Origin of the sequence: Hymenobacter amundsenii (assembly GCF_002204745.1) — a bacterium.
GTDB classification, from domain to species: domain Bacteria; phylum Bacteroidota; class Bacteroidia; order Cytophagales; family Hymenobacteraceae; genus Hymenobacter; species Hymenobacter amundsenii.
Genome location: NZ_NIRR01000020.1, coordinates 1 through 84,137, shown reverse-complemented (window position 1 = coordinate 84,137; position 84,137 = coordinate 1). Strand labels below are relative to the sequence as shown.

Sequence of the window (84,137 nt, the reverse complement as noted above, 5' to 3'; positions counted from 1 at the left end):
ACTTATACCCGGGTACAGGGGTAAGCTCAGGCAGGTAGCGGCTAGTTCTTCGGCAATGGGCAACGCCCCGGCCGGTAGTTGCATGGCCGCGTAGGCCTGAAGGGTCGCTAGCATAGTGCTAGCGACCCTTTCGAGTGTGTAGGCATGGTATTCTGGATTGCCAGTCTCCGTTTGGGAGGGCGATGATAGGTTGCTTATGGCCACTCAACCAGTAACCTCGGTAAGTTATAAAACAGTAAAAACTCGATTATTACTATATCCAATTTTCAACAGCAATGATTGTCATGTGAGGTATCCTAACTAAATTTGACCCAGTTTATGAATTGAGGATGAAGTTGGGTAGCTGGTTGTTGGTCTTGCTGAATGAGGCAAAAAAGGCTGATACAACGTGTTATGGCTTTTTTCTGATTGATGGGCCATACAGAAGAGTAGCACTAATTGATGTCAAGCAGAAGACTGAATATTGGTTCGACGTTATAAATGGAGAGTTTGGTAGAGATTTGGTAGAAAATATTTTATGGTATATGTATGATTCAATATAAGAATAATTATAATCCTGTATCTGATTTTCTCGTATCTACCATTAGGTCAAGTGCTTCATTCCTAACTCACTAAAACTTTGGCATATTCGTTGTTCACCATAATCGGGCTGAATAGCATGGCACTCATTCTCTTCTTTTTGTAAAACATTCCTTTCTTATATAATCATGAAAAACAAGTACTTAAGTAAAAATCCGAGTTTCAGTCGCCCCTGGGTGTGGCTGCTGGTGATGTTTGCGGTCTTTGCCCCATTCATCACGCAGGCTCAGTCGCTAACAGTGACGCCAACTACTTCACCAGGGTCCCCCGATACTTATGGCTCTGTAGCAGTTGGAGCAGTATCGTCCCCAGCGAAACAGTATACTGTAACTGCAGCTGGTGTATCTGGAAGCATCGCTGTAAGTTTTGTCAATGCTCCTTCTTTTGAAGGTAGCTCAAATGGAGGAACAACTTATAGTACTTCGCTGACGCTTCCGGCTACGGGAGGTACAGTTCTAGTGCGGTTTAAACCTACTTTTATTGGTAGCACCTCTGAAGAATATGTTCAGGTCTCTGCCAATCGTGCCACATTGAACGCGTTTATTGACGTCCAAGGTATTGGCACTCCCGGTACGCCAACTATTACAGTAACGCCGACTGCACTGGCTTTCGGCAACCAACAGATCAACACCACGTCATCACCGATGAGCGTCACTGTTAATGCTACGTCGTTGACGGCTCCTATTACAGTTACGGCTCCTACTGGTTTTCAGGTAAGCTTTAATAACAGCGCCTATAGTGCCACGGTTGAAATCCCGCAAGGCAGCGGTACGGTTACTGATGCCATTGTTAATGTAGTATTTGCACCGACAACAGCGGGTGAGCAAGTGCGGAACGTTACGTTTGCCAGCATGGACGCTACTACGCGCAACGTAGGCGTTTCCGGTATCGGTACCTTGCCGCCAGCTTCCTTGTCTTCGGCTCCAGCCCAACTTGACTTTGGAACTTTCCAAGCCGGACAGGTTTCTGCTCCTCAGAACTTTACTGTAACCGGTGAAAACATTACGTCTGATGTAACGGTAAGTGCCCCTAATGGCTTTCTGATTCGTCAGGGCAACTCGGGCAACTTCGTATCTGTTATTACGCTCAGTCCCACCAACAACTCGATCAATGCTAGCCTGCAGGCCCGCTTCGCGCCTACCTCTGCGGGTAGCTACAACTCGACTATCACGGCTACTACAACCGGCAACGGCGGTGCCTCCACTGGGGTTGCCGTAACGGGCGACGCTACGGCGGCTCCTACGGGTCCGTTCATTGTGGTGAATCCCTCAGCGCTGAATTTTGGGACAGTTTCCAATACTGGATCGGCCCAAACCTTGGCCTTCGCCATTAATGCAGGCAACCTAACGGCTCCGTTAGTGCTGACGGGTTCCAATAATAACATCGTTTTCCGTGATGCTTCGGCAGGTGGAGACTTCGTGAATGGTCCTATCACAATTACCCCTGCTACCGATGGGTCGGTTTCGTTGCGTAACATTGAAGTACGGTTGGTAGCACCAGTAGATAAAGGTGCGTTCAGCGGTTCTATAACTGCTTCCAGCGTGGGAGCCCCCGATGCAGTAGTTTCGATTACAGCTAACAGCACCGGTGGTAACTCGACCATTAACGTTTCGGGTGTTCTTAACCAGTTTTCAACGGTACCAGGCGTGGCCTCTGATGTGCAATCGTACACTGTAACGGGTACCAATCTGTTGCAAGGTATTACGGTAGCGGCTCCCCAATACTTTCAGGTTTCGCTTACTTCAACCTTTGACGGTATAATCGGAACGGGTAATTCGTTTGTGATACCCCAGGGCCCTGCCGGCGACGTACCGAATACAACGGTATATGTGCGTTTCCTGCCGCCTTCGGCCTTGAGCACTACGTCTATTATTTTGAATTCGAGCAGCCCAGCTACCTCGCAGGCTATTCAGGTAAATGGCACCAGTGAGCCGACCATTCAAATTGCGAATGCCTTCCAAGAGGTTCGCAACGTGATTATCAACACGAAGTCAGCATCGCAGGCATTAACCATCAATGCACAGCGAGTTTTGCAACCCATCAACATTACCAAGCTCCTCTCCTCAAATCCACTGAACCCCAATGGAGTTCAGCAGTTTGAGCTGTCGCTGGATAACGTGACGTTTACCAACTCACTGGTACTTACTCCGAATTCTTCTACCTACACGGTTAACCAACCTATCTATGTACGGTACACGCCGACTTATCTAGGTTCCGGACAATCGACGCTACAGTTCCAGAGCAATGACTTCTCGAACATGTCAACTCAGTCGTTTGGCGTTAATGACCTGCTTACCGGCCGCTCGATTGATACCGAACCTACAATGCGAAGCACTGCCACGGTAACCCGTGATGGAAACACTGCAACTGTTGTTTTCAACCTGCCTGCAAATTATGCCGCCCAAGGCTTTGGTGAAGGCCGCTTGATCGTAGCCAGCGTTAATCCTACGTTACCGGCTAATAACCAGCCACAGGATGGTATTTCTTATCAGACAGGTAACCAGACGTACGGTGTGGGGCCGCAAATTGCCCCCGGTTATTTTGTAGTTTATTCCGGACCCAATAACACTGTAGTAATCGACGGGCTGAACCCAAGCACGACGTATTACTTCTACACGTTCGAGTACAACAACATTGATAACAACTTTAACGTGGCCGTTAGCGGTGCCGAAAATTACCTGTCGCCGCCCGTGCCTAATTCAATACCTGGCATCATTGCACCAGGTAACCCACCGCTGCCAGTTTCGCTCGTATCGTTCTCGGCTAAGGTGAACGGTTCGCAGGTAGCCCTACGTTGGGAAACGGCTTCCGAACTCAACAACAAGCAGTTCGAAGTGGAGCGTAGCCGCGATGGCCGCTCATTTACCACGATTCTGACCCGCGCTGGCCAGGGTACGACCAGTGCTGGTACGACCTACAATGAAGTTGACCGTCAGCCGCTTAACGGCCTCGGTTACTACCGCCTTAAGCAGGTAGATCGGGATGGCAAGACCACTTATTCGACGCCGGTTGCTGTCAATCTGCTCAAGGCTGGGGAAATTAACATGTACCCTAACCCAGTAAGCGACCAACTGACGATTACGGTGGGTGGTGCTCCGACCGAAGGCACAGTAGTAACTGTGACCGATCTGACAGGTCGGGTTCTCAGCACACAGAAGTTGCGCGCTGACGGTAAACTCGACATGTCGACTCTGCGGACGGGAATCTACCTGGTAACCGTGGGCGAAGGCAATACGAAAGTGACCCGCCGGGTTGTTCGCAACTAAATTATGGCATAACTATCTAATGAAGAGCCTCTCCCGCTTCGGGAGAGGCTCTTTTTTTGTTATCAGGCCAAATAGGTACTCCGCAGTAGATGCAATGGCAAATAAGAAAAGTATTATTGAGTATTTGTATATAGATTAGGCGAGTATTAGCAATTATACCCTTCAGCTTTATGAAATATCTCAACTTCTCCTACGGGAGTTGGGCGTTCCGGCGCCTACTTGTTAGCTTGCTGTTATTGTTGCTGCTGGTACCTGGAATAGGTTGGGGGCAAACCAATCCAACGCCCCATAACTTGGCCCTGGGTGCCTATGAATTCAGAGGATTCAATGATGCCACCTCAACCAACTACCCAGTATCTTTGCAGGGCCATAGCTTTACCAGCGAGCCGGATGCTACTACCGTCAGCTCTCCGAACGCCGATGCAGCATTGGTAGCCGGAGGGGCTGTTACTAGCAGTAATATTCGCAATGAAGGAGCAAATGGTGTTAGTGTACTTGGTAGCGGCACTAATACCATTGGAGCTGTAACATTGGGCCTGAACACGACTGGACGGGCTCAGGTGCTGGTTAGTTGGGTCGCCAGTGTCATCAGCCCCGGTGGCCGTGCCAATGGGTTGAGGCTACAATACCGGTTGGGGCAAACGGGCAGCTTCACTGAGGTAGCTGACACCAAATTTGAGGGTAATGCCTCCGGGCAAAGTATGCTGTTCAACGCTATTGCGCTGCCTGAAGCGGTAAACGACCAGCCAGTGGTACAGATCCGGTGGTTGTATTACAGCTTGCCTGGCGGTGGCACTCGCACTCGTATTGGTTTGGATGAGGTAATGGTAACGAGTAGTGTCGGACCTTCCGTCGCGGCCCCCACCATCAGCAGCTTTACCCCGGTCGCCGGACCAGTGGGAACCGTGGTCACCATCAACGGGACTGGGTTCGTCAAAGAAGTTAGTGTTGGTTTCAACGGGACAGATGCTATTGCCGTGAGCGTAGTTTCGGCTACGCAACTGAGGGCTACCGTACCGGCGGGCAGTAGCACTGGTCCTATAACAGTGGCCCTGGGTAACAAGACCAGCAGTAGCGCTACAAACTTCACGGTCGAATCGCTGGTCGGAAGGGTGGTTATCAGCCAGCTCTACGGGGGCGGCGGCAACGTGGGTGCGACGTATAAAAACGATTTTGTGGAGCTTTACAACCGTAGCGCTGCAGCTGTATCGTTAGCCGGCTGGTCGGTGCAGTATGCGGCGGCTAACAATGGTACCTTTTCGACCGTCAATTCGGAAACACTGCCAGCCACGGCCTCCATTCCAGCGGGCAGTTACTTTCTGTTACAATTGGCTGGAGCAACCGGGGCCATTGGAGCATCTTTGCCTACACCAGATTTTACCGGCACTACTAGGTTAAGCGCGAGCAACGGGAAGATAGCACTGGCTAGCTCTAACACCCTTGTAACGGGCCCAACGAGTACCAACGTTGTTGATTTTGTGGGTTACGGAACGTCTACTCAAGCAGAAGGCGGTAACTCCACCGGCGCCATTGCCAATGCATCGGCCGCTATCCGCAAGGCCAATGGCTGCCAGGACACCAACGATAACAGAGCGGATTTCGACATCAAAACGCCTGTGCCGCGTAATTCGGCTACTGCGGTGGTGCTCTGCAACAGCCCACTGCCCGTTGAACTACTAACGTTTGGAGCCGAGCGGGTAATGGGGGGAGTGCGGCTGCGGTGGGTTACGGCTTTCGAGCGCAACAGCGCCCGTTTCGAATTGCAGCGCTCAGCCTCCGGGCAAGTATTCCAGACTATTGCCACCGTAGCCGGCCAAGGCAACACAGCCAGCCATCGCAATTACACTGCCCAAGACAGGCAGCCATTACCCGGTGTGAGCTATTATCGCCTGCATCAGGTAGACACTGATGGCAAAGAGGCGTACTCGGCTGTGGTAAGCCTTGCGGCCAGCGGGGAGTGGCAGCTTTATCCTGACCCGGCCTCGGTTGAACTGACGCTAGTAGCTCCGGTAGCCATAGTAAACTACCGCGTGATTAGTTTAGCCGGTCGTGTGGTGCTTGTAGGGGAGGCCCCCTCCGGTATAGCTGTGCTCGACGTTGCTGCCTTGCCCGCTGGGGTGTACCAGCTGGAAGTGACCACGGCAGCAGGTAGCCAAATCCGCAAATTCCTTAAGCAGTAACAAGTGCCTTGACCTCGATAATACCTAACAGAAGAGCCTTCCCCTAATGGAGAAGGCTCTTCTGTTAAGAGAGAACAGTAAAAATTTAGACCGAGAAACTGTCGCCACAACCGCAGGTGCGGGAGGCATTCGGATTGTCGAAGAAGAAGCCCTTCCCATTTAGCCCGTCAGAGAAATCGAGTTCGGTGCCGGCCAAGTAAAGGAAGCTTTTCATATCCACTACTACCTTCACACCCTTGTCCTCAAACTCCTGGTCCATGGGCTTTACCTCATCATCGAAGTCGAGCTTATAGCTTAAGCCCGAGCAACCGCCGCCAGCCACCGAGGCCCGCAGACGATAAGTAGCATCAAGCGCTGCATCGTGCATGAGCTTCTCGACTTTCTCTTTGGCTTTATCAGAAACGGTAATCATGGGCAAAAAAGGAAAATCCTGGTGAAAAACCGCCGGGCCACGGCACAGCAGCAGAACACCAAAGATACGGCTCTTGTTCAGAATCGTTCTAATAAACCAGCGTTTTAGGAGCTTGGATTAAGAACTACGCTGAATACGGTAATAATACTCAGGTCGCGGCCATAATAAAGCTTGTCAAGAGCCTCGTACACATGGTGGGCTCGGAAGTAGGAGGTCTGCAACTCCTTCTCGCCCCGAGCCCGCCACTGAATAGTGTAAGGGCTTTCCTCGTCGCGGTAGCGCTGCACGTAAGCCAGCATTTTGCGCAAAGCCTCTAGCTTATCCGATCCGGTTTCGTAGCGGAACAGAAAGCTCTGGTGGTGGCGTGGGTTTATGGTTATCAGATCAAGCCGCGTTAGGCCTTCCAAGAGCCGAAACTCAAACACCAAATTGCCCGCACCCAGCCCCAGATAGTCTTCTATCTGCCGCTGAATCCGGGCAATTTCTACGTGAACGTCAGACATTTTTCAAGCTGTTAGCTGTTAGCTGATAGCGCTGCCGTTATCCCGTTGCTAAACGAAAGCTAACGGCCAGCCGCTATCAGCTAACAGCTTAAAAAGCTAGAACTAGTGGTGTGATTTAGCCATTTCCAATTCCGGCATACCATTTTTCACGCGGTAGTCGTTGATGGCTGACTTTATAGCATCCTCGGCTAAAACCGAGCAGTGGATCTTCACGGGCGGCAGAGCCAGCTCTTCCACAATTTCCATGTTGTCGATGGCCAGCGCCTCGTCCACGGTCTTGCCTTTCAGCCACTCCGTCGCCAACGACGAAGAAGCAATGGCCGAACCGCAGCCGAACGTTTTGAATTTAGCGTCGGTGATGGTGTTTGTGGCTTCGTCTACCTCAATTTGCAAACGCATAACGTCGCCGCACTCAGGAGCACCCACGAGGCCGGTACCTACGCTTTTCTTGCTTTTATCCAGCGTGCCCACGTTGCGGGGGTTGCTGTAATGGTCAATCACTTTATCGGAGTAAGCCATGATGTAGAAGTCAGATATTAGAAATGAGATGTGAGATTTTGGCAAAAACAGATGAACCGAGTCTCACATCTCATGTCTCTGTACTAAAGTCAGGAGAATTAATGCTCGGCCCACTCAATTTTGTCGAGGTCAATGCCATCCTGGAACATCTCCCAGAGCGGCGACATTTCGCGCAGCTTCGTAACGGCCTCTTTTACGTGGCCAATGGCATAGTCAATCTGCTCGTCGGTGGTAAAGCGGCTTAGGCCGAAGCGCAACGAGCTGTGAGCGAGGTCATCGCTCAGGCCCAATGCTTTAAGTACGTAAGAAGGCTCCAACGAGGCCGAAGTACAAGCTGAACCCGAGGATACAGCCAAGTCTTTCACGCCCATCATCAGGCCTTCGCCCTCCACATATTTGAAGGAGATGTTGGCTACATGAGGAAGGCGGTGCTCTATAGAACCGTTTACGTAGCTCTCTTCGAGCGTCAGCAATTCTTTTTCGAGTCGGTCGCGCATGGTGCTCAGGCGTGCGGCGTCGGCTGCCATTTCCTGCTTGGCCAGTTCGCAAGCTTTGCCCAGACCTACGATGCCAGGAACGTTGAGGGTACCCGAACGCATGCCACGTTCATGCCCACCACCGTCCATCTGGGCGGTTACTTTAACCCGGGGGTTCTTGCGGCGCACGTACATAGCACCAACACCCTTAGGGCCGTACATTTTATGAGCCGTGAAGGCCATCAGGTCAATGCCATCAGCCAGCACGTCGACCGGAATCTTGCCTACAGCCTGGGTACCATCGGTCATGAACAGCGCGCCATGCTTGTGGGCAATAGCGGCAATTTCGCGAATGGGCTGGATGGTGCCGGTTTCGTTGTTGCCGTACATGATGGTCACCAGAATGGTTTCCGGGGTCATGGCAGCTTCCAACTCTTCCAGGTTAATGAGGCCTTCCGCGTTTACGGGCAAGTAGGTTACCTTACCGCCAATTTTCTCGATGTGCTTGCACGTATCAAGAATAGCTTTGTGCTCGGTGGTGGTCGTGATGATGTGGTTGCCCTTCTGGGCGTACATCTCGAAGATGCCTTTGATGGCCAGATTATCCGATTCGGTAGCACCCGAAGTGAAGATAATCTCCTTTGGGTCGCAGTTGATAAGGCTGGCAATCTGTTCGCGGGCATAATCAACGGCTTCCTCGGCGGCCCAGCCGAAGGGATGGTTGCGGGAAGCCGCATTGCCGAATACCTCGGTCAGGTACGGCATCATGGCCTCCAGAACCCGCGGGTCGAGGGGAGTAGTGGCGTTGTTATCGAGGTAAATGGGTAGCTTGAGCATGGCTCGGAGTTCTGGTTTGGCAGCGGAGAATCATTCGCAGGTAGAACACGCAAACCAGGAAACAGGTTTACGATTCTACCCATATTTGCAACTGCAAAAGTAGAACAAATCCAAAGAAGCTGCGCTATGTACCCGCAGCCCCTTTTCTCCCGCTCATATGTTTACCAACCTCGAACACCTCGGCTTGGCCGTCAACGACCTCGAAGCGGCCACGGCCCTTTACACCACCTTACTTGGCCAAGAGCCCTACAAGCGCGAACACGTAGCCTCTGAGTCGGTTGACACGGTGTTTTTCCAGGTGGGTGGCTCTAAAATTGAGCTCTTGGCCGGTACCTCGCCCGATAGTGCCATCACGAAGTACTTGGCTAAAAAGCCGGAAGGCATCCACCATGTCGCCTTTGAGGTCGACGATATCCGGGCGGAAATGGCCCGCCTGCGATCCGAGGGCTTCATCCTGTTAAACGAAGAGCCCAAACGCGGCGCCGATAATAAGCTCGTCTGCTTTGTTCATCCCAAATCGGCCGCTGGTGTGCTCGTGGAACTCTGCCAGTCAGTTTAAGAACTTGCGGTCTGAAGCATTTATGAGCGAGAGCAAGTTAGTTCTTTAAGACCTCAGCCACCCAGATTCGAAACGCTGAAAATTAAGTCCCTAATTTTTTAACTCCCCTGTTATGCTCCCTAAATTCCTGCGTTCCGAAGCCGACATGGCGGTAGACGCGCTGCTGCTGCAACAGGTGATTCTGTACCCCACCGATACGGTATGGGGGCTGGGCTGCGACGCCGAATTGCCTCGGGCCGTTGAGCAACTCTACCAGCTAAAGAACCGGCCGGCCGAGAAGGCCTGTATTGTGCTGGTGGCCGACGAGGCCATGTTTGCCCGCTACGCCGAAGTGGTGCCAGACAATTTGGCCGAACTGCTGGCCACCCAAACCAGGCCCACTACCTACGTGGTACCCGGCAGCCGCCACCTAGCGCCCAATTTATTGGCTCCCGATGGCACCATTGGGATGCGGGTAGTGCTCAGCGACGAATTCTGCCGGCTGGTGCTGCGCCGCCTGGGGCACGGGCTGGTGTCAACGTCAGCCAACAAAAGCGGGGAGCCGTCGCCGGCCGTGTTCAGCGAGGTGGCGCCCGAAATTATTCGCAAGGTCGATTATGTGGTGAACTGGCGACAGGACGATGATACCCGGGCCGCCCCGTCGCGGGTAGTGCGGTTGCGGGCCGATGGAGGCCTAGAGGTGCTGCGCGATTAGACTGGGGCTAAAAAAAAAATCAAGCTCGGCAGGAGGTTACTTTTTGGGGTTGCAGGTATGAAAGGGAAATTCATTCTTCATCCTTTTGCTTTCCAGTTATGAAATTCTCCTTCAAATCTTTGCTCGTAGTAGCTGCTTTCGCTCCTTTCGCTTTGGCTTCGTGCTCGGAGAAGACCCAGGACAACGCCGAGGCTACTGCCGAAAGCGCCGCCAACGACGCTGCTAGTGCCGCCGAGAATACTGGTGATGCCATCGAGAACACCACCGACAACATGGCCGCTGACGCCAAAGCCAATATGGCTCCTGAGCCCGGCGACACGGCCGTAGTGCAGGACCGTACGACCAATGGTATGGTAGAAGAAATGCCTGCCAAGCAGTAATCGGCTTTAGCAGCTTCTTACCTTAAAGCTCCTCCGGATTGGTTCCGGAGGAGCTTTTTTGCGGGCCTATAAAGCGGGGCCTTGCTACCTTTGCGGCATGGAAAACCCGCGCCTGCCCGATTTACCCCTGTTTCAGACGATTGCCGATGCGGCCGGTGAGCTGGGCTATCCGGCCTATGTTATTGGTGGCTTCGTGCGCGACTTGGCCCTCGGACGGCCCAGCAAGGACGTGGACGTAGTATGCGTGGGCGACGGTATCCGGCTGGCCCAGGAAGTGGGCCGCCGCCTGCCCGGCAAGCCCCGCGTAACGGTATTCAAGAACTTCGGGACGGCCATGCTGCCCACGCCCGATATTGAAGTGGAATTCGTGGGCGCCCGGCGCGAAAGCTACCGGGCTGAGAGCCGAAAGCCCGAGGTGGAAGCCGGGACGCTGGAAGAAGACCTGGCCCGCCGCGACTTCACCATCAATGCCCTCGGTTTGAGTTTGAATCCGGCCGATTTTGGTGCGCTCGTAGACCGCTACGACGGTATGGGCGATTTGGGCCGCAAGCTTATCCGCACGCCCCTCGACCCCGATATTACGTTTTCCGACGACCCGTTGCGCATGCTACGGGCTATCCGGTTCGCCGCCCAGCTCGACTTCGACATTGAGCCCGACACCTTCGATGCCTTGACCCGCAATAAAGAGCGCATCAAAATCGTGTCGCAGGAGCGGATTACGACCGAAATCAACAAGATGCTGCTGGTGCCTAAGCCGAGTTACGGCTTCAAACTACTCTTCAGCTGCGGCCTGCTGGAACTCATCTTCCCAAAAATGGCCCAGCTTCAGGGGGTAGAGAAAGTAGGCCAGCACGCCCACAAAGACAATTTCTACCATACCCTGCAAGTACTCGACAACGTGGCTGCCGCCGGGGGCGACCTGTGGCTGCGCTGGGCCGCCGTGCTGCACGACATCGCCAAGCCCGCCACCAAACGTTACGATAAGCGGGTAGGGTGGACGTTTCATGGCCACGAGGACAAGGGCGCGCGCTGGGTACCGGGTATTTTCACCGATTTCAAGCTGCCGCTGGGCGAAGAAATGCGGCAGGTACAGAAGCTCGTGCGCCTGCACCTGCGGCCGATTTCGCTGGTCAAGGAAATCGTAACCGACTCGGCCGTGCGCCGGCTGCTATTCGAAGCCGGCGACGATGTGGACCGCCTCATGCTGCTGTGCCGGGCCGATATCACCAGCAAGGACCACAACCGCGTGGCCCGCTACCTGCGCAACTTCGATGTGGTGGAGGAGAAGCTGCGCGAAGTGGAGGAAAAAGACCACTTGCGCAACTTCAAGCCCGTTATCACGGGCGAAATCATTATGGAAACCTTCGGCCTTAAACCCAGCCGCACGGTGGGCGAGCTGAAGGACGCATTGCTTGATGCTATTCTGGAAGGCAAAGTTCGTAATGAGTATGAGGAGGCACTAGCGCTGCTACTGGAGCTGGGCCGGCAGCAGGGCCTCACGGCGGTAGAGTAGAAGCCTTGAGCATTAAATAACTGCGCCCCCACCCCGATTTTACGAGGGTAGGGGCCGCAGTTATTTAATGCTCAAGGCTCATCGAAAAACCAATGAAGGAAGCTCCGGCCATCCTGTTGCAGCAGGTAACTAGGTCGGGGCTTCCTTCGGGTCTCACCTTTTCACTCACAAATGGACCCTTGTTTGGCAATGCCTTGGCGGCATCAGATTCGATAGATGAGAAAACCGGGCCAATCGTTGCCTGGCCAAAAGTAGAAAGACAAAAACGAGCGTTCTGTTGAATAGAACGGGTGAATTGCCAGAGGGTTACACGAAATAGGCGGGGGCTTTGCAGGCCCAGATAAGCGCTGTTTTTCGTGCAACCAAGCTACCGCCGGAACCGGTTAAAAGCTCCGCCGACTCGCTGTACAGCTAGTCGCGCATGGCCCGGATGGTGGAGGCGCCGATGGCGCTACGGTTAACGTCGGTGGGGTTGCCGCTATACTCGATAACGCTGGCCCCGGTGGCCTCCGCATTTAGCTCCTCGGTTACCCGCAGTCGTACTTTGCTGGCGCCTACTACGTCGATATCGGCGCGGCGGGCCGTGAAGCGGGGGGCCGTGACTTCGCAAGCGCCGGCCCCATCTACTTTGAGTTGGTCGGCTGAACCGCGCAGGTCGGCCCGGCAGCCGCCGGCCAGCTCCATGTTCAGCTCGTTGAACTCGCCATCGAGGGCTAGCTGGGTGCCGCCGGCCTGCTCGATGCGCAGGTCGCCGGTGCGGAAGCCGCTTACCTGGGCCCGGGCCCCGCCCACCAGCTCCAAGTGGTTGAGCTCGGGCAGCTCAATAGTGATGAGGACGGGGTCGGAGTTGCCGCGGCTCAAACCAAAGACGCTGCGGTTGCGTGGTTTCACGACCAGCTCGCTGCCTTCGCGCTCAACTATCAGCTGGCGCAGGGCGTCGTCGGAACCGGCCGCTTTCACGGCGTAGGAGTTGCCGGGCCGTATTACTACCCGGTAGGGGCCTACCACACTCACGTGGTCGAAGTCGTCTTCCGAGAAGTTGCGCCGGCCGGAGCCATAGCCATTTTCGGCGGTATCAAATTTGTCGATCTGGCCAAAATCAAGGTTGAGGTTGGCCTCGTCGCGGCCTTCATCGTAGTCGGAGCGGTTCTCGTTGTCGTTGCGGTCGTCGCCGCTGTTGCTGCCGCGTAGGTCGGTGTCGGTGCAGGTGAGGCATTCGAGCTTGCTGCCCCGCATGCGGTATACAAAGTTCTCGGGGTGATAAGGGTCCCGACCATCCAGGTAGTCGTTGTTGCCAAGCCAGGTGGCAAAACCCTCCGTCATGCGGAACGTCCGGTCGCGGGGCATGAGTAGGCGCAACTGCATCCGCTGGTCACGCAACCGGGCGTTGGGCTGGTAAGTGAAGTGGTCGTCCACGCTCAGCGTAGAGTCGTTGAGAACCCGGGCCGAGTGCATGGTGGAGGTAGCGGCGTTGCGGCGGGCCAGCGAATCGGAGGAGCCCTTAGCCGAGACAATACGCTCTAGGCGTGGAGCCTGGGCACTGTCGATGCCAATTATGTCTAGATCTACCCACTGGTCGTTATCGAGTTGGCGGCGCTCCAGCAGCAGCCGCGAACGGGTAAGGCCTCCGAGGGCGGCGGTTTGGGTTACTTCCGATTCGCGTTGAAACTCCCGGCTCATGCGGATGGCGGCTACCGAACTGCCTACCATGCCCAGCAGCCAAAGGCCCAGCAGCGTGAGGTTACCGGCCCTCGACATAACTGAGCGGCGCAGTAGCATGCTAAGGCCAGTCAGCAACAGGGCCAGAGCCGGAATGCCCACGAGCAGGAAGAAGGAGAGCACCGCCCAGACCGAGATGTCGTTGAAGAGCAGGAACGGCTCCAGAGGACCAAAGTCGACCCGGTCGGGAGAGGAAATCAGGCCCAGCCCGATGCCCAGGCCCATCACGATAGGAAGTAGTAGGCTAAAGCCGGTCAGGACCAGAATGCCTCCTACCACGGCCCGGATAATACCGCCCAAGCCGTTGAGTAAGGGCCGAATGTTGCTGAATGACTCTTCCAAAAACAGTCCTACCGGACGGTTGTTGGCCGCCACCGGGTTGCCATCCTCATCGGTATACGTAGCGCCGCGCAGGTTGCTGTCGAGGGCCGAGAGCGTAACGGCACTACCCCGCATGCGGAGCCGATCGGAGGCCGTTTTCGCCTCGGGCAGCAGCACCCACAGGGCAATGTAGAGCAGGAACGTGAAGCCGCCGGCAAACAGGCCCACCAGGAACAAAATTCGGATCAGTACAATATCAACCCGAAAGTAGGCTGCCAAACCAGCCGATACGCCGCCCACTTTGCCCGCATCGGTGTTGCGGTAGAGCTTTTTGAAGGTCGGGTCCTCGTCGGCCGGCGTAGCGTCGTAGCGCTTGGGGAGCACAATCCACAGCACGCCGTAGGCCAGCGCCGCAAACCCGCCGAAGTTGAAACCCCGCACATGGAAGTCGCCATCAAAATCGAAGACTCCCCGGATAATGGGCTTAACGAGTAGCAATGCCAGGAAGCCCAGCCGGATCCAGAGCGGATTGACGGCGAAGTAACGGGCAATGCCGGCCGCCACACCCGCAATTTTACGGTTAGCCATGTCGCGGTACAGGCGCTTAGGGGCACCTTCGTCGTCGGCGGTGGTCCCGCCGGTGGGGGGCGTTGTGGTGTCGCGGTAGCTGCTGGAGGAGCCGGTGTAAGCGCCTTCGGCCGAGCCGTTGGCTACCGCCTCGGCCAGTAGGTCTTCGTCGTCTTCGGCCTCGGCGGCGTTCTGGAAGTCGCTCACGCGGCCCATTTTGGCGGTCATGCCTTCCACGTCTTCCAGCGTAATTACCTGCTTGAGTGGGGAGAGGCGGGCAGCGAAGAGCTCGGCAATGCGGCCCTCAATGTCGGCCACGATTTCCTCGTGCCCGCGGTAGCCGCTGAAGTGGGCTTTCACCTCGCTCAGGTAGCGGCTGAGCACGTCGTAGCCGTCTTCCTCAATGTGGAAGATCATGCCCTGAAGGTTGATGCTGATGTTCTTTTTCATGGTCGTGGTTGCTGCAACAAGTCAACAATAATTGCGAGGCGGAATGGCGGCGCTTACTGGGCCGGTTCCGGCGGGCCGGCGGGTTTCTGGCGGATGATGCGGACCGAGTCCTGGACTTCTTCCCAGGTCAGGCGTAGCTGGTGCAGAAACTCCTGGCCGGCTTCGGTGAGCGTGTAGTACTTGCGGGGGGGGCCACTGGTCGATTCCTTCCAGGTATAGTCCAGCAAGCCCGCGTTTTTGAGGCGCGTGAGCAGCGGGTAGAGCGTGCCCTCGACCACAATCATGCGGGCGGCGGTCAACTCTTCGAGCATATCGGACGCGTACACCTCGCCGCGGGCAATGATTTCCAGGATGCAGAACTCCAGGATGCCCTTCCGCATCTGCACTTGGGTGTTCTCGACTTTCATGGGCTAAGGCAGATTGGGTTGAAGAATGAATCAAAGGTAACAAAAGGTACTATGCAACGCAAGGTACTGTTGAAATTAATTTCAAGTTTGCTTCGTGATTCGCTGCCTGAGCAGTAGCAGGCAGAAAAAGGGGGGCGGGGGAGTTAGCCAGATCGATATCAGCCGACTGGTCACTCGCCCGTGTGCTCGAAGAAGAGCCCGATTATTGCAAGGAGACTAGGGTCGCGTTCAGCTGCCCTACCGGGCAACTAGTGGCCAGTATGGTTGCCACACAGTATGGGCTTCGGCAGCAGGGGAATGCGCTGTATCTTTGCTGGGTATTTTTGGCAGCTTGCCGATAAATGCAATCCGGCCCGCACTATAAACTAGTATCTTGCGTTGCTGCCGAATAAGCCTTTTTTCTCTTTTTGGATTCGTATCTGGCTCTACTATCTATGCCCTACTTTTTCCCTCGCACCGCCCTGTTGTTGGGTCTTGGCCTGAGCATAGCTGCCCTGACACCGGCCCTGGCCCAGACCAAGACGCCCAAATACAGCAACGAATTCCTTAATGTAGGCGTGGGCGGCCGCGCCCTGGGCATGGGCAAAGTGCAAGTCAGCCTGGCCGATGACGCTACGGCCGGCTATTGGAATCCGGCCGGTTTGGTAAACCAAAAAACCAAGTACGACGGCGTTCTGATGCACTCCGAGTTGTTTTCGGGCATCGTGAAGAACGACTACGCGGGCTTTAGCATGAAGCTCGACGACCAGAGCGCCCTGGGTGCCAGCATTATCCGGCTGGGTGTTGATGATATTGCCAATACCCAGAACCTGATCAACGAGTACGGCTACATCGATTACAACAACATTCGCTATTTCTCGGTAGCCGATTACGCCGTGCTGCTCTCTTATGCCCGCCAGATTGGGAGCATCGAGGGCCTGCAGGTGGGAGCCAACGCCAAAATCATCTACCGCAACATCGGCGACTTCGCCGACGCCTGGGGCTTCGGCATCGATGCCGGGGTGCAGTACCGCCGCAACGGCTGGCAGCTGGGCCTGATGGCCCGCGACATTACCACGACTTACAACGCCTGGACTATCCACCCTGAGTCCTTCGAAGGGCCCTCGGCGGCGCTGGGTACGTTGCCCAAAAATAGCACCGAGATCACGCTGCCACTCTTTATATTCGGAGGCAGCCGCCTTGTTAAGCTCCCCGGCGAGTTCACGGCCCTGGCTGCCTTGGATATGGAGTTGAGCACCGATGGCCAGCGCAACACGTTGGTTTCGAGCAAGGCTGTGAACCTCGACCCGCGGGCGGGCCTGGAACTAGGCTACAAGAACCTGGTGTATTTGCGCGGCGGGGTGGGCAACGCCCAGCAGGTGCAGTCGTTCACGGGTTCCGAAACCTGGAAAGTACAGCCCAGTCTGGGCTTAGGGGTAGCTCTGAGCGGCCTGCGGCTCGATATGGCCCTGACCCGACTGGCGGTAGAAAAACTCGGCCAACGCTCCCAGCCCACGTCCATTATCGTGTCGTTGGGCTACGGTATTAAGTAAGCATCATCCGGCCTTACGTCTTTCTTTTAGTGCAATTAGATATGAAACAACCCTACTCAAGACTGAAGTTGTGGTGGCTGGTTTGCCTGCTCAGCTTGCTGAGCGCGTCGGCGGCTTCGGCCCAGTCGGGGCCCTACGGCAACGAGTGGATCGTGCCCGGCCAGCAATACTATAAAATCAAGGTCAGCCAAGACGGTATCTACCGCCTCGATTACCAGTACCTGCAGCGCACGGGCGTCGGAAACGCCGATCCGAAGCGGTTGCAGCTGTGGCGGCGGGGCCGGGAAGTGGCCATCCATGTGGGCGGCAACGCCGGCACGCTCGATGCCACCTCGTTCGTCGAGTTCTTCGGCCAGCGCAACGACGGCCAGCTCGACCGGGGCATGTACAAGGACCCGGCCGCCCAGACGCATAACTTATATAGCCTCTTCACCGATACGGCCGCCTATTTCCTGACCGTTTCGCCTACCACGCTGGGCAAGCGCATGGCCCAGCCCCAGGCCCCGGCCACCACCCTGCACCCCACTTGGCAGCAACGGTCGACCAATGTCGTGGTAGACAGCTACTCTGATGTTGATGAAGCCAAGTTGGTCTACTACCCCTGGATGGAAGCCGGCGAAGGGTTCCTGTCGAATCTGCTCGGACATCGGACCGACCGAAATAGTGGTCAACTAGCCCTTGACTTCAAGGCTAGTTTTACCGTGGACTCGCTGAGTGCAGTGGCCGGTAATCCGACGCTGGAAATGCTGCTGGTCGGAAGCCGCGATGCCGTGACCCGGAGCGGTGTTATCCGGCTGGAGTCGGGCTCCGAGCCTCGGGTGCTGGGTGGCTTCACGATTGCCAACTTCGACAAATTCAAATTCTCGGCTCTGTTGCGGCCCACCGACGTCGGGTCCGACGGTAAGGTGAAAGTGCTGGTCGATGTCGCCCTTGACCCGGCGTTGCGCGGGGATGACTTTATGCGGGTAGCCTACCTGCGTGTGACTTACGCGCAAACGCGCCGCTGGGTAGCGGGCCGGGCCGGTATCTCCTTTCGCTCCGATTCAACCCTGGCCGGACCGGCTGCCTACCAGTTTGATAACATTCCGGCGACGGTAGTTGGTTATGACGTGACCAACCCCACCGCCGTGGAGCGCATTAGCCCTCAAGGGACGGGTGCTGCCACGCAATTCGTCTTCCCCAATGCTAACGGCCGCACGCACAACTTGCGGCTGCACGACGCGGCCCGCCCGCTGGTGCCGCTGGCAGCTCAGTCCGTGCGGTTTCGCTCGCCGGCTGCTGCGGCCAATTTTCTCATCATCAGCGCCCGGGGCCTGATGCGGCCCACTTCCGATGGCGCTTCGGCCAACCCGGTGCGCAGTTACGCCGCCTACCGAGGCTCAACGGCGGGCGGTAAGTACGATACGCTGACGGTGAGCGTCGAGCAGCTCTACGACCAGTTTCACTACGGCGAAAAGTCGGCGCTGGCCATCCGGCAGTTTACCAAGTGGGTGCAGGCCACCGGCGGCACCAAGCAGCGCTATCTGCTGCTGCTGGGCAAGGGCTACGAAACCGGTGCCCGGCTTGATCCTCAGAAGATTTATCACCGCCAGCTTGATCCGCTGAAGCTGGGCCAGAGCCCGGATTGGGTGCCTACCAGCTCCCGGGGATCATCCGATATCTTCTTCACGGCCGACTGGCCTAACGGGAGCTACTTAGCCACGATGTTTACGGGGCGTATTGCCGCCCAGAATCCCGACCATATTCTCAATTACTTGCGCAAGCTCCAGGAGCATGAGGCCCTGGGCCTAGAGCCTTGGCGCCGCAATGTGTTGCTGATGGCCGGGGGAGAGGATGACCAGCAACGAGCCACGTTCGAGGACCACATGGCCAGTTACGGCCGCATTATGTCGGCCCCACTCTTCGGGGGGCAGGTGGTGCGAACGGTAAAACGTGCTGATTATCCGAAGGATACGCCGGCTATTGTTAACATCACGCCCCAGATGAATGCGGGCTTATCGGTGATTAGCTACTTCGGTCACGGCAGCCTGCGAAACTTCGACCTGACGCCGCTCGATATCCGCGACCCGGCCAGCGGCTACGCCAACAAAGGGCGTTACCCGGTGTTTTTTCTGAGCGGTTGCGCGGCCGGTCGCTTTGGCGTGGGTTTGGGCGGCTCGATGGCCGAAGACTGGGTGCTACTGCCCGACAAGGGCTGCGTAGGCTTCATGGCTTCCTCGACGTTCGACGTCGACCCGAATATGCATCTGCTCGACGAGCTGACTTTCAAGCTACTCTTCAACGACCCGCAGTGGTACGGGAAGCCCATCGTTCAGGTGCAGGCGGAGGCTTTCCGGCGCTTGCAGCAGCCATTGCTGAACGGCGGATTCAACGATTTTGCCATCCCGACCCTGATGAGCACCATCTGGCAGGGCGACCCGGCGTTGCGCCTGTTCTCGCCTGAGCGACCCGATTTCCAGACGGCCGACAACCGCCTGCAGATTTCGCCCACGCCGGTACCGGCCACGCCCGGGGCCAAGTTCAGCCTGACGCTGGGCGTGAGCAACCCCGGCAAGATTACCACAGGCTCGCTTCCCATTCGGGTAACGCGCATGGTGGGCAGCATCACGAGCGTCGTCAACTTCACCGTGCCCCAGGCTCGGCAGGATACCACGTACACGCTGGCGCTGGAGAACCCGCTCACCGGTAGCATCGCGGGCCAGAACACGTTCCAGGTCGATATCGACCCCGACAACGTGATTCCGGAACTCGACGAAACGAACAACCGCGCCACGCTCACTTATAGCTTCCTGACGGGTGGCGTGACAGCGCTCAGCCCGCCCGAATTTGCTATTGTGGGTGCGCCCAATGTGCGCTTGGTAGCCCAGAGCAACGTGCCCACCATCATCAGCCGGGAGTACGATTTCGAGCTTGACACCACCCAGGTATTCGCCAATCCTCTGCGCCAGCAGCGGCTGAGTGCTACGATGGTGCCCGAATGGACGCCCGCGCTGCCCACGTTGCCCGGCCAGCCCGACAGCGTGGTTTGGTACTGGCGGGTGCGCCTGCATGCGCCCCAGGGCGACGAAAGCGCCGACTGGGCCGTTAGCTCGTTTCGCGTTATCAACGGCCTCAGCCAGGGTGGCTGGTCGCAGAGCCACCCCGGCCAGTTCCGCCGCGACGAGCGGAATGGGGCCGAAGTAGCCGTGCCCGGCGGGCAGTGGAGCTTCGATTCCAATGGCCAGCGGGCTACCGTTACCTCTACCCGTATCGGCCCGGCCCGGCAGTGGGAAACGCTCTACCACACCATCCGGACCAGCGCCACGGGTAGCTATAAACTGCAACTGCTGGGCATCGACACGCTCGGCGTCACGACGGTACTTGATGCCAACGTAACGAACCGGACGCTGACGCTGAACGCAATTTCGGCCAAAAAGTACCCTTACCTGCAGCTGCAAGCTACGCTGGAAGATGCGACGCCCGGCCGCACGCCCCAGCTGGAGCAGTGGTTGGTAACCTACCAGGGCGTGCCCGAAGGGGTGGTGCGCCCGAGTGCCACGGCCCTGACAGCCGCCCAACTCACCGACCAGGCCCAGAAGACCGGCACGGTCACGATTCCGGTGCCTTTCCAGAACGTGGCCGACTTCGATTTCAAAGCGCCGCTGGTGGGCTACATCGTGCTGCGCTCGGGCTCGGCTGGGGCTCCGCGCGAGCGGTACTACCCGCTCAGCGGCCCGGCTCTGCTGGCCCACACCCAGCAGACTTACCCGGTCACGCTCGACGTGCGCGGGTTGTTCGGTACGCTTTCGGGTCAGGTGGTGCTTAATCCGCGCCGCCAGCCCGAGCTCAACTACTTCAACAACACGCTCGATATCGCGCCCTTCGAGGTCACGAACAACGATACACCACCACTGCTTGATGTGGCCTTCGATGGCCGCCACCTGCTCAACGGTGAAATTGTGTCGGCCCGGCCCACCATCAGCATTCAGCTGCGCGACCTCGACAAGCTGCGGCCCATTACCAGCCGCTCCAACTTCCTGCTCGTGCTCACCCGGCCGGGCCAGGCTGGTCAGGCCGTGAACCTGAGTTCGGCCGACATCACCGCCTTTGTGGCCGATTCGGCCCAGGGCACGGCCCGCCTCGAATTCCAGCCGGGCAAAACCCAGCCCCTCACCGATGGCGTGTACATGTTGGAAGTGCAGGGCAAGGACGGCAGCGGTAACCTGGCCGGTACCGAGCCCTACCGCATCACGTTCGAGGTCATCACAAGCTCGTCCATCACCAACGTATTCCCCTATCCGAACCCGGTGACCAGCAAAACCAAGTTCGTATTCACGCTCACGGGCACTGCGCCGCCGCGCAACATGAAAATCCAGATCGTGAGCCTGACGGGCCGCGTGGTGAAGGAAATCATGATGGCTGAGCTCGGCCCGCTGCGCATCGGTAACAACATCAGTGAGTATGCCTGGGATGGTACCGACGACTTCGGCGACCGGCTGGCCAACGGCACCTACCTCTACCGGGTAGTGCTCGACGACCCCAACGGCGAGTTCAAGCAACGTACCACGGCCGCCGATAAAGCCTTTAAAAAGGACTGGGGCAAGTTGGTGCTATTACGGTAAATGGTAAAAAAGTAACTTCGGTGACTGCACTTACGCAGTCCGAAGTTCTGGTAAGTAAACAGCCCCCGACGTATTTGTACGTCGGGGGCTGTTTATTAAATGGCGCTTCCTCTGCGAAGGACTACATTCCTATGGCATTCTATTGCTGGAGTCCTTCTAATCACACTCTTTTACCAAGTCACTCCTGCGCTACTTACCGCCGCCGGAGCGTGACGAAGCTGAAGGCGTGGGCGTGCTGCTCGTCGGCTTTGTGCCGCTCGCGGGATTCCTCGCGCCACTCGCCGGGGTGCAGCTCGGGGAAGGTTACGTCGCCCTCATAAGCGTGGTGTACTTCGGTGAGGTACACGGTGTCGGCAGCGGCCAGGGCCTGCTGGTAGATTTCGCCGCCCCCGATAACGAAGATATCCTCGTCCGATGCCAGAGCCATTTCCAGGGCTTGGGGCACCGAAGCGGCGGTTTCGCAACCCTCCGCCTGCCAGTCGGCTTGGCGCGTAACCACGATATTGCGCCGCTTGGGCAGCGCCCGGCCGATGCTTTCATAGGTGCGCCGGCCCATGATGATGGGATGGTTGAGGGTGAGCTGCTTGAAGTGTTTCAGATCGAGCGGTAAGTGCCAGAGCAGGCGGTTTTCGCCCCCGATAACGCCGTTATCGGCCACGGCTACAACGAGTGCGGTCATAAGGTGAGGTGGTGAGTTGGGGAAATAGGGTGTTGCCGTTCGAGAGGTTAAGAGAACGTCATTCACAGCGCAGCGAAGAATGACGTTCTCTTAACCGATAACTCAATCAAGCAGCTTCACATCAAACCCGCGCAAAAAATCCTGGATGGCCATGCGCTTTTTGCCTTCGAGCTGGACGTCGAGTAGGTCTAGCAGGCCGTCGCCGGTTTGCAGGCGCAGGTAGGTGCGGCCATCGGAGTACCAGTGGCCCGCGCCGCCAGTGTCGGGGCCGCTGGCTTCTTCATCGCTGAAGGGCTGGGCTTTGAACACTTTGAGTGTGCGGCCGTCGGGAAGTTGGGTGAAGGCGGTGGGCAACGGCGAAAGGCCCCGCACGAGGTTGGCCAGGGCCGGAGCCGACTTCATCACGTCGAGGCGACCGGTTTCTTTGGTGAGTTTAGGGGCGGGCCGTAGCTCGGGCAGCTCGTGCTGGGGAAGGCTTGGGGCGGTGCCGGCCGCAATGGCCTGCACCGAACGTAGGGCCAGCGCTGCGCCAGCCGCCTGTAGCTTCTCATAGAGCGAGCCGAAATCGTCCTCCGGAGCAATGTCCACGGCATCCTGGTAAATAAGGTTACCGGTGTCGATTTCGTGGCGCAGGAAAAAGCTGCTAACGCCCGTTTGCGTGTCGCCGTGGATGAGGGCCCAGTTGATGGGGGCCGCGCCCCGGTACTGAGGCAGCAGCGAGGCATGGATATTAATGGAACCGAGCGGCGGCATGTTCCAGACCGTTTCGGGCAGCATCCGGAAGGCCACCACCACCTGCAAATCGGCGGCGTAGCTCTTGAGCTCCGCCTGAAACTCCGGGGATTTGAGGTTGGTGGGCTGAAGCACCGGCAAACCGTGGGCGCGGGCCGCCGCCTTCACGGCCGAGCCCTGAAGCTGCCGCCCGCGCCCGGCGGGCCGGTCGGGGGCCGTGAGCACGGCTACCACCCGGCAACCATCCCAACTGATTAGGGCTTCGAGGGTGGGCACCGCGAAATCGGGGGTGCCCATGAAGATGATGTTCAGCATTGTTATCAGCGATGTAACGCGAAGCTCCAGCTTCGCATGTCGTTGCACGATGTCGTTCGGAGGTCAGCAACCATACGCGAAGCTGGAGCTTGGCTTCGCCGTCCTTCGGTTCGTGCTACAAGCATACGGCCCTCACTTGCGGAAGTCCTGCCCTCAGGCTCCAGCTCAGTTGAAATCCGGGTAGAGCAAATACTTCTTGCGCATCACTTTGTAAGCGCCCAGCCTCGGCTCCCAGGAGGCGCGGATATCGGCTTCCGACTTGCCGGCAATGATTTGCTGGCGGGTGTCGGCCGTGCCCATCAGGCGTTCGAAACCAGCGTTAAAGAAGTGGGCTTTGTCGGTGCTTTGCTGGTAGTAGTCGATCAGGTAGGAAAGTGTAAAGCCGATTTCGCCGATGCCCGCCAGATCCTGGCCATAGCAGCGCTTGCCGTTCTGGGGCGGGGTGGGGGAGCCGGTGTTGGGTGCGGGCACGAAGCTGAACGGCCGGCTGGCCGGCTGGGTGGGCGCCCCGATGAGCTCGAACGGCCGGTCGGTGCCCCGCCCTACGCTCACGTCGGTACCCTCGAACAGGCAGAGGCTGGGGTAGAGGTCGACGCTGTGGGCGGTGGGTAGGTTGGGGGAGGGGCGCACCGGTAACTCGTAGCGGGTGGCGTGGGTGTAGCCGGCCACCGGAATCACCGTCAGGCGGCACTGCCGGCCCCCGGCTAGCCACTTCTCGCCGTTAATCATCTGGGCCAGTTCACCCACCGTAAGGCCATGCACCACCGGAATCGGGTGCATGCCCACGAAGGTTTTGTATTTGGGCTCCAGCACCGGCCCATCCACGTACCAGCCGTTGGGGTTGGGGCGGTCGAGGATGATGACCTGCTTGCCCTGCTCGGCGGCGGCCTCCATCACGTAGTGCATCGTGCTGATGAAGGTATAGAAGCGCGCCCCCACGTCTTGGATGTCGAATACCAACACATCGACATCGCGCAGCATTTCGGCCGACGGTTTTTTGGTAGCGCCGTATAGGCTTAGCGCGGGCAGGCCGCTGCGGGAATCCTTACCGTCTTTGATGGTAGCCCCGTCGGCCGCTTCGCCCCGAAAACCGTGTTCCGGTCCAAAAATCACCTTTACATCGACGCCCTTGGTCAGCAGCGTATCGACCAGAAATGCCGTGCCCACGCGGGCCGTCTGGTTCACAACCAGCCCCACCCGCTTGCCTTTCAGCAGCGGCAGGTACTTATCGAACTGCGCGGCCCCCACCTGCAGAGGCGCGGCGGCGGGCAACAGCACCTGGGGCGGAGCGGCCACAGTCTGCCGCAGCACCGTATCGGGGGCGGTGGTGGCCGTTGCTGGCGCCGACTGGGGCGGGCGGGTGCAGTCGGAGAGGAAAAGGGCGAGGCTGAGCAGGCCCGAAGGCAGGAAAGAAGGCATAGGGCGGGGCGGGAACTGGAAAACTACCGGGATTCATCTAGCTTTACGCCAGTGAACGTTTCGCAGTACATATCTAATAAGATTGACGGGGCCGACGCCGGGTCGTTTACCTCGTCGGTGACAAAGATAGCCATCATCAGCATTGCCATGGGATTGGCGGTGATGATTGTGTCCTTTGCTATCCTGGAGGGGTTTCGCAACGAAATCCAGAACAAGATCTTCTCCTTCGGCTCCCACCTGCAAATCAGCAAGTACGACACCAACAACTCGCTGGAGGCCGAGCCCATCAGCGGGCCCCGGCTGGTGCGCGAGCTGCGCCGCAACCCCCAGGTGAGTTCGCTCCAGCCTTTCGCCCGCAAAACGGCCATCATCAAAACCAAAGATGAGGTGTTGGGCGTGGTCATTAAGGGCATCGACGAGAAAAGCAGTCCTTCCTCGATGCGCCAGAACCTGGCATCCGGTAAGTTCATCACATTCTCCGACTCGGCCGCCAGCAACGACGTGCTGCTCTCGCGCAAAGTGGCCGATAAGCTGCGGCTTAAAGTCGGCGACAAGGCGCTGTTCTACTTCATCCAGAACCCGCCCCGGGTGCGGCAGTTCAAAATCAGCGGCATCTACCAGACTGGCCTCGATGAGTTCGACGAGGCCTTCGTCATCGGCGACATCCAGCAGATTCGCGACCTCAACGCCTGGCCCGATTCACTGGTGGGCGGCCTCGAAGTCACGCTCAAAGACTTCAATCGCCTCGATCCAGTGGCCGATAACCTCTATGAGAACCTGCGCTACGACCTCAAGCTCGATAAAATTACCGACCAGTACGCCCAGCTTTTCGACTGGCTCCAGTTGCTCAACCGCAACGTGGTCATCTTCCTGATTCTGATCATTTTCGTGGCCACGTTCAACATGGTGGCTACTATTTTCATCATGATTTTGGAACGCACCAACATGATCGGGGTTCTCAAGGCCATCGGGGCCACCGATAATCAGATTCGGAGCATGTTCTTTTTCCGGGGCCTGAGCCTAACGGTGCGGGGCATTTTCTACGGCAACGTGATTGGGCTGGGCTTCTGCGCTGTGCAGTACTTTTTCCATCCCATCCCGCTCGACCCCGAAAACTACTACATGGACCGCGTGCCCATCCACTGGGACTTCATGATCGTGCTGATCCTCAACGCGGCTACTTTCCTCACCTCCCTGCTGGCCGTACTGGTGCCCACCTACCTGATTTCGCGCATCAAGCCCGTAACAGCCATCAAGTTCGACTAGTAGATCACGGATTAGCGCGGATTTTAACGGATTTAGCTTCGCTGTCCTTCGGATCACGGATTTTGTAGACGATTGAAAAGCAGCCAGCCACCTCAATTGAGGTGGCTGGCTGCTTTTTTTAGAGAACCGGAGAAATACAGAAGACCTGACGACGCGAGAGGTACCGGGAGGCCCGACTACAAGATCCGTGAACCGAAAGACAGCGAAGCTAAATCCGTTAAAATCCGCGCTAATCCGTGATCCTAGGCCATGAGCAGGTGGCGGCTTTGCAGGATCAGGTTGGGGTCGGGGCAGCGGGCGGCCCATTGGTCGCGCTCGGCTACCAAGGCCACGCCGGGGAAGTCGCCCACGCGGCCCTGCAAATCGGCTATTACCTGAAAGTGCAGGTGGGGCGGCCAGTCGCCGTTTTCGGGGGCGGGGCCGACTTCGGCGAAATTCTGGCCCTTTTCGATGGTGAGGCCGGGGCGGAGTAGATCGGTTTCGCGTCGGCTGAGATGGCCGTAGAGCGTATAAAAAGTGGTGCCTTCCAGCTCGTGCTCCAGGATGACGGTGGGACCGTAGTTGCCGTGGCCTTCGTTGTCCTGGAAGCTATGCACGGTGGCCGCCAGCGGGGCCAGTACCGGCGTGCCGGCCCGCAGCCACACGTCAACGCCCAGGTGCAGGGAGCGGGCGGGCACCGTGGGGTCGGCATCGAACAGGCCGGGGCTGCGGCGGTAGATAACGCGGTTTTCGAGGTAGCCGCCCACGCCAATCAGCGCATTTTGGTTGGCCAGCAGGCGAGCCACGAGTTCCTCGAAAGCGGCCGTATCACGCAGGCTCTCGTCGGCGAGCAAGGGGTTGGCGGCCGTGAAATCGAGGCGGGCCACAGTGGGCGCATTGAGGTCAACAGGCAGAACGGGGCCGAAATCGGCCTGGTGGCGTTGGAGTAGTTGGGAGAGCATGGGGGATTTTCGTTGTTCTTGATAGGCTGTCATGCTGAGCGAAGCGGAGCGGAGTCGAAGCATCTCTACCGCAATAGTAGCTCTGATATTTGGATAGCAATGCGGGAGAGATGCTTCGACTCCGCTCCGCTTCGCTCAGCATGACGTTCGGTGCGGAAAACAAATATCGAATACCGAACTTTGTGTTTAAAATCCACCCGCAAGCCCTGCATTCCAATATGAGTAGCCCATACCTGACGCTGAACGTAGTTGAACTCACCCAGGAAACCGCCGATGCCGTTACCATTCACTTCGAGCGGGCCGACCGCCAGCCGGTGGCCAGCCAGCCGGGCCAGTTCCTGACCCTGATTCTGCCCTGCGGCCCCGGCGGCAAAAAGGAGCGCCGGGCCTACTCGCTCAGCAGCACCCCCGGCGAGGCTCCGCGCCTGGCCGTCACGGTCAAGCGCGTATCGGGCGGGCTGGTGAGTAACTATCTGCTCGATACCGTGCAGGTGGGCCAGCAGCTGGAGGTGATGGCCCCGTTGGGCAACTTTACGCTCGCGCCCCAGCCCCAGGCGGCCCGTTCCATCGTGCTGGTGGGCGCCGGCTCGGGCATCACCCCGCTCATGAGCATGCTCAAGGCTATTCTCCGCGATGAGCCCAAGAGCCACGTGCTGCTCGTGTACGGCAACCGCAACGAAGAGTCGGTGATTTTTGCTGCCCAGCTGGCCCGGTTAGAGCAGCAGTACGCCGACCGCTTCCAGGTTGAGCACGTCTTCAGCCAGCCCCTGCAGCCCTCGGCCGCGCACAAGCACACCGGCCGCCTCAACCGCACCACGCTGCTGCGCATTCTGGAGCAACGCCACCAGTTTCCGGCGGCGCAGGCCGAGTACTTCTTCTGCGGCCCCGATGGCATGATGATCGAAGCCCAGTCGGCCCTGGAGCTGCTGGGTGTACCAGCCAGCCGCATCCGCCGCGAGAGTTTCGTGGCCGCCGCCGAAACGGCCGAAAGTGCTGCCGCCCAGCCCAACGGCCACGGCGACGTCTCGGCTGCCGCCGATGAAGGCCAGGACGGTACTCGCACCGTGACGGTACACTACGAGGGCGCCGAGTACCAGTTTGCCGTCGAACCCAGCCAGACCATCCTTGAAGCTGCCCTCGACCAGGACATCGACCTGCCCTACAGCTGCCAGGCGGGCCTGTGCACCGCCTGCCGGGGCAAGTGCCTCTCGGGCAAAGTGCACCTCGATGAACGCGAGGGCCTCTCGGATTCCGAAATGGACCAGGGCTACATCCTGACTTGCGTCGGCCACCCGCTCACGTCCGACGTGGTGATTGAAATCGGGTAGTCATTCCCGGAAAGCGCTGAAATGCTGCCCGTCATCCTGTACGTTGCGCAGGGTGATGGGCGTTTTGGTTTTGGTGATGTACGCCCAGGTTAGCTGCCAGAACTGCCGGGCGTGGGCGGCTGGCATGGTTCTGGTCGGATTGAGCACAGAAAAACGTGCGTAACTCTCGCGACCGGCTAATTCGGTAGCTCATTTCGCGGTACTATCTTGTTGGCGGCCTGTTATTGCGGCAGCCTTTTTCTCTCTTCGATTATGATGCATTCTGCTCCTACTGCCGACCTGGCTACCGATACCCAACGCCCCCCGCGCCACTACTTGCCCGAGGCCTTTACCGTCACCGACTGGGCCACCATCGAGCCTTACTTCATGGAGCTGCGCGACCGGGAAATTACTTCGGCTCCGGAGCTGGAGCGCTGGCTGCTCAACCGCTCGGAGCTGGAAGCGGCTCTGAGCGAGGACCTAGCCTGGCGCTACATTCGCATGACCTGTGACACCCAGGATGGCGGCCGCACCGAGGCGTTCCAGTACTTCGTGAACGAAATCGAGCCCAACGTGGCCCCCTACGACCACGCCCTGAACGAGAAGATGATCGGCTCGGAATTTCTCACGGGTCTTGATGAGGGCCGCTACCGGGTGTTTGTCCGGTCGGTGCGGCAGGCACTGGAAATATTCCGGCCCGAAAACATCCCGCTCAAAACCGAAATCAGTACCCAGCAGCAGCAATATGCTGCCCTGGCCGGGGCCATGACCGTAACGCTCGACGGCGAGGAGCTGACGTTGCCCCGGGCCGCCGACCGCCTCAAAAGCCCCGACCGGGCTGTGCGCGAAACCGCTTGGCGGGCCGTGCAGGCTCGCCGCATGCAGGACTCGAAGGCGCTTGATGAGCTGTATTCCCGCCTTATCGGCCTTCGCCACCAAGTGGCCCTGAATGCAGGCTTTGCCAACTTCCGCGACTACATGTTCGCCGCCCTGGGCCGTTTCGACTACTCGCCCCAGGACACGCTTAACTTCCACCGGGCCATCCGCGAAACCGTAGTGCCGCTCATCGACGACCTTGACCTGGCCCGCCGCCAAGACCTGAACCTGCCCGAGCTGCGCCCCTGGGACCTCGACGTGGACGTGTCGGGCCAGGCGCCATTGCGGCCATTTGCCACGGGCGCAGAATTGCTGGAGAAGACAACGGTTGTTTTCGACCGCCTCGACCCGTTCCTGGGCCAGTGCCTGCGCACGATGGGCCAGATGGGCAACCTCGACCTGGAAAGCCGCAAGGGCAAGGCTCCCGGCGGCTACAACTACCCGCTCGACGAAACTGGCGTACCCTTCATCTTCATGAACGCCACGTCTTCGCTGCGCGATGTAGTGACCATGCTCCATGAAGGCGGCCACGCCGTGCACAGCTTCCTTACGCGTCGCCTGCCCCTGAGCGCCGACAAGCACCCACCCTCCGAAGTAGCCGAGCTAGCCTCCATGAGCATGGAGCTGCTCAGCCTCGACCACTGGGACGTGTTCTTCACTGACCCCGACGAGCTGCGCCGGGCCAAGCGCACCCATCTCGAAAGCGTCCTCGAAACCTTCCCCTGGGTGGCTACCATCGATAAATTTCAGCATTGGGTGTACGAGAACCCGACCCACACTGAGCAGGAGCGCCATACCCGCTGGGTCGAGCTGTTCGATGAGTTCAACCAGCGTACTGTAGACTGGCAGGGGCTGGAGAATATCAAGCCTTACCTCTGGCAAAAGCAGCTCCACCTCTACGAAGTACCCTTTTACTACATTGAATATGCAATGGCCCAACTCGGCGCCATTGCCGTGTGGCGCAAATACCGCCAGAACCCGCAGGAGGCCCTCGCAAGCTACCAACGGGCGCTAGCGCTGGGCTATACTGCGCCCATCGGCGAGATTTACGCCGCCGCCGGCATCCGCTTCGACTTCAGCACCGAGTATCTGCGTACCCTCGCCGACTTTGTGCAAGCCGAAATGGCCAAGTTATAGAGTCGCAAGCGGGGAGGCAAAGCGTCGGGCAGCGAAAATATTCCCTGTGATAATCAGCTGATTACCTGTGAAAAAAGGCTGGTATGCATAAAAATGCTGGGCAGACCTTGCACAGTTCGGAATGCCCCGCTACTTTTGCACTCCCTTCCGAAAAGCATTCAGCCAATGGTCGGGAATTGATTCTGTAGCTCAGCTGGTAGAGCAATACACTTTTAATGTATGGGTCCTGGGTTCGAATCCCAGCGGGATCACCAAAAGGCCTCACTACGCTGCGTAGTGAGGCCTTTTTTGTTTTGTGGGGCTGCGGATGCCATACCCGAAATCTGCTTCCCGATGAGCACTGAAACTTGCTTTAAGCCTCCAGTGTCCTTGCCATACAGCAATTCCATAGGCGGAGTGTTCAGCCGGTAGGAGCGCCACTTTGCGCCTCGTTTTTGAACGATGCCAGACCAACGGAGTCAGTCTGAGGGCAATGTTTACGGTAAAAACGCGCCGAATGAGCCATTGCTGGCAGCGTGCAGTACTCGCCTTGGTTCCGGGTAGTGTAGGTGCAAAGCGCGTTGCAGTAGACGGCCGGTTTATGCGGCAGTGGTGCGATGCTTCCCTCTCAAACTTCTCCCAATTCGCCCTGAGTGGCGTAGCGCCGTTCGGCAAAGGTGCGGAGTAGGTCGAAGGCCAGGTCGGTTTCGGTGTCGTCTTCGGAGAACAGGTTGCCGTAGATAACCCGGTCGGCCAGTTGCAGAGCTAGGCGCACGTCGGCATCGTGCTCGTAGCGGGCCACGATTTCGCGGGTGGTCAGGCTGGTGATGTTGTGGTCTTCGAGCGTGGAGAGGTAGTTCTTCCAAAGCGTGATAGCCCGCTCCATGTTAGTAAGCGAGCGGGAAAGCGTGAACCGCTCGACATGGCGGGCGTACTGAGCCAGAAAATAGGCGTGATTTTTCCGGCGGCGGTAGCGGCGGTAGCGCTGGCGCAGGCGCCGCCGAAAGCCTAGCACCAGTGCGCCCACTGTAAGCAGCAGCGCGGCCAGCGCGGCCAGCCAGTACGGGTAATTGAAGCGGGCCGGCGTGGGCCGCAGCTCCAGGTTCTGGCGTAGTGCCGGCGGCTCGGAACCTCGCGCCGCGCCCAACGGAGCCGTGCGTATTAGCCGCACCTGGGCCGTTGTAGTGGGTAGCAGCAGCGTGTCGCGGCCACGCAGCACGGTTACGGGCAGGCTTAGCGTCTGCACCGAATCGAGCTGGAAGGTGCGCAATTGGTACACGGCTCGGTCGAAGCTGCGGCCCTGGCGGGTGCGGGTAGGGTAGTAGCGGCGGCCCACGTACTCGAAGGGCGCGAAGTTGGCCGCCGAATCGGGAAAAATCAGTTCCTGGCCGGGGGCGTGCCGGGAGCTCAACTCGAACTCCACGATTTCGCCCACCCGCAGCGTGGGTTGCCGGAAATGGCCTTGGGGTGGCATATCGGCGGGCGCTTGCGCCAGCAGGGACAGGGTAGCGGTTAAACTTATTGCTGCTACTACCAGGCAGCAGATGGCGCGTTTAGCCCAGCCGTGCACCTCATGCCCGTCTCCTCCCCTCCGGGAGAGGGGTGCGTTCAGTAAATCCTCGAACTCGCGTCTAGCACCGCACTCCCGGAGGGGAGGGGACGGGGGTGGGATAAACGGCTGGGCCCGGCGCCACCCCAGCCAGCTTTTCCAATCCAGGCCCTTATCCACGGCCGCCGCGCTGGTTGCGCCGCCGAAACAGGTTCACCAACTGGGGAACGAAGTCGGTGGCGGTGCTGATGGATAGGTACTCGGTGCGGTGGCGGCGGCAGATCTGGCCGATTTGCTCGCGGTTCTGCTCGTAGGTAGCGCGGTAGCGGGCCCGGAACGCGGCCGACGACGTGTTGACCCACACTGTGCGGTCCGACTCCTGGTCGTGGAGCGGAATGATGCCCAGGGGCGGAAACTCCTGCTCCCGCTGGTCGAGCAGCTGAAGTACCACCAGGTCGTGCTTGCGGGCCAGCATCGTCAGCTCGCGCTCGTAATCGGCGTCAATGAAATCGGAAATCAGCAGCACCAGCGTACGCCGCCGCAGCAGCCCCAGCGCCTGCTTGATGCCGGCCGCCACTCCTGTTTGGCGGCTGCGGGGCGTGAGTTCGAAGAGGCGCTTGATGAGGGAGTAGGCGTGGTGGTTGCCCTTGCCGGGGGGCAGGTAGAGTTCCTTTTGATCGGAAAAAGCCAGCATCCCGAGCTGAGCACTCTGGCGGGCGGCAGCCAGGGCCAGCACCCCGCAGATTTCGCGGCCCACATCGAGCTTGCGGTTGCCGGCCGCGCCTACCTGCTGGGAAGCGCTTACGTCGAGCAATAGCAGCACCTGCTGCTCGCGTTCTTCCTTGTAGGTTTTAACGAACGTGCCGTGGCCTTTGCTCGATACGGCCCAGTCGATGGCCCGTACCTCGTCGCCGTATTGGTAGAGGCGCACATCGTCGAATTCCAGTCCCGTGCCTTTAAATACGGAGTGAAAGTCGCCCTGCAATTGGGCGTCGATGGCCTTGAGAATGCGAATTTCCATCTGCCGCAGGCGGCGCACGAGTTGCTGGAAAGGAGAATCGGCGGGCTTCATGGCGTCTAAACTACGGCATCGGGCTAACTTTGCTGCCGTGAAACGAAATTCCTGCCGCCTGCTTCCCGGCCTGAGGGCCCTGCTGCTGGGCCCCGTGCTGGCCCTGAGCGCCTGCCAGAAGGCCGATGACATGCCCGCGCCCCCGCAACTCGTGCCTGCTAACCAGATGGTGCGCCTACTGGTAGACCTGCACACGCTGGAAGCCCGCGCCGACGGGGCCGGCCTGACCCCCGACTCGACCCGGGCCCTGTTCCGGCAGGAGCAAAAGAAGCTCTACTGGCGCTACGAAGTCACCGACTCCACGTTTCAGCAGAGCTACCGCTATTACGCCACTCACGACCAGGACTTGGATGCCATCTACGCCACCGTTATCGATAGCCTGGCATTGCGAGAGGCCCGCCGCCAGCAGCCCGGCGACGCACCCGCGCCCGGGCCGCCGCGGTAACTTTCGCGGCCTTGCCTGGGCCGTTGCTGCTACTAGCCCTGGCCGTGGCAGGGCCGAATCGGAACTACCTGTTTTCCTTTGCTGATGTCGTATCCTTCCGCCAAACCTGCTGGCTCCCCATCGGCCACTGCTTTCGGCCAGACTGCCAACGGCGAAACGGCGCAGCTTTACACGCTGGCCAACGCCCAGGGGCTGCTGGTGCGCATCAGCGACTATGGCGGCACCATAACCGAACTGCTGGCCCCCGACCGGCAGGGCGAGTTGGGCAATGTGGTGCTGGGGTTTGAGAGCCTGGCTGGGTACCAGAGCCCGGCCTTCCGCGCCGCCGGGCCATACTTCGGAGCCCTGATCGGGCGCTACGCCAACCGCATCGGGGGCGGGCAGTTTCGGCTCGGCGGCCGGCGCTACGAGCTGGCCACCAACGACCATGGCAACGCCCTGCACGGCGGCCTGCGGGGCTTCGATAAAGTGATGTGGCAGGCCGAGCCCGGCGTTTCGCCCGCCGGCCCAACGCTGACGCTGCGCTACCAGAGCCCGGACGGCGAAGAAGGCTACCCCGGCACTCTGGACGTGAGGGTAGTGTACATGCTCACGGCCGATAACACCCTGCGCATCGAGTATACCGCCACCACCGACCAAGCCACGCCGCTCAACCTCACCAACCACTCTTACTTCAACCTAAGCGCGGGCCGAGCCCCCGACGTGCTGGGCCACGAGCTGCAGCTGGCCGCCGATGCCTACACCGTGGTAGGGCCCGACCAACTGCCCACCGGCGAGCTGCGCCCAGTGGCCGGTACGCCCTTCGACTTCCGGGAGCCCCACGCCATCGGGGCCCGCCTCGGGCAGGTGCCCGGCGGCTACGACCACAACTGGGTGCTACGAGGCGCGGGAATGCGGGCGGTGGCCAGCGTGTACGAGCCCAGCTCGGGCCGCACCCTGCAGGTCCAGACCACCCAACCCGGCATCCAATTCTACTCTGGCAACTTCCTCGATGGCTCGCTGACCAGCCCCACCGGCCAGCCCTATGTTCAGCATGCTGGCCTCTGCCTCGAAACCCAGCACTTCCCCGATTCGCCCAACCAGCCCACGTTTCCGAATACCATCCTCGAACCGGGTCAAACCTTTCAATCCACAACCGAATACCACTTCGGCGTGCGGTTATAGGCCCATTATGTACCCGGCTACGGCTGCAACGATTCGTAGGCCTGTAGTGGTGCGGCCGGGCCAGCGCGGCGCAAACTAGGATCGGCGCGTGAGGAGTGCGCATGCAAAGCGGGCGGAGGAGTAGAGCGAGTAGCGGAGGAAGGCACAAACCGCTGCAGCCGTTTGTGCCTAGCAATTCGGTCCAACGAAGGTGGCTTTGCATTTCGGCCCACTTCCTTCGCGACCTTTTCCCGGCCTATCTTTGTTGATTCCGCGCGGCCAACCAAAATCCGCAAAATCACGATTAATCCGCAAAATCCGCGATGATTGTTTGCATTGCCGAAAAGCCCAGCGTAGCCCGTGAAATTGCCCACGTGCTCGGCGCCGACCGCCGGATGGATGGCTACTACGAGGGCAACGGCTACCAGGTGACGTGGACGTTCGGGCACTTCTGCCAGCTGCGCGAGCCCGAGGACTACCGTCCCGAATGGAAGCGCTGGAGCATCCACGATTTGCCCATGCTGCCCGAGCAGTTCGGCATCAAGCTCATGCTGCGCGACGACGGGGTGGTGCGCCAGTTTGGGGTGATTAAGCGCCTGCTGGCCGCCGCCGACGAGGTGGTGAACTGCGGCGACGCCGGCCAGGAAGGGGAGGTAATTCAGCGCTGGGTGCTGATGGAGGCCAAGTACCGCAAGCCCACCAAGCGCCTCTGGATTTCCTCGCTCACCGAGGAAGCCATCCGCCAGGGTTTCCAGAACCTGCGCGAGGGCTCCGAGTTCGACTCGCTCTACCAGGCCGGTAAAAGCCGGGCAGTGGGCGACTGGCTGCTGGGGCTGAACGCGACCCGGCTGTTCACGCTAAAATACGCGCCCGGCCAGCGGCAGGTGCTCAGCATCGGGCGGGTGCAGACGCCCACGTTGGCCCTGCTCGTCGACCGCTACCACGAAATTCAAAACTTCCGGCCCGAGCCCTACTGGGTGCTACGGGCCGAGTACCGGAGCACGATGTTCAGCCACGTAGCGGTGGTGAAACCGGGCAAGGACGACGACGAGCCCGACGAAAAAGCCCGTCTCAAGGCCCGCGGCTACTTCGTGACCCAGCAGGAGGCTGACGAGGCCCTGGCCCGCGTGACCGGCCAGCCGCTGACCGTCACCAGCGTCATCATCAAGAAAGCCCTGGAAAGCCCGCCCGCGCTGTTCGACCTGACCTCGTTGCAGGTGCAGTGCAACAACCAGCTGGGCCTTTCGGCCGAGGACACGCTGAAAACGGTGCAGGGCCTCTACGAGAAGAAAGTGGTGAGCTACCCCCGCGTGGACACCACGTTTCTGCCCGACGACCAGTACCCTAAAATTGCCGGTATTTTGCGTGGCCTGAGTGGCTACGCGGCCCTCACGGCCCCACTGCTGGCGGCCAAAATCCGCAAGAGCGCCAAAGTCTTCAACAACAATAAAGTCACCGACCACCACGCCATCATCCCGACCGGGGCCAGCGCGGGCGGCCTCGGCGGCAACGAGCAGCGGGTGTACGACATCATTGTGCGCCGCTTCCTGGCTGCGTTCTACCCCGACTGCGAGGTGTCGAACACGACGGTAACAGCCGATGTGGCTGGGCTCACGTTCCGCGTCCGGGGCCGGCAGATTCTGAGTCCCGGCTGGCGCGAAGTCTACGGCGACCCGGAGAAGCAGACCGTTGCCAGCAACGAAAAACGCAGCAGCACCAGTCGCAGCGACGATGACGACGTGGTGGGCACCGTGCTGCCGGCCTTCGTGAAGGACGAATCGGGACCCCACCAGCCCCGCCTTGATGCCAAGCAAACCCAGGCCCCGCGCGACTACACCGAGGCCATGCTGCTGCGCGGCATGGAAACCGCCGGCCGCAACGTCGACGACGACGAGCTGCGCTTGGCCATGAAGGAAAACGGCATCGGCCGCCCCTCCACCCGCGCCGCCATCATCGAAACGCTGTTCAAGCGCGGCTACATCATCCGCGACCGGAAGAAAATCGTGCCCACGCCCACCGGCATCGAGCTCATTGGCCTCATCCGCAACCCCACGCTCAAATCGGCGGAGCTCACGGGCCAGTGGGAGAAGAAGCTGCGCCAGATTGAGGGTGGCGAGCTGGACCAGGGGCAGTTTCTGGGCGAGCTCAAGCAGCTGGTGCGCGAAATGGTGCAGGAAGTGAAACAGGACGGCTCGGGTAGGGCCATCAGCACGGTGGCCGGAACCTCACCCCCCGGCCCCCTCTCCTCGGGGAGAGGGGGAGCCAGCCCCGCCGCTCCTTCATCACCAAAAACCAAAACCCAATCACCACAAACGAACCAAGGATTGGGCCCCTGTCCGGTTTGCAGCTCCGGGCACGTATTGCGGGGCAAGGCGGCGTTTGGTTGCTCGCGCTGGAAGGAAGGCTGCCAGTTCCGGCTGCCCACAGAGTTCGAGGGCAAGAAGCTGACCGACAAGCAGGCCGGCGACCTGCTCAAAAAAGGTCGTACCCAGGTGATGAAAGGCTTCCTGGACGACGACGGCAACAAGTTCGACGCGGCCGTGCTGCTCACGCCCGCCCGCACCCTGGAGCTGGTGCGCGCCGCCGAAAGCAAGCCCACCACCGCCCAGGACCCCGGCCAGATACCCTGCCCGGTGTGCCGGCTGGGCCAGATGCTGCGCGGCAACGGCGCCTGGGGCTGCTCCCGCTTCCGCGAGGACTGCCAGTTCCGCGTGCCCTTCACCTGGGGCGGCAAAACTCTCACCGACACCCAGATGAACCAGCTGCTGCGCAAGGGCAAAACCGGCGTCATCCGCGGCTTCATCTCCAGCAAAACCGGCAACCGCTACGAGGCCGTACTGCAAATCGGCGCCGAAGGGCGGATTGAGCCTGTGTTTGATAATAAGGGGTAAAATTGATCTAAAAAGAATGGCATGCTGAGCGCAGTCGAAGCATCTCTCCCGCAGTGGTAATTCTGCTATTTGACTACCAGCGCAACGAAGTGGGAGAGATGCTTCGATTGCGCTCAGCATGACGCTTATAAAACACACTCTTATGTCCCCCCACCTCGGTAAAACCCTTTTCCTGCTTGGCCTGGGCCTGATGCTGCTCGGGGCGCTGCTGTGGCTGGGCGGCGGGAGCCTGCTGGGTTGGTTCGGGCGGCTGCCGGGCGACGTGCGGGTGGAGCGGCCGGGCTTCCGGCTCTACGTGCCCTGGGTGTCGATGCTGGTGGTGAGCGTAGTGCTGAGCGCGCTACTATGGTTGTGGCGGCGGCTGGGTGGGTAGGACCGAGCTGAACAAAGAGATGGCCCCGCGGCTTTTGTAAACCGACCGGTTTATGCTGGTCGGAACCGCGTACCTTATCGGCCCGGAGCTGCGGTTTCGGGTGCTTCCTTTCGCCATCCAACCCCTCCTTCCCTCATGGCCAAAATCGTTTCTCCCCAGGTCGAGTTCAGCCACCTGCTGGCTCAAACCAAAGCCGCCGCGCCCGAAATTTTCACGGCCGATGGCCAGGGCTTCCTTAACCTCATGGAAGGCCGCTGGCAGGAGCCGGGCAAGCCCCGCGACTTCATCTCGCCCATCGATGGCAGCTCGCTCGGCCGCCTGCCGATGCTGGATGAGGCCACCGCCCTGCGGGCCGTGAAAGCCGCTAAGGCCGAAGCCGCCGCCTGGGCCAAAGTAGACCTGGACGAGCGCAAGCGCCGGGTGCAGGACTGCCTCGACCAGCTGCAGCCCCACGTGGAGCTGGTGGGCAAGCTGCTGATGTGGGAAATCGGCAAAACCTACAAGCTGGGCTTCACCGACATCGACCGCGCCATTGATGGCGTGCAGTGGTACGTGGACAACATCGAGGGCATGCTGGGCCAGCGCAAGCCGTTGGGGCTGATCAGCAACATCGCCTCCTGGAACTACCCCATGTCGGTGCTGCTGCACGCGGTGCTGGTGCAGGCGCTGTGCGGTAACGCCGTAATTGCCAAGACGCCCACCGACGGCGGCTTCATTTCCCTGAGCCTGACCTTCGCCATTGCCCGCCGCTGCGGCCTGCCCGTGACGCTGGTCAGTGGCTCTGGCGGGGAGCTCAGCGACGTGCTGGTAAAGAACGATGCCGTGGACTGCCTCAGCTTCGTGGGCGGGCGCTACAACGGCCGCAACATCGCCGACGCGCTGGCGCAGAACGACAAGCGCTACATGCTGGAAATGGAAGGCGTGAACACCTACGGCATCTGGGATTACAGCGACTGGGACGGCCTGGCCGAGCAACTCAAAAAGGGCTACGACTACGGCAAGCAGCGCTGCACGGCCTACGTGCGCTTCGTGGTGGAGCGCCGCCTGTTCCCGCAATTCGTGGAAACCTACTGGAACACCATCAAGGGCCTGAAAGTGGGCAACCCCACGCTCGTGGATTCGGCCGACGATAAGCTGCCCGACCTAGCCTTCGGTCCGGTCATCAACCGCGCCCAGGCCGAAGACCTGGACCGCCTGTACGCCGACGCGCTCAAAACCGGGGCCACGCCCATCTACGAGGGCCAGCTCGACGACAGCCTGTTCCTGCCCGGCCAGGACCGAAGCGCCTACCGCGCCCCCCGCGCCCTCGTGAACCTGCCCCGTCAGAGTGAGCTCTACTTCAAGGAGCCCTTCGGCCCCATCGACAGCATCGTACTCGTGGACCGGGTGGAGGAACTGGTGGGCGAGATGAACATCAGCAACGGCGCCTTGGTAGCCGCCCTGGCCTCCGACGACCCGAAGTGGGCCGCTCGCACGGCCAAGGAAGTGCGCGCCTTCAAAGTGGGCCTCAACAAGCTCCGTTCCCGCGGCGACCGGGAGGAAGTATTCGGCGGCCTCGGCGAGTCGTGGAAGGGCGCCTTCGTGGGCGGGGCCCTGCTGGTGGAAGCCGTGACGGAAGGCGAAAAAGCCATCCGGGGCAACTTCGAAGATGCCACCCTGCTGCCGGAGCACATTTAGCCCCGGCACTGGAAAAGAACGTGTCATGCTGAGCGAAGGCGCAGCCGCAGTCGAAGCATCTCTACCGCTTCGTGAGAAGCCTCTTCCCGGAAGCGGTAGCACCGCCGGCTGGCCCCGGAAAAACCGGGCGCTGGCCCCGATACCTCAGGCTCGTTAAAAGCGAAAAGCCCCGCCGGAAGCTGCATGCTTCGGGTGGGGCTTTTTGGTGGTAGGGAGAACCGCTGTTCTAATAATCTATTGTGTATGTATTAGGGCCTTTTTTGGTGCATCTTATAGAATCTATTTTGACAGTTGATATGCCATTAAGAGCGGTTTTTTTTATCCATATGGTGGTGTATATATCCGACGAGGTAGGTACGTTTAACTCGGAGTTCCTGATGTCATCAGGTGAGGAGACGTTCAGAGGAAAAAATGGAGCGTTTTTTTCAAAAAATACATCACTTGAAAGTATTGAAAGTCATCATCGTCCTTTCTGTTAAGCTTGATTTTTAAAGTAGCCTTGGGATATACTGGGATGCCTAGGTTTTGAAATGAAGTGGACGAAAGATCATACAGCCGGTAGAAGCCCCGATCAGGAATAGTTAGGTAATCCTTATTCTCGTTCACTTTCAAGGCCAGAAAATAACCACCACTAAAAATAGTTGTATCGACCTTAGGCCTTAGATTGAACGTGCCATCTTTACCTGATTTGAATTCATGAACTATTCCTGATTTCGAGAATAATCCGGTAAATTTCACTCGTTCCAGCGTAAGCAGAATATCCGGGACGTTGGCGTTAGTCAGCCTGTTCGTGACCTTGCCATTTACGTTCAGGTCATAACAGTTGCCAGTACAAATAACTGTTTCCTTTTCGCAAGAGCTGAAGAGAAAAGAGACTGGAAGCAATAGGAGATAGAGATATTTCATTTTTTTGTGGTAAAATGACGTGCGTATCTTTATTTCAACCCACCGCAGGCACCTAAGGTAGCACAAATGAGGCTTTAAGGGATCTTGGCAGCTGTGCACTTATTTACCCGGTAGCCGGTAGCCCAGCCGGAGGCCGGCCTGCTGTTGGTAGCGGTTGCCCAGCAGAAAAAACGTGCTGGCCTGCCAGCGTTCTGAGAACTGCCCCTGCGCCTCCACAAAACCCGACCACCGGCTCTGATTCGGCCGCATTTCGTAATTCTTGGCGGTGGCGGCCCCGCCCAGCAGGTGCCACCGCGTCCCGCCGAAACCCGTACCGATACCTAGGCGGTGCTGCGGATTGGCCGCGCCGTAGCCCAGGAAGTTGTATTCAGCCAGCGCGTAAACCGTCTCGCGGCGTCCCAGGCGCAGGGCACCTTGTAAATCCAGGTTGCTCTGCTCATCCCCGAAATTGACCCGATGGTAGCCCAGGTTGCCCAGCAGGAGGCCATAGCCCAGGCCCACCCACTTTCGGTCGAAGCACATATAGGGGTTGATGGCCAGGATGGCGGTAGTGCGTGGGGAAGTGGCCCCAAAGGAAATGCTGTCCGGCAACAGTAGGTTCTGACGGTCGGAACCGGCGTGGAGCCGAACGCCGTAGGTGGCTGCGGCCTTGTGCACGTCGCCATCCGTATCCTGGCCGGGGAGCCTGGTAAACGAGGCATCGAGGGTGCCCGTAGCGTAGCGGTGACGGTAGGCCAGCAGCTGCGAAGCGCCCCCGCAGCCGCCCCCGCCGCCGGTGTTCTGGAGGCGCTCAAACGAGCCGGCACTCAGGCTCCCGCTGATGGTGGAATACTGCTCCCGGCCCTGGTGGCTGGTGGTGTCGGCGGCCGGCGTCTGGCTGGTGAGCACGAACACGGTGCAGGCGAGGCCCAGGGGCAGGGCCACGCGGGCGGGCCGGGCAGCAGCCTCGGCCGCACCCAGCAGCAGGGCCCCGCCTTCCAGTACCAGCACCGCCAGCAGCAATGTCTTCACCACCAACACTTCGGGCAGCACCAGCGCCACCGGCCCCAGCCAGGCCGTGGCGGCCAGCAGCGCCACCACCGCCAGCAGGTTGCCCACGGGCTGATGCACCGGTCCGATTTCGGGGCGGGCCGTGCGGCGGCGCCATACCCGCCAGGCCCAGAGGGCCAGCACGGCCGGCCCCAGCAGCAGCAGTATCCATTGAACCTGCTTGAGGGCCAGACCAGCATGAACGTGCACGGCGCTGCCCGCCTGTTCGCCGGCCGGATTGCGCCAGAACTCAATCAGGAAGCGGCCCGTGAGCAGCAGGCCCAGGTGGAGCAGGCGCTGGCTGCCGCCGGGCCAGGGGCGCCGCCGGGTAACCAGCAGCACCCCACCCACGGCCGCGCACAGCAGCAACGAGTAAAGTTGGGTAGGATGCACCGGCAGCGAATGGGCGGCCCCGCGTGGTAGTTGCCCCTGCACGGCCTGCACCAGGTAGGGCAGCGTATCGGGCGGGTAGGTGAAGCCCCAGCCGCCCGCCGTTGTTTCGCCGAAGCAGCAGCCCGTGAGGATGCAGCCCACGCACTGCACCACCAAAGCCGCGCACATGGGTAGCGTGAAGGCATCGAATACGTGCCAGCTGAAACCGAAGGGCCGGCGCAGGGCCAGTAGCGTGAGGGTGCCCGCCAGGGCCCCGCCCAGCACTGTGCGGGCCTCCGAATCGGGCCAGTGGCCGGTGTGCAGCAACCCGCGCCACTCGGGGCCGGTGAGGGCTAGTAGCTTGGTGCCCAGAATAAAGGCCAGCGTGGTGCAGGCCAGCATTACCAGCCAGGGCCGCAGGGCATAGCCGCGCCGCCAGCCTTCCCACACCAGCAGCGCCAGGTTGAGGGCGAAGGCCAGCACGTAGAACAGCGTATAAAAGTCGAAGGGCGTGTCGGCCGGCACGGCCAGTGTCCAGGCAGGAGCAGTAGCGGATAGAAGCATGGGCGCAGCAATAAAACCAGGAACAGGTAAGAGTACTACCGGCAACGGCCGGCATACGCTAAGCAGAAACAGATGGGCCGCCGCCCGGCCCTGGTGTAGGTGTTCGGCGGCGGCCCAATAGCAAGTATAAGAATGGCTCAGTAACAGTAGCCCTGGGGAGGGCTGGCACGCAGAATAGGGGGATGAATAACGCTGGCAAGGTATTGTCGGCCCTCGCGCCCTGCCAACCAGAATATAGGTTTTTCAGACTTTTCAATACCGCGCTGGCTCCCCAAAAATTGCGTTTGAGGAACCGGCAAGTCGATTTTCAAGGACTTTAGAAAGGTAAGCCGGGCCGCAACTTACCGCCGATGCAGCCCGGCCCTCATTCCGCAAGGCCGCTCAAGCACAGCTGTAAGCCCAGCTGGCCAGGAGCACCGGCCCTAAGGGGTGGCTGCCCGTAGGCTCCGAATTCTCCGAAGCTGGTCCTGATTCCGGCCTCTGCGTACAGGCCTATTTCCTGGCCCGGGCGGGCCAGGGTGGGCACGGCCACGCCGGTGCCCAGGCGCAGCCGCCCGTTCAGCAGGCCACCGTAGCCGCCCCCCAAATGCAGCAGCGGATTGCCGAGCCCCCCTAATTCATCGGCGTAGCTGAGCCGGCCGTACCAGCCGGTGAGCTGGCCGGCACGGGCCCGCAACTGCGGAATCAGGCGGCCCGGCCGCTGGCCCTCGGCCCGGAAGTCGCCCAGCTGGCCTACCCACACGCCCAGCGCCGCCCCAAAAAAGCGGCCGTCCACGGCTACGTAAGGATTCAGGCCCCACAGCGTTTGAGGGCCGGAAACGCGGCCGTCGAACTGCCGGCCGATGCCCAGGCGCAGGCCCAGCGTGAAATCGGAGTCGTAGTCGGCATCGGCGTAGCCCCAGCGGTTGCGGCGGGCCAGGCCCACGCCGGTCCCCAGGTAACGGTAGTAATCGGGCACGCGGCCGCCCAGACCGTAGCCGCTGATGAGCAGCGCGTTCTGGCTGCTGTGGCCGGTAGCGGGGCGGGCGGGCTCTGCGGCTTGAGCCCGCCCGGTGCGGGGCAGCAGCGCCAGCGCCAGCAGACCCGCTATAACGCACCCGCTCCCACACCGACGAGCAGTTGGGTGGAAACGGATAGCGGGAGGAATCAAACGGAAGCAGTCAACCTTCGTTACGCACTTCATTACGCAGCTCACAATTCAGGTTAAGCAATGATGCTTATGTTGCCTACCGCAGCTGGTAGCCCAGGCGCAGGTGGGCGCTGAGCAGGTCGCCGGGGAAATAGGAGTAAGTGCGGCTCTCAATGCCCCCGGCCAGGTAAAAGTGGTTTTCCAGCACGATGTCCATACCTATTCCCCAGTAAGCAGTTGGCTTGAGCAGGTGGTCGGTGTGGTACTCGGGGGCGGTCAGGACCGTGACCGAGCCGTCGCGGTTAAGGTACTGGCCCGGATAGCGCGTTAGATTCGTGACGCGCCCCGCCACGAGGCCCGGTCCCAGCGCCACGCGTAACGCCAATCGCTCCGGATGACGGGATGTGCGCACGGCCAGCGCTCCATCTACCATAAATGCGGCGTACTGCTCGCCCGGGTTCTTGTCGGGGTCGCGGGCCGCTTTATCGGCCTGAAAAAAGCCGATCTGGGGCTGGATGCTGAACAGGGAGTTCGCCGCGAAGGGCCGCTGGAGCCCGACCGTGGCCAAGGTGCCGGGCCAGCCGTCGTTGGTGTAAATGCCCCGCCCCAGGCCCGCAAATAGGGTAAGCGGAACGGGGGACTTCGGCGCTGCCGGAGTTTGAGCCAGCGCGGCCACGCCGGATAGCAAAGCCGGGACGATAAGTAACAATCGATGCATATACAGCAGAAAAGGAGGGAGGGAAAAAGAATTCCCCCGCTCCTCAAGGACTGTGCCTGCTTACTCGCCTAAGAACCCAGCGCTGGCATCGGCGCAGAACGCACCGCTGTCGTTTCGCCGTACTGCACGATATTCTCAATCATGCCCTTAAAAATAACCGAGTGGAAGGGCACCATGGCGTACCAATAGAGCCGGCCCGCCAGGCCGTGGGGGCGGAAAGCGGCCAGCTGTTCAAGGGTGTGCGAACCGTCTTCGGGGTTGGGCAGGATGCGGAACTGGAGCCAGGCTTCACCGGGGAGCTTCATTTCGGCGTAGAGCAGCAGGCGGCCGTTGGCGCGGTCGGCCACCAGCACGCGCCAGAAGTCGAGCGGGTCGCCGGCGCGCAGGTCGGTGGGCGAGCGGCGGCCCCGGCGCAGGCCCACGCCGCCGGCTAGCTTATCGAGCAACCCCCGGATGCGCCAGAGCCAATCGACCTTATACCAGCCCCGCTCGCCGCCGATGCTCCACACGTTTTGCAGCACCTGGGCGGGCGGACGGGTAAAGCGCAGCGTTTGCCGGTCGCGGAACAGGCCGAATTGGGGCATCTGGATGTGGTCCATGTAGTCGCGGGGCATCACGCCGCTGCTCAGCGCATCGCTCCAGCTGCTCACTACCTCGTTCTGCTCGATGCGCTGGAAGGCCAGGCGCACGGCCGCGTTGTAGCTCATGCACGCGTGGGGTACCACTGCCGCAATGCTGCGGGCTGGGTCGGCCACGGTATCGTTGCGTAGGCTTTCGACCAAGCTCTGGGCCAGCGAAAACGTGGTGCTCGTGACCAGGTACAGCCACCACGACGAAAGCCGGGGCGTGAGCACGGGCACCGTAATGATGTAGCGGCGCAGCCCCCGGGCCTCGGCCAGCCCGAGCAGCATCTGGCGATACGTCAGCACGTCGGGCCCGCCAATATCGAACGACTGGCCCTGGGCGGCGGGGTTGTCGAGCACCTGCATGAGGTAGAACATCACGTCGCGGATACCAATGGGCTGGCAGCGGGAGTTGAGCCAGCGGGGCGTCACCATCACGGGCAGCTTCTCGACCAAATCCCGGATAATCTCGAACGACGCCGAGCCCGAGCCGATGATGATGCTGGCCCGCAACACCGTGAGCCGCGCTTTTTCGGCCTTGCCGAGCACCTTCTCCACGGCCTTGCGGGAGCGAAGGTGTACGCTCAGGGCCCGGTCGTTGGCAATGCCCGAGAGGTAGATGACCTGCCGGCAGCCGGAGCGGTTGAGGTAGTGGGCAAAGTGCCGGGCCGACTGCTGCTCCAGCCGGAAAAAGTCCTTGTCGTGCCCGCTCATGGAGTGTACCAGGTAGTAAGCTACATCTATATCGAGCGGCAAATCGGCCAGCGAATCGGGCCGGAGCAGGTCGCCCTCGGCCACCGTAATGCCATCCCGCAGCCGCTCCGGGAACTCGAAGCGGCGGGCGTCGCGCACCAGGCAGGTAACGTGGTGGCCGGCCTCGACGAGCAGCGGCAGCAGGCGTTGGCCAATGTAGCCGGTGGCCCCGGTGAGGAGAATATGCATGGCTTTTTAAGCTGTTGGCTGAGAGCTATTAGCTGTTAGCTGTTAGCTTTCAGGCTGACAGCGGAGGCTGGGTCTACGCCGGGGCCTCAGTAGTTCAACTGCTTAGGTGGGGGAGAGGTTATTAGTAGGACGGGAGAGGGAGAGGTTAGACATGAGAACGTCATTCTGAGCGAAGGCGCAGCCGCAGTCGAAGAATCTCTACCGCTTCATTGTGACGATTCAAACAAAGTGGTAGAGGTTCTTCGACTGCGGCTGCGCCTTCGCTCAGAATGACGTTCGGTTGAAGTCCGGGTCCCGTACCGTTTCTCACCTCTCACCTCTCACCTCTCACCTCTCACCTCTGATGTTTCGGCCGCCGCTTGCGCCTGGCCGCCGCTTTATCGCGCTCCACTTTGCGGACGGCCCGCAACAGTAGGCGCTCCTCGTGGCGGGCTAGTAGCTGGCGGCGCACGAAGCTGGCTAGCTCCGCCAGGGAAACGAGGCGGGTGGTGCGCAGGAAGTTGAGGATGTCGCGGCGGCGCAGGGTGCTCACGCCGGGTAGGCCCTGGGCTAGTAAGAACTGCTTGATTTCGGATACCCGCAGCAGCCCGGCCACGGCGGGCCGCTCGACGGTGGCGTTGTAGGCGGCGGGCCGCAGCTCGCGCAGCCCTTCGGCCGAGGCCACCAGCACGCCCACCCACTCGGGCAGCTGGGGCAGCAGCTTAACCAGGTGCTTTTCCGTGACCACGAACGTGACGAAATCGTAGGCCCGGCCGTAGCAGGGCAGCTGCCGGGGCACCCGTTGCAGCGTGTCGGCGTCGCCCTTTAGCTCGTAGCCGTGCATAAACTGCTCGGTGATGTGGACTACGTCGGCGCGGGTGGTGCCAGTGGGCAGCTCATCAATCCAGACGCCGCCCAACAGCCGGGGGTAGAGGAAAGGGCGGATGTCGGCGTCGTTCATGGATAGCAGCGCGGGCGAAGTGGAGGCTTCGCTGGGGTAAAGGTAGGAGTTTGGGGAGGCTGGTGTAAGGGGAAATTGGGAGAGGCCAAGAGAAAAAGGAACTGTCATTCTGAGCAGCGCGAAGAATCTCGCGTGCTGCCGTTGTCGTGGTGACCTTGACAACAGAAGTTACTTTGGCACGCGAGATTCCTCCTGCGTCGGAATGACAGTTCTTTTCTCCTTCTCTGCTTCATTCCTGCCTTCTTCAAAAACCTACCTTTGCGCTTCTCCTTCACCCCAACCACTGCCCTATGCCTCTTCCCATGACCTCCCGCCACTGGCTCTGGCTGTTTCTGTTGGTGCTGGGTGGGGCTTTTGCGTGGCAGCTGGGCAACTGGGGGCCGCTGGAAAGCAGCGAGGCCCGCTACTCAGAAATCGGGCGCGAAATGCTGGTGGGCCGCGACTGGCTGCACCCGCGGCTGCTCGGCATCCAGCACTTCCATAAGCCCCCCCTCACGTACTGGCTCACGGCGGCCGGGCTGGGCCTGTTTGGCGTGAACATGGTGGGTGTACGCCTGCTGCCAGTGCTGGCCGTGCTGCTGCAAGTGGTGCTCATGTACGGGCTGGGCTTACTGTTGTTTAAGCAAGACCGCGCCCGGGCCCTGGCGGCGGCCGTCATCTACGGTACGCTGCCGGTGGTGCTTATTTCGGCTCTCAACGTGACCACCGACGGCTATCTGGCCACCCTGGAGCTGGCTGCCACCTACGGCATCCTGCGCTACTACGCGGGCAGCGGGCGGCGTTGGCTGTACCTGTTCTGGGCAGGGTTGGGGCTGGCGTTTCTGACTAAGGGGCCGGTAGGTTTCGTGCTGCCGCTGATGGCCGTTATCAGCACCTACTTCCGGGCCGAAGGGCCACCAGCGCGGCGGCCGTTCACGGTGCACCACGCCTTAGGCTTCGGGCTGTTTTTGGTGGTGGGACTGAGCTGGTATGCGTACCTGGTGGCCGAGAATCCGGCTTTTATCCGCTACTTCTTGGTCGAGCACACGGTGGAGCGGTTCGCCAATGCGGCCACTTTCAACCGGGCCAAGCCGTGGTGGTTCTACGTGGTGCTGGCTCCGGCTACCAGCCTGCCCTGGGCGGTGGCACTGGTGGTGCGGGCCGTGCGCACGCCCTGGGCCACGGTGCCGCGGCAGTGGCGCAACGTGCTTATCTTCTGGGTGCTCCTTCCGCTGGTATTCTTCTCGCTTTCCAAATCGAAGCTGCTGCTTTACGTGCTGCCCATTTTCCCGGGCGTGGCCCTGCTCACGGTGTACTACCTGGGCCGCTGCACCGAGGCCCTGCTGCTGAAGTGGTACGTGGGCATCGTGGCGTTTTTCGGGTTGTTGCTGGGGGCGCTGTGCCTGCTGCCGGTGTTTGTGGCGGCCCTGGAGCTTGACTTAGAGGTGCACCCGCTCACGGCCATCGCGCCCGCCCTCGGGGTAGTTACGCTGGTGCTTACGCTCACGCTCTGGAACCAAGTGCGCATTGCGCCCCGGCTGCTGGTGGCCACCACGCTGTTCGCCGCCTTCCTGCTGATTTCGGCCAAGCCCATCCTGCGCCAGAATGAACTGGCCTTCAACGGCAGCCGCCCGCTAGCCGAATTCCTGCGCCAGAAGCACCTCGCCACCCGCCAGGTCGTCGTCTATAATGAGTTGTTGCCGTCCCTGGCCTTCGAGCTGGGCCAGCTCCCGGTGTTCCTTAACGACGGCAACGCCAGCCTCAACCGCGAAACCCAGTTCGAGCCCGGCACCAGCTGGCACCGCTACCTGCTCTACCTCGATCAGCCCGCAGCCGAAGCCCCCCTGCGCCAGTTGCTAGCCCGCCACCCCGTGCTGCTGCTCAAAAACGAGCCCCCAGCCGAGCACCGCTGGCTGCTGGCCGGCTTTCAGCACCACGAGGAACTGGGCAAATGGACGGTGTATTGGTAGGGGCGAAGCGAAGCCCCTACGCACCGCCATACACCGCTGCCGCCTTCTCGCGTAGGTTGTAGCCCGACGACATCACCTCGCCGTAGGCCCCGGCCGAGCGGATAGCCATTAGGTCACCGCGCTGGGTTTCGGGCAGCAGGCGGGCGCGGCCGAACGTGTCGGTCGATTCGCAGATGGGGCCTACTACGTCGTAGGCCTGCTCAGGCTGCTGGCTGCTCAGGTTCTGGATGTGGTGGTGGCTGCCGTAGAGGGCCGGGCGCATGAGTTCGGTCATGCCCGCATCCAGAATGGCGAAGCGGGTGTGCTGGCTTTCCTTTACGTAGAGTACCCGGCTGAGCAATGTGCCGCACTGAGCTACCACCGAACGGCCCAGCTCCACGTGCACCTGCTGGCCCGGCCGCCGCTGCAGGTGCTGCTCAAACATGCCGAAGTAGGTGGCGAAATCGGGAATCGGCTGCTCGTCGGGCTGCTCGTAGTTGATGCCCAGGCCGCCGCCCACGTTGAGGTGGGGCAGGTGGTGGCCCCGGTCTTCAAGCCAGGTTTGCAGGTCATTGAGCTTGCGACTGAGGGCGGCAAACACGCTCATTTCCGTAATCTGGGAGCCGATGTGAGCGTGCAGGCCAATCAACTCCACGTTCGGCAACTGGTCGAGCTGGTCGATGACGCCGGCCAGATCGGGCAGGCTGATGCCGAACTTATTGGCGTCGAGGCCCGTCGTGATGTGGGGGTGGGTGTAGGCGTCCACGTTCGGGTTCACGCGCAGCGCCACCCGCGCCCGGCGGCCCTGGGCCCCGGCCAGCTCATCGAGCACCCGCAGCTCGGGCACCGACTCAGCGTTGAAGCAGAAAATATCGGCCGCCAGGGCCAGGTTTATCTCGGCATCCGACTTGCCCACGCCGGCAAATACCACGTGGTCGGCCCCGAAACCGGCCTCCAGTGCCCGCTGTACCTCGCCGCCGCTCACGCAGTCGGCCCCCAGCCCGGCCCTTCTGATGCGCTCCAGCACGGGCCGGTTGAAGTTGGCCTTAAGGGCGTAATGCACCTGAAAATTGCCTGGCCGGGCCGCCGCCGTCAGGGCCGTCAGCGTCTGGTCGAGCAGGGCGAGGTCGTAGTAGTAAAAGGGCGTGGGCTGGGTGTGAAATTCAGCCGGAAGTTGAAAGGGCATGGAGGAATTAAGCTGTTAGCTATTAGCGGTTGGCTATTAGCTGATGGTAGGATGGAAAAATAGCTAGCAGCCAAAAGCTACTAGCTAACAGCTGAAATAAACAGCCCCTCGTTCAGCGCCTGTAACGCCCGCACTTTGTCGTCGGTGCTGACCAGGATGCTGATGTTGTTGGGCGAGCCGCCGTAGCTGATCATGCGCACTGGCACGTCGCGCAGGGCGGTAAAAGCCCGGTTAGCACTGCCGTTGGTATCCTGGGTGAGGCTGCCCACGAGGCAGATGATGCTCTGGTTTTCATCGACTTCCACGGTGCAGAAGCGGCGCAGCTCGTCCAGAATCTGGGGCAGGCGGCCGGCGTCGTCAATGGTCAGCGACACGGCCACTTCCGAAGTCGTAATCATGTCGATGGACGTGCGGTAGCGCTCGAAAATTTCGAACAGGCTGCGCAGGAAACCGTGGGCCAGCAGCATCCGGCTCGACTTCACGTTGATGGCTGTGATGCCGTCCTTGGCGGCCACGGCCTTGATGGCTTCGGCTCCGGTTTTGGCCGAAATGAGCGTACCGGGGGCGTCGGGCTGCATCGTATTTAGCAGGCGTACCGGAATGCCGTGCTGGCGGGCCGGCAGCACCGAGCTGGGGTGCAGAATTTTCGCCCCGAAGTAGGCTAGCTCCGCCGCCTCGTCAAACGACAATTCCCGGATTGGGTAAGTGCCCTTTACAATGCGCGGGTCGTTGTTGTGCAGGCCGTCGATATCGGTCCAGATCTGGATTTCCTCAGCCCCCACGGCCGCCCCGATCAGCGAAGCCGAGTAGTCGGAGCCGCCGCGCTTGAGATTGTCGATGCTACCCTGGGCGCTGCGGCAGATGTAGCCCTGCGTAATGAACAGCGGGGCGCTGGCGTAGGGGGCCAACGTGGCGGCCAGCAGCTCCCGGATGGCGGGCGCGTCGGGCTCTTCGTCGGTGTCGATGCGCATGAAATCGAGGGCCGACAGCAATACGGCTGGGCGGCCCAATACCTCGGTTACGTAGGCGTGCACCAGCAGCGTGCTCAGTAGCTCGCCCTGGGCCAGCACCACCCGCTCCCCATCGGCCGAGAGGGGTGCAGCTGTCAGATCGAGCAGGGTCTGGAAGTGCTGATTGAGGGTGGGCAGCAACGCGTCGGCTTTTTCACCGAGCAGCTCGCGAGCCACTTCGTGGTAGCGCTGCTGCAGAAATGTGATGCGCGCTTCGGCCGCGGCCGCGTCGCCGCTATAGAGCAAGCGGGCAATTTCCACCAACGAATTGGTGTGCCGCTCATGGCCGAGAGCACCACGATGCGCCGGTCCAAATGGGGTGCGTGAATCAGCTCTGCCACTTCGCGCATCCGCTGCGCCGACCCGACGGACGTACCGCCAAACTTCAAAATCTTCATAAACCAGAAAAGCAGAAAACGAGTGTCGGAAAAAGACCCGGCGGGCGATGTGAAAAGAGCAGAACAAAAGAAAGCGCCGATCCTGGGCAGGACCGGCGCTTGAACGTTCAGGGGAGGTACGGTGAACTAGTGCGACGGTCGGGTCGGGGTAGGTTTCTTCGATTTCTTGACCATCAGGGGGCCGCCGGTCGCCCGCTTGCCCTTGCCGCACACGCCCATAGCACAAGCCGACCGGCTGGCAAAAGAAGCGGGAGCAGAGGAAAACGGGCAGCACATAGGGCAATTATAATCGGGAGTGCAAAAGATAACTCGACCTTTTTGCGGCCGCAAGTTCGCTCCGGATTGGCAATATTCCAGTAAGTCCCCGAAAAAAACAGCATCGGCCTCGCAAATCAACGTGCTAGCCTGAAGGTGCACGTAAGCCCAACGCCCTACTTGTTATCGCCCTTTAGCTGGCCGTTACTGCGGCTTTTGTCGCCGGGGCCACTCGTTGGGCTGCTTGTGTTATCTGGGGCCATCGGTTCCCGGAACACTGGTGGGCAGGGCCCGCCCCAGGCGCTTACAGCAGCACTTCCAGCGTGAGAGCCGGCAACGCCAGCAGCCGCCGGCCGCTGATGCGCATGGCGTTGTCGGAGTACGCGGAACGAAAGCCGTTAGCCACGAACACCTGCACGCCCGTGCGCAGGCGCGGATGAAAGACTACGTTGGCCCCGAAGCTGCCGCCCACGTTCAGGTCCCGGACGGTGCCGCTTTGCCCGTATTGCTTCCAGTGGTAGCGGGTGTAGATGCCGCCCAGCCCCACCACCGGCTCCAGCCACGTTAGACGGCAAGGCAGGTAATAGGCCAACTGCCCGATGCCGGCGGTGCTGTACTCGTCGGGCACGGTGCTGTCGTAGTTGCGCACGCCGGCTAGTTTCAGGCCGAAATGGGGCGTCAGGCGCACTTCGCCCAGCACCCCTACCGTCCGGTACGAGCCCAGCACCCCCACCGCCACGCGGTAGGTGGGGGTTGTCGGCGTTTGGGCCTGGGCGTAGGAAAGGCTGAAAGTGGCTGTGAGCAGGAGTAGCAGGTGTTTCATGGACAATACGGATAACTATAATGGAGGCCGAAGGTAGCGGGCTGCGGACCAGTATCCTACCGCCCCTGCGTGGCCCTTGCTGGTAATTCTCGTGGGCCGCATTATCCCCGCCGAATTCCTTGAAAACCCGGCTACTGCCACCGGCTGCGTTCCTCGGCCCGGGGGGCCAGGGCAGTGGCCAGGGTACGGCCCCGCACGCGGAGAAGCTCCTGGCGGCCGTCGAGGGTGCGGGTGAAGATCAGGCGGCAGGAGCCCACGCGCTGGTGCCAGCAGTGGGCAAAATGCTCGGCGTCTTTTTTGGTTCGGGCCAGCTCCTCAGGCACGGCGTGGTAGTCGCGCTGGGGCACCAGCCGCCACAGGGTGCTCTGCCGTTCCAGCACGTAGCGGGGGTTATCGAGGGGGTTGAGGATTTCGGCCAGGTTGCGCAGGAACACGGATATTTCAAAGGCCGTGCCCCCCAGCAACGAGCACGTCACGCTGCCATCTGGTTCGCGTTCGGCCACTGCCGTTAGGCCCGCTCCGGCCCGTACCAAACCCCCGCGCCCCAGGGCCGCGAGCAGGGCCTGGGCAATCGGCTCTACGTCGCGGCCGATGTCGCGGTAGGTGAGGTAGAGCCGCAGGGCCTGCCAGAGTCGCCGCCCGAACATGACCAAGCCAACTACGGCCCCTATTTTCAGCAACAGCAGCAGTTCGGCTACCGAGTGTTTCTGCTTGGTGAAACGGGCCAGTACATTAAGCGCCTGCTCGGCAAACAGCAGCAGGGCGCAACTCAGCTCGGCCAGCAGATAGGCCAGCGTACGGGTGAGGTAGAGGCGACGCAGGCGGGGCAGGGGCTCGGGCAGCTCAAAGTCGGGACGCACACGCAGCTGGGGTACGAGCTGCGAGCCGGCCGCCAGTGCAGTTTGCCACCGCCGGGACAGGGCCGGCCGGTCGAGGGCGTGCGCAAAAGTGGGCGCGTTGAGCGTTTCGGCTGGTGGTACGGCCTCGGTTGCGGGCGGGACGCCCAGGCGGCCCAAACCCTCGGCCAGGCCGGGCGCCTGGGGCGGTAGCGCCACCCCCACAAAGGCTTGGAACCGCCGCCGTAGCAGGGCTAAGTCGGGACCCCCGGCGGAGGCGTGAGGGTCGAGGCAGGCCAGGTGCCAGATGTGGCTGGTTTTCTCTGACTGCCCGGCCTGGGTTCGGATGGCGCGGCCCCGCATCTGGTTCGATTGTACGAACGACCCCACGAAGCTGGCCAGCACCAGCGTGTTGAGGCAGGGCGCGTCCCAGCCTTCGCCCAGCAGCGCCTTGGTGCCAATAAGCGTCGTGATATCGCCCTGCTCGAAGAGTTGGGTAACGAGGCCCACGAGCTCAGTCTGACGTCCCGCCGGGGGCAACACCACCGAGTAGGCGTTGTCGTAGGGCAGGGGTTGGCTCGGTAGCGGTGGCTGGTTCGGGGCCGCCGCCAGTAAGGCGGACAGTGCGCTGGTGGGCACGATTACCACGCTGCCCGTGAGCACGCCCAGGCGCTGGTGTGGTTGGGTCTGACGGCGCAGGAGCTCGAAAACCGGCAGTACGCCCAGGCGGTTCAGGGGAAGTTCGTTGGTGGGCGTGGCGGGCATAAACTCGCGCCGGATGTAGTCAGTGAGCACCACCAGGCGCAACTCAGCTCCCAGCGCGGCCTGCTCGAATTCCACGATTCGCCCAATGCTGAACAGCTTGCTCAGGCTGGCCCCCAGCAGCTGGTCGAGCTGGGGATGAAAGCGCAGCGTTACCCGGCGGCCGGTCAGGAGCCCGCGCTGGCGCAGGTGCTTTTCGAGCGCCCGGCGGTGGGCTTGGTGGGCTTCAAATCCGGTTGGCTCAAACAGGTAAAATCCGAGGGCTTTTTCCAGCCATTCGGGCGTGAGCGGGGGCACGTCTCCGGGCTCAACCCCCAATACGGCCAGCTGATCGGGGTGCAAGGCACGGCCCTGGGCGTGCAGCACAATCAGGCTGGCGGCGAAGCTGGGCAGCTGCCCATATATCCAATCGAGGTGGTCGTGGGGGGCTTGCAGGGCCGGATGGCTGGCCAGGGCGGCGGCCAGGGCCGGGTCGTGGCGCATGGCCGCGTACTCGGCGCGCAACAGCTCGTGCAACTCGTGCAGGCGCTGCCCCTCCGAACCAGTGGGTTCCGAGAAGCACACGTAATCCTGGTGGGGGCAAAGGTCGCCAGCCGCCACCAGTTCGGGCACCGTAATTTCAGCGTCTACGGGGCCGTTCAGCTCGCAGTACCGCTTCCATTCGGCCGCCGATACGTCGTAGGGTGGGGTGGCCGTCAGGCCGACTACGGTGGGCGTCAGGGCCTCTTTTATCCGCATTAGGCTGCGCCACCAGGCATTTTGCAGATGGTGTGCCTCGTCGAGTACCAGCGTCCGGACGCCTTGCTCGCGGAGCCGTGCTATTAGCGCCGCCGTTTCGGCGGCCTCCACGGCCGGGTCGGGGTTGGTGCAGACGGCGTGCAGTGCTTGGTAGGTGCTCACGGTCAGCCAGTCCGGCTGGCGCAGGTTGGTCGAAAGCCACTCGGGCCGGGTGCCGTCAGCCAGAAACAGTTCGCAGAACCGCTGCACCCACTGGTCGCGGATGGTGAGCGTGGGGGCCAGCACCAGGGCCGGCTCGCCCAGGCGGCAGAGTACCTCCAGGCCCAGCACCGTTTTGCCCGAACCCGGCGGGGCCACCACGTGCAGGTGGTCGTTGGCCAAATGGTCATCCAACTCCTCCAGAATTCGCTGCTGGTAGCCCCGCCAGGGAAATTTGAACTGAACGGGCGCGGGTAGCGGCATAAGTAGCAACAGATTTTCAGCCGCAAACTTCAAGCTGACGGATTATAAAGGAAATGGGTGGTAGAGCAAAACGCTCCGCCGGACACATCCAGTGGATGTGTCGGCGGAGCGTTCGGTTACTGCTGATTCTTTTTGCCTACCGCACCGGCTTGGGCATGACGGGCAGGCTCTCGTGGCCCTCAGCGTCCACGCTTACTACGCCGAACAGGAAGTTGTCCTTGCTGAAGGGCAGGTCGGCGGTGGTGTCAGTGACGAAGAACTTCTGCTCCCACTCGGGGGCGCTGGTGGGGCGCATAAGCACGTAGTAGCCGGCCGGCTTTTCGCCGGCGGCGGGGGCTTCCCACTTGAGCTGGGTGCGGTTGGTGAGTTCGGCCGTGAGCACGCCCACGTTCTGGGGGGCGGCGGGGGCCAGGGCCAGATTCGCCAGCGTCGCCAGGTTCACGCCGGTGTTGCTGCGCAGGTAGGCAAAGTCCATGAACTTGGCCAGGTCGCCGTACTCCTCGCCCTTTTCGGTGCGCAAATCCTGGTGCTGGTGGCGGAAGTCCTCGTTCATTTCCGAGAAGCGCACCGCCGTGAAGCCTTGCTGATTAAATGGCGTGTGGTCGCCGCCACGCAAAAACCGGTCGGGGCGGTACTCCAGCACTACTTCGTGGCCGGGCACGTACTGCTTGGTGGCCTCGCGGGCGTAGCGGGCGAGCTGGCGGCTGGGCGAGTCGTTTTCGCTGCTGAGCGTGCGGCGAAGTTTGGCTTCCTCGGGTGTTTCGGTGGCCGGCACGCCCTCGCTGAACACCCGCAGCTGGGTCGTGTTCTTTATTTCCGGGTCGTGGCCGGTCGAGTTGCCCATGATGTCGTTGTTGAGCATCGCCACCAGGTTCCAGCCTTCTTTTTTGGCACGTTTGGCCAGGTGGGTGGAGCCATAGAGGCCCTGTTCCTCGCCCTGCACCGCCACGAAAATGATGGTGGCCGGGAACTGCTGCTGACTCATCACGCGGGCCAGCTCCATCACGGCCACCGTGCCGGAGCCGTCGTCGTTGGCGCCCGGCGCGTCGGCCGTGGCGTTCATCACGTCCGAAACCCGCGAGTCGATGTGCCCGCTCACGATAAAGATGCGCTTGTCGGTGGGGTCGGTGCCGGGCAGCGTGGCCATCACGTTGGCCATTACCACGGGCTGGTTGATGCGGCGGCCGTCGGGCTTGACGGTGAACGTGTCCTGCTCGACCTTGAGCCGCCCACCGCTGGCCTTGCTATACTTCTTGAACTCGTCCTCGACCCAGTTGCGGGCTGCCCCGATGCCGCGCTTTTTGCTTTTGGTGTCGCTCAGCGTGTGGCGGGTGCCGTAGCTCACGAGCTTGTCGATATCCTCCTTCAGATTCTTGGCCGACACCTGCTGAACCATGCGCAGAATGAGCGGATCGGGCGTGGTGGTGGGCTTATTCTGGGCGAAAACGGGGGCCGCGCAGCATAAGCCGAGCAGCAGGAGAAGAGAACGGGTCATGGGAGAGTGGTGGTTGAAGGAGTATAGACGCAATTCCGGCCCGGGCGTTGCGGCGGCGACTTTTCGTTACAGCGGATGCCGTCTGAACGGCCGGAGCTTCGCGCTACGGCCGTTCAGACGGCATCCGCTACACCTGCGTCACTATCACGCTGGCGGCGTTGCCGCCGAAGCCGGCCGCATTCACCAGAATCCGCCGTAAAGGCCGCGGGGCGGGCCCGTTCACGTCGGTAGCGAAGGGTGGTGTGGGCCACTGCTGAGTTTCCAGCACGTGCAGGGCGAAGTCGAGGCTGAGGGCGGCCGAAGCGCCCAACGTGTGGCCCGACAGCCACTTGTTGGAGAGCAGCAACGGCTGGTGCTCCCCGAACACGGCCCGTAGTGCGGCCCGCTCGGCCGCGTCGCCGGCGGGGGTGCCGGGGCTGTGCAGCACCACCGCGTCGATGGTTTCGGGGGCGACGTGGGCCTGGCAGATTGCTTCCCGAATGGCCTGCTGGAAGTGGCTTCCCTCGGGCGAGAGGCCGGTTTTGCTGCCGATGGCCTCAAAGCCGAACCCAACCCCTTCGAGCAGAAACGCGGGTTCTCCCGCGGCCTGCAATGCCGCCCGACTGCCCCGTTCCAGGGCAAACACGGCCGCGCCCTCGCCCAGTACGAACGTGGAGGGCCGGCCCACCCCCGGCCGGCAGGGCCAGTCGGCGGCCGCGTAGGGCGAATAAATGCCAATGGCCCGCATCTGGGCCAGGGTGAAATCGGTGAGTGGGGCTTCGGTGCCGCCGGCCAGAAACCGGTCGGCCATACCGGCCCGCAGCCAGGCTACAGCGTTGCCCAACGCCTGAAATGCGCTGCTGCAAGTGCTCGAATGGCTCAGGGCTGCCGCGCCCTGTTGCCCCGCATCGAAGGCCACCCAACTGGCCACGTTGCCCAGGGTAGTAAGTGGTGAAGCGGCAGCCGGCACGCTGCCCTCACTCAGAAACCCCGCGTGAAACTCCTCTAGCCGCCCCGTCGCGCCCCGGCTGCTCCCGATGCTGATGGCCATTCTGTTGCCAGTTGCCAGTTGCCAGTTGCTAGGTCGTTCAGACGAACCAGATTTAAAACGACCTGACAACTGACAACTGGCAACTGGCGACTCAACATCGGCCATTGCCAACCGGGCGGCCAGTAGGGCCAGCAGCACCGTGCGGTCGAGCTGGCGGTAGGCAGGGTGGGCGTGGCGTAGCGCCGCCAGCGCCGCTTCGGTGGCAGGCGGCAAAGCGGCTACGGGTACGCCGGTAGGGTGGGCAGTGAAGGGCGAAACCGGGTAATTGATGCCTAGCTCCAGGCCCAGCGCCGATACCCGTCCCCGGCCTCGAATAACCACCACGGCGTCGTCGGCAGGCGCGGGGTTAGTCATGCAGAATGTGGGGCAGGTTGGGGGCAGGAGTGAAGTTGAGGACCAGTTCGCGCATTTTCCGCAGCACGGCGTAAAGCAGGTCCAGCTCCTCGTCGGTGGTGCAGTAGGGCGGCAGCAGGTACACCACGTTGCCCAGGGGCCGCAGCACCACGTGGTGGTCGAGGGCTAGCTGGTAGAAGGCGTCGCGCAGGCGGCTGAAGTAGCTGGTGCCCTCGCCCGGGTCGTATTCTACGGCCAGAATGGTGCCCCGGTGCCGCACCGCCCGAATGCCCGGCTGGCCCGCTATTTCGGCCTGAAAAGCAGCGTGGGCGGCCGCAATGCGCTGGCGCTGCTCGGTGCAGGCATCGGCGCGGGTCAGCTCCAGACTGGCCAGGGCGGCGGCGCAGGCCACGGGGTTGGCCGTGTAGGAGTGGCCGTGGAAGAGGGCCCGCATCTTGTCGTCGCTCAGGAAGGCGTCGTAAATCGGGGCGGCGCAGGTGGTCAGGCCCATGGCCAGCGTGCCGCCGGTGAGGCCCTTGGAAAAGCACATCATGTCGGGCTGCTCGCTCAGCAGCTCGGAGGCAAACAGCGGCCCAGTGCGCCCGAAACCGGTCATCACCTCATCGGCAATGCAGAGCACCCCGGCCGCGTGGCAGCGGCGCAGCATCTCGCTGAGCACTTCCGGCTCGTACATCACCATGCCGGCCGTGCCCAGCACCAGCGGCTCAAAAATGAAGCCGGCTACGTCGGGACGTTGCAGCAGCGCATCGAGTTGGGCCAACACCTCGGTCTCGCGGCCCGGCACCGGTACGTCCAGAAATTCCACGTCGAACAGCATCGGCCAGAAGGGTTCCGTAAAGGCCCCGCGCGCACTCACGGCCATGGCCCCGAACGTGTCGCCGTGGTAAGAGTTTCGGAAGCAAATAAAGGTGCGCCGCTCCGGCTGGCCGAGGTTGTGGAAGTATTGGAGCACCATTTTCAGGGCCACTTCCACGGCCGTCGAGCCGTTGTCGGAGTAGAATACGCGGGCCTGACTGGCGGGCAGCAGCGCCAGCAGTTGCTCGGCCAGCTCCACGGCGGTAGGGTGGGTGAAGCCGGCAAACAGCACGTGCTCCAAGGTGCGGAGCTGCTCGCTCACCCGGGCGGTAATGCGCGGGTGGGCGTGGCCGTGCAGGTTCACCCACCACGACGAAATAGCGTCGAGGTAGCGGGTGCCATCCTCACCAATAAGCCAGCTGCCCTCACCTTTTACGATGGCAATGGGCAGCGGGGCAGTCTGCATCTGGGTATAGGGGTGCCACAGTACGGCGTGGTCGCGTTCGGAGAGGGTGGGCATGAGGCAAAGGTAGGGCGGGTAAGTTTTTTCGCGCGGAGTTCGTGGCATTGCGCAGCATCGGTTTCACGTAAATCGCGCTGCGTAACGCCGCGAAATCCGCGCGAAAAAATCTATTACGCAAACCAGGCCCGGAACTCCGCCGCGTACCGGCTCACCACGGCGGGCGTTACGGCCGGCTCCGGCAGCAGCCGGGGCAGCACCGGCCCGTCGTAGTAACTCAGAATAGCCTCCTCGGTGGCGGGCGTCGGCTCCCCATTGAACAGCAACCCGCGCACCGGAATCTGCCGCGCCTGCAGCGCCTCCAGCGTGAGCAGCGTGTGGTTGATGCTGCCCAGGTAGTGCCGCGACACCACCACCACGGCCAGCCCCAATTGCTGCACCAGATCGGCCACTAGAAAACCGGGGGCCAGGGGCACCAGCAACCCGCCCGCGCCCTCTACCACCAAGTGGTTTTTGGTGGCGGGGAGTTCAAAGTCAGTGGGTTGCAGCGTGAGGCCCTCGGCGGCGGCGGCGGCGTGGGGCGAGGCCGGCAGCGCTAGTCGGTGCCGCTCGGGCCAGAAGCGGCTGATGGGGTTCTGCACCAGCCCGCGCACGGTGCCCGCGTCGGTGGTGGGCGTCAGGCCCGCTTGCACGGGCTTCCAGTAGTCGGCTTGCAGGGCTTCGGTGAGCACGGCCGCGGCGAAGGTCTTGCCCACGTCGGTACCGATGCCGGTGATGAAGAGGTGTTCCAAAGAATGTGCGCTTGGCGTTATCAATACGGTATCAGATTTAAAGTTTACTTGCTGATATTTCCGTTTTGATATTGTTGAATTTAGCTAAATAAAAATCGTAGGTATAGGCATTATAAGGCAATATTTTCTGAGCAAATAATTTAGCTATAAAGCAGCCTAATAACAAAGGAAAGAACAAGTCATAGCCATTCGGAACGATATTACACACCAATATTAAAGCAGTAAAAGGCGCATAAATAGAGGCTGATAGGGTAGCTGCCGCGCCTACTAAAGCAAAGTTGATTGGTATTAGATGGGTGCCTGCTACGGCATTGCATAAAGAGCAGAATAGCAAACCCAGAAACGCGCCCGCTACGATGCTCGGTGCGAATACTCCTCCATCACCACCGGCGCCAAGCGTTAGGGAAGCAGCCAGCGGCTTCAGCAACATAATAATAGCTAGGGTTAGAATTGGGATTGATGGATTGTCTAGTACTTCTTTTAACCCGTGGTAACTATCACCATATAAAGCCGGGAACATAAAAATCATGCTGCCAACCAGAATAGCCCCGATATTAACCCGCACAAAGTTGTTGTTAATATTGCCGAATACGGCTTTCATACGGGTTACGAGCAACGTGAAATAGACTGATAGCAGGCCGCTTAACAAGCTAAGGGCGGCAAACCAGGGTAATGCCTGCCAGTGCCAGTTCTGAACAGGTAAAGATAAAAGTCGTTCGTGTTCGAATAAGGCAATAAACAGCCAGGCTACCAAGGCTGATGCGGCGCAGCTAACGACAATGGAACGCCTTGCTTTTCGGGCAATAACTTCCATCGCGAACAGCCCGCCCGCCAATGGGCTTACAAACAGAACAGCGACACCCGCCGTAACGCCAGCGCATACCAGTTCGCGCTTATACCTTTTGGCCGAAAAATCATTTTTATAAACGGTGTTGCCGATGGTAGCAGTAGCCACCACTGTGGAAACTTCTACACCCGTAGAGCCGCCAAAAACAACCGTCAGGAAACCATTGAGAAAATGGGACGGAATTTTAAATATGGGTAGATGCTCTTTTCTCTGGTCGAGCGTCTTATATATTTCTACAATTCCTTTGTTCTTTCGGCCGTGGAACAAGTGTTTTCTGGAAAAGAAAATAAGTGTCAGTCCGACAGTGGGTAATATGATAAATAAAAGAGCGTTAAAATTATTGATATTTTTATAAACCATCAATTCGATATGCTCGGTCATATGTTTCAACGCATAGGCCAGAATGCTACTGGCTAACCCGATGAGTGCCGAGGAGAGAATAAGCTTTAAGTAGTTGTGTTTTATGATTTCTTCTCTTTCCATTGCGCAAAAATGTACTGTGTTGTGAGTGCCTGATGTAGTGTGGTGGTGAAGGGTATGACTGACGTATGAGTTCTGCGCTTTTGTTCCGGCAGCAACTTCCTGGGCCATTGTGCGAGTACGAAATGCGGCTGCGTACTATCGGCTTCTACGTGACGCAAGGATGCTTTGTGCAGTTATTTGAATTGTGACAAGTACCGCAACGTAACTCGAATTGGCTGGACCGGCGCGGAGAAAGAAAGACCATCCGCGCTGCAGACTGTTGCCGACAACTGACTATCTAGCCCAAACGGGGCCCATTATGTTTTATGACTCCGGTAAAAGCTGGTTCATTTAACGCAACACCGCTGCCAGCCCGTCAATTTCCGCCTCCGTGTTGTAGGAATGCACGATCAGGCGCAGGCGCTCGGTACCTACCGGCACCGTCGGCGACACGATGGCCCGCACGTCGAAGCCGGCGGCCTGAGCAGCGGCAGCCACGGCGCGCACCTGGGCCGGACCGGGACTGTGGGTGAAGAAAACCGGGTGGATGATGTGGCTGGTGGCGGGCACGCGCAGGCCGGGCACGACGTTGAGCGTGGCTACCAAATGCGCCGACAGCGCCAGCAGTTGCGCCCGCTCCGCGTGGAGTTCTGGCAGTAGCTGGCAGGCCGCCGTGAGGCCGGCAATGGTGGCGGGCGGCAGAGCCGTGGTGTAGATGAAGGGGCGGCTGAAGCTCAGCAGGTAATCGCGCAGCAGGGCCGGGCCGGCCACCGCCGCGCCCTGGCTGCCGAGGGCCTTGCCGAACGTGAGAATGGTGGCAAATACATCGTTCTGGAGGTCCAGCGCCGCTACCAGCCCCTCACCCTGGGGGCCGTACACGCCGTTGGAGTGGGCCTCATCCACCACTAGGTGCAGCCCCCGGGTCCGGCAGAAGGCGGCCAGTTCGGGCAGCGGGGCCATATCGCCATCCATGGAGTACAGAGCTTCCACGGTCACGAATACCGCGCCGGTAGCCCGGCTCAGCTTGCGCTCCAGGTCCTGCAAATCGTGGTGGCGGAAGCTCCAGGCGGTGGCGAAGCTGGCCCGGATGCCTTCCTTCACGGAGGCGTGGCTGGCCTCGTCGTAGAGAATCGTGTCGCCGCGCCGGGGCACGGTGCTGAAGAAGCCCAGGTTGGCGGTGTAGCCCGAGTTGAAGAGCAATGCCGCTTCGGTACCATGAAACTGCGCCAGGTGGGTTTCCAGGGCTTCGGCGGCGGCGGAGTTGCCGGTCAGCAGGCGGGAGCCAGTGCTGCCGGCGGGCAGTTGCGCAGCATCGGCTACGGCGGCGCGCACCCGCGGGTGCCGGCTCAGGCCCAGGTAGTCGTTGGAGCTGAAATCGATGAGGCCGGGCGCAGGCGGGGCGGGCAGGCGGCGGCGGGTGCCGGCGGCCTCGCGGCGGGCCAGCTCCGCGTGTAGGCGTTGGTGGAGAGGAGAGGGCATCATGGGCAACGGTCAAGACGGTAAATACCGCGAAAGCCCGTTTCGCGACAAACAAAGCGAGTATCGGCGCGCCTGGTTCTCGTGGCTCGTTTCCAAATACTCGCTTCGCTCGTCGCGAAACGGACTTTCGCGCTACTGCTCTTTCTCTTTCGGCTTACCCTTCAAACTGCTTGGCCGAGAGCCACACGCTGCCGTCCTGGCCGAAGGTGCGGGCATTGATAACCAACCACTCGGAGTCCACTTCTACCCGGTCGCCGACGGCGGGTAGCACGCCGTGGCGCTGCATGACCAGGCTCAGGGCCGCGCCAATTTTATCTTCCAGCTCCGAAATCACGTCCTGGGCTTCGCGGGAATCGTGCTGCTGACGGATGGTCTCAGCGTAGGTGTGGTCGAGGTTGAGGTCGAAGGCAATTTCCATGGGGAGGGAGGAAGGTGGGATGAATAGAACAGTCATGCTGAGCGCAGCGGAGCGGAGTCGAAGCATCTCTACCGCTTTGTTGCAGTCAATAGGATTACTACTGCGGTAGAGATGCTTCGACTCCGCTGCGCTCAGCATGACACCGTTCTGGTAAAGCTGTTCTTAGGGTTCGCCCCTTACGCCTCCACCGGAGCCTTGCCGCGGCCCATGAGCACGGCGCCTTCGGGCACGTCCTTGAACGATTTGCGGGGCGTGAGGCCGAGCAAGGCGAACATCTGCTGGTCGGCGTCGAAGTCGGGGTTGGGGGTGGTCAGCAGCTTCTCGCCCGAGAAGATGGAGTTGGCACCGGCCAAAAAGCAGAGGGCTTGCTCCGTGACGGGCATTTCCTGGCGGCCGGCCGAGAGGCGTACCATCGTGTGGGGCATCAGGATGCGGGCGGTGGCAATCATGCGCAGCATTTCCCACACGCTCACGCGGGGCTGCTCGGCCAAAGGCGTGCCTTCCACGGGCACCAGGGCATTCACAGGCACGCTTTCGGGGTGGGCGGCCAGGGTGGCCAGGGTGTGCAGCATGGCAATGCGGTCCCCGTCGGTTTCGCCGAGGCCGATGATGCCACCCGAGCAGACCGAAATACCGGCCTTGCGCACATGCTCCAGCGTGTTCAGCCGGTCGTCGTAGGTGCGGGTCGTGATGATGTCGTCGTACTTCTCGCGGCTGGTGTCGAGGTTGTGGTTGTAAGCGTAAAGGCCGGCCTGCTTGAGGCGCTCGGCCTGGTACTCGTTTAGCATGCCCAGGGTGCAGCATACTTCCAGCCCGAGGCCGTTCACCTGCTCCACCATGCCCAGCACGCGGTCGAAGTCCCGGTTATCGCGGATTTCGCGCCAGGCGGCGCCCATGCAGAAGCGGGTCGAGCCGGCGTCGCGGGCGCGCTGGGCCGAGGCCAGCACTTCGGCGTCGGGCAGCAGCTTGTGGGCCTGTACGCCCGTGTGGTAGCGGGCGGCCTGGGGGCAGTAGGCGCAGTCTTCGGGGCAGCCGCCGGTTTTTACGCTCAGCAGGGTGCACACCTGCACCTCACCGGTGGCCTGAGTTTCGGCGTGAATGGCGGCGGCTTTGGTCACCAGCTCCAGCACGGGCTGGTGGTAGATGGCGGATACTTCGGCGAGGGTCCAGTCGGTACGGAGATTCATAGATTTTTGAGCTGTTAGCTGTTAGCTGAGGGCTGCTAGCTTTTGGGGTGGGCTTTAGACCGGCAGTTAATAGCGAAAAGCTATCAGCTAACGGCCAAAGTAGGGGTAAAACGAGGCGGCTCGCCGGGGCCAAAACCACCAGCGAGCCGCAAGATACAGGAGAACCCCAATTGTGCCCTAGTGTAACTTATGGGGCGACTGTCCCGAACGGCCGAATCACGGCCAACCAGGAGTGGCTGATCTACCGCTTGCCGGGACGACTGGCTCCACGGCTGCCCCGGCTGCTGGTTTTGCCCTTGGCTGGGCCGCTGCTGCTGGCTCCCTTGGCGGGCCGTTTAGTGGGGCCTTTGGGGCCGCTGGCCGGGCTGGCGGGTTTGCCGGGGCGGGTGCCAGCCTTGCCGCTGGGCCGGCCCGAACCAGCACTACGACCAGCCGTGGACAGCTTCTTGGGGTTGGCTCCGGCTTTAGGCTTGCCCTTGTCGAGCCAAGTACCCACGGGTAAGGTTTTGGTAGGGCGCGGCGTGGTTTCGTCGTCGAAAGACGGGCCGGAAGGAAGACGGGAAATAGCGGGCCGGCTGGTGGCGGGCCGGGCCGTTTTGTGCCCCGGCCGGTCGCCCCACTGGTCGGCTGTAGACACCACTTTGCGGCGGCGCGGCACTGCGCCATCGTCGGTGCCGCTCGAATGCTCAATCATCTCGAACAGCACCTTCAACTCCTTATCGCGCAGCTCGCGCCACTCGCCGGGCCCCAGGCCCTTGATGCCGATGTTCATGACGCGGATGCGTTCGAGCTGGACCACTTCGTAGCCGAAATGCTCGCACATGCGCCGGATCTGGCGGTTCATGCCCTGGATAAGGATAATGCGGAAGATGTAGGGCGTCTCCTTGCTCACCTTGCACTTCTGGGTCATCACCCCCAAAATCGGCACGCCGCCCTGCATGGCCTCAATGAAGTCGTCTTTGATGGGCTTATCAACCATCACGACATACTCCTTCTCGTGCTGGTTGCCAGCCCGTAGGATTTTGTTGACGATGTCGCCGTTGCTGGTGAGTAGAATCAGGCCCTGCGACTCTTTATCGAGGCGGCCGATGGGGAAGATGCGCACCGAGTGCTTGATGCTGCGGATGATGTTGTCGCGCACCGACGTATCGGTGGTCGTGACGATGCCCGGGGGCTTGTTGTAGGCAATGTACACGGCCTCTTCTTCGGGCCGGGGCTCAATATGCACGCCGTTCACTACCACCCGGTCTTTGAGCGTCACTTGGTCGCCGACGCTGGCGCGCTTGCCGTTGACCAGCACGTTGCCCTGCTCGATGTGGCGGTCGGCTTCGCGGCGCGAGCACACGCCGCTTTCGCTGATGTATTTATTGAGACGGGTCGACATGGGCGCTGGGGACTGAGGCAAACGGGTAAAAAAACAGGCTGCCAACCCGAGAGGGGTCGGCAGCCTGCAAAGGTACACCGGATATAGGATAGGGGTAGAAGAGGCGGGTAAATTTGGCCTATTACTATGGCATCTTCTCCACAAACACTGGCGCACATCCAGCATCCCCGCACTCGCTAATTCTTACGTTCGAGGGGTCGAAGAAATCATGAACCGTGATGATTTTGTACCCATCTATGTATCTGTCTGGCTGCTTTGTGACATCGTCTTGCAGCCTGTTTTTAAATTTATTGACAAAAAAGCTGGACCTGCCTAATGTGTCTTTGTTCAGACAGTTTTTCGTGTAGATAAGAACCATTTTATTGTCGATGGTCGCATAATAGCAAGGAGGATTATTCGTGACATAGCTTACATATGCTATGCTGCTGATATAATACTGTTTACAATTATTGTTATTCTCAATTATCTCTATGTACGGAACTTCATCACGAACTTTGTAATGCTTTGAGACATAATCCTTGACGCACTGATTGGTTAAGGTATAGGCATATCTATCTGCTTTGCTGGAGCAGGCAGCAAGCGGCAGTAGAAATAAGCACAGAATGAGCTTTCGCATACGATAACCAACGGGCAGCCGTGCGCCTAGACCCGGACTCAGGCAAAAAACGCGAACAGCGCCGTTTCCAGCTCGGCGGGCAGCGTGGGCGGCGTGATGGTGCGCAGCGTCAGCGGCAGGCTCCCATCGGTGGGCGCAAAAGTACCATCGGTGGTATTGAACCGCAGCTGGCCCTGGCTGAATTCGCGCTGGTGCTCGCCGTCTTCCGTGCTCATATCCTCAAAATCGAGCTGGCTGAGCTGGCCGCTGGCGTTATCGAAATGCAGCCAAAAGTATAAGTGAGCGGGGTTTTTGCTCTGAATGTCGAGGCGCTTTATCTCAAAAATAGTGGCCGTATCGGCTTCAAACAGAAATAGGGAGCGGTAGGGGAAGCTCATAGGGAAGAAAAAGGATGCTTAAAAGGCGTAAATAAGCAGGGCCACAATCGGCACAAACACCAGCAGGCAGATAGCCAACGGCCGCCAGATGCTTTTGGTGGGGAAGTCGCGCGGGTTGGCAATGAAACGGTCGGCGTAGCCATTCAGTCCGTAGGCACTGGCCAGGCCCACGCCCACGGTGTAGGCTCCGGTGTTGGGGGAATAGGGCAGCAACGCCAGCACAATGGCCATCAGGGCCACCACGGCCACGCTGCCCCAAAGGGCCTTCCGAGCTGCATCGGGCTGGCCAACGGTCCGCAGGTTGTGCGCCGTGAACACCCCGCCGGCAATGGCCGTGAACAGCAACGAGAACAAACGCACGCTCCGCTGGGAGTAAAGTGGCGGGTTGGCAGTGGCGGAAGCAGCGGGAAGGGGCATGGATTAGGTAAGGGGAAATGCGTAGGACACGCCAGCAGCCAAGCATGGCCGGCGGCTGATCGGGTTATTTGGACCTACAATTTTACCTCTTTTTCGCCCTTATCCACGCCTTGCATCCACGTCATCAGGCCGTGCATGTAGGTTTGCTGGTCGTCGTAGAAGCTCATGTGGCTGCCGTTGGGGCAGATGAGGGCCGTGCCGTGCTGGACTTTTTCGGCCACCATGCGCATGTGCTCGGGGTCCATGGTGTCGTACTTGCCGCCGATGCTGAGCACGGGCACGGCCAGCTTGGGCAGGTCGGGCACGCGGTTCCAGTTGAGCAGCTTGCCGGATACGCCAAACTCGCTGGGCCCCTGCATGGTCACGTAGAGCGACTGGTTCATTTTGGCGAAGGAACGGTTCACCGGCTCGGGCCACTGCTCCAGAGGGCGGCGCAGAATGTGCTGGGTGTAGAAGTTTGGCAACAGCAACTCCATGTAGCGCGGATTCTGGTAATCCTTCCGCGCCTCAATTGCCCGGATTTCCTTCAGCACTTCGGGCTTGAACTGGGGCGCCAGCACGTCGTTGGCGTACTTGCCGTAGGCAGGAATGCTCATCATCATGTTGCTGATGACGAGGCCCTTGAGGTGTTGCTGGTACTTGAGGGCATACTCGGCGGCCAGGATGCCGCCCCAACTGTGGCCGAGCAGGTAGAAATTGCTGCTGTCCAGGTTCAGCGCCTGGCGCACCTGTTCCACCTCTTCCACGTAGCGCGGCAGGCTCCACATGGCCGTATCCTTGGGGCTGTCGGAGTTACCGCAGCCGAGCTGGTCGTAGTAAATGAATTCAATGCCTTCGCGGGGCAGAAAGCTCTCCATGCACTCGAAATATTCGTGCGTCGCGCCCGGCCCGCCATTGAGCAGCAGCAGCTTAATGCGTGGGTTGCTGCCGAACCGCTTGGTCCAAACGTTGAACGTGCCCTTGGGCGTCGTGATAGGCACCATTTTCACCCCGCCATCGGCCAGCATAGCGGTATCGGGAGCAGGGAAGTAGGTGGCGAGAGCCGGGGCGGCGGCATCGGCGGCCGGGGTGGTGGGAGCAGTGGAGCAGGCTGCGGTAAGGGCCAACAGGGCTCCGGCGAGTAGTTTGTTCAGCATGAAAGCAATGTAGGCAGCAGTTGTCAGTTATCGAAGCTGTTTACAAAGTACCCGAAATCAACAAGAACGTCATGCTGAGCTTGTCAAGCATCTCTAGCGCTTCGTTGAATGACTTAGAGGAAGCGGTAGAGATGCTTCGACAAGCTCAGCATGACGTTCTTACTGGCAACCAACAACCAGTAACTACTCCTCTGCCAGCCACTGCATTACCCGGTACTCGCCGGGGCCGATGAACAGGCGTAGCACATTGTCGGTGAGTTCCAGGCCGTGGGCGCTGTTGGTGAAGAACAGCAGGCTTTCCTGGCGGCCGGGGAGTACCATGAAGAAGCCCTGGAAGTCGTCGTTGTCGCCCCAGTGCCAGAAGGCGGGGCCAGCGATGGTGGTGGCCAGGCCCACGCCGGTAGCCCAACCGATAAACGGGTCGGTGGGGGAGACAGGATTGCCGCAGCGCTGTGCCTCGTTGGCGGCCGTGGTGAGCAGGTGGGCGGTGGCCGGTTTCAGGCCCCGGCCAGTGCGCAAGGCCTGCAAAAAGCGGTTGTAGTCAGCGGCCGTCGTCAGCAGCGAGTAGGCCGCGTAGGGCTCCGCGAAACGGCGCAGATACTGTTTCTTGCTGCCTAACGACAATGGGCCGCCCAAACTGAGCGGCCCATTATTAGGAAGCATTAATGTAGTGAGTTAGCCGAGCGTGTGGTACACAGCCTGCACGTCGTCGTCGTCCTCGAACTTCTCAATCAGGTTCATCACCTCTTCCAGCTCATCGCCTTCGAGGTGGACGGTGGTGTTGGGCACCCGTTGGAGCTGGGCCGATACTACGTTGAACTCCTTTTCTTCCAGCGCCTTCTGCATCTGGCCGAAGTCGGTAAAGGCAGTTTCGACCACAATGAACTCCGTGACGTTGCCCTGCTCGTCCTCGTCCTGGTCGGCGTACACGTCCTCGGCCCCGGCGTCAATCAGCTCCAGCTCCAGCTCTTCCACGTCCAGCCCTTCGGCGGCCAGCTTGAATACGCCCTTGCGGGTGAAGGTATAGTCGGAGGAGCCGGCGGTACCAAGGGCGCCGTTGCCCCGGTTGAAGTACATGCGCACGTTGGCCACGGTGCGGGTGGGGTTGTCGGTGGCGGTTTCGATAACCACGGCCACGCCGTGGGGTGCGTAACCCTCGTACACCACTTCCAGGTAATCTTTTTCCTCGCGGGAGGAGGCCCGCTTAATGGCGGCCTCTACCCGGTCCTTGGGCATGTTCACGCCCTTGCCGTTCTGGATGGCCGTGCGTAGGCGCGAGTTGGTATCGGGGTTGGGGCCGGCCTCTTTCACGGCCATCACGATTTCGCGGCCAATCCGGGTAAAGTCTTTCGACATCCGGTCCCAGCGCTTCATTTTGCGGCCTTTCCGGAATTCAAACGCGCGTCCCATCTATTGGTGAATGAGTGAGTAAGTGAATATGTGAGTTGTTTCGGCCCGGAGGCGAAACGTGGCGCAAGTTAGCAGAAAGCCCGGCGACGTAGGGAAGCGTTGCGTAAGTGACTCGGTGAATGAGTGCTTAACGTTCTCATTCACCGGGTTACTCATTCATTCATTCATTCATTCATTCATTCACCGAGGCCCCGGCTTCAGCCCAATGCCGCGGGCCAGCAGCCAGTCGAGGGCGCGGGCGGGTAGCAGGCGGGGCACGATATAGGCCCGGAACACATCGGCGGCAATGGTGTAGCGGATTTTAGGGCGGGGCGTTTCCAGTATCTGCACCAGCCGGTCGGCCACGTACTCGGGCGTCAGGCCCTGGGTGCGGGTTTTGTTGATAAAGCCCAGAAACCGCTGGGCCGGGCCGTGGTAGGGCGTTTGGGCATACGGCTCCAGGTCGATGCCCTTGTCCCAGATGGGGGTTTGCGTGACGCCAAGCCCGATCAGTACTACCGGCACCCCGAACAGCCGCAATTCGCGGCGCAGCGTAGCCGTGAGGCCCTCCAGCGCGTGCTTGGTGCCCACGTAGGCCCCCAAAAACGGGGCCGCCACCTGCCCGCTCACCGAGCCCATGTTCAACACCCGGCCCGGCTGCCCCGTAAAGCCCGACCGCGCCCCGAGCAGTGGCAGAAATGCCTGCGTCACCTGCAGCAGCCCCAGTACGTTCACCTCAAACTGCTGCCGGATTATCTCGATGGGCTGGTATTGCAGCGGCCCGCCAAAGGCCACGCCGGCGTTGTTGAGCAGTCCCGTGAGCGGCTCGGGGCCCAGGGCGTGGGCTACCTCGGCGGCAGCGGCAGCAATGGCGTCGGCATCCGTCACGTCGAAAAGTAGAGGCGTGAAATGCTGGCCCAATTCCGCTCGAAGGCGCGCCGCATCGGCCTCGCGGCGGACGCTGCCGAACACCCGGTAGCCCCGGGCCAGAAAAGCCCGCGCCGCCGCCAGCCCCACCCCACTCGATACGCCGGTAATCACTATGGATTTAAGAATAGCAGGGGCCATCGGCAGGAACTGGTTAGGAGGAGATAAAGCAGTGCCACCGCAGGGTAGCACGTTGGGGCGCTGCCCTACAGACGCCGCAAAATATAGATGCTCTGGTTGCCGGCCGGATAGCCCGCCAGCGTAATCGTAAGCGAATTCTTAACCAACCGGAAAGTGCCCTCGTCGGTACGGGAACGGCCGTTTTTGTCGGGGTACATGAAGCTGATGTGGCCGGGCGTAAACGTGAAGCGCCCATCCTGATCGAAGCGCATGGTACCCCCATTGGCCGCCAGCGTCAGGCGTTTTTGGTAGGTGCCGTTGGCGCGCAGCGTAAGCGTGCCGCCCACGCCCTGGGCTGGCAGCAGCTCGGGGCCGCTCTCCTGGTCGAGGATGGCATAGGAACGGTAAGTATAAGTGCCGAAAAAGGTGGCGGGCGGGGCCGCTTGCTGGGCACGAGCGGGGGGCGCCTCAGCCAACAGCCCCACGCACAGTAGTAGCAGCAAATAAAAACGTAAATTCATGCCGAAAGATAAGCGGCCGGGCCCAAACGTGGCCTCGGTCAAACGGGGCAGCTCAGCAGCCAGGCGTGGGCGGCCAGCTGCTCATCAAAATCGAATGCCCGGAGCTCTACGCCCTGAATGTGGGGGAGGGCGGAGGCAATAGCGTGGCGCGAAGGCCAATCCATGGACTGAATCCAGGCGACGTACCGCACGCCCCGGGCCGCGAGCTGCGGCGCAAACTCCCGGCCAATCCATTCGGCGGCTTCCCACCACTCGCCGTACACTTCGCTGCTGTCGTTGATCATGCGCCGACAAGGAGCATCGGGCAGATAATTGAGTAAAAGCTGACAGTCTCTCTTAGCCGAGTCTGCGTCGTGGTATCCTAGCCACCGCACCCGCAACAGCGCTTCCGGGGCTGCATAACTAACAACTAGCGGTTCTATGTCAAGTAGTATTTTTTCGAGAACAGGCATATAAGGATAGGGCGAACAGGATCAGGCGTTTATTTGAATGCCTGAGCGCTGGTTAAGGTTGTGCTAATCTATTTTCAAGCTGAACAGTGGTAAAAATAGAAATTTTTAAGATGCCTGTTCTAGCCTACGGAAGTTGTGTTAGCGGGTTCACAGCAACTTGAACCTATCTGCTCCACTCATGAACCAGCCTAGCCGCATCTGAAAAAGCGCAGCTGCTCAGCAAGCGCCTAAAGGCAGTGTTGGCGATAAGGCAAGCGGACCCCGCTGTACCAAGGCTTCCTCTTAGTGCTGCAAATACGGAAGTATTTTTAAAGGTGGTTACTCCAACCATGCAGCCGTTCGAAACAGCGCACATTTAATGGCCGCCGCTATTATCTTAAGGCTGTACTCGAAGTTGGCTGGTTCGGGGCTATTTTGTCCCTGGCGCCATCCAGGCCGTGCTGAGGCAGGCACACAAAACCTTCGCTAAGGCTTATATTAGGGACGTTGTGCTGCTGCCCAACCTTCCCACTCCCTTCCCTAGGCTCCATGCCGCCTGCTGCCATGAAAATTCATTTGCTCGCTCTGTTGCTGCTGACCGCCGGTTCCGTACTGGCTCAGAAAACGCCTGCTAACAATCCGGTGGCTAAGAACATGGCCGTTCCTGCTAGTCCGGCCCCCGCATTCACGCTTAGCTGCGCTACAGAATTACCGGCGAGTCCGCTCCAGAAAATCTACTGTGAAACGCGGCAGCTGAAGCTGCCTGCCCCGCCCACCGGTACGGCCCTGACCGTGGACGCGCGCGCCGATGGCGGCATTAATGTGCGGGCCTGGGCCGGGTCCGATGTTCGCGTACGGGCCCGCATAACGGGTCGGGCCGCCACGGCCGAAACGGCCCGCGCCCTGGCCGCTGCCGTGCGCGTGGGTACCGCCAACAATACGTTGCGGGCCGAGCTGGCCAACGGCTCGCTCGACGGCTGGGCCGTGAGCTACGAAGTGCTGGTGCCCGCCGCTACCGACCTGATACTAAAAGCCATTGCCGGCAGCCTGACCATGGAAAACATACAAGGCGTCCTCCGTTTCGAGAACACCACCGGCAACGTGCGCCTGAGCGGCGTAAGCGGCGATGTGCGCGGCCGCACCACCAACGGCGAGCTGACCCTGACCCTAACCGGCGACACCTGGATGGGGCCAGCCCTCGATATAAGCACCGTGAACGGAAACGTGATTTGGCAACTGCCGCCCGCCTACGCTGCCACGCTACTGGCCCGTACCACCCGCGGCCGGGTCAGTGCAGAGCTAAACACCAAGCGCCTGAGCGTGCTGCCGCATAGCCTAGCGGCCACCCTGGGCAAGGGCGGCGTTCAGCTGAAAGTGAGTACCGTAAACGGCAACGTGCGCGTCGTGCAGGATCACCCGCCCCAACTTCCCGCCGACACAATCGACGCGGAGGAGTAGGGTGGGGGCAGGAAATAGGCTACAATGAATCGTCGCCGGCCACTACCTGGGCGTGGTTGAGCACGGCTACCAGCGTAACGCCCCCCAGGATGTTGCCCAGCAGGGCCGGCACCACGAAGCCGCCGAATACCGCCCCCCAGCTAGCCTGCCCCACGGCCGCCACGCTGAATACTTCAATCGAGCCGGCAATAATGTGGCTGAAATGGGCAATGCCCACCAGATAAGTCATCAGGATGATGACCCACACCCGGGCCGACTCAGCGAAGGGCAGCAGCCACACCATGAGGGCAATTACCCAGCCCGCGAAAATGCCGCGCAGCAGGGTGGTTCCAAAATCGTACTGCATGGCATGCTCGCCCAGCTTCACGAACTCGGCCTTGACCGAATCGTCGAAAGCGGAGCTGTGCATGGCCACTAGCGCCAGCGCCAAGGCCCCGATGAGGTTGGAGCCGAGGACCACACCCCAGAGCCGGAACACATTGAGCAGTGTGGTCAGGTCCTTTTTAGCCAACAGAGGCAGAATGGGAGTCAGCGTGTTTTCGGTGAAAAGCTGCTGACGCGCCAGAATCACGATCAGGAAGCCCATGCTGTAGCCGAAAGTGGACACCAACGGCCGCCAGGGCGCGTCGGGGAGGTAGTGGTTGAGCAGTCCTTCGGCAATCATCGAGAAGCCCATGGAAAGGCCCGCCGCCAGCCCCGACCAGAACAGGGCGGCCGTGGAGCGCTTGAGCTCCGACTCGCCTTCCTGCAAGGTGGTGCGGTAAAGTACTTTGCCACTTGGCGCCTTCCGCTCGTTGGCTTCCCGCTGCTCAGCCCGATCCTTCTGGATATCCTGCTGCTTGGTCTTCTCGTCTACTTCTTGCTGCATAGAGGGGCTTAAACGCGTTCGGCCAATAAACGGCGAAGGCCAACGAAAAAGAAAAAAGGCATCCGGGCGCAAAAATCCCGCAAGCCGCTGAATACGAAAGTGTAAACAGCGACTTACGGGAAATGATTTGTTGTCTTGGCCGGTTAGCCAGCCACTACTGGGTGCTTAGCGCGCGACTTCTTCGGTGCGGAAGCGTTTGGGCTCGCCGGCCTGCGGGCGCGGGTATTCGTTCTGCTTTTTCTGCTGGTACTTTTTTACCAGCACGGCCGCCCCTGCCAGAGCTGCCAGGCTGGCGGCGGCCACCGCGAATTTGGTCCGAATGGGGTCGGCGGGGGCGGGGGGCAAGTAGGCTACTCCCTTGGAATCGAGGCGGGCGGGCTCGCGGGTGTAGCGGCCGTGGGCGGGCACCGCGAATTCGTCGGCTAGCTTACGCAGGCCTTCGGTGGCGGTGGGGCCACTCATGGCCGGGCCGTGTCCGCAACCGATGTGCTCGGGCCGTAAGTCGGCCAGCGTGCGGATGGACTCGCCTACCTGCTGCCAGTTGTAGTTGAAGGGGGCGCCGGCAATGCTGATGCCGGGCAGCTGGAGCAGCACCGAGGGTACCGATTCGTGGTCGCAGGTGGCAAAGGCATCGGCCCCAAGCAGGGTGCGGTCTTTTTCGCGGAACAGCGCTATCTGGCCCGGCGCGTGGCCCGGTACGTGGTACCAGTGCCAATCGGGCAGGAAGGGTGGGTCGAGGTCGTTGGCCGGCAGTTGCTGCACATGGTCGGAGAGCTGAAACGACTGGGGCGGGAAAAACCGCGACACGAAGGCCAGCGAGCCGCCCCCAGCCACGGTAGGGTCGGCGGGCGGGTACACAGCCCGGGCCGTGAGAAAGGGCAGTTCTAACTCGTGCGCCAACACCGGTACGTGCCAGTGCTCCGCCAGGGCCTGGGCCGAACCAGCATGGTCCATGTGGCCGTGGGTGAGGATAATGGCTTCGGGGTGGGTGCCAGGGTAGAAAATTTTGTCGGCCGCCGCCACAATGGCCTGCTCCGAGCCGGGCAAGCCGGTATCAACCAGCACCCACTCGCCGGGCGTGCCGGTTTCAATAAAATATACATTCACAAAGCGCTGAATGGAAAGCTGATGAACGCCGGGCGCTACTTGTTTCATGGGACAGGAAATAAGGTAAAACGATACCTTACACTACGTGTTCCCGCTCAATTTGATTTGGTGAACCCGCCATAAGCACGGCCCCGCACTAGGTGCGAAAGCGACTAAACGCTACTTTAGGAGCATCTCTCCCTCGCTACTTCAAGCCGGTAACGTCCCTTTTTCCTTTATTCTATGGCTGCCAGTTCCGAAAAAGCTGACCTTTTTTTCCAAACCGCCCGACTCTTGCAGGCCCAAGGGCTGCGCATCGAACGCCAAGATGATACCCGGCCCTGGGGCGGCTTTTTCGTGCTCGACGAAACACAGGCCCAAATCTTTGCCAACCAGTACTTCGATGGCCTCTGCGTCGATGATTTGCGGATATCGGGCCAGTTGAGTCCTAAAATTCTGCTCGTCGCACCCCACCAGCGCCTGTCGTGGCAGTACCACCACCGCCGGGCCGAAATCTGGCGCGTCGTGAGCGGCACGGTGGGCGTCGTCGTCAGCGACACCGATGCGGAAGGCCCGCTGAAAACATATGGTCCGGGCGAGCAAATCACGCTCCGCCAAGGCGAGCGGCACCGCCTCATTGGCCTCGACGGCTGGGGCACCATCGCCGAAATCTGGCAACACACCGACGCCCAAAACCCCTCCGACGAAGACGACATCGTGCGCGTGCAGGACGACTTTAATCGCAGATAAAGCAGATGGGACGTTCAATGTGGTGACACTACCCAGTGATAACCAAAACAGCACCCCTTGCGGAGTGGCTGTTTTGGTTATCACTGGGTGATGATGCAGGGCGAATCCCTTTGATGGGTTTCACACCGGGAAAGGGCTCGTCTGCATCAGCGGCATCCAAACATCCGCGCCATCCGTGATTTATTTCGTGCTTAGTGCCTCATTCAGGCTTTCCAGCAGCTGCTCTACGCCGGCCTGCTCGCCGCCGCTGCCGAGGTGGACGCGCAGAGTGCGGCGGTTGTAGTCCTGGAGGGCTTGCAGGTCGCCGGCGGCCTGGGCGTTCTGGAAGGTGCCGAAGGTGTAGGGGCGGCCGGGCAGGGGCAGGTCGTGGGGGTGGTCGGTGGTGATTTGCAGGAATAGCCCCGTATCGGGGCCGCCCTTGTGGAACTGGCCGGTGGAGTGCAAAAAGCGCGGGCCGTAGCCAGCCGCGGTGGCTAGGTGCAGGCGCTGCTGCACGAGCTGGCGCAACGCATCGAGCTCGGTGTTGAGGGCCGGGGTTTCCATCAGGTAGGCCTGCACGCAAAGGTAGTCGCCGGGCCGGGCCTGCCCGAAAAAGGCCTTTAGCACGGCCTCAGCACTGTTGCCGGTTACGTTGGCATAGTAATCGAGGCCATCTTCGCTGGTCGTGGGGGCACTGGTTTGGGGGAGTTGGCCCTGCTGCTCTACCACTTCCATGAGGCGGTTGGTGGCAGTTTTGGCGGCCTGCACGTTGGGCTGGTCGAAGGGGTTGATGCCGAGCACGGCGCTGGCCACGGCTGTGGCCACTTCCCAGCGGAAAAACTCGGCGCCCAAATCCAGCGGGTCGTGCAGCAGGATCGTGATGACGGGGTGGCCGGCGGCTTGCAAAGCGGCTACCTGCTGGCGGTTTTCCTCGTCGGGCAGGCTTTCGTAGCCCACGTACACGAACACCCGGTCGGTGCCATAAACTTCGGGGCTGCCCAGCGGGTCGCCGGCTACGGGCAGGATGCCAGTGTTCTGCTTGCCGGTGCTTTCGGCCACGAGCTGCTCCAGCCACAGGCCGAAATCGGAGAGGTCGGCGGGCACGACCAGCGTGAGCTTATCGCGGCCCTGCTGGGCGAGCACGCCTAGGGCAGCGCCCAGCTCCAGGCCGGGGTTATGCTCCACCGCGCCTTCCGAGCCGCAGGCGCGCATCATGGTTTTGGCACGCTGGAGCAGGGTTTTGATGTCGATGCCGAACAATGCGGCGGGCACCAGTCCGAAGTAGGAGAGGGCCGAAAACCGGCCGCCCACTTCGGCGAAATTGAGGAAGATGCGGCGGTAGTTCTGCTCCGTAGCCTGGGTCACGAACTGGGAGCCGGGGTCGGTGATGGCCACGAAGTTTTCGCCGGCCTGGTCGCCTTTCAGCTCCTGCATGCGGGCGTAAAAATAGTCGCCGAAGGCCAGCGGCTCGGCCGTGGTGCCCGATTTGCTGGCAATCACGAATAGCGTTTCAGCCAGCGGTATGGCCTGTTCAATCTCGCGCACCGAGCCGGGGTTGGTGGTATCAAGCACCGACATGGGCAGGCCCTGGGCGAGGTGCTCGAACGCCTGGCGCAGCACAATAGGCGTCATGGAGCTGCCGCCCATGCCCATCACGACGACGTGACGGAAGCCGGCGGCCTTTACCTCCGCTACAAACTGCTCGATTTCGGGTACGGCGGGCAGCATGGTGTCTACCACCCGTAGCCAGCCCATGAAGCTGCGGATGCTCTGCTGGCCTTCGGCATCGGCCACCCATAAATCGGCCTGCTTCTGCCAGAAGCCGGTGGTGAAGTTGTGGCCCCTGAATTTCTCCAGTTGAGCATTCAATGAGGCTTGGTAGGTGCCCATTTCCAGGGTCATGGCGGGTAGAGCAGGAGTAGAATCCATAGAAAAGGAGTAGCGGAATGGAGGATGAGGAGCCGGCCGGGCGCGAAGTAGCTACCCGGTGACGCGGGTAAAGGTAGAAAAGTCGGTTTATACGATGCGTGATACGCCCGGGCCAGATGCTGCTGCGCCGACCCATTCCCGCTTCAGCGCGCCCTGGGCCGCAGGGTCGCGCCCGCTAAGCAGCCAGGCGAGGGCCATCTAACTATGAACGGGCAGCCAGGGCCAGCTGCCAGGCTTGCTCCACGGTTTGCTGGGCGACGGGCTGGTGATGAAGCAGCCAGTCGAGGGCCTCGGCCGTTTCGCCGAAAAACTGCACCTCATAATGCACGAAATGGCGGCAGGCCCGCAGCAGGCTTTCCACCACCATTTGGTTGTAAAGGCTGCCGGCGGGCAGCACCACGGCCACCTGCTCCACGGCCGGTACCGACACGCGTGGCAGCCAGTTGGCCGCCAGCCAGAACTGCTCATCGAGGCCCAGAGTAGGCAGGCCATGCAGGTCGAGCAGGATGGCGGAAACAGTGTGCTGCTCCACTAGCTGGGCAATGGCGAGCAGGCTCGTTTCGAAGCGCGCCAGAGCCGGGGCCAGCCGATTCCACTGGAAGCGAAGCAGCGACAGTTCCGGTACGTACTGGGCCCTAATGTCGTGAAGAGAAAGAATCATGTACCGGTCTGGGGGCAAATTATCCGCTAGGGGTCGCAGATACGGCAACGGCATCCAAATGGATTTCTAACTGCGCGGAAGAGTGCAAAAATAACACCGGCTGATTGATTTAGCCTCAAAGGCGGATATTTGTGGCGCATGACGACTACCCGCACCCGCTCCCAGGCGCCCGTAACGGCTCCCATTCCGCCCGGCCTGAACCTGCTGCGCCTCAAGCTCCGGCTGATGGCGTCCGTATCCACCGACTGGGCCTTTGGGTCGGCCTGGCGGCTGTTTACCACACCCCGCCGTCTGCCCGAAAAGCACTGGGAAGCCCCGGTTCTGGCGGAAGCCCGGCAGTTTTTTGTGCCGATGCCGGCCGGCAACGTGGCGGTTTACGAGTGGAATGGCGCCGGTACCCGTACGGTGCTGCTGGTGCACGGTTGGGAGCACCGGGCCAGCTTCTGGGGCGTACTGGCCCGGGAGCTGGCCGCCGCCGGGTTTCGGGTGGTGGCCCTCGATGGGCCCGCCCACGGCGCCTCCTACGGCCGCCGCGTGACGCTGCCCGCCTACGCCCGGGCCGTGCAGGCAGTAGCCGATGCGCTGGGCGACGTGTACGGGGTGGTGGCCCACTCGTTGGGCGGGGCGGCCACGGTGGGCGTGCCGGTGCGGTTCAATGAGGCGGCGGGCGGGCGCCTGCCCCGGCTGGTGCTGCTGGCCGTGCCGGGCAGCACGGTGGCCGTGGCCCACCGCTTCGCCGAAATGCTGCAGCTACCACCCGCCGTGCAGGCCCGCATGAACCGTTACATCCGGGAGCAGCACGGCCGCGACGCCGAAAGCTTCAGCCTCACCCGCGCCGGCCGCCAGTTTCCGGCTGACCAGGCCCTGCTGCTCCACGACGACCAGGACGCCAGTATTCCGTTTGAGGAGGCCCGGGAAATTGCCGCCAGCTGGCCCGCCCTCGACTTCCGGGCGACCTCCGGCCTGGGCCACAACCAGATCATGCGCGACCCGGCCGTACTGGCTCAGGTAGTGGCTTTTCTGGCTGAATAACCGGCTGCCAACCGGCTGCGGATGTTCCTGCCCTGCCTGGAGTAGGCCGAGCTGGAATATCCATTCAGTTCAGATTCCCAACAGAATTACCGATTACCTTTCCCGGCGTTGCCGGACCTGGCAACACCGCGCCCAATCCTGATTCATTCCCCTCAATCGTTCTTTTCTCTTGATTAAGCCGCTTATTGTTCGTCTGGCCCTGGTGCTTGCCATGGGCAGCGCCTCGCTCTCCTCCACGCTGGCCCAGGTGGTACCGCCCGCGGAAGCCGTACCCGCCGATACCACCCATAAATTCGAAAATGTGGGGCGTGTTCCGGCGGTGATCAAAAAGCCCTGGTACAAGGGCAAGCTGGTGAAGGCCACCATTGTGCCAGCGGTGCTCATTGGGTACGGCGCCTACACTTTCAACGGTGGCGGTTTCTACACCAATCAGCAAGCCAACCGCGACATTCACAAGCTCTTCCCGACTTACCGTACCAAGCTGGATAATGTGCTGATTCTGGCCCCGTATGCCGAACTAGGGCTGGTGGCGCTGGCCGGCATTGAATCGCGCGACGACCGGCTGAATACGTTGCTGGTTATTGCCAAATCGGAGGCCATTATGCTGGCCACGGTATTTACCGTGAAGAATCTGACCCGCGAAACCCGCCCCGACGGCTCCGACAACCTCTCGTTTCCGTCGGGCCACACCGCCCAGGCGTTTCTGGCGGCCAGCATCGTGCACACCGAGTTCCGCGACAAAAGCCAGTGGTACGGCATCGGGGCTTACACCATTGCCACCAGCGTGGCAGCCCTGCGCATGATTAATACCAAGCACTGGCAGAGCGACGTAGTGGCGGGCGCGGGCTTCGGCATTTTGTCGGCCCACCTGGGCTACCTTACCCACCGCAACCGCTGGGGTCGCCAGCCCCGCCTGCCCGAGGGCATGAGCTTCACGCCCACTTGGCTGCCGGGCCCCGGTGGTGGGGCCGGGGTCGGCTTCACCTGGCATCCGGTGAAGTAACTGTTTTCTGCTTATTTGCCGCTGTGCTAAAGGTGCTCACCACGCTCTACGCCGACTTCCGCAAGGCCCTGCGTGGGCACGGGCATCTGGTGGCCGTGCTGTTGCTGGGCATTGGCCTGCCGTGGCTGATTTTCGTGAACGTGGCCGAGGACATCTGGGAGAGCGGCGGCTTCATCGGCGACCAGCCGATTCTGGAGTGGCTCCACGCCCACCGGAGTCCCGGCCTCGACCAGTTGGCCCTGGCCCTAACGACGGTCGGGGGCCCCACCGTAATGGCAGTGGTGGGGATAGGTATCGGACTGCTACTGCTGTGGAAGCGAGAAAAGCGTACTGCGGCGGTGTTTTTCGGGCTTTCGGTGGGTGGCGCGGTGGTGCTGAACGTGGTGGCCAAGCTGCTGTTCGGGCGGGCCCGGCCAGCGCTCTGGGAGTCCATTGCGCCGGCCAAGTTCTACAGCTTCCCGAGCGGGCACGCCATGGGCACGGCGGCGCTGGCGGCGGCCCTGGCGTTTCTGGCGTGGCGCACGCCCTGGCGCTGGCCGGTGGTGGTGCTGGGCACCCTGTTCGCGCTGGGGGTAGGTATTTCGCGTAATTACCTGGGCGTCCACTACCCATCCGACGTGCTGGCCGGCTGGTTCTGCTCGGTGGGTTGGGTGGCGTCGCTACACGTCTTTTTCTCCCCCGATCTGGCCCAGATCCGCACCTGGTGGCGGGAGGGAAGCCTTTCCGTCAGAAAGCTTTTCGGATGAGAAACTGGCGAGTGAAGCGGAAGGGCCAGCTTCGCAACTGTCGACAAGCATACCTGACTTTCTGACTGAAAATATGTGGTGGATATACGCCCTGCTTTCGGCCCTGTTCGCGGCCCTGACGGCCGTGCTGGCCAAAATCGGTATCAAGGGGGTTGACTCCAACCTGGCCACGGCGGTGCGCACGGCCGTGGTGCTGGTGCTGGCCTGGGGCATTGTGTACTTCCGGGGCGGCTTGGAAGGAATCCATGCCCTGACGCGTACCAACTGGCTGTTTCTGGTGCTCTCGGGCATTGCCACGGGGCTGTCGTGGGTGTTCTACTTTCGGGCCTTGCAGTTGGGGGAAGTCTCGCAGGTGGCGCCCGTCGATAAACTCAGCGTGGCGTTGGCCATCGGGCTGTCGGTCGTGTTTTTGGGCGAAAAGCTGACCCTGCACACTGGCATCGGCGCCGGCCTGATCATCATCGGTACCCTGGTATTGATCTGGGGGTAGTGGTGAATGAGTGACTCGGTGAATGAGTCAGTGCGAACAGCCTTCACCACCGCCTTGCCACCGCCGCTCAAGAGCTCTTCCAGTGAATGAGTCAGTGCGAATAGCCTTCACTCATTCACCACTTCACCCTCCCACTGCCTCGCCCCTAATAAAGCGGGCGACCAGTTCGGATTGGGTAATGGGCAGCATGTGGCCGCCTTCGATCAACTGCAGGGTAGCGCCGGGGATATTTTCGATCAGAGCCTGACTGTTGAACTCAGAGTCGAGGACGGCATCCTGGCGGCCGTAGAGTACCCGGACAGGCAGGCGCAGTTCGGGGAAGCGGGCGGTAAGCGTGGGCAGGGAGTTGGGCAAGGATTCCAGGTCGGCAATGGTGGCCAGGAACTGGGCGGGCTGGAGGCTGAGCATGCCGCCGGCCCGGGTGGCGTAGTCGCGGGGCGGGGTTTCGGGGCGGAACAGGGCCTTCATTACCTGGGGGCTGCGGCGGATGGAAAGCGGCGTGGCCACCGTCCAGGCGACAAGCTGGCGCTTCCAGCGCGAGGGAATCAGCAGCCGCTGAAAAATGGCGGGCACCGTTTCGGGAAGGGCCGCGAGGGGAGAAATCAGGGCTAACCCCGCTACCAGCCTGGGGTGGTGGATGGCCAGGGCTAAGGCCACGGCCCCACCCAGCGAATGGCCCACCACCAGCGGCCGCCCCAACTCCAGGCGGGTAATCAGCTCGGCCAGCGCGTCGGCCTGGCTAACTAGGTCGGGGCTGGCCAACGGCGTGGAGTAGCCCGAACCCGGCCTATCGACGACGACGACCCGGTAATCGGCGGCCAGCCGCTCCACTACGTCGTAATTGAACTGGCCCATCTGACCGCCCAGCCCGTGCACCAACAGCAGCACTGGCCCCGTACCCTGCTCGCGTACGTGCAGCCGCCCGTGGGGTAAGTCCACAAACGTGCCACTGGGCGGCAGCGCGGCCCGCACTTTCCGAGCCGTGCGGTGGGTAAAAAGTGCCAAGCCGGCTACGGTAGCGCCGCTCAGCGCCAGTAGGGAGTAAGCGGTGGTTTTGAGGATATTCATGAAGGGGAGTTGTCGGTTTTTGGTTGTCAGTTATCAGGATAAAGAATCCAGAACGGTTTCATGCTGAGCGTAGTGGAGCGCAGTTGAAGCATCTCTACCGCAATGTTAATTCCGATGTCAGGTTAGCAGCACAACGAAGCAGTAGAGATGCTTCGACTGCGCTCCGCTCCGCTCAGCATGACACTTCATCCTTAAATTCTAGCCGCCCGCTGTGGCCAGTTGCGTCTCCTTAGGCTGTCCGGGTCCCGGCATCCGGCCGGCGGGCCCTAGTTGCAGGGTGCCGTCGTTGATGCGGGTGTAGCGGATGTTGAGCAGATCCTTGAGGTAGTTCTGGTGCACGAACCAGGGGCGGCGCGAACCCTGCTTAGGCAGCTCAGCGGTGGCCCGCTGCACGTAACCCGACGTGAAGTCGAGCAGGGGCTGGGGGTGCAGGTTGTCGCCGCCGTGGGGGACGGCAATGGCGAGGTGGCGGCGGTCCATGTAGCGCAGCAGGCGGCAGAAGTAGTTGGCCGTGAGGTCTACTTTCAGCGTCCAGGAGGCGTTGGTGTAGCCGAAGGCCATGATCAGGTTGGGCACGTCGCTGAGCATCATGCCCCGGTAGCTGATGGTATCGGCGGGGTGGCGCGGCTGGCCGTCGATGGTGAGCGTGATGCCGCCCAGGATTTTGATTTTCAGGCCGGTGGCCAGTACCACGAGGTCGGCGGGTAGCTCGCGGCCCGATTTGAGGCGCAGGCCGGTGGGCGTAAAGTGGTCAATTTCGTCGGTTACCACCTCGGCCCGGCCCTTACGCAGGGCGCGGAACAGGTCGCCGTCGGGCACCAGGCACACGCGCTGGTCCCAAGGGTTGTAGCGGGGCGTGAAGTGGGTGTTCACGTCGTAATCGGGACCGAGCTGGCGCTTGGCCAGCCCCACAAGCTGCCGCTTGGCCTGGGCCGGGCGGCGGCGGGCCAGTGTGTAGAGGCCGATTTGCACCAGCACATTTTTCCAGCGCGTGAGCCGGTGGGCCAAGCCATTGGGCAGGTAGCGGTGCAGCCAGTTGGCAATTTTGTCGGCGGAAGGCTGCGAGACGATGAAGGAGGGGGAGCGTTGCAGCATGGTGACGTGGGCGGCAGCTTTGGCCAGGGCCGGCACCAGCGTCACGGCCGTGGCCCCGCTGCCCAGCACCACCACCTGCTGGTTGGCGTAGTCCAGGTCCTCGGGCCAGAACTGGGGCTGCACGATGCGGCCCCGGAAATCGGCCTCGCCGGCGAAGGTGGGCCGGTGGGCTTCTTCGTAGTTATAGTAGCCGCTACACGCGTACAGGAACCGCGCCCGCAACGTCAGGGGTGGCCCGCCGTCGGCCTGCTCGGCCTCCACGGTCCAGCACGCCTCCTGGCTGCTCCAGGCGGCGCTAACTGTATAGTCCCAGCGTGAGGTGGGTCGGGTCATGGGTAAAGTTAACGGGGTTTTTCTGCCACTGGGCACACACAAATTCATGTGGCGTGAGGCCGCGTA

Annotated in this window: 68 protein-coding genes, 1 tRNA gene and 1 pseudogene; 24 read left to right on the top strand and 46 right to left on the bottom strand. The window is 60.9% G+C overall.

The window, feature by feature from the left end:
* Window positions 1-707: 707 nt before the first annotated feature.
* The gene (locus CDA63_RS12760; RefSeq protein ID WP_088464848.1) at window positions 708-3,845 is read left to right on the top strand and encodes a T9SS type A sorting domain-containing protein; all 3,138 of its coding nucleotides are present in this window, start codon (window positions 708-710) and stop codon (window positions 3,843-3,845) included.
* A gap of 170 nt (window positions 3,846-4,015) precedes the next feature.
* Window positions 4,016-6,025, top strand: a complete 2,010-nt coding sequence (locus CDA63_RS12755) for a lamin tail domain-containing protein (protein ID WP_088464847.1) — start codon at window positions 4,016-4,018, stop codon at window positions 6,023-6,025.
* An 85-nt stretch (window positions 6,026-6,110) separates the two neighbouring features.
* Here the strand turns inward: CDA63_RS12755 and CDA63_RS12750 are convergent, their stop codons facing one another.
* The 4 genes from CDA63_RS12750 to CDA63_RS12735 form a co-directional block, all read right to left on the bottom strand.
* Complete coding sequence (locus CDA63_RS12750; protein ID WP_088464846.1) at window positions 6,111-6,437, bottom strand: HesB/IscA family protein; 327 nt, start codon at window positions 6,435-6,437, stop codon at window positions 6,111-6,113.
* Between the two features lie 104 nt (window positions 6,438-6,541).
* Entirely contained in the window at window positions 6,542-6,940 is a 399-nt protein-coding gene (locus tag CDA63_RS12745; RefSeq protein ID WP_088464845.1) for a hypothetical protein, read from the bottom strand.
* A gap of 102 nt (window positions 6,941-7,042) precedes the next feature.
* Complete coding sequence (iscU, locus tag CDA63_RS12740) at window positions 7,043-7,459, bottom strand: Fe-S cluster assembly scaffold IscU (RefSeq protein ID WP_088464844.1); 417 nt, start codon at window positions 7,457-7,459, stop codon at window positions 7,043-7,045.
* Between the two features lie 98 nt (window positions 7,460-7,557).
* Window positions 7,558-8,772, bottom strand: coding sequence for an IscS subfamily cysteine desulfurase (locus CDA63_RS12735; protein ID WP_088464843.1), 1,215 nt, complete (start codon window positions 8,770-8,772; stop codon window positions 7,558-7,560).
* Between the two features lie 157 nt (window positions 8,773-8,929).
* Here CDA63_RS12735 and mce point away from each other — a divergent pair, with 157 nt between their 5' ends.
* The 4 genes from mce (at window position 8,930) to CDA63_RS12715 (ending at window position 11,918) form a co-directional block, all read left to right on the top strand.
* Window positions 8,930-9,331, top strand: a complete 402-nt coding sequence (mce, locus tag CDA63_RS12730) for a methylmalonyl-CoA epimerase (RefSeq protein ID WP_088464842.1) — start codon at window positions 8,930-8,932, stop codon at window positions 9,329-9,331.
* A gap of 112 nt (window positions 9,332-9,443) precedes the next feature.
* Window positions 9,444-10,025, top strand: a complete 582-nt coding sequence (locus CDA63_RS12725) for an L-threonylcarbamoyladenylate synthase (RefSeq protein ID WP_088464841.1) — start codon at window positions 9,444-9,446, stop codon at window positions 10,023-10,025.
* Between the two features lie 98 nt (window positions 10,026-10,123).
* Window positions 10,124-10,405 (top strand): hypothetical protein, encoded by a 282-nt coding sequence (locus CDA63_RS12720; protein ID WP_088464840.1) that lies wholly within the window; start codon window positions 10,124-10,126, stop codon window positions 10,403-10,405.
* Between the two features lie 97 nt (window positions 10,406-10,502).
* A complete protein-coding gene (locus tag CDA63_RS12715; RefSeq protein ID WP_088464839.1) occupies window positions 10,503-11,918 on the top strand; it encodes a CCA tRNA nucleotidyltransferase in 1,416 nt (471 codons plus the stop codon).
* 411 nt (window positions 11,919-12,329) lie between these two features.
* On the opposite strand, the gene CDA63_RS12710 is transcribed toward CDA63_RS12715, so the two are convergent.
* A complete protein-coding gene (locus CDA63_RS12710; protein WP_088464838.1) occupies window positions 12,330-14,975 on the bottom strand; it encodes a PspC domain-containing protein in 2,646 nt (881 codons plus the stop codon).
* Window positions 14,976-15,028: 53 nt separating this feature from the next.
* Window positions 15,029-15,382, bottom strand: a complete 354-nt coding sequence (locus tag CDA63_RS12705) for a PadR family transcriptional regulator (protein WP_088464837.1) — start codon at window positions 15,380-15,382, stop codon at window positions 15,029-15,031.
* A 434-nt stretch (window positions 15,383-15,816) separates the two neighbouring features.
* On the opposite strand from CDA63_RS12705, the gene CDA63_RS12700 reads away from it, so the two are divergent.
* Both CDA63_RS12700 and porU2 read left to right on the top strand, forming a co-directional pair.
* The gene (locus CDA63_RS12700; RefSeq protein ID WP_088464836.1) at window positions 15,817-16,914 is read left to right on the top strand and encodes a putative type IX sorting system protein PorV2; all 1,098 of its coding nucleotides are present in this window, start codon (window positions 15,817-15,819) and stop codon (window positions 16,912-16,914) included.
* Between the two features lie 41 nt (window positions 16,915-16,955).
* Window positions 16,956-21,515: a putative type IX secretion system sortase PorU2 gene (porU2, locus tag CDA63_RS12695; RefSeq protein WP_088464835.1), complete on the top strand. Its 4,560-nt coding sequence runs from the start codon at window positions 16,956-16,958 to the stop codon at window positions 21,513-21,515.
* 193 nt (window positions 21,516-21,708) lie between these two features.
* Here porU2 and CDA63_RS12690 read toward each other — a convergent pair whose 3' ends face one another.
* The 3 genes from CDA63_RS12690 to CDA63_RS12680 all read right to left on the bottom strand — a co-directional run bounded on the left by CDA63_RS12690 (window position 21,709) and on the right by CDA63_RS12680 (window position 24,660).
* The gene (locus CDA63_RS12690) at window positions 21,709-22,194 is read right to left on the bottom strand and encodes a dihydrofolate reductase (RefSeq protein ID WP_088464834.1); all 486 of its coding nucleotides are present in this window, start codon (window positions 22,192-22,194) and stop codon (window positions 21,709-21,711) included.
* Between the two features lie 102 nt (window positions 22,195-22,296).
* Window positions 22,297-23,241, bottom strand: coding sequence for a methionyl-tRNA formyltransferase (gene fmt / locus CDA63_RS12685; RefSeq protein WP_088464833.1), 945 nt, complete (start codon window positions 23,239-23,241; stop codon window positions 22,297-22,299).
* A 165-nt stretch (window positions 23,242-23,406) separates the two neighbouring features.
* On the bottom strand, window positions 23,407-24,660 hold the full coding sequence (locus CDA63_RS12680; protein WP_088464832.1) for an exo-beta-N-acetylmuramidase NamZ family protein: 1,254 nt from the start codon (window positions 24,658-24,660) through the stop codon (window positions 23,407-23,409).
* Between the two features lie 51 nt (window positions 24,661-24,711).
* Here CDA63_RS12680 and CDA63_RS12675 point away from each other — a divergent pair, with 51 nt between their 5' ends.
* Window positions 24,712-25,926: an ABC transporter permease gene (locus CDA63_RS12675; RefSeq protein WP_088464831.1), complete on the top strand. Its 1,215-nt coding sequence runs from the start codon at window positions 24,712-24,714 to the stop codon at window positions 25,924-25,926.
* A 242-nt stretch (window positions 25,927-26,168) separates the two neighbouring features.
* On the opposite strand, the gene CDA63_RS12670 is transcribed toward CDA63_RS12675, so the two are convergent.
* Entirely contained in the window at window positions 26,169-26,867 is a 699-nt protein-coding gene (locus CDA63_RS12670) for a peptidoglycan DD-metalloendopeptidase family protein (protein ID WP_088464830.1), read from the bottom strand.
* Window positions 26,868-27,085: 218 nt separating this feature from the next.
* Between CDA63_RS12670 and CDA63_RS12665 the strand changes: the two genes are divergently transcribed.
* The gene (locus CDA63_RS12665) at window positions 27,086-28,195 is read left to right on the top strand and encodes a ferredoxin--NADP reductase (protein WP_088464851.1); all 1,110 of its coding nucleotides are present in this window, start codon (window positions 27,086-27,088) and stop codon (window positions 28,193-28,195) included.
* Here the strand turns inward: CDA63_RS12665 and CDA63_RS21600 are convergent, their stop codons facing one another.
* Complete coding sequence (locus tag CDA63_RS21600; protein ID WP_262490661.1) at window positions 28,196-28,321, bottom strand: hypothetical protein; 126 nt, start codon at window positions 28,319-28,321, stop codon at window positions 28,196-28,198.
* A gap of 129 nt (window positions 28,322-28,450) precedes the next feature.
* Here CDA63_RS21600 and CDA63_RS12660 point away from each other — a divergent pair, with 129 nt between their 5' ends.
* Together CDA63_RS12660 and CDA63_RS12655 are read left to right on the top strand one after the other, a co-directional pair.
* The gene (locus tag CDA63_RS12660; protein ID WP_088464850.1) at window positions 28,451-30,187 is read left to right on the top strand and encodes a M3 family oligoendopeptidase; all 1,737 of its coding nucleotides are present in this window, start codon (window positions 28,451-28,453) and stop codon (window positions 30,185-30,187) included.
* A gap of 178 nt (window positions 30,188-30,365) precedes the next feature.
* Window positions 30,366-30,441: transfer RNA gene (locus CDA63_RS12655), tRNA-Lys, on the top strand.
* Between the two features lie 353 nt (window positions 30,442-30,794).
* On the opposite strand, the gene CDA63_RS12650 is transcribed toward CDA63_RS12655, so the two are convergent.
* Window positions 30,795-31,640: a hypothetical protein gene (locus tag CDA63_RS12650; RefSeq protein WP_088464829.1), complete on the bottom strand. Its 846-nt coding sequence runs from the start codon at window positions 31,638-31,640 to the stop codon at window positions 30,795-30,797.
* A gap of 247 nt (window positions 31,641-31,887) precedes the next feature.
* A complete protein-coding gene (locus CDA63_RS12645) occupies window positions 31,888-32,787 on the bottom strand; it encodes a DUF58 domain-containing protein (protein ID WP_088464828.1) in 900 nt (299 codons plus the stop codon).
* A 37-nt stretch (window positions 32,788-32,824) separates the two neighbouring features.
* Here CDA63_RS12645 and CDA63_RS12640 point away from each other — a divergent pair, with 37 nt between their 5' ends.
* From CDA63_RS12640 to CDA63_RS12620, 5 genes are all read left to right on the top strand, one after another.
* Window positions 32,825-33,232, top strand: coding sequence for a DUF4296 domain-containing protein (locus CDA63_RS12640; RefSeq protein WP_165768289.1), 408 nt, complete (start codon window positions 32,825-32,827; stop codon window positions 33,230-33,232).
* An 84-nt stretch (window positions 33,233-33,316) separates the two neighbouring features.
* Window positions 33,317-34,396 (top strand): aldose epimerase family protein, encoded by a 1,080-nt coding sequence (locus CDA63_RS12635; protein ID WP_088464826.1) that lies wholly within the window; start codon window positions 33,317-33,319, stop codon window positions 34,394-34,396.
* A 302-nt stretch (window positions 34,397-34,698) separates the two neighbouring features.
* Window positions 34,699-37,266, top strand: coding sequence for a type IA DNA topoisomerase (locus CDA63_RS12630; protein ID WP_088464825.1), 2,568 nt, complete (start codon window positions 34,699-34,701; stop codon window positions 37,264-37,266).
* A gap of 142 nt (window positions 37,267-37,408) precedes the next feature.
* Window positions 37,409-37,639 (top strand): DUF2905 family protein, encoded by a 231-nt coding sequence (locus CDA63_RS12625; protein ID WP_088464824.1) that lies wholly within the window; start codon window positions 37,409-37,411, stop codon window positions 37,637-37,639.
* A 135-nt stretch (window positions 37,640-37,774) separates the two neighbouring features.
* A complete protein-coding gene (locus CDA63_RS12620; RefSeq protein ID WP_088464823.1) occupies window positions 37,775-39,316 on the top strand; it encodes an aldehyde dehydrogenase family protein in 1,542 nt (513 codons plus the stop codon).
* Between the two features lie 399 nt (window positions 39,317-39,715).
* On the opposite strand, the gene CDA63_RS12615 is transcribed toward CDA63_RS12620, so the two are convergent.
* The 6 genes from CDA63_RS12615 to CDA63_RS12590 form a co-directional block, all read right to left on the bottom strand.
* Window positions 39,716-40,222, bottom strand: coding sequence for a hypothetical protein (locus CDA63_RS12615; protein ID WP_088464822.1), 507 nt, complete (start codon window positions 40,220-40,222; stop codon window positions 39,716-39,718).
* A 99-nt stretch (window positions 40,223-40,321) separates the two neighbouring features.
* Complete coding sequence (locus CDA63_RS12610) at window positions 40,322-42,187, bottom strand: prolipoprotein diacylglyceryl transferase family protein (RefSeq protein ID WP_088464821.1); 1,866 nt, start codon at window positions 42,185-42,187, stop codon at window positions 40,322-40,324.
* Between the two features lie 364 nt (window positions 42,188-42,551).
* Window positions 42,552-43,337, bottom strand: a complete 786-nt coding sequence (locus CDA63_RS12605; protein WP_126546852.1) for a hypothetical protein — start codon at window positions 43,335-43,337, stop codon at window positions 42,552-42,554.
* 76 nt (window positions 43,338-43,413) lie between these two features.
* On the bottom strand, window positions 43,414-44,034 hold the full coding sequence (locus tag CDA63_RS12600; RefSeq protein WP_126546851.1) for a hypothetical protein: 621 nt from the start codon (window positions 44,032-44,034) through the stop codon (window positions 43,414-43,416).
* A gap of 68 nt (window positions 44,035-44,102) precedes the next feature.
* Window positions 44,103-45,599, bottom strand: a complete 1,497-nt coding sequence (locus tag CDA63_RS12595) for an SDR family oxidoreductase (RefSeq protein WP_088464818.1) — start codon at window positions 45,597-45,599, stop codon at window positions 44,103-44,105.
* A 334-nt stretch (window positions 45,600-45,933) separates the two neighbouring features.
* Complete coding sequence (locus CDA63_RS12590) at window positions 45,934-46,539, bottom strand: sce7726 family protein (RefSeq protein ID WP_088464817.1); 606 nt, start codon at window positions 46,537-46,539, stop codon at window positions 45,934-45,936.
* A 290-nt stretch (window positions 46,540-46,829) separates the two neighbouring features.
* Here CDA63_RS12590 and CDA63_RS12585 point away from each other — a divergent pair, with 290 nt between their 5' ends.
* A complete protein-coding gene (locus CDA63_RS12585; protein WP_088464816.1) occupies window positions 46,830-48,488 on the top strand; it encodes an ArnT family glycosyltransferase in 1,659 nt (552 codons plus the stop codon).
* 16 nt (window positions 48,489-48,504) lie between these two features.
* Here CDA63_RS12585 and lysA read toward each other — a convergent pair whose 3' ends face one another.
* The 21 genes and pseudogenes from lysA to CDA63_RS21375 form a co-directional block, all read right to left on the bottom strand.
* Window positions 48,505-49,653 (bottom strand): diaminopimelate decarboxylase, encoded by a 1,149-nt coding sequence (gene lysA, locus CDA63_RS12580; protein ID WP_088464815.1) that lies wholly within the window; start codon window positions 49,651-49,653, stop codon window positions 48,505-48,507.
* Between the two features lie 80 nt (window positions 49,654-49,733).
* Window positions 49,734-51,061, bottom strand: a pseudogene (locus CDA63_RS12575) (aspartate kinase).
* Window positions 51,062-51,620: 559 nt separating this feature from the next.
* Entirely contained in the window at window positions 51,621-52,139 is a 519-nt protein-coding gene (locus tag CDA63_RS12570) for a hypothetical protein (protein ID WP_088464814.1), read from the bottom strand.
* Between the two features lie 131 nt (window positions 52,140-52,270).
* Window positions 52,271-54,937 (bottom strand): DEAD/DEAH box helicase family protein, encoded by a 2,667-nt coding sequence (locus CDA63_RS12565; protein WP_126546850.1) that lies wholly within the window; start codon window positions 54,935-54,937, stop codon window positions 52,271-52,273.
* Window positions 54,938-55,073: 136 nt separating this feature from the next.
* Window positions 55,074-56,432 carry a M20/M25/M40 family metallo-hydrolase gene (locus CDA63_RS12560; protein WP_088464812.1) on the bottom strand — a complete coding sequence of 453 codons (1,359 nt, stop codon included), beginning with the start codon at window positions 56,430-56,432 and terminating at the stop codon, window positions 55,074-55,076.
* A gap of 127 nt (window positions 56,433-56,559) precedes the next feature.
* Window positions 56,560-57,816: a beta-ketoacyl synthase N-terminal-like domain-containing protein gene (locus CDA63_RS12555; RefSeq protein WP_088464811.1), complete on the bottom strand. Its 1,257-nt coding sequence runs from the start codon at window positions 57,814-57,816 to the stop codon at window positions 56,560-56,562.
* Window positions 57,809-59,131 carry an adenosylmethionine--8-amino-7-oxononanoate transaminase gene (gene bioA, locus CDA63_RS12550; RefSeq protein WP_088464810.1) on the bottom strand — a complete coding sequence of 441 codons (1,323 nt, stop codon included), beginning with the start codon at window positions 59,129-59,131 and terminating at the stop codon, window positions 57,809-57,811. The genes CDA63_RS12555 and bioA overlap by 8 nt, the downstream gene beginning before the upstream one ends.
* A 113-nt stretch (window positions 59,132-59,244) precedes the next feature.
* Window positions 59,245-59,862: a dethiobiotin synthase gene (gene bioD / locus CDA63_RS12545; protein WP_088464809.1), complete on the bottom strand. Its 618-nt coding sequence runs from the start codon at window positions 59,860-59,862 to the stop codon at window positions 59,245-59,247.
* A 37-nt stretch (window positions 59,863-59,899) separates the two neighbouring features.
* Entirely contained in the window at window positions 59,900-61,300 is a 1,401-nt protein-coding gene (locus tag CDA63_RS12540) for a chloride channel protein (RefSeq protein ID WP_199797529.1), read from the bottom strand.
* Window positions 61,301-61,522: 222 nt separating this feature from the next.
* Entirely contained in the window at window positions 61,523-62,653 is a 1,131-nt protein-coding gene (locus tag CDA63_RS12535) for an aminotransferase class I/II-fold pyridoxal phosphate-dependent enzyme (RefSeq protein WP_088464807.1), read from the bottom strand.
* Window positions 62,654-62,804: 151 nt separating this feature from the next.
* The gene (locus tag CDA63_RS12530) at window positions 62,805-63,068 is read right to left on the bottom strand and encodes a hypothetical protein (protein ID WP_088464806.1); all 264 of its coding nucleotides are present in this window, start codon (window positions 63,066-63,068) and stop codon (window positions 62,805-62,807) included.
* A 176-nt stretch (window positions 63,069-63,244) separates the two neighbouring features.
* On the bottom strand, window positions 63,245-64,255 hold the full coding sequence (gene bioB / locus CDA63_RS12525; RefSeq protein ID WP_088464805.1) for a biotin synthase BioB: 1,011 nt from the start codon (window positions 64,253-64,255) through the stop codon (window positions 63,245-63,247).
* Window positions 64,256-64,496: 241 nt separating this feature from the next.
* Window positions 64,497-65,639, bottom strand: coding sequence for a 23S rRNA pseudouridine(2604) synthase RluF (gene rluF, locus CDA63_RS12520; protein WP_088464804.1), 1,143 nt, complete (start codon window positions 65,637-65,639; stop codon window positions 64,497-64,499).
* Window positions 65,640-66,293: 654 nt separating this feature from the next.
* Entirely contained in the window at window positions 66,294-66,632 is a 339-nt protein-coding gene (locus CDA63_RS12510) for a hypothetical protein (RefSeq protein ID WP_088464802.1), read from the bottom strand.
* A gap of 18 nt (window positions 66,633-66,650) precedes the next feature.
* Window positions 66,651-67,049 (bottom strand): hypothetical protein, encoded by a 399-nt coding sequence (locus CDA63_RS12505; protein WP_126546848.1) that lies wholly within the window; start codon window positions 67,047-67,049, stop codon window positions 66,651-66,653.
* A gap of 74 nt (window positions 67,050-67,123) precedes the next feature.
* Window positions 67,124-68,185, bottom strand: coding sequence for a proline iminopeptidase-family hydrolase (locus CDA63_RS12500; protein ID WP_088464800.1), 1,062 nt, complete (start codon window positions 68,183-68,185; stop codon window positions 67,124-67,126).
* A 183-nt stretch (window positions 68,186-68,368) separates the two neighbouring features.
* Window positions 68,369-68,848 (bottom strand): serine hydrolase domain-containing protein, encoded by a 480-nt coding sequence (locus CDA63_RS12495; protein ID WP_126546847.1) that lies wholly within the window; start codon window positions 68,846-68,848, stop codon window positions 68,369-68,371.
* Between the two features lie 12 nt (window positions 68,849-68,860).
* Window positions 68,861-69,595 (bottom strand): YebC/PmpR family DNA-binding transcriptional regulator, encoded by a 735-nt coding sequence (locus CDA63_RS12490; protein WP_088464798.1) that lies wholly within the window; start codon window positions 69,593-69,595, stop codon window positions 68,861-68,863.
* A 180-nt stretch (window positions 69,596-69,775) separates the two neighbouring features.
* Window positions 69,776-70,642, bottom strand: coding sequence for an SDR family NAD(P)-dependent oxidoreductase (locus tag CDA63_RS12485; protein WP_088464797.1), 867 nt, complete (start codon window positions 70,640-70,642; stop codon window positions 69,776-69,778).
* A gap of 65 nt (window positions 70,643-70,707) precedes the next feature.
* Window positions 70,708-71,142: a hypothetical protein gene (locus CDA63_RS12480; protein ID WP_126546846.1), complete on the bottom strand. Its 435-nt coding sequence runs from the start codon at window positions 71,140-71,142 to the stop codon at window positions 70,708-70,710.
* A gap of 38 nt (window positions 71,143-71,180) precedes the next feature.
* Complete coding sequence (locus tag CDA63_RS21375; protein ID WP_242434660.1) at window positions 71,181-71,594, bottom strand: SpoIIAA family protein; 414 nt, start codon at window positions 71,592-71,594, stop codon at window positions 71,181-71,183.
* Between the two features lie 528 nt (window positions 71,595-72,122).
* Between CDA63_RS21375 and CDA63_RS12470 the strand changes: the two genes are divergently transcribed.
* Window positions 72,123-73,031 carry a DUF4097 family beta strand repeat-containing protein gene (locus CDA63_RS12470; RefSeq protein ID WP_088464794.1) on the top strand — a complete coding sequence of 303 codons (909 nt, stop codon included), beginning with the start codon at window positions 72,123-72,125 and terminating at the stop codon, window positions 73,029-73,031.
* 19 nt (window positions 73,032-73,050) lie between these two features.
* On the opposite strand, the gene CDA63_RS12465 is transcribed toward CDA63_RS12470, so the two are convergent.
* Window positions 73,051-73,899, bottom strand: coding sequence for a formate/nitrite transporter family protein (locus CDA63_RS12465; protein WP_088464793.1), 849 nt, complete (start codon window positions 73,897-73,899; stop codon window positions 73,051-73,053).
* Between the two features lie 165 nt (window positions 73,900-74,064).
* Entirely contained in the window at window positions 74,065-75,054 is a 990-nt protein-coding gene (locus CDA63_RS12460) for an MBL fold metallo-hydrolase (RefSeq protein ID WP_088464792.1), read from the bottom strand.
* Window positions 75,055-75,228: 174 nt separating this feature from the next.
* On the opposite strand from CDA63_RS12460, the gene CDA63_RS12455 reads away from it, so the two are divergent.
* Window positions 75,229-75,735 carry a cupin domain-containing protein gene (locus CDA63_RS12455; RefSeq protein ID WP_088464791.1) on the top strand — a complete coding sequence of 169 codons (507 nt, stop codon included), beginning with the start codon at window positions 75,229-75,231 and terminating at the stop codon, window positions 75,733-75,735.
* Between the two features lie 180 nt (window positions 75,736-75,915).
* On the opposite strand, the gene CDA63_RS12450 is transcribed toward CDA63_RS12455, so the two are convergent.
* Window positions 75,916-77,643, bottom strand: a complete 1,728-nt coding sequence (locus tag CDA63_RS12450; protein WP_088464790.1) for a glucose-6-phosphate isomerase — start codon at window positions 77,641-77,643, stop codon at window positions 75,916-75,918.
* Window positions 77,644-77,845: 202 nt separating this feature from the next.
* Window positions 77,846-78,304: a hypothetical protein gene (locus tag CDA63_RS12445; RefSeq protein ID WP_088464789.1), complete on the bottom strand. Its 459-nt coding sequence runs from the start codon at window positions 78,302-78,304 to the stop codon at window positions 77,846-77,848.
* Between the two features lie 138 nt (window positions 78,305-78,442).
* Between CDA63_RS12445 and CDA63_RS12440 the strand changes: the two genes are divergently transcribed.
* The 4 genes from CDA63_RS12440 (at window position 78,443) to CDA63_RS12425 (ending at window position 81,575) form a co-directional block, all read left to right on the top strand.
* Window positions 78,443-79,336 (top strand): alpha/beta fold hydrolase, encoded by an 894-nt coding sequence (locus CDA63_RS12440; RefSeq protein ID WP_088464788.1) that lies wholly within the window; start codon window positions 78,443-78,445, stop codon window positions 79,334-79,336.
* 169 nt (window positions 79,337-79,505) lie between these two features.
* Window positions 79,506-80,339 (top strand): phosphatase PAP2 family protein, encoded by an 834-nt coding sequence (locus CDA63_RS12435; RefSeq protein ID WP_088464787.1) that lies wholly within the window; start codon window positions 79,506-79,508, stop codon window positions 80,337-80,339.
* Between the two features lie 23 nt (window positions 80,340-80,362).
* A complete protein-coding gene (locus CDA63_RS12430; RefSeq protein ID WP_088464786.1) occupies window positions 80,363-81,085 on the top strand; it encodes a phosphatase PAP2 family protein in 723 nt (240 codons plus the stop codon).
* A gap of 73 nt (window positions 81,086-81,158) precedes the next feature.
* Window positions 81,159-81,575, top strand: a complete 417-nt coding sequence (locus tag CDA63_RS12425) for an EamA family transporter (protein WP_088464785.1) — start codon at window positions 81,159-81,161, stop codon at window positions 81,573-81,575.
* A 123-nt stretch (window positions 81,576-81,698) separates the two neighbouring features.
* Here the strand turns inward: CDA63_RS12425 and CDA63_RS12420 are convergent, their stop codons facing one another.
* Both CDA63_RS12420 and CDA63_RS12415 read right to left on the bottom strand, forming a co-directional pair.
* Entirely contained in the window at window positions 81,699-82,643 is a 945-nt protein-coding gene (locus CDA63_RS12420; RefSeq protein WP_088464784.1) for an alpha/beta fold hydrolase, read from the bottom strand.
* 198 nt (window positions 82,644-82,841) lie between these two features.
* Window positions 82,842-84,071 (bottom strand): flavin-containing monooxygenase, encoded by a 1,230-nt coding sequence (locus CDA63_RS12415; protein WP_199797528.1) that lies wholly within the window; start codon window positions 84,069-84,071, stop codon window positions 82,842-82,844.
* Window positions 84,072-84,137: the final 66 nt, after the last annotated feature.

Coding starts and splice junctions, on each gene's coding strand:
- CDA63_RS12680 (WP_088464832.1), bottom strand. CDS start 24,660: ATGCCTTCTTTCCTGCCTTCGGGCCTGCTCAGCCTCGCCCTTTTCCTC.
- CDA63_RS21375 (WP_242434660.1), bottom strand. CDS start 71,594: ATGCCTGTTCTCGAAAAAATACTACTTGACATAGAACCGCTAGTTGTT.
- mce (WP_088464842.1), top strand. CDS start 8,930: ATGTTTACCAACCTCGAACACCTCGGCTTGGCCGTCAACGACCTCGAA.
- CDA63_RS12420 (WP_088464784.1), bottom strand. CDS start 82,643: ATGAATATCCTCAAAACCACCGCTTACTCCCTACTGGCGCTGAGCGGC.
- CDA63_RS12715 (WP_088464839.1), top strand. CDS start 10,503: ATGGAAAACCCGCGCCTGCCCGATTTACCCCTGTTTCAGACGATTGCC.
- bioA (WP_088464810.1), bottom strand. CDS start 59,131: ATGCCCACCCTCTCCGAACGCGACCACGCCGTACTGTGGCACCCCTAT.
- CDA63_RS12755 (WP_088464847.1), top strand. CDS start 4,016: ATGAAATATCTCAACTTCTCCTACGGGAGTTGGGCGTTCCGGCGCCTA.
- CDA63_RS12630 (WP_088464825.1), top strand. CDS start 34,699: ATGATTGTTTGCATTGCCGAAAAGCCCAGCGTAGCCCGTGAAATTGCC.
- rluF (WP_088464804.1), bottom strand. CDS start 65,639: ATGTCGACCCGTCTCAATAAATACATCAGCGAAAGCGGCGTGTGCTCG.
- CDA63_RS12565 (WP_126546850.1), bottom strand. CDS start 54,937: ATGCCGCTACCCGCGCCCGTTCAGTTCAAATTTCCCTGGCGGGGCTAC.
- CDA63_RS12570 (WP_088464814.1), bottom strand. CDS start 52,139: ATGAAACACCTGCTACTCCTGCTCACAGCCACTTTCAGCCTTTCCTAC.
- lysA (WP_088464815.1), bottom strand. CDS start 49,653: ATGCCCTTTCAACTTCCGGCTGAATTTCACACCCAGCCCACGCCCTTT.
- CDA63_RS12485 (WP_088464797.1), bottom strand. CDS start 70,642: ATGGCCCCTGCTATTCTTAAATCCATAGTGATTACCGGCGTATCGAGT.
- CDA63_RS12440 (WP_088464788.1), top strand. CDS start 78,443: ATGACGACTACCCGCACCCGCTCCCAGGCGCCCGTAACGGCTCCCATT.
- iscU (WP_088464844.1), bottom strand. CDS start 7,459: ATGGCTTACTCCGATAAAGTGATTGACCATTACAGCAACCCCCGCAAC.
- CDA63_RS12705 (WP_088464837.1), bottom strand. CDS start 15,382: ATGAAAGTCGAGAACACCCAAGTGCAGATGCGGAAGGGCATCCTGGAG.
- CDA63_RS12535 (WP_088464807.1), bottom strand. CDS start 62,653: ATGATGCCCTCTCCTCTCCACCAACGCCTACACGCGGAGCTGGCCCGC.
- CDA63_RS12415 (WP_199797528.1), bottom strand. CDS start 84,071: ATGACCCGACCCACCTCACGCTGGGACTATACAGTTAGCGCCGCCTGG.
- CDA63_RS12505 (WP_126546848.1), bottom strand. CDS start 67,049: ATGCCCCTTCCCGCTGCTTCCGCCACTGCCAACCCGCCACTTTACTCC.
- CDA63_RS12670 (WP_088464830.1), bottom strand. CDS start 26,867: ATGCTCTCCCAACTACTCCAACGCCACCAGGCCGATTTCGGCCCCGTT.
- CDA63_RS12445 (WP_088464789.1), bottom strand. CDS start 78,304: ATGATTCTTTCTCTTCACGACATTAGGGCCCAGTACGTACCGGAACTG.
- CDA63_RS12560 (WP_088464812.1), bottom strand. CDS start 56,432: ATGACCCGTTCTCTTCTCCTGCTGCTCGGCTTATGCTGCGCGGCCCCC.
- CDA63_RS12665 (WP_088464851.1), top strand. CDS start 27,086: ATGAGTAGCCCATACCTGACGCTGAACGTAGTTGAACTCACCCAGGAA.
- CDA63_RS12490 (WP_088464798.1), bottom strand. CDS start 69,595: ATGGGACGCGCGTTTGAATTCCGGAAAGGCCGCAAAATGAAGCGCTGG.
- CDA63_RS12625 (WP_088464824.1), top strand. CDS start 37,409: ATGTCCCCCCACCTCGGTAAAACCCTTTTCCTGCTTGGCCTGGGCCTG.
- porU2 (WP_088464835.1), top strand. CDS start 16,956: ATGAAACAACCCTACTCAAGACTGAAGTTGTGGTGGCTGGTTTGCCTG.
- CDA63_RS12620 (WP_088464823.1), top strand. CDS start 37,775: ATGGCCAAAATCGTTTCTCCCCAGGTCGAGTTCAGCCACCTGCTGGCT.
- CDA63_RS12470 (WP_088464794.1), top strand. CDS start 72,123: ATGCCGCCTGCTGCCATGAAAATTCATTTGCTCGCTCTGTTGCTGCTG.
- CDA63_RS12650 (WP_088464829.1), bottom strand. CDS start 31,640: ATGCCACCCCAAGGCCATTTCCGGCAACCCACGCTGCGGGTGGGCGAA.
- CDA63_RS12460 (WP_088464792.1), bottom strand. CDS start 75,054: ATGAAACAAGTAGCGCCCGGCGTTCATCAGCTTTCCATTCAGCGCTTT.
- CDA63_RS12750 (WP_088464846.1), bottom strand. CDS start 6,437: ATGATTACCGTTTCTGATAAAGCCAAAGAGAAAGTCGAGAAGCTCATG.
- CDA63_RS12635 (WP_088464826.1), top strand. CDS start 33,317: ATGTCGTATCCTTCCGCCAAACCTGCTGGCTCCCCATCGGCCACTGCT.
- CDA63_RS12510 (WP_088464802.1), bottom strand. CDS start 66,632: ATGAGCTTCCCCTACCGCTCCCTATTTCTGTTTGAAGCCGATACGGCC.
- CDA63_RS12450 (WP_088464790.1), bottom strand. CDS start 77,643: ATGGATTCTACTCCTGCTCTACCCGCCATGACCCTGGAAATGGGCACC.
- CDA63_RS12495 (WP_126546847.1), bottom strand. CDS start 68,848: ATGCTTCCTAATAATGGGCCGCTCAGTTTGGGCGGCCCATTGTCGTTA.
- CDA63_RS12600 (WP_126546851.1), bottom strand. CDS start 44,034: ATGCATCGATTGTTACTTATCGTCCCGGCTTTGCTATCCGGCGTGGCC.
- CDA63_RS12595 (WP_088464818.1), bottom strand. CDS start 45,599: ATGCATATTCTCCTCACCGGGGCCACCGGCTACATTGGCCAACGCCTG.
- CDA63_RS12500 (WP_088464800.1), bottom strand. CDS start 68,185: ATGCTGAACAAACTACTCGCCGGAGCCCTGTTGGCCCTTACCGCAGCC.
- CDA63_RS12540 (WP_199797529.1), bottom strand. CDS start 61,300: ATGGCCCAGGAAGTTGCTGCCGGAACAAAAGCGCAGAACTCATACGTC.
- CDA63_RS12530 (WP_088464806.1), bottom strand. CDS start 63,068: ATGGAAATTGCCTTCGACCTCAACCTCGACCACACCTACGCTGAGACC.
- CDA63_RS12645 (WP_088464828.1), bottom strand. CDS start 32,787: ATGAAGCCCGCCGATTCTCCTTTCCAGCAACTCGTGCGCCGCCTGCGG.
- CDA63_RS12585 (WP_088464816.1), top strand. CDS start 46,830: ATGCCTCTTCCCATGACCTCCCGCCACTGGCTCTGGCTGTTTCTGTTG.
- CDA63_RS12555 (WP_088464811.1), bottom strand. CDS start 57,816: ATGACTAACCCCGCGCCTGCCGACGACGCCGTGGTGGTTATTCGAGGC.
- CDA63_RS12690 (WP_088464834.1), bottom strand. CDS start 22,194: ATGACCGCACTCGTTGTAGCCGTGGCCGATAACGGCGTTATCGGGGGC.
- CDA63_RS12480 (WP_126546846.1), bottom strand. CDS start 71,142: ATGAATTTACGTTTTTATTTGCTGCTACTACTGTGCGTGGGGCTGTTG.
- CDA63_RS12760 (WP_088464848.1), top strand. CDS start 708: ATGAAAAACAAGTACTTAAGTAAAAATCCGAGTTTCAGTCGCCCCTGG.
- CDA63_RS12735 (WP_088464843.1), bottom strand. CDS start 8,772: ATGCTCAAGCTACCCATTTACCTCGATAACAACGCCACTACTCCCCTC.
- CDA63_RS12720 (WP_088464840.1), top strand. CDS start 10,124: ATGAAATTCTCCTTCAAATCTTTGCTCGTAGTAGCTGCTTTCGCTCCT.
- fmt (WP_088464833.1), bottom strand. CDS start 23,241: ATGCTGAACATCATCTTCATGGGCACCCCCGATTTCGCGGTGCCCACC.
- CDA63_RS12615 (WP_088464822.1), bottom strand. CDS start 40,222: ATGAAATATCTCTATCTCCTATTGCTTCCAGTCTCTTTTCTCTTCAGC.
- CDA63_RS12710 (WP_088464838.1), bottom strand. CDS start 14,975: ATGAAAAAGAACATCAGCATCAACCTTCAGGGCATGATCTTCCACATT.
- CDA63_RS21600 (WP_262490661.1), bottom strand. CDS start 28,321: ATGCCAGCCGCCCACGCCCGGCAGTTCTGGCAGCTAACCTGGGCGTAC.
- CDA63_RS12610 (WP_088464821.1), bottom strand. CDS start 42,187: ATGCTTCTATCCGCTACTGCTCCTGCCTGGACACTGGCCGTGCCGGCC.
- CDA63_RS12455 (WP_088464791.1), top strand. CDS start 75,229: ATGGCTGCCAGTTCCGAAAAAGCTGACCTTTTTTTCCAAACCGCCCGA.
- CDA63_RS12725 (WP_088464841.1), top strand. CDS start 9,444: ATGCTCCCTAAATTCCTGCGTTCCGAAGCCGACATGGCGGTAGACGCG.
- CDA63_RS12745 (WP_088464845.1), bottom strand. CDS start 6,940: ATGTCTGACGTTCACGTAGAAATTGCCCGGATTCAGCGGCAGATAGAA.
- CDA63_RS12660 (WP_088464850.1), top strand. CDS start 28,451: ATGCATTCTGCTCCTACTGCCGACCTGGCTACCGATACCCAACGCCCC.
- CDA63_RS12465 (WP_088464793.1), bottom strand. CDS start 73,899: ATGCAGCAAGAAGTAGACGAGAAGACCAAGCAGCAGGATATCCAGAAG.
- CDA63_RS12590 (WP_088464817.1), bottom strand. CDS start 46,539: ATGAACGACGCCGACATCCGCCCTTTCCTCTACCCCCGGCTGTTGGGC.
- CDA63_RS12425 (WP_088464785.1), top strand. CDS start 81,159: ATGTGGTGGATATACGCCCTGCTTTCGGCCCTGTTCGCGGCCCTGACG.
- CDA63_RS12700 (WP_088464836.1), top strand. CDS start 15,817: ATGCCCTACTTTTTCCCTCGCACCGCCCTGTTGTTGGGTCTTGGCCTG.
- bioB (WP_088464805.1), bottom strand. CDS start 64,255: ATGAATCTCCGTACCGACTGGACCCTCGCCGAAGTATCCGCCATCTAC.